Source organism: Sporosarcina sp. 6E9 (genome assembly GCF_017921835.1).
Lineage (GTDB): Bacteria > Bacillota > Bacilli > Bacillales_A > Planococcaceae > Sporosarcina.
On the sequence record NZ_JAGEMN010000003.1, the window covers coordinates 115,343 to 229,869 of the forward strand.

Genomic DNA, 114,527 nt, shown 5'->3' on the forward strand with positions numbered 1-114,527 from the left:
AGTCGTATGATTCCCGTTCTGCTTTTGAATTGATTGAAAATGAATTTGATCTTGCGGGTGAATCTTCATTATATGTGATTGCTGAGCGGTCTGGCGGATGGGAAGATGAAGACGGATTAAAGTCAATGAAAGAACTTGAAGATCAATTGCTAAGCGATAAACTCGTTCACGATACCACGACGATATTTAGTGCGAGCGATATCAACTCGGTCGACGAGTGGACTGGAGCTATGCAAGTACCAGAAATGGCAGCTGGGCTTACGCCGCTACTTGAAACATTCGTGAAAGATGAAAAATTAATGATTCCTGTCACGTTGTCAGCGGATGGTTCATCAGAAGAAGCGCAGGATTGGGTGCGTGATTGGTCGGATAAGGAAACGGATTGGAGTTTACAGATTGGCGGTGCGGCAAAATTCAACCAAGAAATTTTCGATGAAATTTGGGATAAAATCGGCTATGTTCTGGGGTTAATTGTTGTCACGACGTTCTTTATTCTCATGATTGCATTTAAATCGCTGTTAATCCCCATTAAAGCGATTTTGATGAATATCATTGGATTGTCTGCTACATTCGGAATTCTGGTTTATATCTTCCAATACGGGCATTTCGGGCTCACCGCGGGATCCATCGCGCTCATTATCCCGGTCATCGTCTTTAGTCTTGTCTTTGGATTAAGCATGGACTATGAAGTGTTTTTAATTTCACGGATGCAGGAAGAGTATGCGAAGTCGTTCGATAATGACAAAGCTACGGTCGAGGGTCTTGCCACGACGAGTAAAGTGATTACGTCTGCGGCACTCATTATGATTGTGCTCACAGGAGCTTTCGCTTTCACTGATGTCATGCCTGTGAAGCAAATCGGTGTCGGCATTGCTATTGCAGTGGCCATCGACGCTACCATCATTCGACTGCTTCTTGTTCCAAGCTTGATGAAGTTGTTCGGCAAATGGAATTGGTGGTTGCCGTTTGGGAAAGGGCTCTATAAAGGTAAATAAAAAAGTTGTCTGCACTGTCGGGAACCCGATTGTGCAGACAACTTTTTTTATAGGTTGAGTATTTGCGAATTAATAGTAGTGTTTTCAATGATGATTGCAATTGGCTCCATTCCGTTCTGATCTTTATTATACTCAGCCATCACAGAAAAATAAATGGCTGCGACAATCGCGATAACGAATAGGACAATTCCAATTACTAAGTGCTTCCCTTTCATTTAAATCACTCCTTAACTTGTGTAAACTGCTCGTCTTTCAAGTAACCTTGCGCGTAGCCGTAGTTACCGAAACTTTCTTCTAAGTTGAGACCGTGATAAATATTCCAAGCGCCTTCTTCTTCGACTAATTTTAGCTGGACGCCTTCACCGTTGACCCATGTTTCTTCAACAGTCGGCGCTTCTGCTTCTTCTTCCGACAATAAAGCAATGGAATCCGCAATCGTTTTGCGAAGCTCTTCTTCAGTCGCTTCTCGAACATTCACGAGCCCGCGGTCATCCGTGTCATAGCCAGGGAGTCCTGCGACATAAACAAAGGCGTTGCCGTTTGGATGAAGATGTTGCACGACGACTGTTTTATCCAGTAGACTGTCTGCGTAATGGTAATTCACGCGTTTCATAGATACTTCTTTTCGTGTCAATTCTGGAAATGATTCAATAATTTCTTGTTTTTGTTCAAATGTAAGCATAGCGTTCTCTCTTTTCGTTTTATATTTTAGTATAACATTATGATTCTTTTACTGTTAATCCTAGCACACGGGCAAAGCCAATCGCTTGTTCTTTAGAGACGATACACCCTTCGATGTTGGGTAGCGTGACTTCTATCCGCTCATAGGTGCTGTCCGATAAATCAACGCCTTTTAAATTTGTTTCCGAGAAGTTTATATTGTCCATTTTGCATTTAGAAAAACGGACTTCTTTAAATGTGCATTCATAAAAATCACTGTCCGATAAATTACTATTCACAAAGTCGACTTCTTTCATGCTTGAAAAACTGAAGTTGCTATAGCGTCCCTCGCAATCGTCAAATAGTGTATGGCTCACTTTCGAATTTCCAAAGTCAGCGCCAGTGAGTTTTGAATTCACAAATTCACAACGATGGAAAAATGCGTTTTGAAAATGTACATTCGAAAAATCACAGTTTTGAAACACGACATCTACGAATTCAACTGCTCTTAATTCGCTACTTGAAAAGGATACCTCTTTAAAGTGAACATCATCGAATGAAAGCCGTTCATCTTCAGAACCTTCCAATGTCCCACCGGTGAAACAAACTTTTTCTATGTACCCATCAAAACGCCAGACATCAGTTACTGATAACTCTTCATGTACCTGTGAAACTTTCGGGCGTTGCCGTTTGCCTACTTTCTTTTTAGTCAATATAAAATCCCCCTAACGCGTTTTCCATTCCGTGAAGATAATGAATAAAACTACAACTGCAATGGCAAGAATATAGAACCAACCTGGAATACTGCTCAACATTCAAAACCCTCATTTCTCCGCGTAGCTATAATGATTGTAAAGTCGATGGTAATCGATGTGATTCCGATACGTTGCGCATCGTGCACCTTATCTTCGCTCGCTCCCCAAGTCAACGGCGTCATGCGAATTAACTTCGCAAGCAGTTCCTGATCCAGCGGGAACTCATACGTGATTCGTTCCGTCTTAACAGCACCAAAATGTTCAGCAACACGAGCTGTCGGATCCGAGTCTTGTTCACGCTCAGCTTCGTCGTAAAATATAGCGCGCAACTCTTTCAAATAATCATTTTCCGGTACAACTTTCACAAACAAGCCATTCGGTTTAAGTAATCGAGAAAATTCAGCGTAATTAGCGGGCGATAAAATATTCAGAATGGCATCAAATTGTTCATCAGCAAATGGACAATTGGCCAAGTCCGCTACAGCCCATATATGGCCAGGATGATCCTTTGCAGCGGCTAGAATTCCTTCTTTTGAAAGGTCAATTCCAACACCTGTGACATTTTCCCCGAGTTCCAGGAGTATGGTCGATAAATGGGACCCTTCACCGCACCCAGCATCGATGATTGCCGCTTCTGTTTTATCCTCTAGTTGTTTTGACAATAAATTCGTCAAGCGCTTTAGAACCGGAGTAAAAAATCCGCTATCAATGATTTGTTTTCTCGCTTCAAAAAGGGCTTTATCATATTTCGTTAGATGTGCGCCCGTTGTTAAATTCACATAGCCTTGCCTGGATAAGTCGAACGAATGATTATCCGTACAGACAAGCCGGGACTTATCGATAAGTTTTAGTTCCCCGCCGCAAACTGGACAACTAAATAAGTGGGCGTTCTTTTCAATTTCTTCGGCATTCATCATTTTTTTAGATATCATTGCTTTTGCTCCGTTCATCGGTTGTCTCTCTAGTATACATTTTGTGGACCGCTATAGGAAATCCTTAGTGGGAAACGTTACCGCTATAATCACAGCCTAATTCGGGTTATACTAATAAAAAGGAGTTTATATTTATGAGAAAACTATTTCTTTTACTCTTATTAATTGCCACAATATACTTTATAAAACCACTCTGGGAAGAACCTGTCTCAAAGTATGTTGATATTTCATTTCTAGATCCTTTCGATGATAAAGTCGAAACTTTTTTGACAAGCGAATCAGTAACTTCCGCAATTGATTCGATAAATGATACGGTGGATAAAGCTTATTATTTCTTATCTTCAAAAACAGCGGATAAGCGTGAAACTATCGATCACGTCGATAAACCAAAGTTAGTCAAACCTATGAATAGCAAGCTTGCAATTTATAATATAGAACTTGGAACACCGGAAGCCGATGTCACCGAGAAACTTGGCGAGCCCAATCGCGTTTCGCTAAATGAATATGGTGCTACCTGGAATGCGTACCACGACGGGTACCATAACTTCATAATGCTTTCTTATGATAAGAACGACAAGGTCAACGCCATCTATACGAATGATGATTTAATCTCCTCGGATCTTGGTATTGAGTACGGTTCGAAAAAATCAGTCGTACGGGAAACATTCGGCAAGCCTTTGAAGGAAATACGAAAAGGGTTAAATATATATATTTTACAAGATAGTGAGGAATTCGATTTATTCGAGGTGGACGGCATGTACGTCTATGTGTTTTACGACTTGCATAAAGACGATACCGTTACCGCAATGCAACTTGTTTCGACATCATTGGAACGTAAAAAAACCGGCATGTACGCCGGCGCGGATCAAACGCTTCGAAACGGGTTCGAAGCGCAGCTATTCGACTTAACGAATGCTGCACGTGTCAGAAATGGGCTTGCTGCGCTCGAATGGGACGATCCATCTGCCGACACTGCAAGAATGCATAGTGTCGATATGGCTGATAATAATTATTTCAGTCATGACAACTTAGAAGGAAAATCGCCATTTGACCGCATGAAAGACAATGGCATCAAGTTTCGCAGTGCAGGTGAAAACCTGGCGTACGGCCAAACGAGTAGCATCTTTGCACATGAAGGCTTGATGAATTCGAAAGGCCACCGAGATAATATCTTACAAGATATTTATAGTCATCTAGGTACGGGTGTTGCCTTTAACGATAAATCGACGCCATTTTATACCGAAACCTTTTTATTGAAATAAATTATTCTGCTGTAATTGCTGCACATGCAATTCGCGCGCCGGAGTTTCCAGCAGGATCTGTTTCGTAATCGTCTGGCCCTTCGTGAATGACAAGTGCGCTACCGTCTTTATCAAGGATGGAATTGTCCTTGCCTGATTTCAGCGTGATATCTGTTAAGTGCAAGCTGACATTCACCTTTCCTTCATCGTCAACTTCGATATTTGGCAAATCACCTAAATGGAAACCTTTCGGATTATCAAATCCATGTTCTTTGGTTGTGGGATTAAAATGACCTCCCGCTGACTCGAATGTTGGCGGTGTGCATTCGCCTTTTTCATGAATATGGGTGCCGTGTAAACCGGGCTTAAGCCCTTCTGCCTTAATATTGATGGTTAAGCCTTTACTGTTTTCAGTAAGCGTGACTTCCCCAACCTGATCCCCATCGACATTAATAATAGGGGCACTTAGATTTTCTGTTTTTTCTCCACTAACCGGAAGTTTTGTTTTCTTCTGTAAACAACCGGACAGGACAAAAAGTAAACAACAACTGATAAACAGTAATAGAATACGTTTCAATAGAACTCCTCCTAAAATTCATTATTTTGTTAGGATGTCCTATTTTCCACGATATTATGCATGGCACTTTTCTCCTCAAAAAAAGCGACTCTTCCTTACTTTTCGTAAGGATCGAGTCGCTTTTTTTCAATCAAGAAATAATTTTTCTAATTCAAGTGGAACGATGGATTTTCCATCTTTATAAACCCGCATATTCCCACCGGAAATTTCGTCAATCAGCATGATTTCACCTGTAGCGCTATTACGTCCGAATTCTAGTTTAATATCATAAAGTTCCAAGCCTTTCACTGCTAATTCAACTTTGACGATTGCTGAAACTTCTTTCGTCAACGTTTCAAGTATTTCATATTCTTCAGTTGTAAGTAGACCTAGTTGATTGAGTGCGTCTTGACTGATGGGTGGATCATTGCGCTCATCGTCTTTGAGTGTCACTTCAACAAAGGCATCTAGCGGTTGACCTTCTTCGCAATAAGCACCGAATCTTTTTAGAAAACTTCCCACGGCGCGGTATCTGCAAATGACTTCAAGTCCTCTTCCGAATGCGGTTGCAGATTTTACTGTCATTGAAATATTATCAAGATCCGTATCTACATAATGTGTCGGAATGCCTTTTTCCATTAACTTCTCGAAAAAGTATTTCGTCATGCGCAGTCCGGATTTCCCCATTCCTTCTATTGTCAGCCCTACCTGGTTTGCACCTGGATCAAATACACCGTTTTCGCCTGTTACATCGTCTTTAAATTTCAAGAGTACATTACCGCCGTCTAATTGATAGACGTCTTTTGTTTTGCCTTTATAGAGAAGTTCCATGAGCTCGTCCCTTTCCGTCCAACTTTATTCTTATAGTTCTAGTATAAAGGAATATTGCCAGAAGAAAAAGAAATGTGTAGGTTTATTTTGTTATTCGGTTTTGAGAGCAGTTGGAATGCAGGAGAGGAATGCGAGAGGCGGAAAGAGGAATTTGCGGGGCCGGGAGAGGGATTCGAGCGTAGATGAGCGGGTTTCAGTTTTTGAGCGGGGATCTTTGACGATTCAGCGGACATAATCAGTGGATTTGGTTGATTGAGCGGAGATAATGTGGGATTGCGCGGACATCGGGAGTGGAAGAGAGGGATTCGCAAATGGAGAGGAGTTCGAAGGCACGGGGGTGGAATTCAGGTGCGCTAGAGAGGAGTTTGATTGCCGCGTGCCACTAATTTCGATTAAAAATCAGATTATTACCCACTTACTTGATGTAGGTCAAGGAATCTTTATCAAAACCATCTTATGATGTATATAGAAAGTAAATAAACGATTGGAGGATGAAGAAAATGAAAAAAGCAGTATTTGGTTTAGAACCGTTGAGCTGTCCGACTTGTATTAAGAAAATCGAGAACACGGTTGGGAAAATGGATGGTGTCGAGGCAGTGAAGGTGTTATTTAATTCCAACAAGGTCCGTGCACAATTCAACGAAGACTTTGTGCAGGCGGAACAAATCCACGAAGTCATCACGAAACTCGGTTATCCAGTTGTATCGCAAAAGGTTTCATAACAATTATCCGTTTACTTGATGTGGGTCAAGGAATCTTTATCAAAACCGTCTTATGATGTATATAGAAAGTAAATAAACGATTGGAGGATGAAGAAAATGAAAAAAGCAGTATTTGGTTTAGAACCGTTGAGCTGTCCGACTTGTATTAAGAAAATCGAGAACACGGTTGGGAAAATGGATGGTGTTGAGGCAGTGAAGGTGTTATTTAATTCCAACAAGGTCCGTGCACAATTCAACGAAGACGTTGTGCAGGCGGAACAAATCCACGAAGTCATCACGAAACTCGGTTATCCAGTTGTATCTCAAAAAGTTTCATAACTAACAAGAGAGGTGGGAAAAGTCATGAACGCTAAACGTACTTCACAAATTACCGCGTTAACCGGAATTCTTCTTGCCATTGCAGTCGGCCTCCACTTCGGGGGCCTTCACGAATGGCGCCAAGGAACACTAATCGCGGCCACTATTATCGCAGGTACACCAATTGCTATAAAAGCATTCCAAGCATTACGAATGAAAGCTTTCAGTATTGAACTTCTCGTCACGATCGCAGTTATCGGTGCCCTCTTCATCGGCGAATACGTCGAATCCGCAGCTGTTACATTCCTCTTTTTATTTGGCGCATTCCTCGAAGCACGCACGCTTGAAAAAACACGTTCTTCACTTCGTTCCCTCATCGATATGGCACCGTTGGAAGCGACAGTCATGCGGAATGGAGAAGCAGTTATCGTCTCGGTGGATGATGTAGAAAAAGGCGACCGCGTCATCATTCGTTCTGGTGAAAAAGTTGCGATTGACGGATCAATCGTTTCGGGTAAAGCTTCATTGAATGAGGCCGCTATTACAGGTGAATCCGTACCAGCATCCAAATCCATCGATGACCGCGTCTTCAGCGGAACGATTGTCGATAACGGGTTTATAGAGGTAATTGCAGATAAAGTCGGCGATGACACGACATTTGCGCGCATTATTGAACTTGTCGAAGATGCGCAAGAAGCAAAATCGAAGACGCAAAAGTTCTTGGACCGATTCGCGAATGTTTATACACCGGCTATCGTAATCTTATCTGTACTCGTTTATATTTTCACACGCAATATTGAAATGACATTGACATTCCTTGTTGTCGCTTGTCCTGGCGCGCTCGTTATTTCCGCACCTGTATCTATCGTTGCCGGGATTGGAAACGGCGCACGAAACGGTGTGCTCGTTAAAGGCGGAGATATTATGGAAACGCTCGCTAAAATCGATACCGTTGTTTTTGATAAAACAGGCACACTCACAAGAGGACGTCCTGAAGTGACGGACATTCATACATTTTTCGGTGATAAAAACGACTTGCTTCGCATCGTCGCAGAAGCTGAAATGATTTCTGAACACCATCTTGGGCAAACAATCGTGAAAGAAGCGCGTAAACGCGGCATTCCCCTTTTGAATGAACCCGAAGAGGCTGAAGTCATTGAAGGAAATGGTATCCGCGCACAGATCGAAGGTAAGCTTCTCACCATCGGAAATCGCAAATTAATGGCAGCGAATGGAATCATCGTGGAAGATGCAACCGAAAGTTATGCTGTGAAACGCGAAAAACTTGGCAACACTGCAATATTCGCAGCAATAGACGGAGTCGTAGCAGGTATATTCTCCATTGCCGATCAAATTCGACCCGAAGCCAAAAGCGCTTTGAATGAACTTCGCGCAAGCGGCGTGAAACAAATTATCATGTTGACTGGTGATAACCGCCACACAGCGGAACTTGTCGGTAAACAACTCGGATTAGATGCAATTTACGCAGAACTACTTCCAGAAGACAAAGTCGCCATGATTCAAAAATTGAAAGAAGCTGGCCACAAAGTCGCAATGGCTGGGGACGGCATTAACGATGCACCGGCAATCGCGACAGCGGACATCGGGCTCGCGATGGGTGAAGGCGGAACGGATATTTCAATGGAAACAGCAGACGTCGTCCTGATGGCCGACAGACTCGATCAATTTTCACATGCATACTCCCTAGCAAAAGCAACGATACGAAATATGAAGCAAAACACGTTCTTTGCAGTTGGCACAGTTGTCCTTCTTCTAGCTGGCGTTCTCTTAGGCAAAGTGTTTCTTGCATCGGGTATGCTCATCCATGAATTGAGTGTACTTCTGGTTATTCTAAACGCGGTGCGATTAATACGGTATACTAAAAAGCAAGTAGACATTAAACAGCCAGTGCCGATTTTATTACCAGAATGAATTGGGGGAGACAATTGATGGGCAACAATCAATGCGAACATCATGCTGAAGGGGCAGTTGAGATGCAGAAAATGTGCATCTCAATTGTACCGATATTCAACCATTTAGATGCAAATGAAATGAGCGAGATTGTTAAGGAGACCAATTCTGTAAAACATCCTCGCGGTCATACAATCTATCATGCAGGGGATACTTCTGATGGACTCTATATTGTTCACAAAGGTCGGGTGAAGATTTATCGTTTATCCGAGACAGGTAAAGAACAACTCGTTCGGATTTTAGGACCCGGAGATTTTACGGGAGATCTTTCATTATTCACAGAATCGGTTCATGATTCTTATGCCGAAGCGATGGAACCCGTTGAACTATGCGTCATGAGTCGGGATAATTTTCAAGCGTTTATATTAAAGTATCCGGCGATTTCGTTGAAAGTTCTTGGTGAGTTTTCTAGACGTTTAGCAAAAACAGAAAAACAAGCGGCAAATATTGCGATGGAAACAGTTGAAACACGTATTGCGATGTATTTAGCAGATATAGCCGATGAAACGATGCGTAAGACTGTAACACTTCCTATGAGTCGAAAAGATCTCGCCTCACACCTTGGGACAACACCCGAAACAGTCAGTCGGAAATTAGCGGACTTTGAAGATAGTGGCTGGATTATACAATTAAGTAATCGTGATATTGAGATTGTTGATTTAGATGCTTTGCTTCTTGTTTAGTCTGCGTGAAAAATACAAACGCTCTTATTCATGAACCATCCCTTTGCTTTCAACGGCACGGGATGGTTTTCTTGTTAATAGCCTTCGTCAAATTCATATAGTTATACACATGTGGAAAGTTTTCTAAAACCTTCATTCCAAACTACATCAAAAGCGCTGTTATGGGTAAAATAAGTATCTAGGCTTTGCCGCCAAGACAAATGCTTCAAAATCACTTTCTCAATCAAATCCCTATTCACCCTAAAACTATCCGTTATTATCACTTCATGTGCTTTGAATTACATACTCAAGTGTGGCATAATTGAACAGTTCCAGAAATATACATACCGTAAAAAGGAGGTCCCAAAATTGTTTTTTATAGAAACTAAACGAATTGCCGTTGTTATTTTCGGATCATTATTACTTGCAGTTTCCCTGAACTTTTTCTTAATCAATGCCAATGTCTATGCAAGCGGATTTGCTGGGGCTGCCCAGATTACATCCAGTGTATTTGATGATTACTTTAATATTAAATTAAGTACAGGAATTTTATTATTACTATTTAATATCCCGGTCTTTATTTTAGGATGGTTCAAAGTAGGTAAAGGCTTTACGATTTATAGCATTGTCTCCGTTATTTTTGCCACCATCTTCTTAGAAGTCTTGCCTGTCATTTCAGTGTCAGAGGATATTATTTTAAATGCTGTCGTAGGCGGTGTCATTGCCGGCGTCGGTATAGGTATATCATTAAAACTAGGTGCGTCAACAGGTGGGATGGATATTGTCGCCATGGTACTTTCAAAATTACAAGATAAACCGATTGGAACGTATTTTTTAATACTGAACGGAATCATTATCGTTGCAGCTGGATTTCTTTATCTGCCAGAAAACGCCTTGTATACAATGCTTGCGCTTTATATAACAACGGCTGTAATTGACACAATCCATACGCGTCACGAGAAAGTAACAGCAATGATTATTACACGAAAAGCCGATGAACTGCAACAAGCCATTCACCAAAAGATGGTGCGCGGAATAACAATTTTACCCGCAAAAGGGGCTTACTCGAAAGAAGATAAAAGTATGTTGTACCTGGTCATCACTCGTTATGAATTATACGATTTAGAAACGATTATTAAAGAAGTCGATCCGCATGCCTTCACAAATATTGTGCAAACGGTTGGGATTTTCGGTTTCTTTAGAAGAGACGGCGAAAAAATTGCTTAATATTAGGTTGTATTAAAACAAAGAATCCATGTAAATGGGTTCTTTTTTCATTTCAATATTCGGATAGTAAGACTGAATTAGGGGAAAATAACTTAGCATATAGAAAATTCTATAGCAGGCAGGAAAAATATTGGAGGAGATGACATTGTTATCGTTTGCGCTCTTTTGGACGATAAGAAAACTAATGAGGAAAAAGAATGTTGAAAACACGCCGAAGCGCAATCGATAACTGTGAAAAAAGGAACTATTGCCGTAATGGCAGTAGTTCCCGTGTTTTATTTCGATAGGATGAACCCGCCACCACGATGCCAGATTGGATGAAATTCACATGTACAAATATTTCCGAACGCTGAACTAAACACGGATTTTAACAAAAAAAAGAGTAGCCTAAGCAACTCTAAAATTTGTATTTAATTTACTTCTATAACGAAAGCGTAGAATGCATCGCCATGGGATAGGTTCTTTTCCTAATAAACGCCTTTCTCTGTCGGTGCTTCAAAACGATTATTTTTGATCTTTACCTCGGCACTATCATTATCATTAATCATCTGCTCCATAGAGATTTCATTTGGCTTAGGATTATAGTCCATTACGATAACTATTTCCTCACCTGCTTTAACCTTTACAGGATCTTTTCCGTCTAAAAGTTCCTGTGGACCAACAGTATCTACACACATACTTTTCCAACAGTAAGTACCTAGTACAGTCCTCTTTAATTCCACAAACCATACGAAAGTTCCTTTATGTAGTGGTATAGCATGTCCAACAATATATCGCTCAGAACAACAATCGACATCGCGCAATTAGAGATGCTTTTTGATGTTGGAATATGATTCTTTAAACAACTCTGGTATATTAACACTAGATATGTAAACACTCAGTAAACGGCCCAAGGCATGAAACAACTAAGTGAAATGCGAAGGAGATAGATTCGGTTATGGAGGAAAATGGGAACTTTGAAAGAAAGTTTAGCGAAAAAAAGTTAATAATAAGAGAAGCAGGTTTCGGAGCATTCGTCATAATACTTTATCTTCAATACTTTAAACTAGCTCAGTTTTTGGAAAATCTATTATTTCCTTTTAATAGTCCCATGAGCCTTCTTGCCTTGATTTTAGGTATTCCTTTATGTTACTTTGCTGCTATTTATTTAGTTAAGGTAATTAAAAAAGTAATATGAATAAAATAACGATTCTCACACTTGTTGAACGATTATTCTTGTCCTTTCGTAAATCAATTATGACATTTGTATACCCTGCATCTCCCACGATAAATACTTTGAGTTAGACCTAAAATAATTGCATTGCGCAGCAAAGACTTGGTGACATTTCAATCTATAAAGAGTACTGCCGGGGATGGAAGAAGGAAGCGTAAATAAAATTAGGGTGTAACTTCAAAAGTCACACCCCATTAAAATAACTCGCCACGCCGCTAATTTACCTTAACTGGTGTAGCGATACCCATGTCTACTAAATAAGCAGTTGGATTATCTTTATCATCCTGCAAATCAATGATTACATTTGTAAATCCTGCTTCACCTACTATTATTCCGTCAAACTTTATACTTAAAACAATATAATCTTTATTGAAGTAATTTATTTTTACTATTCCCACCCCGCTAGTTTTCAGACCAAGTTTCTTGGAGATATGTTTATAATTAAGGTCAAATTCTCACTCATATATATCATTTCCCTCTATATAATTCTCAATTGCTTGGATTCGTTGTCTACCTTCCCCAAGCTGTTTTTTATCGCCGCCGATATAAACGAACTTACCATCATTACTTAATAGATCATCATTTTTAATCTTAATCGGTTTATTTTTTTTAGCATCAAGAATGTCAACACGATTAAATAACTCTTTACATTTACCATTTTCATCCACCGATAGAAACAAACCATAAAAGTTTTCTAGTTTATTAGAATCAACTATATCAATAGATTCTTCGTGTTTAAGTTGCGTCAAGGTGATGTTAGATAGATTATTATCAATGAACAGATAATATTATAGTTTATTCTACGAACATGAAATGGAAAGTCAATTTGGCAATTCCAATCGAAATCTGCATGTTGTTTCGGGCGGATTCTCAGGTTTAACCAACCGCTTCGGCATGTATCCCGGTAGACAAGCCGAATGTTTACGCGTTCATTACGAGAATTTTACGCCGTTCCTCTTTCCGAAATCAAGTAAACACGCCGCCGAAGCGGGCTTATTTTTATTTTTGATGTTCTGCCGACGTCTAATTGGAAGGAAGGTGACACAGTAGCAGTGCTCAGATGCTGACATCAGCATTAGAATCCCCGTATTGATATGGATCTTAGATAAGGACCGCAATACCATCCATTCATTTCCACATGTCAGTTTTTATACAAACAATGTAGATTTTTATTCACTGAAGCTGGAAGTTTTCTAATTGTGCACGTGCGTGCCAAAAGCAAAGGATGTATTCTATGGTAACTCAAGCATAACGAAAACATTCGCTAATTTTTCTAGAGATAAAAAACACTTTCTTGATACGTTAATCGCACCAAAGATTACTAAATTAGATAACCTCAATACAACAACGCCGAACAAATTACAACGTCTTTTTTGTGAGTAATTGATATTTTCATTTCTTTATATCCTTTATTGTGAAAAGTATCTTTAGCATTATTATAAAGAATTCCAATTGGCGCATGCTTCTTATTCCTAAGTATTTCAATATCTTTCCACTTAATCATATCCTCCTGAAGAAATCCGGAACCGAGTGCTTTAACGAGTGCTTCCTTCGCACAAAATCTTCCTACTAAAAATTCCAGTTGCCTACTTAATGAATAATTTGTAGCTAAAGCAAGCTCATTGTCTGTGAATATGAAATTCTTGTATTTTTCGTTTTGTAGGATTCGAGAAAACTCCGAAAAACATGCCATATCTACTCCTATATTCATAACTTATACTTTCATCTTGCTTTTTAATTTTGATTTAAGTTTAGCTAATTTTTCACTTCTCAGTTTCCCGATTTTTTTATATTCATCAATGGTTTGCGTCCATAAATATGAGCTTCGATATCTTCCGAATGTATAAGAGTCAAAGTCACTTCTTATAGCGTTTTCTTTAATACTACTATTTTTAGCTAATAGTAGGCTGTTCCCTTCCAATGACTGATTTACAATTGTTTTCATATTTAAGTGCTGGTATAAGTATTCATACATTTCCAAAAGAGCCAATAAACCATATCCAACTCGAAATTCAGGAAAAATACTAATTGACAATTCGCAACTTTGCTCAATCCAATCAATGCTGGAAATCCAGCAGTATCCAATTACTTGTTTGTTGGGGGATTTAACCACATAAAACCTTAAAATATTTTGACCGCTCTTTATTCTTTCCAAACTCATATTTCTAAGTTCATCTTTACTTACTAACATAGAGGTATGATTCAGATTTTTTTGGACATGGAAGTCTAACAAAAGATTGATTCTTTCCTCTACATTTTCTTTTTCCAAATGAGTAATAATCACTTTTTTTTCCACAGAAAACTCTCCCCGTTCAAATAGTAATGTGGTTGATCTTGATAATGCCCCTTAACAAATAAATGTTTTCGTAATGTAACTACTTTCTCGAATCCAATCATTTCAAAAAAAATGAGTCGCCTATCATCCAACTCTTTTCGCTTCACAAATCCATCAATATTATATATAGACTTAATTGTTACAATACAATTTTCCACATATTCCTGACACCTAGCAGTATCAGTATGCTGAAAAAATAAAGAGTCAACATAAATCAATGCTTTATTATAATTACTGATTTGTAATAAAAAAAATCCTACATGTACATCTTTATCATTTATAGAATATATAATGATTTGTTCATCCTCAATTTTTTTAAAAATAAGAGATTCATTATCAATAATCGGATTTATGGAAAAGTAAGTTGTATCAAAAGATGATAATTGTTTCATTGCTTCTTCATCATGACTAAGACTAATTTTTGAAAGTGTGATCATATGCTTTTTACCCACTCTTTTTTCAGAATAGACCAAATCTCTCTATCTCTTATTTTATTATCCCAATAAAGCTCTTTAGGAATACACCCTTCATTAGTAAAACCCTTGCTAACTAAAATTTCCCTTCCTCCTCTGTTATCTAACATTAGGTAGCCGTATATTCTATTTAATTTCAACTTATTAAAAGCATAATCTAATGCCTCATGCAATAGTTGTTCCGCGTCAATTTCTCCTTTGAATATAATTCCCATCTGCAGCTTAGCATGCCTATTTATATAATCAATTCCTTCTATTAGGACAAAGGCTTTTTCCGGGACCACCAATAATGAGCTATGCTCATTATTGGTGAATTTTACTTTCCAAGGATAGTATAATGAAGTATCACTCTGAATATATATTATCTCACCTGGAACCCAATTCCATTTCAAAATGGGCTCATGAATTTTACGATAACCTACTAACATCATATATCTCCACCTTTGCAAGTGTTTGCATCACTTAAGTTTTATAAACTCAAATTTATTAATTCTTTACGAATCGCTCATGACTACTTTGTCTTATATTTCTTCACGGCTGATTAATAACTTTATGATAATAAAAGAGTGCATTTTTTTTATTATCCAGCTCAAACATTGTTTCTAGTTGACCTTCTTTTTGAAATCCAGTATTCTCGAAAATATCCTGATATTCACCATCGTCTTCATAGCAATGGAATGCTAGTTTTACAACTTGAGTTCTTTTAATAAAGCTGTCAATAATTTTATTTAAAAGCGTAATATTTACTTCCTTCTCTATAGTTTTTGATAGCCGGTAATAAAGTTTATAATGTCTAGCAGCATCCACGATTTCTTCGAATTCCACTAACCCTATAACTTTATTGTTATAGATGATAAGAACAGTATTCTCTTCGATAATTCCCTCGATTTCGTCCTCATCTAAATAATTTGGAAATGCTGTTCTAAATCGAAATTCGGGATCCTCATAAAGTTTCAAAATGTCTGCAAGATACTGCTTTTTGAAAGGTAGGAGTTCAAGAGTATATCCTTGTTTTTGATTTTCTTCAGTAACCATAGAAGTACCCACAAATTCTTTTTTCATCATTACAAATGTAAAAATAATACTAGAAATACCTAATATATTTGTAAAGAAAATGGTCCAATAAAAGTAGTTTAATTCTCCAAATGCAACCGTTAAATACCAACCCACGGTAGTTATGATAAAGAAATATAGAACATTTAATACAACTGCAAGAAGCCCCTTATTAATTTGTTCTAGAGTGGTGATGGTCATTAATACTGCACCCATAAATAAATAAGAAGGCGCTACTATTTGCAAATATTTTAAGGCATTGTTAATAGAATCTTTTTCTTCAAGCATAATTCCTACTAAATTTTCCTTAAAAACAAAAATTATGAGTGATAATACCAAGTAAAATGCGAAGGTAATGAAAATCCCTTTTTTATATGATTCAAAAACTCTAGGAAAATATTTTGTTCCAGATCCAATATTGCTATTCATAATAATTCCTATTGCACTTCCGATAGCAATAGCGGGTATAATGATAAATGTTTGAATACTATACGCGACACCAAAACCCGATATGGCTGCTATTCCAAAGGGCTCTACAATCTTATTGAAAAAGAAGACGCTTATAAAAATAATGATATAGGAAAGTGCAATAGGAAGACCAACGTTGCGTAAAATAATAAACGTACTCTTTAACAGACGAAAGTATTTTCTCCTAAGCGTTAGAATTCCTTTTTTAACAAGAATTATTGATGTTATACCAATAAAAAGTATAGAGATAATTAGGTTTGCAAAAACAATGGAAAAGATACCTTGATTAAAATGGAAAGAAAAAACATAGACTAACGTTATATTAAAAATCGCATACAAAAGACTTAAAACAGTAGCAGAATAAACATGCCCAAAGCCACGTAAGCTAGAAATGAAAATCATAGAAATAAGAACAAGCGCATTTGTTACAAACATTGCTAATAGAAAAGTATTAAAATCTATAGACAAATGCGCAGGTATATTATAAAAAGCAGAGATAAATGGAGATAGTATATATATCAATAAGCTTAACCCTAGGGATATTACCAAACTAATAATTCCAATGTTGATTAATCCATGCTTTATCCCATCTATGTCACCGGCACCCTTTAGTCGTGCAACGTTTACCTGATTACTTATTTGAAACCCTTCAATTATTGCAATAGATAAAAAAGCAAAAGGTGTATACAAGGATCGTAAATAAATAGCTTCCGGACCAATATTACCCATAAAAGTGATATTTGCTAATTGCACAATCATTGTAACGACAGAAGCTATTATTATAGGGATACTAGTCTTATAGATTAGCTTTGATATATCATCATTAATAAAGTCTAAGGGGTGTTTCATTGTAATCGTCCTCTCTGTCTTTCTATAAAATGCGTATACTGCACATACATACTTTATGTCGAAAGTTCGTAGTTATCATATTGATACAAGCATTTTTCGACTCATTTTTAATTAAAAACTCTTGTAATGATAACCATATATCTGATGATTGAAAGTCAACCGTGTTATTTTCTTCACGAATATAAAAATCATTCACTTCGAATCGTTCATTAGCAAACAAATACCCGGACAAACTATTCTGGATTATTATTTTATCAACTGCTTTGTTATGTGAAGCAAATGAAAAGTACGCCTCAGTTAATTCCTTTATAAAGCTGTTAGTGTCCTCATAAAAATCAGAATCTGTTGTGAAGCTGATCATGCTTTCGACCTTAATACCTTTTTTGTTACTTAATTCAAGACCTACCGTGGCATGTCCCAAATTCATACCATGAGCTGGTAAAATACTTGATATTACATTCTCAGTCATTATTATTAATGCGTTTGATTTTATGTAATGACTACCCAATATCAATGCCTCTATTCCAGCTGCATTATCAAGGTGTGTTATCCCTAAAACCTTTTTTGTATTTATACTTGTATGATTTAAAATATAAGCAAGAGGTGAATTTAATGAACGATAATTAGGAGTGCTTTGAGCGTAAACTAAACAGTCATAGATTTTATTTTTCTTATCCATTGGAATATCAAATGTAAAATCCCTACTCTTTAAAGCAAGAGTTGAAAGTTTGTTTTCATAGGATGCTTCTGATACTGGACCATTGTAATAGTTTTCAACCTTAAATAAAGGTCTGAGATATTTGTTTAATCTTATGTCTTGCTTATTTTCAAAGGATGGATTAGTTAAGGAAAATTGGTAAATGGATTCAATATACATGGAAGACGGAGTAATCAATTTAGACATATGATATTTTTCCATTATAATAACTTTGAAAAACATTTAACTTTTGAATGTTTGAAGTACCCTCCATAAATTCTAGTCCGCGAGCGTCCCGAAACCATTTATTTAAAAACGGATGTGTTAACAAAGCGTGCGGAGCAAATAGATAAAGTGCATACTCCGTAATTCCTTCAACAAGTTCAATTGCCTTAATTTTAGCCATAGAAGCCATATATCCATTTGAAGGATCCTTTTCCAATTGAACTGCTGCAGTACGTATAAGTGCTCTTACCATCTTAATGTCATCCTTATACTGTTCTATAACTTTGTTTTCATCTAAAGTGTAATTACTTCTATTATCTAAAATATAATCAAGGGTAGCTTGGGCAATACCTAATCCAAGTGCCGCAACACCTGGGCGCATTCGATTGAATGTTTGAATGGCTCCCCAAAGTCCTCGCCTCGTTGGACTTAAGTGTGATCCTAAAAGATCTTTAGGCTCAATAACAACTTCGTTAAAGTGCAGATGAGATAACCCAGCTGCTTTTAGTCCCAATGTTTCCAATGGTAAAGCGTTAAAACCCTTTTTATTGGATTTCATTAGAATACTGCTAATACCCAATGGCCCATCTGAACTTTTTACAAAAACAACTCCGATCTTTCCACGTGTTCCATTTCCAATATACTTTTTCTCACCATTTAAAACGTAATAATCCCCCTTCTTCGAAAGGTTAGTTTTAATATTGGAGGCATCTGACCCTTTTGTTGGTTCAGACATTGCAAAAAATGTCCATCTATCGTCCTTGAGAATTGTACTATAGTACCTTTCTTGTTGTTCATCATTACCCAAATCCATAATGACTTGTCCAGATAATGACGGACCAGGTGAAGCTAATAGTACACCAACATCGCCATAGGCCAAGATTTCTAACGCAATAACTCTTTCTAATAGGTTAACTCCGTATATCTTTTGTTTATTAATTGTTAATGGAGAGTCATTATACTTTTCAGGAACCATTAACCGCGAGAGACCTTTGACCCCCTCGAGATTTAAATATTCACTAATTTTATTTGGAAATCTTTCGAGATCTAAGGCAACTTCTCTGAATTCCGATGCCATCTCATGTAGTATATTTTCATAATCGGACTGAATAGACTTCATATTATTTCCTCCCCAGATCCATAAATAGATTGTATAATTCGTGAGTTATAATAAGATTGTATAATTCCTCCAACAGTATATCCATGTGCTCCACACAATTTTACTAAGTATTCATCTGAATACGTTAGGTTGGTATGTAAATTATTTAAATTCGTCAACAAATATTCATTCCTACACATTACGCTAACTTCTATGGAAGTATACTGTGTCAAAAATTGTGCTATATCTGCTTTTATTAGATCTAATTTTATTTGTTCCTGGTCACCTATTTTTCTATTTCTCAAATAATTAACAGTTTGATCAAAAATGTTTAAAGAGATTCCCATTCGTACATATAACCATTTCCATTTATCATAACGCAAGGTAGATTTAATAGGTGCCTCCGAGAACTTTAATACTTTAACGTTAGGTGACATTGATAAATCTTCTATTTCACTCCATAAAGAATCCCCAATTCTTCCAGTCTCTTTGTCAATAGAATTAATAATTCTTTCAGTAGTTATACAATAGTTATTAACGACATCAAATGCAAAAGTATTTTTATCAAATTGATTAATATGCTCTATTGCCAGATCCAAACTACCACTTCTAGCAATATCAACAACATCTTTATAGTCATAATCCAATTCTTTAGTCTTCACCATGGTATCGCCCCTTATATTTTTATTAAGCTTGCACCAAAGAAGGCACCCAAACCCACGCCAATCAACAAACATAAATCCCCTTTCTTAAGTAGACCTTCACTTTCTGCGTATTCTAAATTGAGTTGTGCATCCGTACAGTACGTATGACCAATTTTTTCTATTAAATGCGTCATTATTTTATTGAAATCAAATTGTTTTTCCTTCGCGATTTTTCTCCAAGTTGTAATGTTTACATTGTGTGGTATTATCCAATCGATATCCTTCAAGGAAAGATTACATTTTTCCAAAGTACCATCAATTAATTTACTAATACGTTCTATATATACCTGATTAAACTCATTTACTTCTTTCTTATTTGCATATATACCAGCATGGAACTTTGCATCTATTAATGTATTTATAGATAGAATTTGTCTTGATTCAACATTTTTCCCTAGAATCATAGCAGCTGATGAATCTCCTATGATCGAAGACTTTTGTAAATAACGGCTTTCTGTCATAAAATTAGTTTGATCACCACTAATGATTAATACTTCACAATCATCGGGGGACTTTTGCAAGAAATCATTTGCCATCTCCAATCCAGTAAAAAAGGATGCGCAATTAAAATGAGAAATACCATAGTAGGTCACTTTTTCCAATTCAAATTGTTTCAATACCCTGTAAATTAACTCATAATTATAAGGAACCTGTGGAATAATGGTATGTGTATATAGAACAAGTTCAATTTTGTTTTTCTTAGATGATTTAAAGAGCTTCTTTAAAGGGATACTTAATGTTTCTTCTAGTCGTTGACCTTCATTCACGATTGGTACCTGATTTAGCTTGTGGATTCTTTTGAATAACTTTATCTCCATTTCAGTACATTCATTTTCCCTCAATACATCCTCAACAGATTGTCGATTTTTAGGTATGAATGTTTCCAGTGCCCTAATCCCAATATTCATAATTGCACGTCTCCTAGCTTGTTTTCACAGTCAACAAATCTACCTTTTTTAAATTTGAATCATATTGAGTCAAACAAATTGTTGTCCCAGCCGAAACTTTATCTTGCATGTACCTTGTCACAAAATCATATAATGTCTGCGAATTCCTATATTTTTTGTTGTATTTGTCATTTAAGTTGTGGATAAACTCCAAATGATTATTTTTTTCCCCTATAATGCTTTTCACATCTGATAAATTAGGCTTTACGTCATAATATAAAAATCGGTGCTCTTGGAATTCAAGATTAGTATTATTTTTACTAAGTAAAAGTAATACCCCCACATCCGTAAAACTCGTTTCTGTTTTTACCGGAAGTGTATTTTGGTCTAATATAATAATCAAGGCCTTCTTCATGGAAATAGTTGATTTCAAGAGCTCCAAAGCGACTTTTATGACGCCGATACCAACATTCATTCCATAATCGGAAAACGCAAAGCAAAGTCCATTTATATTGTATTTATCTGTTAGATAGCTTACAACGGATTGATGCGGATGTAAGTCTGGCGTATCGTATGCGAGAATAAATACATCGATATCTGTTAAACTATCTGCCGTTAATTCTTCCAATAGCACTTCACACATGTCTATATATTTGTTTTGATTACCAGCCTTAAGGGAATGTTCATTTAATTCCAAGTCAAACATTCCCAATAAGTCTTTTTGGAATATAAGAGACTGTTCATTTCTTATATATTCTTTTGTTTCATTAAATTCCTTTAAAAATATTTGTTCTATGAAAATGCCTTTACTCACTGCACTTCTTCTCCAAGACTTGACAAAGCATACTCAGAAAGAGTTTCTACAGTCTTAAAGTGATCTGCCTTCAATTCTTCCGGATCAATAATTAAATTTGGTACTACATCCTCAAGAACCATTAATAGTTCAATGATAGAGGTAGAATCCAAACTAAGATCATCAAATAATTTTGTATCCTTTTGAATTGCATGATCAACATTAACCACTTCTTTAATTGCCGAGATAATAAGTTCTATCATTTTTTCTTTATTCATGATTGCATCCCCCTATATTCTTATTTTATTTGTTCTATATTGTGTTTTTTAAATAAAAGTAACCTTTGCTTATTTAACATCGAATCTACATCATCTCTATGTCTAATCAAATTGTAATCACCTTGATAATATAAAACCTCCGCTGGGAACCCATGACTTAAAAATAAAGTAGGTGATGCTGTTGGGCCATATGCACCTGAATTTAATATCCCAATCAAATCTCCCGGGTTGACTTCAGGTAGTTTTACATTTTTCCCAATCGTATCATTCGGTGTACACAGTGGGCCTGAAATATTATAAACAACACTTTTTTCAGCTTTTGGATTTGATAAAGAGATGATTGGAAAATTACGTTTTACAAATGAACCAATTCCTACAGCAGCCATATGATGATTCGTTCCACCATCTGCAACTATATACTTCTCTCCCCTAGACTCTTTTAAATACCTTGCTTTTGTTACATAAATTCCTGATTCAGCAGTTAAATAACGGCCGAGCTCCATAATCAATCTAGTACTGGGATATTTCAACTTAAATTCATCTATTAAAACATTCAATCCTTGACACAATTTGTCGATATCAAGACTTTCTTCATGTTCAAAATAAGGAACTCCAAGACCTCCACCAATATCAACCATTTCCAAATTTAACCCATACATTTCTGAAAAACGATCTGCATTATTTAAAATCTTCCTGGTATTTTCTATTATTATACCTTCATCCAAAATTCTAGTTCCCATGTAGGTTTGAAATCCTTGTAAATGAATATTGGTGTGCTTTGTCATAATGGTTTCAATTACTTGTGATAGTAATTCTTCATCTATACCAAATTGACTCGGCTTCCCACTCATCGTTAAACGAGCACCTTTAACGGAAAAAGAGGGATTTACACGTAGGGAAACATTTGTAATTTTATTATGTTTTTTTGAAATTTCATTTATTAGTTCGAGTTCCTGCGAAGATTCGCACACAATAGAATAGATATCTTGCATCACGCACATTTCTATTTCTTCGATTGATTTTCCAGGGCCAAGAAATATAATATCCTTCGGATCTGTTTTACATTTTAGGACAGTGATTAATTCCGCTAAGGAGGAGACCTCGGCTTTTGCTCCTAGAGAATGTAACAAAGAAAATATTGAAATATTGGGATTGGCTTTTAATGAGTAAAATATCTCCAATGATTGATGAAGATTATTTCTTAAATTCAGGAAATTGAGTTCAAGACTTTCCCCATCATATAAATACAATGGCGTACCAAATTTATCACATACCGATTCCAGATTATCGTATTCCAAGTTAGGCATGGCATACATACTCCTCTATTTTGGATATTCTTTCTTTAAATATTTCATCTGTACTTATAAGATCTTCATTATTATTTTCAATTACCATGTAATAAAGCCTGCCGGAATATTGTACGCCCTCTTCTTGATACGCAGCATTAAGTGTGGCGAAATTTGTAATTAACAGACCTGTCCCTCTTTTACTTTCAAAAAGTATATCTCCCAAATACGACTCTATTTTTTTAAAATTCTTCCACGAGTTTAACTTCAAATCAACTTTTTTTGCCAGAGCAACTTTGTCATCCAAGTATCGCTCTTGAATCACAGACTGATAAGTAGACATATTAAAGCGAGCGTTTATTTCCATGTTTGGATAGACAACCCCGTTCACACACACGATTGCATCAACTCCTACAATCCCAAAATACCCACTTTTATGAAGCTCTCTTCCTATCTTGTTTGCAGCGTCACGTAATATTTCTATCTGTTCATTTGTTAAATTCGAGGGAGTTATATGGCCTTGGTGAACACTATCTTTCACAATAGATTCTTTGACAAAGTTAAACAATACCTCGCCTTTAGTGCTTACGATAAATTGATAATTTACCTCTGTCTGTTTATCTATCCACTTTTCCATTACCATATTTATAGATTTTGAGGGGTTACGTTTTAAGGACCTTTGAAGTAATTTAAGATATTGCGCAAACTTTTGATGCGATCCTATGATTGTTATACCTTTTCCCGAGACACCAAGTGCATCTTTTATAACTATTTTTTCTCCATTCAAAATATCTTTTTCGAAGTTGTTAAAACCATCTTCTAAATCCTGGATTGAATTACAATTGAATCCAGGAATTTGTTGTATCTTTGTAGTCTCATTAACGTTTCTACCGTAAATTTTGCTATTAACCTGTTTGTAAATATCACTTGATGGTGTTGAAAGCGGAATACCAACAGTTTCCGATAGTTTTTCTTCTAAATCTGATGTACCAAAAGGCATGAGATATGTACTTGCACCTTTCAGTCCTTTTAATTTTGTAATAGTAAGTTCACATTCTAAAATACTCTCGGTTATATTGAGTGATGGATTTTTATAATTAACTACAATAATATTTGGTAATTTGAATCCTTGTTCTTTTAAATAATGAAAATAATCTACATCAACTTGATCCTTTAACAATAAATAATCATTTTCAGATGCCAAGTGAAGACATAATTCCTCCATTCTATTTACTACTCTTTCAGAATTACCTAATGATATTGTTGGCATTTTATAATGATCATTTGATGTCCATTTCTCTTCTACCTCAAAATTATTTAAATAAATAAAGCGAGCTTCTTCACTATTTACTAAACAGTTCTTGAGGCTTTTATCAAAATACGTATTTACCTTCAGCAATTTCATCCCTCCTAATACTGAAATACTCCAACCGAGAAAACTGCACCTAGCCCAACACTTACCATTAGGAAATAATCATCTTTCTCCAACAATCCCGCTTGTTCGATTGAACTATAATTAATAAAAGGATCTGAACTAAAGCAATGTCCAAATTCCGATATGTTATTTAAATATATTTTGTTTTTATTTATTTGGAGATAATCAGCAACTCTTAACCACGATGTCTTATTAACATTATGAGGTATTATAATTTTCAAATCTTCCAATCTAACTTTCGCAGTTTTAAGCGCTCTTGATATTGTATTACAAAGTGTTTTTACATAGGTCTTTTCAAATTCCTTTAATAGTTCACTATCCTGATAAATTCCGGAATAGTACTTTCCAAGAATTGTTCGCTCCATTGACAGTAATTTATTTTTTTCGCTATTCCTTGTTAAGATGGAAGCAGATGACCCTTCCCCCATAATACTTGTATTTGGTATAACCTGGGCGGATGGGGTAAAGGCTTTCTCACCAGTTATTAATAAAACATTATCTCCTCCTTTTTTAAGAAGGTGACTTGCAATTTCAATTGCGGTTAATGCAGATGCACAATTATGCTGAGTTACAGAGAAGGAAATAGCATGTTTTAAATTAAACTCCTCTTTAATCTGCTCAACTATATTAATCGTGTGTGGAGTTACGTTTTGTATGGTATGTGCGTAAAGAATATATTTTATTTTTGATGAGTCTACCTTAGGTAAAATTTTAATAATAGGTTCTTTTAATAAATTAAATAATGTTTCTTCTGGATCATATCTAATTTTCTCTAAACCATGAATTCTAGTTAATAGCTTAGTCTGGAAAGTAGTAAGTCCTAAATTCTCACTTAAATCACTTATACTCTCTTGTTTTGAAGGTAAATATGATTCTATTAAAGATATTCCGGTCATCTCATATCACCACTTAAATTATTTGTCAAGGCCCTTAACAAGAGCCTTGACATTTTAGAAACTAGTGCGCACTGATTACGCAACAACTTTTGCTGCTACTACTTTCGCTTTTTTCATAATCACTCACCTCCGTTTCCAACTATTGGATGATTTATCATCACAACTACATTCTATCCGACTATTACAATTATTGTAATGGGCAATATTCCATAATATTTCGACAATATTAGACAACTGTAATTAGGAGTTTAGTTTAAGTTAAAAATGATTACCTCCTCCTATTATCCTATAATTCAATGGCTTGTCATGCATTAGTTTTTTCGGTCTAATAGAGAGATACGACAAAATCATAATGAGTACTATTAAAATACGCATCAACTTAATTAGCATGAGCAGAGACCCATGAGAAGGTAAGTCAGGTCTAATAAATCCAATTACTGTAGCGGGAAACATGTAACATATTAGCCCTTGTAACGTGATTCCAAGAAATATACCATACCTTCCCCCACGTTTTCTGGATAAACGAACATCTCCCTTTTTCCATTACTTTTTGTCCATTCATATCTATCAACATCTTTCAAAACTTAATTTTAATTTAACTCAATAATCACACCGACACGAAATACTTTTCGACATACTCATTTCAAAATTCAACTTCATTGATTGATAGGACGTTATGCGGACGCTGGCAGTTTTGACGAATATTAACAAGACTAGTAGTCAGGAAAGGTCGATGGGTCTCTGATAATTGATTATTAAAACTTTACACTTTAAAGGGAAAAAACCTAACTACTTCACAAAAAATGACGGTAGTAAGGGCTGTTATTATATATATACTCTCTAAACATTTCTGGAAGATAAGCTTCGATTACAACATCCGATAGCTTAAGATCAACAACCAATGTAGCGGTCGGTATAAGTAGTAAAATTATAGGTAATAATATCGGACAATCTATTTCTGACTCATCGTCAAAACGACGCTTGGAAAAAACACAGTATCACAAAAAAAGAACGGTACTCGGCAAAATAATGCCAGGTACCGTTCTTTTTGATATTTGAAATAATCAGGTATAAAAATTTTTCGAAAAAGAAATCGTTCGAGAAAGTACTGACGAACTTTCATTCCATTTTAAAATACAATTGAGGATTTAAGATGCGTTGTTAAAATCACCTAAGTTTTCGTTGTTGATGCAGGATACGGAAGCGAGCATAATTATGATGATGTCATAGAAAAACATCATAAATCCCACTATTACATATAATCAGTTTCGATAGGTAATGAAATAGAAGCACAAGCGGATCCATTTAATACGGCCAACTTGCCGTATGATGATAGTATGGACAGCTTTACTTGCCCAAATAATAAAAAACTACTCTTCAGTCATTTTTCAAAACGTACGGAGCGATATCAATTTACACGAATGATGAAAGTATTCGAGTGCGTGCGAAGACTGTTTGAACTGTCCTTTGCGGTCATTCTGTACGAAGGCAAAAAGATAACATTCAAATGGGGAAAACCAAAATTGCACTGTAGGTTTCAAGAATCCATACTTTCGCATTTCTATTATATTTCCACTGCATGAATCCACGGATGAACGAAATGACAATAAAAAATGGAATGAGCACAAACAATAAATTGAAATCACCATTTGTGATAGTAAAGGAAAAAGCGATCACTAGATAACTAATGAAACAAATCGTCAATAAGATAAATTGTAGGCGCTTAATTGGTTTGCTTAGGGGGTTACCCTTTCGATCAATTTCATATTTTCTTTTCAAAAAGGATTCCGTAATGAAACCAATAACGATAAACACGATTCCTACAATAATTATTTCTATCATAATTACGCCCCCTTATATTCCTACAATTCAACGCTAGAATGCTCCGGATCCACCTCCGCCGCCACCGGTTCCCCCACCACTTGATGAAGAAGTTGATGAACCACCGGCATCGACATTTGCATTTTTGTTCGCACTTGCAAATGAATTGGACATGAATACAGAATCATAGTAATGGAAGCTTTCGTTTGAATACGCGGTCCTTTGTTCAGCAGCCCTGAATTCGTTAAATTGCTTCATAACTCTTTTGTCACCCGTTCCAACGGAGAATGCATAAGCGCGGAATTTGTCATCCGTTTCGAGTAAGTTCCATTCATCCAAGTCTAGCTTGTCAAATGCTTGACGGAACTGTTTCCACTCTTCGAACAAAAGATGGCCCTCCAAATTACGCAATCTATAAAAAATCGCCATGAGCAACGAAATAAAGGCGAAAAAGGCTGCAATCGCCATGAGAAAAAACAATTCATAACGACCAAATAGAATTGCCCCGACTACAAAAATAGCGCTTAAGCCAACCAATAACCAGCGAACCCCTGGTGTCTTTTCAATAAATGTATGTTGTTTAACTTCCCCTATAACACCCGTTCGCCAAGCTGATAATAACTTGCTATATATCGAATGATTCTTTTTATTTTTTGTGTATGTTTCCAAATCAGCGACATCAAAACTTTGGCCATCGCCCACTTCATCAAACAACAATTCAATTAACGCAGCTTCATGGGCATGTTGCACATCGCGGTGAATCAGCTCAAATTGCGTGTCGGAAAGTTGCTTAACAAATCCCTGTCGTACTAAATCGAGTAATGCTGCGGCTGTAGCGCCTGGTGTTAATGTACCGCTGTTTGCATAATAAATTGTCGCTGGCATGCTAAGTTTTTCTTTTGGAACTAAAGATTTTCTATTTTTCAAGTCGTCAAGAACTAATAATTTGTAATCGCGTCTTTTCTTATACATTGACCCGAATAGGATAAACAGAAAAATTCCACCAATTGGCACCCCGAACAACCCAAATTTATTTGTTTTCTCTTGACTGGCTACAAATTGTTTAAGTTCTTCCGCCAAAATACTTTTTTCTGCTTTCACTTCATCACGAATTGCACCATTTTGTTCAACAATCGATGGAAACAATTCTGTTTCATAGACAACGCGAATATCGCCGTTTTCACCGGCTGATACATTGCCTAAACGAAATTCTACAATCCCATTCGACCGAAGATGTCCCTTTTCATATGCCGAATCATATCCAAGGTATAGCACATCATGCGCCGCAGCTGGGGGATGTACCATGATTGTCATATTGCCGTAATCAGTTTCATTTCTTTTATCGAAAAACGGCCAATAAAATTGTGCACCGTCTTCGTATTTCTCCATTGCATTTACAATTCCATAGCGCATTTCAACTTCAATGGTTTCTTTTTTCCCGGACCTGAAAATTTTATAAGTTCCTTTTTCATGTTCAACTTTAAGCCGTTTGTTATTTTCATAAGCCACGAATTCAGTAATCGCTGTGCCTTGCTTTGCAATGATTTCACGCGTGACTCCGTTAAATTTACTATCGAAGACATATGTATGTTTTTCAACGACGTCTGCATCACCGTTCTCTTTTAGATGTACCTCAATCACCACATTCGATATGTTAAAATCAACCGCAAATGCCGCGGTCGGTATAAGTAGTAAAACTATGAGTAAACATGCTGGAACAACTTTTTTCCAACTCATCGTCATCACCTCTCCTACAATACTTTACGAAACAGCATTGGAAAGGATTCAAATTATATGAATCATTTCTTGCGCTTATTGGTCGTTTGCTTGCACTCATATTACTTCATTAAAAAAACGCCCAGAATTTCTCTGAGCATTCATTAATGTAATAACTCTATTGATTATCATTTAGCAATTTGATTAACGCGATTATTTTTTCATCGTCACCCGGATCCACGTACACGGTCTTTGTATCTTCAATAATATCTATATAGAACCCTTCACCCGCAGGATATTTTCCATCCCAACGTAAAGGGACATTGTATACATTAATCGTGCCGTCTCCATTACCACTATAAGTTACTGATCCATCTATTAAGCGAGAACCCGCTAATTGGATAACATCTTCTGGATAGTTAGCACTGGTTTCATCATCGGGATTAAGTGGTGTATCTGCTGGAATATGTTGAACATATAATCCATCTATATCTTGGTTTGCGCCGATTTGCAGCCAAACTCTAGCGTATTCGATTTCTTCACTAGAATACTTGGATAGCATTTCATTATCTTGCTCACCGCCAATATTTTCAGATAAAGTACTGTCCGAATCATCATTAACAGAGTTATCCTTCTTTGCATCTTCTCCTTTTGATTCTGATACTGGGGTGTTCTTAGAGGAATCAGTTGCAGACACTTCCTTTGTATTGTCAACACATCCTACTAACACGCCAACCAGTATTACTAAGACAACATTCATATATAGAATTTTTATTAACTTTTTCATTCAGCAATCCATCCCTTTCAGTATTGTAAAATCAATTAAAGCATTGAGAATATCTACATATAGCCCACCTGCCTATTGCATTATTCTGAGATGATTGTTTATAATCTTCAGATACCACATAATTACTTTAACATAATTTCCCTTTTACATTAAGGGAATCCGGATTTATGGGCACGGTCAGTTGGAGTATCTGGATTATCAAGCAACAAAAAAGAATCCAATTATGGATTCTCGTTAGATGTAGCACCCTTATTAATTTCAAAAACATCGATGACATGCTGACTAAAAATAACACAAACCGTTTTATCCTCTTTACTAAAAAAGCGGACTAATTCGCTGCTTTCTTCATCAATGGGGGTCCATCCCCATTCATGAATTTCATTCAGATAATGCGCTTGCGGACCGTCATGATTTTCTCCGCCAATATTTTTCAGTTTGTATTTCGCAGACTTCGTAATTTCGTCCGTGCATGCTTCAGGTTTCAATTCGCTTGCATTTTTCGGGATTGGAAAACTGTAGTTAATCAAAGACATTCTGTAGCCTTCTTTTTCACTATATGTATTGGCACACCCCATCATCGTGCCGACTACTAGTACTAGGATGAATATCCGTTTCACAGCAATCCCCTCCCAATAAAATTTCACAAGCTACTACTTTTAGATTACTGCTAAAATGTCCGAATGTCACTCGACAGATTTGTGACATTCGGAGAAAGGTAACTTATCTTTTAACGTGTGCCTTAAACAGTCTTATTTGTCTTATACTCATCTACATATTCCTCATAATCTAACACTTCCACGGCATCTGACCAATGCAAAACGGTACCGACAAAGTCTCTAATGTCCAAACCTTTCATTTCATAGGTCTCGTCTGTATTTACTGTTCCCGTTGCATTTTCCAGAAACGTTACTTTATATCCCCTGTCAAATGCTGCAATGGCTGTAAACATACAACAAAACTCTGTGTTGAAGCCTGTTATGAAAAGATGTTTGACACCAAGCTTCTCCAATACTGTAGCTAAATTCGTGTTTAAAAAAGGACTCGGCGTTTGTTTCTCAATTACAAGATCTGCATATTCCTTAATAGAACTATGTAATTCAGATCCAGCAGAGCCTTTATAAAGAGGACTTGCCTCTTCATCGTCGAAATGTCTCACAAATATTAGGCTTTTCATCACTATTGAAATCTTGAATGACATTTTTAATTAAAGATAATTCTTCTTGAAAATCTCCAAAATTTACGATTCCGTTTTGTACATCAATGACTAATAACGCTTGCATAATTCCATCTCCTTTTTTGATCAAAGATTAATAGCCTTTTAAATATGAAGAAATATCGATATGATGAATGCCGTTTCCTACAGTAATTGTTTTAAATTCTTCTACTAGTTGTTATGAATGGGTCTATTCAAGTATCGTAAAACGTATTAATTTATAAAGCTGCTAAATTCAAAGATTGAAGATCTTCTCGACTTTATAACTTTTCAATTATGAAAGGAGAGGTATCGCATGGGCTTACTATTGTATTTAATCATTGGCGGTATCATCGGTTGGTTTGCGAGCTTAGTTCTGGAAAAAGACATGCCGGGCGGAGTCGTAGGTAACGTTATTGCTGGTATCGTCGGCGCATGGATTGGAGGCAGATTACTCGGTAATTGGGGTCCTAAACTCGCCGATTTTTACCTCATCCCCGCAATCATCGGGGCACTTATCTTTGTAATTATCTTAGGTTTTGTTATGAAATCAACGCGTAAGAGATGGTGATTACAAGGTAGCCAAGAAAGAACACTAGCTGTTTAGTGTTCTTTTTTTATTCAGTAGGATCTCTTTGCAACCTGTAAGATTTCCTCAACAACCGCATGCCAGCCTTTATGATACTTTGATGCTTCCCTAGGTTGAATGAAGGTTCTTCTACTCGATTCGAATGCCGCATCAAAAGGATGTAAGTGCGTGATGTCCATCCGGAAAAAAACTTGATAGCCTATTTTCGGGTAAGGACTTTGTTCATTCCACAATGGATTTTCATTGTGATTGATTTCAATCGCCCCTAGGAGTAAGCACTCGCCTTCGACATATCCTTCTTCCATTGCCTCACGTTTAAAACAATCCTCAGCCGTTTCACCATCTTCAATATGGCCGCCTGGAAAATCCCATCCTCGGTCATTCAAATCGACCATCATTAACTTTTCATGTTGAAAACAGAAGCCATGAACGCTAGTGATGAGCGCTGTTTTGGGCAGCAAGCCTGGTTTCCATGTCAGCTTTAACTTGTGGCCGCCCCAATCTACGTGAGTTGTTGTAATTCTGTTTGAACGCCATTCAATCGCTTTTTCTACAAGTTTTTTTACAAATTGTTCTTTCCCATCCTGGTATTGATGCGTGTTATGAGGAAACCATTTTGCGAGTTCTCTTTTCAAGTCGCCATATTTTTTGGCTTCTATTGGATGTACCAGTAAATATTCTTTGAAATCCAAGTGGACTTGTATGGCTTCGTCTCCGGTTTGAAATATATGTACATGATGCGTTCTATTGGCTTTCCCCTTTGGAAAATACCTTCTGTCTGGAATTCCAAATTCGCCTTTGGATTCGTAACCGATTGACTTCATCAAGTCGTTATATAAATCCACAGCTCCAATATTTTTTACAACAATTAATATATCAATTATCGGTTTCGCATAGCCGACCGGCGGGATTGATGTGCTTCCGATATGAAAAATATCTATTAGTTCATCTGCAAGTACCTCTTTCAGAATTTCTTCTTCCGCAAGATAAAACTTTTCCCATTCAGCCGTCCAAGGATGAATAACTGTTTTCCTCATCAACTTCCTCGCTTTCTAGTAATTTATATAGTTCCACCGCTGATTATGGAAGAGCCTCGATTTCTCACAAATCTTCATCTGTTTTCCTGCTATATTCCATCAACCAACAATCACGATACGCACCTTCATGCAGCTCTCTTTTCGGAAGCAATTTAACCTTTTCAAAACCACATGTTTCGTAACATCGTATGGCACGATCATTCTGCGTTTGCGGGTCCATTACTAGCCTATCAGCCCCTTTTTTGTGAATTAAATACTCCACAACAGAACTGATCAGCTTTGTGCCTATTCCTTTATTCCAATACAGAGATTCACCGATAAACTGATCCATCCCATAAATGACATCATTTGAAGCCGGATAACCATAAAGCCCTCTCTCTTCAACGTCAATTTCATAAAACTGAACATAACCAATGGGCGTTTCTTTATATTCAATTAGACAACGAGTCACATCGTCTTCATCACCAAAAAACTCCCGCTCGACTTTTTCTACGTCAAAAGGGTTATCGCGACCTTCGTAATACTGTAAAACTTCAGGATTTGAAAGCCATTTTGCTAGTTTGGTTTTATCATTTTTTACTAATTCACGAACTCGTATATCTTCTTCTTTGATAATAAAATTTTCCATTAAATTTAGCCCAACATCCTCACGAATGTGCCATTAATGATTATGATCACAGGAATTCCTCCATCATTCATGTGCCTTCATATGTCAAAAACGGCTCATACATCATAATCGCATGGTTTTCCGTAATAAACTCATCATCGATTTGCTCGCCGCTCATATTGTATACTTCTCTATAAATCGCATTGTGCCTTACGTAACCACCCCATGACTCCAACGAGAATCGATGATCTTTTTCATGTACTTTATACGTCCTCGTTGACGGCACCGTCGCACGCCATTCCCCAACCAAATCATGGTCTGTTAAATAGATAACGAGCTGGTATTGCTCATTTGTTTCGTTCTTTATTTGCAAGTCAAGATAATTGTATGCGCACGTAGCGCCGCTTCCGAATGGCTGCTTTCGATTTGAATCTGGAAACACGTCATAGCTGTGACGATACCTTTCCGTCACTGTAAGAGGTGTGTGAAGCGTTATCCAATAGATCAAATTCGATAGCTGACAAAGGCCACCGCCAATTCCCATTGTGACTTTCCCGTAATGCAACACCATTCCTTCGACATACCCTTTACGTTTCGTCGGGTTTCCGATTAAACGCCAATAAGAGAATGTTTCACCTGGTTGCATGACAAGTCCATTTAATCGCTTCGTTGCAATTTTCAAATTCGTAATCTTATTGTGTTGCAACTCCATATCGACTTCTTTCAACTTGCGAAGTAATGGCGTTCGATGTTGGATAATCACATGGCTAAGCTTTTCATCAGACAACTTTTTTGCATACTTTCTACCATCCGTATACCACTCCGAATAACGCTTCAATCGATAAGCCTTCTTTCCAAAATAAATTCTAAACTTGCTTCTTTTTTTAGGTTGTAATGAAATCAAAATCAGAGCGCCCCCTAACTTTTCATTTTCATAGTAATTCGATAACGATATGCATTTCACCTGCTAATTACTGCGCGTTGTCTTCGTAAACATGCCACTCACTGAAATAGCAACGACGGCTGGCTGGATAACACATATACTTTGGTTACAAAGAAACTGGAGGCGTTACTATGACAATCGTTACAGTTAGCAACCTGCGGAAATCATACGGGACAAATAATGTACTGAAAGGGCTGGATTTTCAAGCGCGCGCAGGAGAGGTTATCGGGGTGATTGGAAAAAACGGTGCGGGAAAATCTACATTTCTCGAAATTCTTATGACAATTAGAAACTACGACAAGGGGAACGTTATCGTATTAAGTAAAGACATAAAATCACTTTCGACAAATCAACTTGAACATATTCGCAAACAAATTTCCGTCGTATTGCAACCTACACAGTTTTACAAAACATTAAAAGTTGGTGAGTTACTCAAATTATTCAAAGCCTATTACAAATCAGCAATCGATATTGAAAAAATCATCAATGATTTCAAATTGGGACCGCATCGAAAAAAATATTTCGATAAGTTGTCGGGTGGTTGGAAACAAATCGTCAGTTTGGCCATCGCATTTTTATCACAACCGAAATTGCTAATTTTGGATGAACCGACAACCGGATTGGATCCACATATGCGTAATATCCTCTGGTCGTACATCAACGATTACAACAAAAGAACTGGTGGGACAGTCATTTTGACAACGCATAATATGGATGAAATCGAATTGTATTGCGATAAAGTGATGCTTATCAATAATGGGGTCAATGAAGTATTTGATTCGACGGAAGGTATTTTAGGTCTAGGTTATAAATCAATCCATGAATTTTATCTCACGAAAGTAACGATATAAGGGGGAATTTGAATGTTGGCGACCCAATTAAAATATGACTTACTGATGTTTTCAAGGGAATTATTTTACTTGATTTTCACAATTATCGTACCACCTGCAACTTATATCTTCTTGGGACAATTATATGGCGATCAAACATATGCTGGAAACCTTAGTTATGCAGAAACGTATACACCGTCATTTATCTTACTGATCACATTCGGTGTCATCTTTTTCGCATTCGGATTCGATCAAGTGATGAATCGTACAACCGGCGTCGAAAAGCGTATCAGTCTTTCTCCAGTTCCTCAAAACATGCTTATACTCTCAGGTATTTTGAGATCTATCATCATTACAAGTATCGGTTTTTTACTAATTTTCATCATCGGGGTGCTCGTTTACGAATTATCATATGAACCCGTTCGGTTTTTAAGCGCCTATGGTTTCTTCATCCTGCTGAACGCAGTGTTACTGATTATTTCTTCAGCTATCTATTCTTTATTCAAAAGTATGAACGCAGCACTTGTTTTTTCTATCATCATTTTTCAAATTGTTATCTTTACCGGGGGATTTACAATGCCGATCAGCATGATGCCAAAATTTGTTCAAGTAATTGCTGAAATTAATCCGCTCTACCACATGAATAATTTATTTATCGCGATTTGGAATGGACAGCAAACATTCAATAACAGTACGCTTATTTCCATTGGCTATATTACTGGTCTGGTCATTATTTCACTGACTTTCATCCGATTTTCAAAGAAGAGACGAATTTCTTAAAGACAATCATCTTTTAAACAGATACACTATTAACAAGAGAGGTGTCTGAGTTGAAAGTATCTTTGATGATTGATAGTGACTATAAAGAAACTAAAGTAACGATTGAAACGCCTGAACTGGATGATTCAGTACAGGAGATTCTCGATTTCATAAAAGGTAGAGAAACAGAGTTCCTAGTCGGAAAAGATGGCGAGATGCAGCATATTATGAAGCCCGATGAGATCCATTACTTTCACACCGAAAAGGACGCCGTTGTCGCTGTTACAGCTGATGGATCTTTTAAAATACGAGAAAAACTGTATGAACTTGAACAAATTCTTCCACCAACTAAATTCATACGATTATCGAAATCGGTTATTGCCAATCTTCATGAATTGAGCCGATTTGAAGCGTCGTTTAACGGTACACTATGCGTGTATTTTAAGTCAGGTGCGAAAGAATATGTGTCGCGAACCTACGTCAATGCCATTAAAGAAGCACTGAAAATGAACAGGAGGAATAACGCGTGAAAACCTTTTTATTTAGAAGCATAATCGGGATTTTCTTCGGCGCATTTCTTGCGGTGATCGTGACGAATTCAGTGGTCTATTTTGGTAACCAAGATATGCTAGACGGCCAGGTGTTCATGAAGAACTCACTAGGTTCTATATTTTGCGGGTGGTTTTTCACAGTGAGTCCACTTTATTTTGAGAATACTAGATTACGACTTTCCCAACAAACTGCGCTTCACTTCGCGACCGTTGTTGTATCGTACTTCATTCTAGCGTTTGGGATTGGCTGGATTCCATTTACGTTGAAAAGTTTTTTAGTGATGTTTGCAATGTTTATCTTCATCTATTTCATTTTCTGGACTGCCTTCTATCTTTATTTCAGAAAACAAGCACAGAAATTGAATGCGGAACTTAATGGTCTTTGAATCGCAAAATCTGCACCAGTAATATAACCGTGCGGGTTTTCGTTGCGAATGGGTGAAGTGCGCTGTATCCCACACCCTGTATCTTCGTATGAAAAAATCGCACCAGGAGATGAATCCCAGTGCGACATATTATTTACTTCGTTTTTTGTAGAATAACCACTTTTAAATAGTTGAATTCCGGGAAGTCCCGATTTGTACGGAAGTCTCTTGGTAATGAGGATTCCTCGAGAATCTTATACTTTGACCCTGCATCAGTAAATGCTTTTTCAATAAACGTTTTGAATCGCTTCATGCCGAATGATGCGTTGTTCGTTGAAGCTACGATAACCCCATTTTTCTCCGTAATCGCAATCGCATCCATTAGTAAAGCTGGATAATCCCTTGCAGTACTGAACGTATACTTTTTGGAACGTGCAAAGCTAGGTGGATCCAGAATGACAAGATCAAATTTCAATTCGTGACGTTTCGCATAACGGAAATAATCGAACACATCCATTACTCGGATTTCTTGTTGCTCATAGTCAAATCCGTTAACGCTTAACTGTTCGATTGTTTTTGCCTCACTGCGGCTTGCCAAATCAATATTGGTTGTCTTTTGAGCACCACCATGAAGGGCTGCGACCGAAAATGCACCTGTGTAAGAAAATGTGTTTAGCACATTTTTCCCTTCGGAATAATTTTCACGAATCGATTGGCGAACGTCTCTTTGATCAAGGAAAATACCAGTCATTGCACCATCATTCAAGTCGATGGCAAAGTTCATGCCGTTTTCTTTTACGATAATCGGAAAATCACCTTGTTCACCGCGTACAAAATCATCTTGTTCGATGTATTGGCCTTTTGTATCGAAGCGTTTCTTTTCATAAATCCCTTTGTAGTCAACGATTTTTTCAAGGACACCGTACACATGATGTTTGAGTGAGTAAATTCCAGCACTATACCAACTTACCATGAAAAATCCATCGAAATAATCAATGGTCAATCCACCAATTCCGTCGCCCTCACCATTAAATACGCGAAAAGCTGTTGTTATCGGATCGTCGAAATAAGATTCGCGACGTTCAAGCGCTTTTCTAATCTTTCCTTCAAAAAAATCAAAGTCAATTGGCTCGTCTTCATTTCTTGAAAGAACCCAGCCAATTCCTTTGTTTTGCTCGCCATAATAACCCTTTGCAACAAATCGCCAGTTGCGATCTACCAAACGGATTATGCTTCCTTCTGCTTTTAGTACTTCCGGGTTTAGGGCTGCCTCTTTTAAAATTAATGGGTAGCCTTTTTTTATATCTGCAATACTTTTTGCATTTAGTTGTAAATCAATTGTCTTTGTCATGTTTTCATCCATTCCGTCTTTTTTCTTATTATCGCATGTTTTGCCTAAAATTGCGAAAATGAAAAAGAGCCCCCTACTTTAGAAGCTCTCCTAATTATGAAAGTATACGAACCGCCAAGTGTCGCCACATGCCCACGCGATGCGGGGTTGGCACCCGTCCTTCAATTCCTCTTACATTCCGAATATATGATTGCAGCTCACCTTCGTAAACAGGTTTTAAACATTTCAATTGCGCAAAATGATGTGGCTGTACTAGGTTCGGCTTTATTGCAAACATTTTTATACCACTATCATTCACAACCGTAGCCACAAATTGTGAACAAAAGAATGCATGTTTTCTTTGCAAATCTTTATTTATCGCAACTGCGAATAAACCAATGAAATTATACCTATAAAGTTCCTTGGTCAATTCAATTTGACGGATTTTAATTTGCATTCTGATATATTCTTCAGTCGTCACCTCACAACTATAAATCGCACAATCCGCTTGTTCGAAGATGCCTTCAACGACATTTTCTTTAACAAAACCACCCACAAATGGATTATGTCGTTGTTTCCTTCCGAAACTATACATCTCAGTCAACTGTTCATCAAATGCGATTGATGCATGATTTAAATCTTTTCGCGTATACATGCCAATCGCCTTGGATAATAGTGTCCCTGTATCCGTTAGCACAATGTATATTGTCTTTTTCCCCATGGCAATCCCCCCTTACTTCCCCGTTCACGGGAAGCATTAGTTGCCTCCCTATTGGTTAATGTCTAACTTTATTATGTCCCATCCCGAATAAGTATTAAACCGGCTTAGGTGGGGAACCTGTCTACGACCCGGGACCTATTTTTACTTCAGATAAAATAAAAATAATTTTTGGAGTTTCTTTCTATTATAACCATTATACGTTGGAAAATGGAGGAAAGTTTCAAGTTTTCATTTATTTCGAACTGCGAATGAACTATAAAACGTAACGCCTGTACTGGAAACGTTTATGAATACTGAACTAGCGTACTTTATTAATTCCACCCTATATCCTTAAATCCCTTCATAGAAAATAATTTTTCATTCCCATCTGCCATCCATCCGTCGATTAAGTATTCTCCTCACAATCAGAGCTACGCCCATACCCATAGAAATAATGGCGATCAACAAACCCATAATCCGATCATTTAGTTGACCATTTTCAATAAAGGGATGCTCTGCACTAAAAATAAATGGAGCAGTTGAAAAGAAACCCATTATCGCGGTTAATCCCAATAAAACTACAAGTAAAATCGGATAGTCATTCTTACTAAAATATGCATTTTTAGAAATTGACATGACCGCGAAATATAGGCCAGGAATCCAAACCATTATAAAAGCTTCAAGTAAAGGAGATGCCCACACACCATAACCTTCCTTTATGTAACCGTTAAGTCCAATTAGAATCATTACTAATATAAATGACTGAAACGCAATTTTATGTCTAGTCGCGATTTGAAATTCATCATATCGAGCGTTTTTCATTTTCATTCCTCCCAAAATAGATCATTTAGTGTTAGATTAAGCGCTTTGCAAATTGCGATACAAAGATTTAATGACGGATTGTAATCCCCGTTTTCTATCGCATTCATCGTTTGGCGTGTAACTCCAACGATGTCCGCTAATTTAGCTTGCGACAAATCTTTTGCTGCGCGTGCCGCCTTTAATCGTAGATTTTTCTTCATCGCAATTCCTCCTATTAATGTCATTATAGTCAACGAAAAAGTAAGTGTCAATTATACCCGACACTCCGTAATGTATATTTGACATGAAAGAAAAAAATAGAAGTACAGAGAATAGACATCTGTACTTCCAGTATTAATTAATCCTATCGCCAACCGCTAATTCGATCCGCTTTTTCGATGAATGCCGCGGATAATGCAGACAATCGTGCGGACAGGAGTTCTTTTCTCCCTTCAAATGTTCGCGTGTATACAAGTTCAGCTTCGCCGACTCGCTTTTTCCATTCGGTTTGCAAAAACTGAGCATGCTCTTTTTTGCGCCCTAATTCTTGCGGAACCGCATGAATATCTGTTCTTTTAAACACTTTGCCAGCTTGTCGAATCAGTAAGTATCTGGGGTTTTCGATTGGGTCTATAAATTCTTTCATCGCTTTCATAAACACATTTTTATCATGCGTTGTTCCTGCCCTGAGCCAACATGTATAAGCTCCAAAACCCTCATTTGTTACATGAATCATTCCTTTTTGAAAAGGCGTACGAACTAGTTTTGCATTATGTAAAGACACATATAGCGCTTCACCAATTTCTTTCATGCTCGATTCGACAGATGGATGCCTAACATAGAGTTTTGCGACCTTGAAAACTGAAGGTAATCCAAACAAGATACCAAGTAGGATTCCGTAAAATAAACCCATTCCCATCGATACTTCTTTGAACCTCCATAGCAGTTTAGCTGCATCGACCATTCCGCCTGCTGTCGTAAATCCAGCAAACCAGAGTAAGCCCCTTAAAGAGTGCTGTAAGAAAAATGGACGTGGCCATGATTTTCTATCCGCCACAATTTCTTCAGTCATCTCACTTCCATTTGAAATCGCGTGTGCCCATCTCATAAATAAGCGATCGCGATTGGATGATCTCGTAAATGTTTTCTCGTTCATGATCCTAATTTTTTCAGGTGTGAAAGGTGGATGGTCCAATCTTAAGCGAGCAATTCCAGTTTCAATAACATCCTTTTCAACGCCCACTCCAACGAGCGAGCGAAAACGCCGCTCCAGTAACTCGAAATCATAGCCCATATTATCTAAATCTCGATTTACACACACAAGGTGCCAGATTGAGGATGTTTTTTCTGGATTGTTTCGATCCACCCGTATCGCTCGTCCGCGCATTTGATTTGATTGCATAAAGGAACCGACATAAGAGGCCATGATTAGCGAATTAACACACGGCGCATCCCAGCCTTCTCCGAGTAGTGCTGCGGTTCCGACAAGCACATCGATTTCACCTTCTGTAAATACCTCCGTCAAGATTGAAACGACTTGTTGACGATTTCCAGCATTCAATTCCGTACGGATGAAAGCAGGATCGTGCGTCAATTCTTTCCACTGTAGTTGACAATCTTCGCGTATCGCAATTTCTTCGACAAGTTTTTGTGCTTCCTTCGGTATGATGACAAGGGAACCTGTTAAGATAGCTGCATTCACTTTCATACCAAGTTTTCGTCTAATTTCCTCAAAGATCGGCACAACCCCGATTCGGGTGAGTGGCAACTCGTCCCCCTTACGATTCGGTAAATCGGGTAATCGAATATAATCAGTCAAAATAACCATGCGCAAATTCTCTTGTAGTAACGTCTTTTCATAGTCTACAATTTCCCGAATGCTATTCAGCTTCGATACACTTTGCGTAAGTTTTCGATTCATCTCGCTAGTGGATTGTAAACGCACTTTTTTCCGCTCAATCGCACCCATTCTCGTTAACTGTCTTTTAACATTTTGTTGAAATTCTTTATCAATTTTCAGACGCTCATCTGTGAATAAAATCCCCGTTAACAGCTCTTCCAACCATTCAAAAGAGAATGCGGGCATATCTTTTTCAGAAACCCCGATGACAGGCAACGCTTCCTTATATTTATCGCTACCAACATGGTTTAAAAAAATCAATATGCTTGAAAAGTAAGCGGGTTGTTCTAATATTTCTTCGACATATTCCATTGGATCCATTAACCAAGGGTGGTTCTCAAGCAAGTTCTTACTCCGCTCATCATGAATAAAAGATTCGATAAACTTATGCGCTTCATCTCTAAAGTGAAGGATCATTTTCAGTTCCTCATCTTCGGGTGCTGAAAAATGCACATAGTCTTGATGCGGGCATAACTCTTTTGCTTTGACGAGTTCAGGCACGCTAATTTCGATATCGATGGTGCCACATAACTCTATATACCTTTGCCATTCTGACGCTGAAACGTCAAATGGCGGTGTTGCAGTTAAGGATACTGCATAGCTATTCTTAAGTTCGTTCCGAAGTTGCATCATCGAATGCCACCAAGCAGTTCGTAAATGATGCGCTTCGTCTAAAATAAGTGTGCCAAAACCGATTGCTTTTATTTTTTGTTGGATCCGTGCACTTTCACTCAAGATAATTGGTGCCTCTTCTAGTAGCTCACCATCATCGACTTGCTCTTCCTCGACATCAGGAGCATCATTCTTCCTATAGATACTATGTAAAGATTGATAGGTTGTAATGGTGATAAATTTCGGGTTTTTAATATCCATGGAAATCCAATCCGGTTGCTCGTCTTTTAAGAATAGCGCCGTAAATCGATCTTTCCATTGTTGTTTAATCGCCAATGTAGGCGCTACGATTAATGTTGCTTGATTCAACCGCAACATGACTTCAAGTCCAAGCACCGTTTTCCCTGATCCAGGCGGCGCGACCAGGTGAAGTTTTTTATTTTTTAAATGAGTATCAAGTTCGTTTAGCACCCTGCTTTGATAGGACCGCCATTCATAGCAAAACTGAATCCCTTTCGGAAATTTTTTCATAAGACAATCCCCCTTCTATGGTCATATACGGTTTGACTGACAGCTAAGTTTCACTATAACAAAAAGACATCCACTAAATAGCAGATGCCCCCATAAAACTATTCTTTAAACAAACTCTTCGAATAAAGCAAACCGACAATCCCAACAATCGTAAATAAGATTGCCCGTATTAATATCGAAACAGCACCCAAGTCGATGATGAATAACTTCAGTACGCATAATACGATTAACCCTGCGCCGATGAATTTAACATATTTCCAATCGAGTTTCCTTCCGATACTGACTGACGCAAATGCGAATGCAAACAACAAGAATGTGTGTGCCAGAAGGATAAACTCTGTATCCCACTTATACGTATGCACAAATGTCAGGAACCATTTATTCAAAAAGATGAAGTAAACGACTTGCATAATGATTGCCAAAAGCGGGAGTTTAACACTAAATTTCGCTAGTTTGATCAAGAATTTATCTTTCATGATGGTAATAAATAAAATGGTGAGTCCAATTAAATAAAGTACTTCAACGGATAGATTGAACATGTATTTTTCAAATTCAATGTATGTCGCTAACCGAACCCCCATTGTGATCAATCCTAAAAAGAGGTATAGAATAACCGCTGAATACGCAAGGTACTTCCCTCGCGCCCATTTCGAAAACTGGATCATGCTGCCGATTGCGACAATCATGACAAGTAAATGGATATGTTCATTTGTCGCAAAACCGATTTTAAAGTCGGATAAGGCAACGGCGGTGAGTTTCAGCAGATATACAAGCAAAATTATTTGCCCGCCAATTAAACTTTGATCGATTTTCTTTAGATCGACTTTTAAATTTTTAGGTAAAAATTGATAGGCCGTATAGTAGAGAAATCCAAGTGTCAACAACAATACAATCCAAGACAAGTTCTCCAACGACATCAAGTCATAAATCCCTGTCGCGAGAAAAACTGCGGACCCCGCCATAATATAAATAAACGAGCTCGTTGCAATGGTTCTTTTTGTTTGATATCGAAAGCCCACCCACAAACCGGCTGCACCATTGATGAGCAATAAGATAATCTTTGTTATGCCATTATCCATGTTAAATACCAATACAAATGCACTTATTGCAAGTATCGCCACAGCGGAGAATACGCCTAACAGTAAATCGTCTTTTTTGGAAAATGAAATCACAGAAAGTGCGATATAAAGTACTGCGAATAGACCAAATACGATTATTTCCTGATTGTACGTCAGTACTTTTATCCACCCTAGCGCGAATACGAAATTCGAATAAATCAGCGCTTCGGTAAATACATGCCGCTCGATTTTCCCTTTCAAATAAAATACTAGCAGTAACATATGTTGAAGTAAAACAGTACCGACAATGATTGGTTCGTCACCGATTTCCCCGCTTAATACACCGTATGTCACCAATGTTAAATGGAACAGAAGAAATGAAATGTAAAAAGAAATTTTGTGTTTTTGTCTCAGCGAAACATAAAACAAAGATAAGAACAGTATTAGGATGTACGCACAAAACTGAATAGATGTCGCGCTTTCGCCTTCAAGTAAAAACGGAAGTAAGAATCCTGCGATTGCTGAAAAGATGGTGAGTGTTTCTGACTTTGTTTTCTCAGACAACCATAATCCGGCTGCAATATAAGCGACACCGACAATAAATGCCACGATAAAACTAAAATAACCGTAGAGATGATGGGCTGCAAATGTTGTGAGAATCCCAAGCGCGATAAAACCGCCGAGCAAGGTTAGACCGAATACTTTATTCTTCTTCCCGTAGTACTTCATTCCAAAGTAATAAAGAAGACCGGTCCCAACATATCCCATCACGATTCTGACAGGATTTGTGATGAATCCGTTGTCCATGCCAACTTTCAGCCCCCAAAGGACGCCTAATAGTAAAATGAACATAAACACGCGTGGTAGCCATTGACTCAAAGCCTTCTCGAAGTCAAATTCCTTTTTCACAGGTTTCGTAACGACTACCTTTACTTGTTCACTAGGTGTTTCTAATGGTTTAAAAGGTCTTTCAGACTTCGCGACTTGTACCGGTTTGCCCATCAACTGTGCTTGTTGTTCTTTCAACAGCTTCATTTCTTTTTCTAAATGCTCGAGCCTTTTTAGAATTTCCTGCTGATCCTCAGCCATTTTCGCCCTCCTCCACCTAACCTATTTTATGAATACAAAAAAGATGCTACCCTACTAATTTACAAGTAGAGTAGCATTCTTCATTTTCCAACTATTACTAATTAGTTTACCAAACATTCAATCAAACATACAACCTTATTCTATAGGTATATCTGTTTCGATTTGGTCTCTTTTATTATGCTTCGCTTTAATGAAGAACAATACCGCTAAAATGACTGTTAAAACAATCCCAATAATATAAGATACATTCAAGTCTAGGTTAAATCCAATCTTCTGATTTAGAATATAGACAAATACCATATAGGTAATGAACAGCGCTGGTACTAGCGAAATAATGTAGTTCTTTCCTTTAATAAATAGATACATTGTCGCGATCCACAATGCAATCGCCGCAGTGGCTTGGTTCGCCCAGGAGAAGTATCGCCATAATAGATTAAAGTCAATTTGCGTCAACATTGCTGAAACTGCAAATAATGGAATCGCGATCATTAATCGTTTAACAACTTTTGCTTGATCGATTTTTAGATAATCAGCAATGATGGAACGTGCCGCACGGAATGCTGTGTCTCCAGATGTAATCGGAAGGACAATCGCGCCTAATACGGCAATCGTTCCACCCACAGCGCCGAGTAATGTCATTGAAACCTCATTTACCACGGAAGAAGGTGTCCCAGTTTTGATGAATTCACTCAAAGTCTGTCCATCAAGTAAGCTCATTGCAGCTGCTGCCCAAATCATAGCGATTACAGCTTCGGCAATCATCATTCCGTAAAATACATAACGGCCTTGTGATTCTTTTTGAACGGTTCTTGAAATTATCGGTGACTGTGTTGCATGGAAACCTGAAAGTGCACCACAAGTGATTGTAAAGAAAAGAATTGGGAAAATCGGCAAATTATCAGGATGCATATTTTCCAAACTCAATTCGGGAATTTTATAGTCCGAGAACAGTAATGCTATTCCAACGCCTATTGTACCAAGTAATAAAACAGCTCCAAAATACGGGTACAGTCTACCAATTATCTTATCAATCGGAAGAATCGTTGATAGGAAATAGTATACAAATATCACAGCGATAATCACCCATAATGCAACCTTCCCATTTATTAAGAGGCTTAATAAAGAAGCCGGCGTTGTAACAAATACAGTTCCAACTAACAATAGCAGTAATAATGCAAAAATATTTACGATATGTCTTGAAAATGCGCCCAGGAACTTTCCTGCTAGTTCAGGAATATGTGCCCCACGATTTCGAATTGAAATCATACCTGTTAAATAATCATGAGTAGCCCCTGCAAAAATTGCGCCTAAAACTATCCATAAAAATGCCACTGGGCCAAATAGCGCACCCATGATTGGACCGAATATCGGACCTGTTCCAGCTATATTTAGAAGCTGAATCAATGCATTTTTATGTTTGTTCATTGGTACGTAGTCCACACCGTCTGCATTTGCATAAGCCGGCGTTTTTCTGGATTCGATTGGATCAAAAACTCTTTCAACAAATTTACCATAAATAAAATAGGCCGCAATTAACACAACAATCGACACTAGAAAAGTAATCATTTATCTCACACACTCCCATTTTTCACGATTTGAATACGCTTTCATTTTATATAAAAGAATTTATACTGAAAACATCCTTCGCTTCTATAGTTTACTAGATGCTTTCAGTTAAAAGCGCATTTCGTCGTATCATGTCGAAAATGGGGGCTAACGTGTACTCTTTATGAGTTAACCTGTACTGCATTTCATAGTTCCAGGCGTTGACGCAAGTCCTTCACGTAGTTTCGGCTAACAGAAAGCTTCTCTTCTCGGCCTTCAAGTTCTAGCTGAAAGGAGCCACTAAACCAGGGTGTTAAGCGACTCACATAATTTAGATTCACGATATAGCCTTTATGAATGCGAAAAAAAGAAAATGCCTCTAAACGGTTTTCCAATTCTTTCAATGATAATTTCACGTCGTATTCTCGCGACCCCGTGACGATTTTCGTCACTCTTTCTTCCCGGTACATATAGATGATATCTGTTACTAAAACATAGTCGATTTCTCCGTCTGTCTCCACAGCCAATTTACCGATTTTGCTTGGTGTGTCATTTGCAGTAGGGGGCGCTAACTGCTTTTCGATTCTGTCGATTGCCTGTTTTAATTGTTCTATGTCATAGGGTTTTAGTAAATAATCAACGGCATTAATCCGAAATGCTTCTGCCGCGAATTGCGGATATGCGGTCGCAAAAATGATAAGCGGAACTTTCTTGATTCCCATTAATGATTTGGCTACTTCCATGCCATTCATTTTAGGCATTTCAACGTCCAAAAAAACGACATCTGGTTGTAGTTGAAGCGCTTGTAAAATAGCCGTTTCGCCGTTTTCGGCTTCGCCCACAACTTGAATTTCCGGAAATTTACTTAGTAAATAGGTTAATTCTTCACGTGCATATCTTTCATCATCGACGATAAGTGTTCGAATTGACGGCATCAATGATTCACCTCCAATTTTGGAATTCGAAATGAAATCTTTGTCCCTTTTCCGATTTCGCTTTCGATTTTTATTGCGCCTTGTTCGCCAAACATCATGATTAAACGACGATTGACATTGAATAGCGCTACACCTGTACCTGTTTCGGATTTCATTTGTTCATTCCCTAATCGCTGAATTCGCTCTGGATCTATTCCCTTTCCATTGTCCTCTACTTTGATTTCAATTTCATGGTCCAGGTCTTGAACGGTCAATTTTATGATACTGTCCTTCTCCATGTCGTGGATACCGTGATGGATCGCGTTTTCAACAATTGGCTGTAATGTGAACGGCGGAATCATTTCTGTGGATAGATTATTATCTACTTCATACAGTATTGTTAACTTATCCACAAATCTAGCTTCTATAATCTCTAAGTAGGCTCTTACATGCGAAAGTTCCTGTTCCAAAGAAACTTTGGAAGCCGTCGTTCCTGTGACGTTTTGCCGTAAAAAATACGACAGTGATGTTAGCAGTTTACGCGCTTGATCAGGATCTGTGCGGATTAAAGACACAATAATATTCATCGAATTAAATAAGAAATGCGGGCTGATTTGCGCTTGTAATGCATTAATCTCGGCTTCTTTGGCCAGTTGATAAGCATGATCCGTTTCCGCTATTTCTAGTTGATTGCTAAGTAATGAGCTCAGCCCTGAGATTAGCTCAATATTGATGTCAGTTATCGCCTTTTTCGAAGGATAATATAATTTCATTGTCCCAATTGTTTCCCCGCGACGAATGAGCGGCGCAATGACAGCTGCGCCTAAAGGACAATTTTTAGCCTCACAATGAATGGTTCCTTCATTAACAACGCTTAACTTTCCACTTTCAATTACCCTCTTGGTTTCAACTGTTTGGATGGGGCTGTTTTCTTTGTGGTGATCGTCAGCTATCCCGACATGAGCCACAATATGCGTTTTATCGGTAAAGGCAACAGCACTTGGCTGAAGTTCGCGGTAAAGAATATTACAGACAGCTGCAGCCGTGGCGTTGTTCATCCCTTTTCTTAGAAACCTGAGTGTTTGATTGGCAATGCGTAGTGTCTTTTGTGCTTGAAGCGCAGTCACTTTTTCCTGGTCGCTCATGACATTATGGACAATTAACAGAAATAGTGCCGCCCCAATACCATTAGCAAGAATCATCGGGATTCCGATAACTTCGACCAATGTAAATGCTTTCTCAAACGGCTTTGAAAGTAACAGGATTAGCCCCATTTGCACAGCTTCAGCAAGTGCCCCGATTCCAAAAGCGACCAGCGGCTTTATGTTCTTTCCCTTCCGGTAAAAAGCGCTAGCTACAATCCCCGCTATAATAGTGGATATGCCGCACGCAAAACCCGTAAAACCGCCTAATGTCATTCGATGAAGTCCTGCTAACAACCCTGCACCGATTCCTAGGCGATATCCACCTAAAAGGCCTGCGACGACAACACCAATTACGCGCGAATTCGCAAGTGCTTCATCCTTCGCAAGTTCCGCCGTGACGCTATTAAAGTGCAAGGTATCCGTATTGAAAGCCACTCCTAAATAAGTGCCTGCTATGCCAAATAATCCAAAGAATAAAATTGCAGTAAGTTCTTGTTTATTATCTAATTTGTCGTGTTGGACTAAGTTTTTAAAGAAGCGCAATCTGGTGAGTATAAATGCGACCGCGATAATTGTTCCGACTCTTTCCAACATGATGATTAGTAAATCGACCAAAATTACGCCTCCCTCTTTGTTACAGTGTATATTATCCAATACTTTTTCGCTTTTGGGAACTTTAATTTATATAAAAAACCAGCCCGTAAGCTGGGCTGGTTTTTACAGTATACTCGACCGACAATTCTATGGCGCTATTAAAATTAGTTATTCTGCGCAAAAACCTTCATGGCATCGCGCATAAATTCAGCAAGCCCGTCGCCAAATTGGTCGATATTCTTTGTAAATCGTTCGTCAGCGACATACATTTCACCGAGTCCTGCGAAAGCTTCTAGAGAATAGTTACCCATTTTGTTCAAAAATGTGTACCATTCTTCAATCCGCGTTTGCGCTTCTTTCGATGCTGGATCTATATGGCGGATTTCAGCTAAACCAAAGTAAATCCGGTTCATATCCTCTCCTATTTCTGGACCAAACTGCGCAACCTTCTTGTTCGACTCATCAACCGCTTTATCACCCCAACGGTTCCTAGCCTCCTGTTCGTATGGGTTCGTACTAAAATCGAATCCTTGAAATTTCTCTTCGTTCGTCATCCTTACCTCTCCCTTCTCATGGCGAATTGTTTTCTCAATCGTATCGATCATTTCATCCAGTTGCTTCCGTTTAGCAATGAGCATTTTTCGCTGCATGTCGAAAGCTTCCTGGCGATCAAACGATGGACTTGAAAGCAATTTCTTTATTTTCTTTAAAGAGAAGCCGAGTTCACGAAAGAACAGAATTTGTTGTAATGTTACAAGGTTTTCTTCGGAATAAATCCGATAGCCCGCTGCCGTCAAATCATCGGGCACAAGCAAGCCGATGTCATCATAATGATGAAGTGTGCGCACACTGACACCGGCCATCTGCGATACTTCTTTCACTTTCATCGCGAGTCGCCTCCCTTCATTAACAACAATAAACGATGACGTAACGTGAGAGTCAAGGAAAAGTTCTATTTTTCTTTTTGCTCAATAGTTGTAAAAAATCTATCTACAATCGGATAAATATCTGGTTCTGTATGATAATAGTTCCCGTTTATATGAGTATCTCCAAATTGAAAAGTTCGCACATCATTTTCGAAAAGAGTAATAGAATACCTGAACCCGTCCCTTTTCCCTTGATCATCGTCAGGGATAAATTGAACATCTTTTATTTCACCAATAAAATCCTGAATCTTTTCATAATCAGTCGTAGCCACTTCATAACCTGTACTACCATCCACAATTTCAATTTTAGAAACATCATTCAAATCTCTTTCATAAAATTCCCCGAAAGTTTTAGTTTCCAATCCGCATCCCGACAGTAACAGTAAAATTACTAACAATAAGGATAATCCATAAGGCTTCATTACTAATACCCCCTCCTACTTCTTCAACCAAAAAAAGAAAATCATGGTATAGGCAAGTTTTTCTTCATTTGAAATATGGTTGCCGAAACGGATATAATTGTGAACGCCTTCCGCTTCGAATGCTGGATGCAAGGCATAAGGAAAACGGCCAAATCGGTATTTGGCTGTCATTTTCCCGTCGTCATCTACGACATCGATATCGCCGGCCATATTATTCGCGGTGAGCTCACGCCAAACCCGATCGTTTTCATGGAATAAAGTCCCCTTATTTTTTAACACGGATTTGGTAAGCCATTGTTCGAAATAGCCGATTCTTTTTCCGTCCCTGCTATGAAGGGTTAAAAGAAAACGGTTGCCATTGTTCCAAAAAGTAAAAGAAGCTAAAAGTTCATCTTTCATATCAAGAATGTCATACGTGGCAGGTACAATAAAACCTTCAGATAGAAATTTAATAGCGGTTAATTTACGTGCAAATGGTCGACGTTTTGACGGAATGATTTGAAACAAGGAGACACCATCAGCATTGACATTATGCATTGTCGGATAGAAAGACGGCATCCACTGCATGATCAGCTCATCAATCTTTTCAAACGCTACGTCGCTCTCGATTTCAGCCATTGTTTCATCGCTAAGGTTCTGTTGCGCATTGTTGAAAAAAAGACCAGCGATTAGTAAAGAAATTGCAGATACCCCTGAAACGATGAGCGTTTCACCATTCACCGAAAATTTTTCAAACCAAACAAAATAAAAAACGATACAATATATGGTTGCAATACCGCTTCCGATAAAAGAAAATACCGATGTCCGCTTGTAAATTTCTTTCATCCCATCATTCACCTCACCCATTCATCCTATGACTATAAATATCATTCAAACTTTCTTTTTCGAACCATCAAAAAGCTGAATTTCGTTTCTGATAAAATGATTGCACATAGTATCAGCACTGCTCCAATGCCCATTCTCAGCGTCAATACTTCACTTAAAATTACGACTGAAAACGCCATGCCCCAAAATGCTTCTGTTGAAAGAATGATGGCGGCTTTTGTTTCTGAAATAAACTTTTGAGCGATTGTTTGCAGTAAAAATGCGACAGTTGTTGAAAATATTCCGAGATAAACTAATGGATATAAACCAGCTGGCTCGAATGAAAATGTAGTCTCGCCTTTTGAGAATACGACGATAAACGCTATGACTGCTGCAACCGTCATTTGGACGAGTGTAAGTAAAACTGGATCTTCATCTTCTACAAATTTAGACGTATAAAAAATATGAAATGCAAATGCGAATGCGCAACAAACCGTTAGGAAATCGCCTAGATTAATTTCAAAAGATAATTGAAGCGATAATATCGCGACGCCGAGAATCGCTAGCATCGCACCGCCCAGTTCAAAGACATTAATTTTTCTTTTGTAAATTAAAAATCCGATAAAAGGAACAATGACTACGTTAATCGCGGTTAAAAACGCGTTTTTGGAAGGCGTCGTAAATTGTAAGCCGACCGTTTGAAGTGCGAATGCGGCGTATAAGAAGCTCCCCAAGATGGCACCTTTTATGAGTGTCTTTTTCTTAATTCCTTTTAACTTTTGATTGAAAATCAGGCATAAAATGAGTGCACCTATTAAAAACCTTCCCGCCATTAATTGATACGGCGTATAATATTCCAATGCTACTGCACTGGCAACAAATCCACTGCCCCATATGATTGCAGTGATTGTCAGTCCAATCTCGCCAATGTACTTTCTCATTTCATCCCTCACAAGCTTTCTCAAATTAGCATCTATTTATATAAATTTCTTAAGTATTTCTTTTACTGTTCCTTCGGTAGTTAAATGGACGTTTTCACCCGCCCAGAGTGACATGAAATCACTCTTTCCCTGTATTGCCGCCTCTTTCCGTATTTCTTTCGTTAAGTCACTTTGATAAGGATAAGGCGCGATTTCAGTGTTTTTCATTTCCATAATGAATCGATTGTTGATGCCGCGTGCAGTTTTACCCGAAAAAGCGGTTGTCAACGTTGTACATCCATCGTTTGAATGTAGTATTGCCTGTTTATGTATTGGATGTGCACCGCTCTCGTTCGCAACCAATAATGCGGTTCCGATTTGGACAGCTTGTGCTCCGGCAGATAACGCCTTGTCTAGCATTTCTTTATTCGCAATGCCGCCTGCTGCGATGACTGGAATTTCGACCGTGTTAACGCAATCTATTAGTAATTCATTTAATGGTTCTAGGGTTAATTCGCCGTGGAAAGATCCTCGATGTCCGCCCGCTTCACTGCCTTGGACAACAACGGCATGCATTTTACTGTCTTCTGCAAGCTTTGCTTCTTGGACAGTTGTTGCTGTTCCGATTAAATATACATCGTTTTCTTTCAACAAATGAATGGTATTTTCATCCGGCAATCCGAATGTAAAGGAACAGACTTTAACATTTTCTTCGATTAACACTCGAACTTGATCATCGAATTCGGCAATTGAACGTTTCGGTCTTTCCGAAGTGATGCCGAGTTCTTTTCGAATAGGCTCGAGTGCGGTATAGGCATCTACCAATTCGTTTTCATTGGCTATCGTTGATTCGGGGACAAATAAATTCACGGAAAACGGTTTTTCTGTTAATGCTTTTACTTCTCGAATAAATTTACGCGTAGCCGCAGCTGATAGATAACCTGCACCAATTGAACCCAATGCACCAGCTTCCGCACAGGCTGCGACAAATTCAGGTGTCGTTACGCCTGCCATCGGTGCTTGAATGATTGGGGATTTCATGTGTAAGCAGTCCACTGAATTTACTCCTTTCGAAAATCATATATATCTTTGCGAACATCTAACTCGATGCCGTTGATTGAAACTGTATAATCATCAATCCAAACTATTTCTGCGGTTGATTCGCGATAACCCCAGTAAATATTTTTCTTCCTATCCCTCTTTTGATGATAAACAACTTCCCCTCTAACCGCATCCGCAACTGTCGCGCCGCTCCTTGATACGTAGGCTTTAACCGTATACTGGCCGTTTGGAGATTGGGATTCTGTTAGGAGCTCCCCATCAGGAAGATTGGACATGCTGAAGAAAAAGTGATTAATGACCAATAGCAAAATAATAATGATACCTGATAACCCCGCTAATAAAATTCCTAATACTTTCATTAACCGACGCCCCCTTTTCACATGTAGGACGTTCAGAAACCTGGGAATGTTACCTCAGCGAATCGAAACATAACCGGTTTCATCGATGATTTCCACGGCTTGCTTGCGACCAGCTAACTCCTAGCCGTCGAAGGCTAATAAAACCCCTGATACTGTACTTACATTTATATCACTATTGTACACGAAGTGGATAAGGAATTTTCAATTAACTCTAACAAAAATAAAAAGATCCAAAAAGGATCTTTACTTTATTCCAATATTTCCGCCACGCGGCCAACTTGTCCGTCTTCGAGTCTAACTTTAATGCCATGGGGATGAAACTTCGAGTTCGTCAATAAGTCTTTCACAATGCCTTCAGTTTTTGTCCCTGAGCGCTGGTCTTTCTTCAATACAATTGCGACTTTTAATCCTGGTGTTATATCGTCACGATTTTTTCCGTCCATTGTTCAATCCTCTTTTCTTTTTTGAAACATGCTTTGTACGACATGCGCTGTGCCCGTATGAAGTTGGCCTTCTTCACGATTCACTTCACCTACGTGGAAATGCTTGATAAAATAGCCGTCAAATTGTTCAAGCATTTCTTTTGGATTTATGAGCATGGATTCGTTGCGCGGTCCGCCTGTTCCATATGCAAGTTGTTCTTTTGAATACAATTCACTTATATAATATCCTCCTGGTTTTAGCGCTTTTTTAATTCCAGAAAAGGTGCGGTCCATAACGTCTTCAGGAAAATGGCCGAAAATCTGGACGATGGCATCCCATTGTTCTGCTTCCCATACTACTTCTGCAAGATCCCGATATTCGGTTGTCACAACGACACCTTTTTCATCGGCAAGTAGTTTTGTTTTATCAAGCCCAGCTTGCGCAAAATCCCACGCGGTCACGTCAAATCCAAGAGACGCTAAGTACACCGATTTTCGCCCCTCGCCTTCTGCGATACAGAGCACTCTCCCTTTCGGCATAAGCTTCGCTGCTTCGACTACAAATGCATTTGGTTCTTTCCCGTAGACAAACTCATCTGTCGAGAAACGTTCGTGCCACATATTCGACAAAACGCATCAATTCCCTTCGGATATGGTCGTTCTAGTTTAGCATAATTGGGTTACAATTGCTTTTTTATAGGGGCTATGGTCGCTTCAGTGGTTGCATTAATCGTTTCGATACTCGCTTTGGTCGCCTCAACACCCGCTTTAGTCGTTTCAAACATGCTTTGGTCGTTTCATCCGGTGGTTTAGTCACTTATTCTCGTTAATGGTCGTTTCGCCAAGTTACCACATTAAAATCACTTGCTCATAACAACACTTTCCATAAAAGCATCCAGGCGCGACTCCATCAGCTGATTTGTGAGTCCTTCCACTCCTAAATCCGTCCACCCCTTATAAACAGTTATCGGACCATCGATGGCATCAAATATAGATACGATATCAAGATAGGGATCATAGTCGAACCCGGTTGCATGCCGTTGGTACGCTTCCAAAAATAAGTCCGCGATTTCTATTCCGTGTAATAAAGCTAAGTTCACGCGACAATGACCGACATCAATTCCCGCTGGCCCCAAGCAGGCGTTTGGCCAATCTACAATTCCGCTTACATCGTCGTCTTTCCATAACACATTAGCCGGGTGGAAATCGCGGTGGATGAATGTTTCCCGATATTGAGGTACCGACCCGTGTAATCGTTCTAAAGCTACATTCCATACTTCAGGATTCTGTGTCCACCCGGGAATTTCAACTTTCTCACGATTCATATACTGTGCATACTTCCACGGAAACTTCCCCGCTTCAATCCGATGAATTTCACTAAGTGTTTTAGCCAACCCATCTGTCCATAAATGAAAATCCTCTGGTTCAAGCAAAACTTTACCTTCTACCTTTGTCATCAGAATCGATGGCATTCCAGCTTTTCCGCCTGTTTTATCAGCCGCAAGAAGTATTGGTGCTGATAAATCACTATTACACGCTATTTGTAGACTAGCTGATTCATGTGACACAAGATCCGGTTCTTCGCGGAGCCATTCCTCATTATCAAATTGGCGCAATATGACGGGCCCCTTTCCAGTTTCCACCTCAAAAATAAGAGATGATACTCCGCCGTAAAGCCTTTCTATAGAAATAACGGCAACACCCAGTATATTTTCTATCCAAAGTTTCCCTTTTTCATTTAAATCCAAATTCATTCCTCCGATTTAGTAGTAAGAAGTCAATCCATTTTCAGGGTTTATTTTCTATTACTCATAAACAATATCGCCTGCCACTACTGTCATGACAACCTTCGCATAAATGATTCCTTCGTCTTCAACGCTGAACAAATCTGTATCGAGAATTGTAAAATCCGCGTCAAAGTTTTCTTGGAGTCTCCCGCGTACATTATCTTTTCCAATTGTGGCGACACTTCCAACTGTAAATAAATGAACCGCTTCAAATCGACTAAGCTTTTCGCTAGGTAAATAGCCGTCATGAGTCTCACCTGGTTTCCGACGTGTCACTGCTGCATAGATTCCGAGTAAAGGATCGACTTCTTCAACCGGCGCATCCGACCCGCCCCCACAGATGAATCCACGGTCGATTAACTTTTTCCAAGCATATGCCCAGTCCAGACGGTGTTCGCCTAACCGATCCATCGCCCAAGGGAAATCTGACGAAACAAATATCGGTTGTAAATCGAGAATGACTGGCAACTTTTCCATTCGCGCCACCAAATCCTCTCGTAACACATTCACATGAATCAATCTGTCGCGCTTCCCTTCGGGTACGGGGTGTTTTTCAATGGCATCTAATGCTTTTTCAGCAGCCGCATCCCCGATGACATGGACCGCAATCGCTTCATCGTATTTCCGAGCTAATTTAACAAGTTCTTCAATCTCCTCGTCAGTATGGACGGCCACCCCAGACGTTTCGGGTGCGTCTGAATACGGCTCGCTTAATAGCGCAGTCTTTCCGCCAAGCGCGCAGTCGATGAAAAACTTCATCTCACCAGGCGTAATCCACGGTTCATCATAAGTTGCATTCTCTTCCATTATTTGTTCGAATACCGGGGATCTTCTTAGTAAATGGGCACGAAACTTCCGCTGTTCACCAATCACATTTTTAAACGCTTGAAGCGGGTTCGTGTAATCGCCGTAATAACCGAGGTCATCCGTCACTGCACCGGTTAAGCCAAGTGCGACTAAATCATCGACGGATTTCGTTAAAGCTTTTGTCAACGATTCAATAGTTGGTTCTGGTAGCAAGTTCAGCACCAAATCCTGCGCGCCTTCATGGAGATAGCCCGTTGCTTCGCCGTTTTCATCGCGTTCGATAACACCGTCTTCAGGATCTAGTGTGTCTTTTGTAATGCCTGCGAGTTCAAGCGCTTTTGAGTTTGCTAGGACCGCATGACGACACGTCCTTTTCAACACCATTGGAGAATCTGTAACCTTATCGAGCTCACTCGCTCGGGGAATCTTTTTATCTGGAAAATTGTTTTCATTCCAACCTTCCCCCAAAAACCACTCATCCGGTGTTAAATCCTTATGCGCATTATGGAGCATGACCATCATTTCATCTGCCGAACTTGCTTTTGCTAAATCAAGACTCAGTAACTTTTGCCCATGTCCGATCATATGCATGTGACTATCGACAAATCCTGGATAGAGAACCGCCCCTTTTAAATCGATTTCTTTATCGGCCTGCCCTCTTAATTCGTCATAGGTACCAACCGCGCTAATTTTCCCGCCTTCTGTAAGTAGCGCTTCAACCTGGTCGCCTTCAAAATTCATCGTATACATCGTGCCGTTATGCCAAACTATTTTCACGTAAAATTCCCCCTGTCTATCTATATAGTCTAAACTTTCGGGCAATCCTGTGCAACGGCTTCGGAAAAAAATGCTACAATTATAGAAGAATATATTGGAGGGATATCAATGAGATTAACAGTTTATCTAGCAGGAGAGATTCATAGTGCGTGGCGCGAGGAAGTTAAAGTGAAAGCAGCGGCATTAGATTTACCCATTGACTTCGTTGGTCCGATGGAAGATCATGACCGTTCCGATAATATCGGGGAAGAAATTTTAGGTGAACAGCCAAATGCCATCTTTAAAGACGCAGCGGCTTCAAACTTTAATAACTTGCGAACGGAAATTCTAATGAAGAAAGCCGATCTTGTCATCGCTTTGTTTGGCGAAAAGTACAAGCAGTGGAATACCGCGATGGACGCAAGTGCAGCAGTTGCTTACGGTAAACCGTTGATTCTTATTCGTCAAGAAGGACATCACCATGCACTGAAAGAATTATCCCGTAAAGCGCACGCAACTGTCGAGACCGTCGACCAAGCGATTAAAGCACTTCATTATATTTTTGAATAGAAATTGGAATGGACCCCACTTTGCAAAGTCGGGTCCATTTTTGATTGGATTAGTTAGGCATTAAGTATTGTTTTGAGGATATGTGTGTGAAAGGTGCGGATATACGGAAGAAATGTACGGATATACATCGCAAAGCCTCAGATATCGCTGGTTATATGACGGATATCTTCTCCTATCTGTCGGATATCCACCCAAATTTACAAAACATTTACACCACCTTTATACTTCCTTAACAATCCACCTCTATGATGAGAAGTAGATAACTCGAATGGAGGATGCTCATGACATTATTGACAGGGCATAAAGAAGACGTACAACTTCGACTGATGAAAAATGCCAACTGGCGTAAACCAGTTTATGAAACGAATGGATTGAATCTGTGGTACGGATCATCACATGCATTGAAAAATATCGATCTATCTATTAATGAAAAAGAAGTCACTGCAATTATCGGCCCATCCGGTTGCGGGAAGTCAACTTATTTAAAGACGCTTAATCGAATGGTTGAAATGGTACCTGATGTATCGATTTCTGGACACGTTACATTTAAAGGGAAGAACATTCTGGGGAAAGCGATGCCCGTTGAAATGCTTCGATCGAAAGTTGGCATGGTCTTTCAAAAACCAAACCCCTTCCCTAAATCTATTTACGAGAACGTCGCATTCGGACCTAAAATTCATGGAATCCGAAACAAAGCGATGCTCGATAATATTGTAGAAGATAGTTTGCGAAAAGCTGCGCTCTGGGATGAAGTGAAAGACCGCCTTCACAAAAGTGCTTACGGGCTTTCCGGCGGACAACAACAACGACTTTGCATTGCTCGCTGTCTCGCAATAGACCCTGAAGTCATATTAATGGATGAACCTACTTCCGCTTTAGACCCAGTTTCCACGCACAAAGTGGAGGAGCTCATCAATACGATTAAAAACGATGTGACCATCGCAATCGTTACACACAATATGCAACAAGCAGCGCGAATTTCAGATCGTACAGCATTTTTTCTAAACGGTGAAATTATTGAATGTGATCAAACATCCACTATCTTTAATAATCCGAACGACCATCTTACGAATGACTATATAAATGGCCGCTTCGGCTAATAAATAAACACCGCTTTTTATTCCATCGAATAAAGGGCGGTGTTTTATATTTACCTGTTTTTCCCTCATTTACAAAACGTTTACATTAATCACACACTCGCTTAACAATCACGCCTTATACTTAAAACTAGAAAGAGCAAATCTTTCTACTAAAACAGAGATTAAGAGGAGGACAATTCAAATGAAATTGAAAAAGTATCTTTTGTTCCTAGCTATCGCAGCTCTTGCTGCAATTATTGCAGCATGCGGGTCTGATCCGAAAGCAAATAGTGACGAACAATCTAAAGGTAACGATGAAGAGTCTAATGACAATGGTAACTCTGAAAAGATAGAAGGAAGCGTTGTGATTGATGGATCCGGAACAGTTTATCCATTAATGGCGAGGATCGCTGAAGAATATATGATCAATGAGCAAGAAAATGTATCTGTTGAGGTGAGTCGTGCAGGAACAAGCGCAGGATTCAAGAAGTTTTTAGTAAAAGACGGAACAGACTTTAACGATGCATCTCGCCAAATAAAAGATGAGGAAGCAACTGAAGCAAAAGATTTAGGGATTGAAGTTAAAGAATTAAAAGTAGCCTTGGACGGTTTAACCTTTGTCATTAACAAAGATAATGACTGGGCAAAAGAAATGACGCCCGAACAACTCATTAGCATATTCAAAGCAGACAGCGGCATTGAAAAATGGTCTGATATAGACCCAGATTGGCCCGATGAAAAAATCAAGCCTATGGGACCGAACGAAAACCACGGAACGTATGAGTTCTTCTATGAAAACATTTTAGAAAAACAAGATCTCGTTGACAGTGTAAACCTACAACAAGATTATTCAACACTCGTTAACTTAGTAGCAGAAGACAAAAACGGAATTGCATTTTTCGGGTTTGGGTATTACGTCAATAATAAAGACAAGCTTGAAGCGGTTCATGTTGATTTTGGTAGCGGCGCGGTAGAACCATCACTCGATACTATTTCAGAAGACGGCGATTATGCGCAGTTTACTCGCCCCGTCTTCACATACTTGAACGTCAAACACGCAACAGAAAAAGCACAAGTTCTAGACTATGCCATCTATTTGATGGGCAACATTAATAAATTTGCAGGCGAAACTGGATTTGCACCAATTCCAGATGCTGAAGTCGAAGAAAGTATTGAATACTTGAATGGATTAAGAAATTAAAAAGCTCTAAACAAAGAAGATGAGCGCAATCCCATGCCCTCATCTTCTCTCACCTTATAAATGATAAAGGAGTGCCTTATACAATGCCGATTAAGAATGAACTAACAAAGCGTGAAATTGGCATCAGGGAATTAATCGAACAAAAGCAGCACTCAAGAAATTTCAAGGAGTCGTTCGAAAAAGCGATTCCATTCTTTCTATTTCTAATTGCTTCTGTATCGATTTTAACGACCATCGGTATCGTCTACACACTATTATCCGAAACAATCGAGTTTTTTAAACGGGTACCGATTGCAGATTTCTTTACGGGTACGACGTTAAAACCACTGAGCCAAACACCAGAATTTGGTGTCCTACCGCTTATTATCGGTACTGTGACTTCTTCACTCATTGCTATGGCAGTTGCCGCCCCCATAGGGTTAATGTCTGCTATTTATTTGAGTGAATATGCATCTGAAAAGGTTCGAAAAACGGTTAAGCCATTACTTGAAATACTCGCTGGAATCCCGACAATCGTCTATGGATTTTTCGCATTCACTTTCGTTACACCGCTATTACGTGAGTTCATACCTGGGCTTGAAGCGACAAATATCTTAAGTCCTGGAATTGTCATGGGGGTCATGATCATTCCAATGATTGCCTCGCTGTCTGAAGATGCCATGAGTTCAGTGCCAAACGCCATGCGGGAAGGTGCATTAGCTTTGGGTTCAACGAGATTAGAAGTGACGAAAAAAGTGGTCATTCCAGCCGCCCTTTCCGGAATCATCGCCTCATTTGTTCTTGGAATTTCTCGTGCAATTGGCGAAACGATGATTGTCACGATTGCCAGCGGAAGCACGAAAAACTTCACATTCGATATTACACAATCCATGCAAACGATGACCGCTTATATTGTAGAAGTAACTGGCGGAGATGCACCTGCAGGTTCGACAATCTATTATAGCTTGTATGCTGTTGCGATGACGCTATTCGTATTCACACTGCTGATGAATTTATTGGCAAGATCAATTTCCCGCAAGTATAGGGAGGCGTATTAATGATGGAAAGAGCCGTAGAACGTAAAGTGAGTAGAAGAATGACGATGCGTTTATTAATAAATGCCATCTCTAAATATATCTTTCTTCTCGCCACGCTATTTGGTCTCGTTGTGCTTTCAGTCTTAATTTACCGAGTGTTTTTTGAAGGTTTTGGCTGGCTAAATTTCGATTTCTTAACGGGTAAATTATCAACCCAACCTGAACGCGCTGGAATTATGGGCGCTATTCTGGGGACCTTCTGGTTAATGCTTGTCGTTGCGCCTGTCACCATGTTTTTAGGCGTCGGAACAGCCATTTACTTGGAGCTATATGCGAAAAAAGGACGTTTGCAAGGATTCATCCAAACAAATATTTCAAACCTGGCTGGTGTTCCTTCAATTGTCTATGGGATCCTCGGATTGACAGTATTTGCTCGAGCCTTGAATTTTGGTAATATCGTGCTTGCGGGCGGACTGACGATGTCCCTCCTCATTCTCCCTATTGTCATCGTTGCAAGTCAGGAGGCAATTAGGGCGGTGCCAAATCCGTTGAGTGAAGCTTCTTATGGAATGGGCGCGACCAAGTGGCAAACGATTAAGAGCATCATCTTGCCAAGTGCGCTTCCCGGGATATTAACGGGTGCCATCTTGTCGCTATCGCGTGCGATTGGTGAAACTGCTCCGTTAGTCGTTATTGGCATTCCTGCGTTGCTAATTCCTTTTCCGGGTGGGATATTCGACAAGTTTACAGTGCTTCCCATGCAGGTCTATTATTGGACACTGGACTCATCTCTCACTGCGGAATACGCAAACTTAGCAGCTGCGACAATCATCGTGTTGCTAATCGCCTTATTACTGTTAAATACAACGGCGATCGTCATTCGCAATAAATTTCAACAACAACACTAAATGAAAAAAGCTATCCAAGTGAGCGTTTCAAATACGCGCACATTGGATAGCTTTTTGTGATTACTCTGTCAAACCCATTTCAGTTTGAACAACAGCTACAATTCGATCTACATAGCGTTTGCAATCCTCGATTGTCGGTGCTTCTACCATTACACGAACAAGTGGTTCCGTACCTGAAGGACGAACGAGAACGCGACCGTTGCCAGCCATTTCTTTTTCGACTTCAGCAATTACTTTTGCAACACTTTCATTAGCAGTGACTGCATTTTTATCTGTCACGCGAACGTTTATAAGTTCTTGCGGGTAAATCGTCATTTCGCTCGCAAGGCTGGATAATGTGCGTCCAGTTGCTTTCATGATATTCACGAGTTGGAGTCCAGTTAAAAGTCCGTCCCCAGTCGTATTATAGTCAAGGAATATAATATGGCCGGATTGTTCTCCGCCAAAATTATAACCGCCTTTCACCATCTCTTCGACGACATATTTATCGCCAACTGCTGTTTTCACGCTTGTTAAACCGTGTTCCGTAAGGGCTTTGTAAAACCCTAGATTACTCATAATTGTTGATACAATCGTATCCTGTTTTAAACGTCCTTCTGATTGCAAGAAACGTCCAATGATGTACATAATTTGATCGCCATCGACAATTTTACCGTTTTCGTCCACAGCAATTAGACGGTCTCCGTCGCCGTCAAAGGCCAAACCGATATTCGCTTCTTTTTCAAGTACAAATTCAGCGAGCTTTTCAGGATGTGTCGAACCAACCCCGTCGTTTATATTAAGTCCATTCGGAGATGCACCCATCGTTGAAATGTCGGCATCTAAATCCGCAAAGACATGTGTCGCTAATGTAGAAGTCGCGCCGTGCGCACAATCTACGGCTACGTGTATACCCGTGAAGTCTTCTTCAACGGATTGTTTCAAGTACTGAATATATTTATGGCCACCTTCAAAATATTCCATTACAGAACCGACATCAGAACCAGTCGGGCGTGGCAACGTATCTTCCTGTTCATTAAGCAACTTTTCGATTTCTTCTTCTTGCTCTTCTGTCAGTTTGTAGCCATCCGCACCAAAAAATTTAATGCCGTTATCTTCGACCGGGTTATGGGAAGCGGAAATCATAACGCCACCGTTTGCATTCATTACACGGGTCAAATAAGCAACGCCTGGTGTGCTAATGACGCCGAGTGTCATAACTTCTACACCTGTCGATAAAACACCTGCGATTAAAGCATTTTCAAGCATGTAGCCTGAAATACGCGTATCTCTACCAACAATTACACGCGGCTTCTCCTGCGAGTCTTTCGTTAACACGTAACTCCCAATTCTCCCAAGTCTAAATGCAAGCTCTGGGGTTAGTTCGTCATTTGCAATCCCACGTACGCCATCCGTACCGAAATACTTTGTCATTTCCATTCTCCCTTTCAAACTACACATTGTTTCTGTTCATTAAGCGAGCTCAATCCTCATCGTTACTTCTTCTTCAGAAAGTGTCCACTCCAAATCTTGCGGACCTTCTACCGTAACAGGAAAAACGCTCTCGCCCTCAGCAACTACTGCTGACGCATCGATTGAAACCGTGAAATCAGATTTTGCTAGTTTCTCAACGATGTCAGGTTCAGCCACGACTGTCAATGTTACTATGCCGTTTTCCGGTTTCAGTAATGTGCTTTTATATTTTTCATCTAAACCATTTACTGTGACTTCAACATTTTCAAAACTGATTGTTTCCGTTGTTGGTTCAGCATTCTCTGACGCAATATCTTCGTCCAATTCATCATCCGCTTGTGCTTCCGCATCCACATCCGGTTCTTCAACCGTGGATTCAACCGTGGCTTTAACATCTACTTTTATTTTTGACATTGATATTTTTGACACGCCTTTGGGCTTCGGAATATCAACTTCCATTGTTTGCGACTCTTTTATTTTTGATATGTCAATTTCGACTGCGACTGCATCAATTGCGTCAAGAATTTTACTTGGGCCAAAAATCGTCAGCATTTCCGATGAAGATGCTACCGAATCGATGGTCACATTATCTGGCGGAGTGCCTGTCGATTTTAATACAATTGGGACTTCCTTGCTGTTTTCAACCACTTCCACTTTGACAGTAACAGTCTCTGGAACGATGGAAACGTCTAATTTATTCAAGTCTCGATCAAGCACTCTAACTTTAGCTTGGTGCTCAAATGATTCTTTAATGCCATTTTCTCCGACCACAGTTGCTTTAACAAAACTAATGGATTCAATGATACTTTTAGCACCCGTTACTTCTATTGTAGACGGAACGACATCCATATTTGCCACATGAAAATCTTCGGCAAGTAGCCTTGTATTGAATTCGGGTTCTACTTTGAATGTTTCAGTAATTTTCTCTTCGATTAATACATTCACCATTGCTGGATCAATGCGCACCTGTAATTTCTCTGAAATGTTTTCAGGTTGTATACGAACCTGATGTCTTCCCATCGTCAACTCCCGTAAATCAACAATTAACGTAAAGTCTTTTAACATCTTTGTCGTTTGAACAAGATTTACTGGACCTTCAATTGTTACATTAACTGTTTCAGGTACACCAGTCACAACTAGATTTTCATTGTCATAATAGACCTGAACAGGCACATCACGAATCGTATCGAGATGGTCACCCACCTTGTTGCCATTCTGTTCTCCTTCATCGGTCTGTACCGAATAAAACAAGATCACCGCTAGAAATAAGGCCGTGAAACGAAGAAACCATGGGTTGTCCATAATTTTATCCATTTCTTTTCACTCCCCATTTCCATTTGGAAGTATTTTTTTGCTCAGTTGTCGTACCGAACCAAACTCGTCGCAATCTTGCTTCGAATTCCTCGATACTAAGATCACGATATAATTCTCCGTCAATCGCCAGGCTAATCGCGCCTGTCTCTTCTGAAACGATAATTGTAATGGCATCCGTTACTTCGCTTAATCCAAGAGCTGCACGATGCCTAGTTCCCAGTTCTTTTGAAATGAAAGGACTTTCAGATAGCGGTAAATAACAACCAGCCGCGGCGATTTGATTTTTATGCAATATAACAGCACCATCATGCAACGGCGCGTTTGGAATGAATATATTTATTAAAAGCTCTGAGGTTACAACAGAATTCAGAGGTGTACCAGTTTCGATATATTCACTAAGTCCTGTTTCACGTTCGATTGAAATTAGTGCACCAATTCGGCGTTTTGCCATATAGTTCACGGATTTCGACAATGCTTCCATTAAGCGGTCATGTTCTTCTTCCTCTTGCATTGCTGTCCGTGCGAAAAGTCTACCGCGTCCAAGTTGTTCAAGCGCACGTCGCAACTCAGGTTGGAAGATAATGATGATTGCTAGAAAACCCCAAGGCAACACTTGATCTAACAACCATTTCAAGGTATCAAAATGAAATACATCCGTTAGTAATCGAACAATGATAAGAACGAAAATTCCTTTTAATAGCTGTACTGCTTTCGTTCCTTTAATAATCTTGAATAATTGATAAATAACAAACCAGACAAGAAGCACATCCACAATATTAATGAACGTTGCAACTGGACTGAGACTAACAACTTTTTCCCAAAACGGCATGTGCTTCGCCTACCTTCATTGACGATTTCATATGTTAACTATTATATCATATTGATACCACTCTATGCTTCTATATAACATATGAAAAGCGACCGAATCCCGCCGATTGCGGTTTTCTTCGGTCGCTAAATTTACTCTTCTATAATTTCATCCTTTTTCGATGAAGGCCAAATATCTTTGGCTGTTTTCTTTATTTTATACCATAACCAATCAAACGCCTTATTGATTTCTTCAATCTCGCCCGTTACAACAGCCGTGGAGGCCATATATTTCGACCCGCCAATCACGGTAATATTTCCATCTACTTCACCATCGACCCTGAGTTCGCCATTCTTTACAACAACATCGCCTTTTACAATTTCTCCCTCAGGAACCAGAACAGTCTCTCCTTCAACAACGAGGTTTGGTTGTTTCGTCACTGAAAATTGCTGATCATTGCCGAAACTTGAAAACGTTGAAACGCTCATCATTAGAAAGAATAGCGCCACAGCAGCCAATAGCGGATGTTTTCTAAGCCACCTTTGAACGCCAGCTTTCTTTTTCTCTTTCGGAAGACGATTCATAACCCCTTCAACAAAGCCTTCAGGCGCCTGTATTGGTTCTATATTTTCTAATAATGCGATTGAATCGCTCATGCTTTTCATAAGTTCATCACAATCCGAGCAAGATTCAAGATGTTCCATAAGTTCTCGCTCATCAGCACTGTTTATATCGCCATCTAAATACGCGTGCATTGAATGAACGAAGTGTTCCGGACACGTATTCATATCAGATTCCTCCCTACAAATTACCCATTTGTTTTCTTAAGGCAGCTCGACCGCGGTGTACGCGAGTTTTAACTGTTCCCAATGGCAATTCCAAAATATCACTTATTTCCTGTAACGGTAACTCTTCGATATAACGCAAAATAATTACAGAACGATATTTATCGGAGAGCCGACCTATTTCATATTGAATGCGTTCCCGCGTTTCCATTCGTTCAATTTCTTCTTCCGGAAGTTCACCGGCCGCTGCAATTTGCGAATACATTGTGAGTCCTTCCGTTCCAGGAACATTTGCGTCTAGGTAATAATCGGGCTTTTTCTTTCTAATGCGATCAATACATAAATTCGTTGCAATCCTAAATAGCCATGTTGAAAACTTTCGCTTTTGGTCAAAAGTATGAATATTGATATAAGCTCGGACAAATGCCTCTTGTGCAATATCTTCTGCCTCTTGCCGATTACTCAACATTCGATAACAGACATGGTAAAGACGATGTTGAAATAAGGTCACGATTTCTTCAAATGCATCTTGATTGCCCTTCAACACTTCATTTATTCGTTTATTAATCAATTCATCCACAGTTTTCCCTCCGCTCCATGCGGCTGCCCCTTCTATACGATTGAAGGTGTCAACAGGTTTCATTTATTTTAAAATAGTTTCTTTAATATTAACAGATTCTAGAAAAAACTTCCTTATATAATCATATTTCAACAAAATGATTCCACTTTCAGGTATTTTTTGTACAAAAAAAGCTTATCCCACTAGTGGACAAGCTTTTTTCAATAAATATTTACAGTAACTTCTCGCCAAACAATGATCCAATTAGACCGACTGCAACATCCGCCGTTTTATTTTTTTCATCTAATATCGGATTCACTTCAACAAACTCTGCAGATGTAATGATTCCTGATTCTTCTAGCATTTCCATAGCAAGATGACTTTCGCGGTAACTGATTCCGCCCGGTACCGGTGTTCCAACTCCCGGTGTGTATAGTGGATCTAAACCGTCCAAATCCAATGACAAATGCACACCATCTAATTCACGCGATTGTAAATAAGCGATTGAATCTTGTATAACTGCAGTCATACCGTATTTATCAATCTCATGCATCGTATATACTTTAATGCCTTTTTCTTTAATTAACGCTCTTTCACCTGGATCAACTGATCTTGCCCCAATAATCACAATATTTTCAGGCTTCACTTTTTGACCTTCTGTATGTATATTTATAAGTTGCTCATCACCCAAACCAATACTCACAGCCATTGGCATGCCATGAATATTTCCAGAAGGCGAAGTTTCGCTCGTATTCAAATCTGCATGTGCATCGTACCAAATTACCCCAAGGTTTTTGTATGTTGACGCAAGTCCAGCGAGCGTCCCAATCGCAATGCTATGATCCCCGCCAAGAATAAGTGGGAACCGTCCACTTGCCACTGTTTCCTCCACTTTTTCTGCAAGGCTTGTATTTGCCTTAATCACTTCATTTAAATTTTTAAGTTTAGAGTTTTGCGCTTCTGCGTTTTTCGCTACTTCAATTTGAATATTACCTTCGTCGACCACTTCATGCCCGATTGCTTCAATACGTTCAATTACGCCTGCATATCGGATTGCACTCGGTCCCATATCTACCCCGCGACGACTCTGACCGTGATCTAACGGAACCCCAATGATTGATATTTTATGTTTATCCATTTAACTACCCCTTTCGCACAACATCTATAGTATAAATCTCAAAATCAAATGGCTCAACTCGACAGCTTACCGGATTTTTATTCATTTTCACACCCAAACGACTAAAGAAGACAGTCAAACGACCAATGATGCATCCTAACCGACTAATCCGCTGGCTAAGTCGACTAATGACGTCAATCAAACGACCAATGCGATGCTGCAAACGACTAATAGCGAAATATAGACACAAAAAAGTCCTTCCCAAGTTGATTGGAAAGGACTTTCTAAAATTTTACTGGGGTAGCTGGATTCGAACCAACGAATAACGGAGTCAAAGTCCGTTGCCTTACCGCTTGGCTATACCCCAAAGGTGGAAATATAAGGGATTTCCAGCAGAACTATTTTCGTTAGATTCCACGAAAATATGCCTTAGGATCAAAACTGCGTTTTGATGTAGTGCTTTAAGGAAAAATTTTCGAACGCTTCGCGTTGGAAAATTTAATGGTGGTGGGGGACGGATTCGAACCGCCGAACCCTGAGGGAGCGGATTTACAGTCCGCCGCGTTTAGCCACTTCGCTACCCCACCAGGTTAGTATAATATGTATCTTTTTCCGGCAAGTTAGCCAGATTACCTTTTTCCGGCAGAACTATTTTCGTTAAGTGCCACGAAAATATGCCTCAACTGTCAAAACAAGTTTTGACAGTTATTCAAGGTAGCATTTTGAAAGCAAAGTGCGCTTTCAAAATGCTTTAATGACCCCTACGGGATTCGAACCCGTGATACCGCCGTGAAAGGGCGGTGTCTTAACCGCTTGACCAAGGGGCCTCGTTAAAAATGATAAAGTCAGGTCCATTGATGGAAGCTTTAATCATATCGTTGATTGTATAATCGTCAATCATATGTATTCTCTGGAGCTTCCAACCGGAATCGAACCGGTGACCTCTTCCTTACCATGTCTGTACAAGTCTTATTCTCTATTATGACTGATTGAGGTAACGCTTGTTAGATAAGTGTTTCGATAAGGTTTCATAGGATTAAAAAGTTCTGTTTGGTTGTTTTGGGCAACAATTGGACAACAACCGGGCAACAAATAAAACAAAATACGTTTAATGAATTAAAAAACAAGATTTTCAACGACATCTAAAATAATAACACAGCTAACGAATAAAAGCAAATGGTAATTATTAAAATGAAAATACTTTTGGACTCCACTAATCTTCTCCCTTTTGTTGAGCATGTTGAAGTGGTGGGAGTAATAATTAGTTTGCTCAATGCTACTGCAATCATACAAGGCCACCTGAAGCCCTAGATCAAGTTCTTATACATGCACCTATACATACTTGTATACAACGATAATAGGGGCATTTTACGGCTATTACTGTGTATAAGGGACAGTTAGTTAAAGAACACTATTTCTCATATCTAATTCCCACGTGTATTCTAACATATATTCGAAATACTTTTATGTCAATTCATTACTAGACAGCTTGACATAGACAATACATTAAAAATACTCACGGCAATGCAATTCATCTGACTTAACATCTGTTACGGTTCACCGTAGTGATTTAAGAGGTAAAAACAAGATGGGAGAACCAAAACTCCCGTCTTTTCCATCTGCCACAGAACAATGAACACGCTTAAAGAGTAAAGTTAAGGTTTCACTATGATTAACTCATTTGGGTCGAGTCCTTCTTTCACATACAATTCTGGTGTATCCTCTTCTGGAATACCTTCAAGCATTAGAGCAGCTTTTCCTTGCTCAAATGCTTTTGTTACTGAAAGTCCAAATCCGATAGCAGAATAAAACTGAGCAGAAAAGACCCTAGCAGCTTCATCACCTATTGTTGTCGTCATCCCAATGGCTGCATCTACATGTTGTACTACTGCCTTTGCCTGTCCATAAGAAAAACAGGTATTAAAAAACACCAATTTAATTTCATCAGATGTACTCATCATTGTTTGAACTATTGCCTCTTTGGAAACAAGTTTAGCATTCCCTTGATTGTCTTGGAAGACGACTTCATCATCATCCGATCCATGTCCACTAAAGTGTATGATTGCAGGATTTTCCTCATTAATCGCTTGTATTACATCCAAAGCCCTGGTTGCCCATCGAGTTTCGAACGATACAGAATCCCTATGTTCCGATTTTCTGATCATCTCTTGAATGGCCCTAGCCTCTTCATCCAATCTTAATTGAGGTGCATCTAATGGATTTGAAGCCATAAATAGGACAGTAATTTCCTCTGGTAAGTTCTTCAATTCTTCCATTACCTTATTTGTGTCTTGGTGCATGTCACTATGTCTATCTAGCATTACGTTAACCTCCCTCATACGTTTTTCGTTGTCAGCTAGTTTCTTCTTTTCGGCAGCTTCTCTTTTCTTTTGCTCACGTTCAACTTCACGACCCAATTTCTTTTCTGCAGCTATTACATCTCCTTCAACCTTTGCTATTTTTTTATCAATTCCCGCAACTTTTTTATCAATGTCAGCTAGTTTCTTTTCTTCCCGTTCAATTTCTCTATATTTAGAATTTATGGTAGCAGTTGACTTTGTTCTACCTATAGTTGCTTTAGCTGAAAGAACCTTTTTCTTATGTGATGATATTTTTCCTAGCTCAGTAGCTTTAGAAATCCTTAGTCTGTTTAACTCTCCTTTTTTTCTATTGATTGTCCTTCTGTACGTTGCAATGAGCGACAATATGCACAACCTCCCAATGTTAAATTTCAATACTAATATTATATTGATTACTCTATACGCAACAACACACCTACACGAACGTACATTCTTTTCGCCATTAAAAAGGCAGTTCCATTATCACGGTATAGGAACTGCCTTTTACTGTTTACTCTAGGGTTGTCTGTTGCTAAGTAGTCCTCAAGTGTTATATGTTTTTTCAATAAGTTGATTTACAATATCAAGTACCTTCTCATTGTTAATTTGCCTTGTATAGGTAACGTTGATTCCTTTTCTTCGCAACACATCATCTATATCTTCTAATTTTGATTGCCCACCATACTCATCATTGCCTCCTACTTCTTTAACCATATCAAAGAGTTTATTAGCAGCTTCTATTTTATGATCCTCTATACCTCTAAGATCTTGCTTTTTATTTACTCCTTTACTCTCGACAACTAAGTTAATTGTAGGATTTCCTTCTTTATCTTTTATTACATACATAAAGTCCGGGCTATACGTGCTTCCATCAATGAAAGGTATTTGCATGGTGCGTTTGGGGATCTTCCCATATACCTCAACACTACTGATATTCTCGCTGATATTATCTTCTTCAATTTTAGAGTCGAATAAAATAGTGTCATACAAGTAATTGTCCAATGGTGTCCCTTTTCTTTCATTTATACCGAGATAAGCGGAAGTCTTTACGTAATCCCTTGGATTACCATTTTCTTCAGTTAATTCTGTAGGATGTACTGTCGTGTTTGGTAATTTCTTATATGAATAAATTTTCAGCAATTCATCATAAATCCGCTGTTTGAAATAAATAGTCATGCTTCTCACCGTATCCTTTGTAAAGAAGGCATTTTCTATCTTTTTCATTTTAGATGCTCTTACTATCCCTGCATGAATTAAAGGAATAGAAACATTTGTGTTCTCAGCAACGGCTTTTAAAAATGTTCCATAAAGTAAAGTATCATCATATGAGCTATCAATTGAATCTAGCGTCACATTAAATATTAGCTCTCCTTGCACCATTTCTGATGTTTCCCTTTTGGTTCGTCTAACTGTTTTGTTTATCAAGTCCTCTGTAATTACATCTGAGAGAGTACTAGTGAGTACTTCATCACTAATTGTGTCGAAATGTAAATAATACTTTTCATTTAACTGCTCCCACAAATCTTTTAGTTTCCAATAATTCCCCTTGCGAATAGCAACCTTTTTCTTTGTATCAACATTTCGATCACGCACTCTATTTTTATCAAGTTTATTAAATATCTCCGGGTAATCATTAATAAACTCTTGTAGCTTGTCCATTTTTATTTCTCTATCAAATGAAATAAATCCTTTACCCATAAGGTCTATAAGAACCTCTTCTTTACTAACTCCTTTATCTGTAGCAATCTTTTCAATTTGTTCAGAAGTAAGAGACATTTGATCAAAGGATATTTCACCGTAAATTTCACCTTCTAGCTTTTTCACAAAGTCTTTTTCAGTAAAGTCTACTATATAATTTAGCGTAAAGGTTTCATTTTCGATTCTATTTCCAGTTTCATCTACAGGCAGACGTAGCCCACGTCCTATTTCTTGCAATTTACTATTATCACTTCCACTAGAACGTAACTTGGCAATCGTAAAGATATTCGGATTATCCCATCCTTCTTTTAATGTCCACTTCGAGAAAATGAATCGTGTTGTGTTTGCTTTACCATTCTCATCTACTAGACTCAAGAGTTTTTCTTTATCGAATAGGATTGTGTTTACTTCTTTCTCAATTTCTTCTTCAGTTGACACATTATCTTGCGAAAAGTATCCAGCATGCGTTTCATTAATATTCGAAAGGGATTCTTCAAGATACTCTCGATATTCTGATTCAAAAATATTACATTCTCCAATTTCTTTCTCTAGCATTCGCTTCAATTCTTCTTCAAATATATTCTTTAAATAAGGCTCTTTAATGTCATTATCCCGATACGAATGAATATCATCAATAAAGAACAAAGCTAAAGTCTTGATCTTGAATTTTCGTTTGAAGTTCTCCCGTTCTGTTTCAAAATGCCTCTTTAAAGCTAGCCGTATGGATTCTCTCACATAAGAGGTTGCAAACACATCCGCAAAAAATACATCTCCTGTGAACTTTTCTTCTCCATTACTTAAATTAATCTTAGTAGCCAAAATGCTGTCTATCGTAATACCTGAAAGTTTCGGGGATAGTAGACTCAACGAATCATGTACTTTCAAATCTTTTGTTGTTTTGACTGTTTGATTTTTCTCATTAAGGGCTGTTTTTTGAAAGCGAACAAACTCTCCTCTTTTCATTTTTAAGATTTTATATACTTCTTCTTCATAATCGGGACTTTCAACGTGCTCTTTGGCTATACCTTTAATAAGGTTTTGTTCGAATGCTTTATGAATATTTAAGTCATATATTAAGTTTTGATAATCTTTTACTTCAACTCTATTTCTCCCTCTCCCTACGAACGCACTAGGAAAGGTCGCACCAAAGCGTACAATCATTTGCGGCTTTACCTGATCTTCAATAAATTTGAACGTTGCATTGTCACGGCTAAAACGGTGTGGCTCGTCCATGATCATAATAGGTCTTGTAGCGGAAATAGCATCTATCGGCCTGTAATAACCTTCTATGTGGGAATCGTAGTCATCTCGTACCAAAACCCCGTTTTTGCTCTCCCTTAAATGCTGCATATTTACTAGTAACACTTCTATCGTGTTTCTCTGAAAATTAGATGATGTGACAAAGTCACGAATGGTATTTGGTACATATTTCTTTGAGCCTTTTTTTGTTCTAATACTTTCTACTGTTCTTAGCTTTATTTCTGTATTGTAGCCACAAATATTTTTAAAATGATTGATGTTGCTTTGGCCCTTCATAAAGTTTGCTGTTCCAGCTTTAATAGCCAATGAAGGAACCGCAACAATAAACTTTTTGAACCCGTATAATTTATTTAGTTCATAAATAGTCTTTGTATAAACATAAGTTTTTCCTGTACCTGTCTCCATTTTTATATCAATATTCAAGTAATCCGTTTCAACTTGACTGACTCCCTGCATATTAGAAGGTAGATCAGCCTGCAAACGTTTTATGTTTGAATTTATATAAGGACTCTTTATATCAATGATAGGATTTTCAATACTTTTCATGGGTTTTTGTATACCGACATTTGAGAAAATCGAACAAAGTCTCTCAATCGGAATCGTTTGATGTTCTAAATTTCTTTTTAAAATTAAATCCAACTTTGTTCACCTCAATATCGTTTAATCAATGAAACTTCAATATTTTTCTCTTCATTTCTTAGCTGCTTTAAATTGGTTTCTAGTTGAGTCAAAATATTAAAATCAACAAAATTGTAACCATATACGACAATATTTGTTGGATTGAAATTTTTATCCTCAACTAATTGCGACAATAAAGTATCAATATGCTGTTGTAATAAACCTTTATCTAGTAGATAGAGATAATCGTCCACATAATAGCCAATATACCCACCTAGATCGACTTCCTTGACTGACGGGATAAGACCATGCCCATCTTGGTTTAACCAAGTCGTCAGGATTGTCTCTTTATCGAATTCAACCTCTAATTCAGATGCTAATAGGTTTGGATCAAAATCACTTAATTTGTCTATGATATTTTCATCCAATGTTTTCGCATAGAAGTGCTTAAAGCCGTAATCAATATCTGACTGTGTCTCTTCTTTAATTTGGTTGGCAGCACGGATTATTCTTTCTCTACCAATTTCATCAATTGTTTTAAAACCCGCTTTTCCTGCTACTGAATCTTTGCTCACAGATTCATCTAGTTGTACAAGGATGAATTTCCGTCTACCTCCATCCTCCGCATTTTGTTTCAAAATCGCATGTGCAGTAGTTGCAGATCCTGAGAAGAAATCTAAAACAATATCGTCATCCTTAGTCCCCGCTTCTACAAATCTGCTAATTAATTCTACTGCTTTTGGGAAGGAAAACACCTTTTCTCCAAAAAGTTTTTCAACTTCTCCAGTTCCACGTCTGCTAGAAATGGCGGTGTCAGTATGCAATGAACGAATCGTTTTTCCAGTAAGCCTTGTTTTTTGAACTATCCTATACTCACCAGAACCAGTAATATATCCTACTATTTCTTGGTTCAACCCTTCTTCTGCTTTCGGTTTACCCCATCTCCAAACCCTTTGAATACCGTCTTTTCTTGAAACAACAGGATAAACTTCTATCCAACCTTCCTTATTTACCAAGGATATTTCATAAAAATCATTATCCAATTTTTTATTTGGATTTAAATAAAATGGATAATAAAGATTAGGACGTGTTTGAGGATTAAAAGCAACATTTCCATTATATAGCGGGTATATGTTGAACTCTCCCAACTCGTCTCTGTATTTAAATTCTTTGTCTTTTTCCGTTAGTTCATAAGTTTCTGTATCCAAGCTAGACTTAGAATAAAACAGGGCATATTCGTGCATATTCGCTATATGCCCGTAATCAATAGCACTAGGTGAGGAATTGATAATAAACATTCCCAGTTCATTTTCTTCACCAAAGATGTCATCACATAGCATTTTTAGTTGTGCTTGTTCATTGTCATCAATTGATATAATGATTACGCCGCTGTCTTCCAATAACTCCCTGGCAATAAACAACCTTGGATACATGAATGTTAGCCAAGCACTATGAGAAGACGAATCTGAGGATGTCATGCTTATGATACGCTCAGCTTCCTTCTCCTCAATATCCAAAGCATCTTGAAGTTTCTCCTTTGTAAATTTAAAGTTGTCACTGTAGACAAAATCATCGCCACCTGTGTTGTAAGGTGGATCAATGTAGATCATTTTCACCTTATTCGTATATGACTTCCTTAAATGTTTCAGAACATCTAAATTATCGCCAGTAATATAGATGTTTTCCGACTTACTATTTTCTGTCTTAGAATTATGCTCTATATCAGGGACCAAAACTGTCTCGGTGTCAATAGAATCTGCAATGAATTTGGCATAGTTTTTCCCGAGAAAATTCAGCTCGTAACCTTCTGTTGAAAAGTCTATATCTTGGTTGATCTCCTTTTTGAACTTCTCAATATCAAAGTAACCTCCTGTGAAACAATTAGGGAAGTTCTCCTTCAATACAGCAATTTTCTTATCATTTAGCATACCTTTTCTGTTATTATCAAGTGTATCTTTGATCATTATTATTCCTCCGCTATACTTAGGCTTTAGTTTGTTTCAATCTCCCGTTTGATAGAGTAAATAGTGTTTCTTGATAAACCTGTTTTACGATGAATGTCCATTACACTTACATTTTCACCTAAACATCTAACCACTTCATTATAAATAACTCTATCCTTACCTTCGGCATCTTTATGGTACCTCTTTTTACCACCTAGAAATTTCCCATGTTTCTTTGCGATTTCGATTCCTTCTCTTTGAGCGATTCTGATACGTGTTCTTTCCTCCTCTACCATCCATGACAATAGAGTAAGAACTAGATCAGACACTAACTGCCCTACACCCTCTAATTCTTTATACTTTCGTGTGTCCAAAATTGGCATATTTAGTACAACTATATCAATTTCTGCTTCAATAAGGGCTTCCCATTCGTCCTTTATTTCCTGTTTATTTCTGCCAAATCTACTTAAATCATGTACTACCAATACATCACCAAATCGCATTTTCGAACGCATTTCTCTGTATACTGGTCGCTCAAAATTCTTTCCAGATTGTTTCTCCTGATATATTCGGTCACAGCCATACTCTTTTAAATCTTGTAATTGCCTTGATAGATTTTGGTTTTTGGAGCTAACTCTTGCATATCCAAAAATCAAATGTCTCACCTCTATGTATTGAACAAGTCTATTTGAACAAATCTATGTACCTATAATACTATACTCTTATCTGTTTGCACAGGGTGTACTTAATCTGAACAAATGTATTTTTGCTTAATTGTTAGACAAACTCCCTAACCTTTTTCTCGAATGTTTTAAACCTCCTATTTAGTTATGTACAACACTCTATTAAACTGCCAACTTTAAATATAAAAGACCCCACCATATTGGTAAGATCACTAATCGTTCGTTCCTTCCCATCAATACCCATGACAGGGAGCAGGGATGCCCCGTTTTCCTTATGCAATTACTATCCAGCGTTCTAAGACCGACAGTGGCCACGAAGCAACTCCCTGCAACATACCAAAACCTACTTTCAGGAAATGATGAATGGAGCTTTCAAATGCTATTTCACACAGTATGCAAGGGGTAAACAATATCACAACTTTCAATATATCTACTTATAAAAAAGTTCAAATGCTTGTCATTATCAGAATACCTATATATATATATGTTACATAGACCGTAAGAAATTGGTCAACCATCAGTGGAAGAGGAGAACCATTCCCAAAGAAGGTATCATGTTCTCCCATATTTCCGCTTGGGAGAATGAACCACATGATGCTCCCAACACGCCTGACGAGTATCTAGTAGTAACCAGAGCAACATCCAGGCGAGAGGAAACACTGAATATCAAATTACGATATTCGTACATTAGAAGAGGACTTTAAATTTGTGGCTCAATACATAAAAAGCGGAAAAGAATACAAAACAATAAATTTACCCAGACAAGTGCATTGAGTTTGCACTTTTTTTCGTTGTACATTGATTAAAGATATATACATTATTGGATTTCACAATATTCTCGGGCCTACTCTGATTAAACAAATAGTTCAAAGGAGCACAGCCGTTAGTGAGGTTGGCATTGTTTAATCAATGTATAACAAGTTCCCAGACAAGTGATTTTCAACATTAAAAAAACTACTGAAAAGGATAATTTCTGTTTCCCAATACAGTAGTTTCTTTGTAATTCTTTAATTTTTCTGGAGTTCCAATGTTTCTTTGATTATAACCATTTGAATATAACTTTGAACATCTTTTGTTTCCCAACACATTCCTAACGACAACAAGCGTACACGGAAATTGAGTTCTGGATTTCGCTTATAATTTTCTATTCGCCAAATATAGCTACTGCTACAAGAAACAAGATTGGCAGTATCTTGTAAAGAAAGATTGTTTTTCAAACGAAATTCACGAATTAGACCTCCAAAATCCTCCACTGCTTTTGCTACCTTAACATTAACCACTTTTTCTCTATCTTGAAGCATTTCTATCTCCATCCTTAACTTAATGGCCATTCGGCACATTTCCTATTTTTTGATTCTATATATTGTAGACAACACAATCTGTTTAATAACTTGCTCGAACAATAATTGTATAAACCATTGGAATAAACACTTTAAATATATCTATTATAAAAGAGATATAAAAATGAAGGAGTGATGCTGATGAATACAGAGGATTTCATGAATTTGTCAATGATTGACAAGGTGGAAATCGTTAATCAAATGTTGGCAAATGAAAAGGAGAATCATCTAAAAGAAGTGGCTCAGAAATTAAACTTGTCATACTCAACCTTTACAAAAATAATGAGAGACCAAGGAAATTACCAGTTCAACCAAACAAGTAAGAGTTACGAAAAGCTGATGATTCTGAGGGAGTACAAAGAGTATCTCCGTACGAAAACAAATAAAGGTGCACAGAATGAATCTATTCAGTTTTTGGAAGATCATTTGGAGGAAATAAAGACACTATTAGATGTACATGCCAATAATTTAGTTTTGGCCCCAGAAGTGTATGATCCATCCTGTAAAACCATTAACAAGTCATTCCAGGTAAACGAAGAAATATACAATCAATTTTCAGAAATATGCTCAAACAAGTTTCCCCATTTGCGTCAAAGAGATCTCGTTAGTCAATGTCTATTGAGCTTTGTAAAAAAGTACGAAAAGACCCATTCTGATTAATTTCAGCGGGTCTTTTCGCTTAACTACGCCTCAATACCTAACCGCCTACAAAACCGTCGTGCGAATAATATCGTATCTCAATATCATTATCAATAATTTCTTTATTATAAGCTGCTACTAGTGTTTGCAACATTTTGTTCCTTCCTACAGAATTGTCCGTGTGCATATAAATCTTATTAGCTGGTCTTAACTTATGTTTGCAAACGTATTTAACTAGATCATATCCGGTCAACAATTGGTTCCCATTAGCATCTTCACCAAGGTCGTAACCTAAAGATAAGTAATGAACTTTATTATTCCTCATAATATAAATTGCTTCCTCTACAGTTCTCGCCAGGACAAACCCCCTAGGACAGTCCCGTAATCCATCAAGATAAAGATTAATCCAACCATGCTCTTTTAATAAAACCAGAATATCAGATTGAATATTTTCAAACCAACCATTATAAGCACGATCAATACACAATGAATTTATTATGGCACCATTATCCAACAACAGCTTCGTGATATTAACATAACCATGGAAACAGGAGAGTGAAAGGGCAGAACTTCCAAGGTAATGATTATGATTTACATCCGCACCTCGATCGATTAGTATTTGGCAGAACTCTATTTTATTCTTGTACACTGCCCACCACAATAAACTTGAGCCATAATTCACCTCATCTACTCTATGACTTTTCAAGTATTCTTCCAAACCATCTACATCATTGTTTTGCAACAGGTTAATATATTCCATTATTAACATTCTCCAGTTCTTTAAATAGTTAGGTACACCACACTTTAAGTAAGCCAATTATGATTTTCCATTCATTAATCACTATTCACATCATCTAAATAGGTTAAGCAAACCAAACGGACCGTTTCTTATGAGTTGTAAGCCCTCAACAAATCCCTCATTTCTTAAACGAATCCTCTCGGTTATATTAAATTCAGTGACTTTACCAAAAACCACTTTCTACTTTTCCGATGATGTTTCATGTGATGTTACCGGGATAGGCATTTCTGTATCCTTAAAAGTTCGTGTATGTTTTTTTGTTTTAGTCATTTAATCACCACCATCTCCTGGGCTTTTTCCTTCCTCTACAAATCCTCTCATTTTCTGCGTACAGTCTTTTTTCTGCATTCGATGGGCCAGATTTAGCTAAGGGGAGATTTAAACTTCTCGTTATTTTTTCGTTATCCCTCCGTAATTTTTTCGAACTGGTGGATGGAGTAATTATCGGTACTCCAACACTTACCCTTTTAACTTTTATTTTATTGCAATCGTCATTTGCATTCGTGACTACTCCCTCGATTAATGAGCAATCACTTCCGCCCCTTTCCGTTTTAGTTTGAACATAGGTAACTTTCACTTTAAAATCCTGACCAGTTAATTCTCTGAGAACATCGATAAAATGATGCTTGTATCTCTCTGTGATCCACTCTACTGCAAACTCGCTTGTTGCATTAATGATGATCACCCTACCCTCTAGCAACTCACCCGTCACAGGAGCAAGCCAGGCATCGTACAAAGGCCTTCCGATACGCTCTTGCACCTTATGACTAAGAACAGCCCAGACGTCTCGTAGGTCATCCCTGACTGACTTATTCACTTCATTCACCCCCTCTCTTGTTTGATATAACAAACTGACTCTTCTGAGCATCTCACTTTTCCCACTGACTATAGGCAATAAAAAAAACACTTGCAGTCCCCCCTCGAGGACGCAAGTGTTTCTTTTTCTAGTTAATATATTTATTAATATGGACATCATTTCATCCATCCTTTTTAAACAAATTAATTTAATAAGTATTAAGTAAGTGTTTCCATGCCTAAGCCTATGTTAATGAAGGTTAACACATTACTTTTAATGATAATAATTTTGCTCCTAAAATGATCTCTTTCGACCTTAATAGTATCATTGATTTCACAAATAGTATATAAATAATAAATTCTCTACTAGTCTATTTAGTGAGGAAATCAACTAGATTGTAAACCTAGCTTCGGGCTTACACTCAGCTTGAAAAGTCATTACCTCAAAAAAGAATACATGCCTAATCAAAAATTGATCAAGCACGGTTTCTTCTTCACTAACTTCTCTCGAAAACCTTCTATTTACCAAGGGAAATCATTCAGTGGATTCCTCAAAACATCTGGTGCTTTGGGATAATTTTTGGGGATCGGAATGGGGTTTATATTTTCTTGCTTGAGTAATGCCATTCGGCTTTTATATGTGCCAGGTGACATCTTTTTTAGTGGGGTATCAATGGTGTGGGCACTGATATTTTTGAGGAAATCAATGAGTTTTATTTTGTTATTCATGGATAAGGAGGAGTTTTTCAACACGTCTCTTGCTGCGTCAATCTTATGGTAATCACCAACATGATATATTTGTAACATATACTTGCGAAAATATTCCCTGTAGACATCCCTTTGCATGTATGCACCTAGTTGTCTTGGCCGTGGAAACTTATCATTTTTATTGGCCATGTAGTATAGATGATCTCTTCTTACACTGACCTCGAAACGAATTACATCCTTTTCATAGTCTTCAACTTTTTCGCCATTTTCTTTTCTTTCCTCTTCTTTTAAATAGACCATACTTGTTATTGATTTGGAAGAATGATAAACGGTGGTTTTGTAAGGAACATAGACATCATCCACTATTTTACCAAGATACCTCTTTTGAAACCGATATGATTTCGTCAGTTTTTTATACAAGTGCATCAACAACATTCGCTTATTTTCATCTGCGATTTTGACATCATATCTATAATCAATCCTATGCAGTATATGATCTTTGTAATGGGCAGTGTGTCCAACAACCTCATAGAGTATATACTTTAACTCCCTCTCAATTGTTACATAGTCTGCATCGATTATATCTGGCTTCCCCAGGAGCTTAATAGCGTCGATCACCATATATAGCCTCCACTTTCCATCTTTACAATAAATTAAAGACATTGATACACCTGGTAACCTACCATCAAAATGTTGGTTTAACTGCTCATAGTTAATATTTAACCTCCTTTGTAAATCTGACACCTCTTCGTGATGAAGCACAAAAAACAGCTTAAATGTATGAATCACTTTATCTCCTCCGTTGACTTGGGTAACAACAAACCCTTTAAGGTTGTAGGTTTCCCTCTTATTTTCTGCCCCCAACCCGACTATATTTATTTACTTCTTACCAATCTTTTATGATTGCAAAAGTCTTTTATTTATCGAGTTGTTAGACATGCCCCCATCATACTTTTACTAATCCTTAAATATAAACTGATTTTTGTTTAAGTACGTTCGAGGACTTTTTTCAGGGTTAGCCATCATTTCATCTTGTTCCAATCCATAGTTTTCATTTTTAAACCTACTCAACTTTCAACATAAATTTACTAATAAAATAATGAAAAGGTAGTGGTTTAAAATATTTTTTGAAGCTAGAACAAAGTTTCCTAGACAAAAGTTAGGCCTCACTATTAAACTTTAATTAGTAAAGAGTGTTTTCATCTTTACATGTGGATACCTCTTTTAGCCTCTTCAACAAAAAAAGACAGCCATTTGGCTATCTCCCTCACAAACAATGTTTCTAAATCCAATCCTATTTACCTAAACCCCAATATAAACATCATTTCTCAAAACAATGAGCCCTTTCCAGTGAGGTAACTAAAGGGATAGAAGTAGGTTTCAACTTTTTATAGGGGTAGAACAAAACTAACTGGACAGAAGTCAAAGTTCTATACTAAACTTTAATTAGCAAGGAATCTTATTGACATCCCCCATCATAAAACTTTTTACTTTCCTCGAAAAGATCACATTATCCCCACCGAAAATCTCTTAAATAAAAAACACCATACAAAAATCGAAGAAGGCTTTAGGAACTTTGGACGGGTCTCAATTTGAATCCAATACACACAAACAACTAGGAGGAAACGAAATGAACAAATTAGAAACAATAACGAGAAACACAATGACAATAGGTGAAGCTACTGAATATTTAGGATTGTCAAATGAACATCAAAAGGGAAGGGATATTATGACTGGACACTTTCAGAAGCGAGGTAAAGACTCATATTTACTGGTCTATCCGATGGGATACAACCTAAATGGAAAAAAAGTCCGTAAAACAAAAACAGTTAAAGCTAAAAATCAAACTGAAGCAAAAAAGGCATTTGTTGCATTTATGAAGGAAATTGAGACGGGATCATATGCAACCCCTTCACATATAAAGGACATAAACAACAAGGAGGAAACGAAATGAACAAATTAGGATCAATAAAAAGAAGTACGATGACTGTTAGTGAAGCCGCTGAATATTTAGGGTTATCAAATGATACAATCTATAAATTGTGCCGAGAGGAAGGGATTGCTCACTTTCGAGTAGGCACGAGAATTCTTTTTAAGAAAGAAAAACTGGATGAGTGGGTAGATAATATAATGATTTCCGGTACTGAAAACAACTACGCAATCTGAAACCTCACTTGAATCACCACTTAAACCTCCTACAGCACAGACCCCTTGGAAACAATTCCAAATGCAAATCAAGCCACCAACTACACAATCAAAACACCACTGTTATAAAAAAACAATTCAATAATAGCATATGATGTTACAAAAAAATGGGATGCTCATATTTTGGGCATACAATCAAAAGGATGAGATATTATGGCTGGGCACATTCAGAAACGTGGCAAGGATTCATACTTATTGGTTTATCCAATGGGATACGACCAAAATGGAAAAAGAATCCGGAAAACCAAAACAGTTAAAGCTAAAAATCAGACAGAGGCGAAAAAGCAACTTGCTGCATTTGTAACAGAAGTTGAGACAGGATCTTATGTTGCTCCTTCACATACACGTTTTGCTGATTACGTAAAATTGTGGAGAAAAGATGCAGCAAAGAAGGTAGCACCAAAGACCATCGAAACATACGATTATGTGTTAAATAAACGAATCGTTGTCGCTTTAGGACATTTCAAAATGGAGGACATTTCACACGTTCACATTACTGATCTAATTGAGTCATTGGCCAGTAACGGACTGTCGAGTGCTACTATCCAAAAACACTATAATGTCCTGTCTAGCATCTTTAAACTTGCTGTAAGGAATGAAATGATTCAGAAGAACCCAATGGAGAAAGTCGATAAACCATCTGTCACATATAAGGCAGGAAATGTGTACAATTCAGATGAGTTAAGGCAACTGTTCCAGATTCTGAATGAGGAGGAAAACAAACAAATGGCTCTCATGATTAAAATGGCATTAAAAACAGGTATGAGAAAAGGAGAATTACTTGCTTTGCAATGGGATGATATTGATTTCGATAAGAATACAATTCATGTCCGCCATTCATTAAGTTATACAAAGTTAAATGGCTATCAATTAAAAGAACCAAAAACGAAAAAATCCATCAGAAAAGTGGCCCCACCTTCACAGCTAATGGATGAATTAAAAAGTCATAAACAGATTAAAAAAACAGATAGAAATAATGCAGTAGAATTATGGGATGGCGGAAATCACTTCTTTGTATTTAGTACAGACCTTGGAAAACCCTTTTTCCCGGGCGTGCCAAATACATGGTTAACAAGATTTTTCAAACGGACAGGCCTTAAAAGGATACGTTTTCACGATCTACGTCACACGGCCGCAACTGACTTAATTAACAAAGGAGCAAATATTCATTCAATCTCTAATAGACTTGGACATTCTAACATCGGAACCACAATGAACATATATGGCCACTACCTCGAAGAGGCAGACCAAAAGATTGCCGCCATGTTGGAAGACGATTATATTTAACAAAACAAAAATCAGAAAACAGAGTACTGAACTAAAACGATTAAGACTGCAAAATATAACTTTGCAGTCTTTTTTATATTTCTTCTTTGAAACCTAATTTGGAGGTGGATAATTCTATTCCTTTTATAAGTAAAAGGAAGAAATAAACTACTCGTGGGATGCAAAGTTTAATTTGGGCAACAATTGGGCAACAAAACATGTTACTTAGTAATAATTTTAAACAAAAAAAAACGCCTAATCCCTTGTGGGACAAGCATTCGTTCTGGAGCTTCCAACCGGAGTCGAACCGGTGACCTCTTCCTTACCATGGAAGCACTCTACCTACTGAGCTATGGAAGCATATGGCTCCGCAGGTAGGATTCGAACCTACGACCGATCGGTTAACAGCCGATTGCTCTACCACTGAGCTACTGCGGAATAATTATTATTAATTTATCAACAAAACCTATTATAACAAAGTAAAAATAAATAGCAACTTTTAATTCAAAGCTTTTCTGACAGCGACTTTTATATAATAACATGACTTTATCATACTTGTCAACCCATGCTCATATCCTATACATAGGTTGTGCAAAAGGAGGACAACATATGTACAAGAAGTTAATTATATTATTTGTTATTGCCTGTGGTTTGTTTTTACTCTTTCCGCCCTTGCCGAAAAATTATTCCCTTACAAATGTCTTCCGTATCACTGAAGAACCTGTTGCGATTACGCATGGTACATATGGTTCTGCACTTACTGTTAATATTTCGTTTGGGGATGACGAAGTACTGAATTGGATTAAGGAATTAGAAAAGCCCTACCCCACACTTTTTATAGACATTGATTGGGCTGGGCGTTTTCCAGAAACAATTCGCTTAATCAAAGATAAAAATATACCAACCGCTCTGCTTGGACAAGATGGGACAGCTTATGAAAATGATGCAAAACTTTTAGTACACCAACTTGAAGCGTACGAAAACATCTTTGGCGAAAAACCGCTTTGGTTTCGATCGAAAGATGAAGTGTTTTCACACTTTTTGCATGAACTTCTATGGGAGTCCGAAGTAAACGCACTTGGTTCTTCTTACGTATGGACTGGCGGTGATATCCCTCCTGAAGTAGAAGGTGAAATCATTTCTGTCCCCCACCATAGGAAACAACGCGTTAATTTAGCCGAGATAAAAAGACTTTCCAAAAGTCGAGACTTTCAATCCATAGATAATGTTATTTTTGGCGTTCAAGGGGAAACGAAAAAAATTCCTAAATAAACAATCGCAGGTGCCACGTGCGTTTCGCACTTAAAGTTAGACGTGAAATCTCTACGTTAATGAACAAAAAAAGCAGCACACTTGTCTACTTCGACAACTTGTGCTGCTTTCCGTTATTTGGTAGCCGCTTTCTTTTCTTTCCTGCGCGCTTCGCGTCGAGCATCTAATTTCGCTTTATCAACATCCGACATCGTATTGTACTTAGGTAATGCCAATATTTGATATGCATTCACTGCAAGTAGCGGGAATAAAAGTATCGTCACCCACGTATCTATATTTCCGGAACGGACCATGAGTGCCGGTAACCATTCAAGCGTCGTAATAACAATCATAAAAAACAACGCTGATATTAACGTATGCTTTTTTGTCCACTTCGCTTTTAAATAAGCAGTAATCGATGAAACAAGCACAAGCGATGCGAGTAATGTTAAGTATAATAATGTACGACCTGTATCTTCAGACGTTAAACGGAATCTGAAGAAGATCAAGTCAAACAGAACCACCGCAATAATTAGAAGTTGCACCCAATTCCACAGTGTCAACGTTTTGAAAATATTGACACCAAACTGATGAACCGTCAAATAGGCGAAAAATCCCATTTGCGCAACGACACTCATCGTGAATCCTAAAAAGACCATCCATAAAAGTGCACCTATAAACTGCAGCGTTTCACCAGCTGCCAATAAATCCGAAAAGAATGCCCAGCGGACAATTAAACCAGCCACAGCTGTAACGAATCCTCCGATTAATAACGCGTTAAAAAAGAATTTAACCCAATTCCGTATTGTCACGACAATGATGCCTCCGTTTTAGGCAGAACTATTTTCGTTTATTGCCACGAAAATATGCCTCATTCTCAAAACTTTGTTTTGACAAGTGATTTATTGCTCTTATCAGTGTAACAACGATTTCCCAAAAAATCTATTTATGAAAACATAAAATGCATATTATTCGCCTGAATGTGAACAATAGATGAAAACGGATTGAAGGGAATGAATTCCGTGAAGAAAAGCTTACTGATAACTTTTGCTGTCTTATTTTTATTAACCGGGTGCACTGCGGAAAATACGGCCCCGAATTATGATGAAATAAAAAAAATGATGACAGATTCGCTTCAAACAGAGGAAGGAAAGAAAACACTTCGTAAAATTTTATCTGAAGATGATTTTCGCGAACTGCTTGCCCTGGAGCAGCCGGAAGTTAAGAAGTCAATCGAGGAAACATTACTTTCAAAAGAAGGAGAAGACTTTTGGAAAAAAGCATTTGAAGACCCAAAATTCACGGAATCTGTTGCTAAAAGCATGAAGGATCAACAAGAAGACGTTATGAAAAAGTTGATGGAAGATGCTTCATTTCTAAAAGCAATGGAGGATTTTTTTGGACAACCTGATATGCAAAAACAAATGGAAACCATTCTTAAGTCGGCAACAATGAAAGAGCAATACGAAAAAGTAATCGAAGAAACGATCAATAGCCCACTGCTTCAAACTAAGTGGGAGAAGCTGATTAAAGAAGCCGGAAAAGCACCTGAAGAGAAAGGTAAAAAAGGTAAAGAGCAAGAAGCGCAACAAGAAGGTCAAGGTGGTGGCGGAGGAGGAGGCAAATAGCCCCTCCGCCATTATGGTTTACTTTTTTGTTTTATCCAAAATACGATTTGCAATTTCTGTATAAATCTGTCCGATTGGATGGTCCTCTGCATAAACAGATGGAGCGAAATCTTCTTCATTCCAATCTGGCTGCCCAAGTGGAATTTGGCCGATCAAATCAGTCCGTAGTTCCTCGGCTAATCTTGTTCCGCCGCCTTTTCCGAAAACAAATTCGCGCTCACCAGTTGTTTCAGATTCAAACCACGACATGTTTTCGATTACACCCAATAACTCGTGATCGGTTTGAAGCGCCATCGCTCCCGCGCGCGCAGCTACAAATGCCGCTGTTGGATGTGGTGTTGTAACGATTATTTCTTTAGATGTAGGCAACATTTGGTGAATATCAAGTGCAATATCCCCAGTTCCAGGTGGCAAGTCTAGGAATAAGTAATCGAGATCTCCCCACTCTACATCACGGAAAAATTGGTCCAGCGCTTTTCCAAGCATTGGGCCTCTCCATACAACTGGCGCATTATCTTCCACAAAAAAGCCCATTGAAATGACTTTAACGCCTAGACGTTCAACCGGAATAATTCGCTCACCGCGGACAATCGGCATCTGCGTTACACCCATCATATCCGGAACACTGAATCCATAAATATCCGCATCGATTAGTCCAACTTTTTTCCCGAGCCGTGCAAGAGCGACCGCAATATTAACAGATACAGTGGATTTTCCAACTCCGCCTTTACCAGATGCTATCGAGATGAATTCAACATCGCTTAATGGCGACAATATATCTTGCGCTTCCGACTCTGTTGCCGTTCCACGAAACTTATCAAGGACTTCCTGTGATAGTTCTTCGAAGCGAATTCCAACAGAATTGGCACCCGCGCCCTTTAAGATGTCGACAACCTTCATTTGAAACGGTAATTGTTCCGCAGTATTCACTTTAGCAAGCGCTAGCTTGACGCTAACATGCTCTTTTTCAACGTTAATTGATACTTCGCTAATTCCATCCGTCTCTGCAAGTGATTTATGTAAAAACGGATCTTTTAACTGACCTACTAACTCTCGTACTTCTTGTTCATTGAGCAATTTCAACACTCCTTGGAGGTTTATTCAATACGCCTCCAAGTATACCACAGTCAATTATGCGTATCGATTGAACGGACTCTTACATTTCTTCAGCATTGATAAATGCTGAGATTCCTTCGACAATGGCATCCGCAACTTTCCCTTGATACGCTGGGTCGGTTAGTAGCGCCCTTTCTTCAGGATTCGATATAAATCCTGTCTCAACAAGGACCGCTGGCATTGGTGCATGTTTCAACAAGTAAACACCGCTGATTGAAAGTGCTTCACGGTCTGTATTTTTTAAGTTGGTACGAAAAGAGTTCTGAATGGCTTTTGCCAGAAACTCCCCGCCTGGATCGCCGCCCTTATGATAAAAAACCTGAGCCCCGCGCCACTTTTCTTGCGGAATGGCATTGACATGAATACTAATAAATACATCCGGGTTTTCATTTACAGTAATATCTTCACGTAATTTTAAATCTGCCAGTTTCCGTGATCGAACAGATGGAAATTGATCCCCAGGAGCATGTTCTGCTAATGCGTCACCACTTTTTTCACGCGTCATGACTACCGTTGCACCTTTTTTCTTCAATCGTTTAGCAACCTCATGTGAAATACTCAGCGTAATATCACGTTCTACAATATCGCCCGATGATGCACCACCATCCAATCCTCCGTGTCCAGGATCAATCACAACTTTCACACCTGCAAATTCTTCAGGCATAAAAAAAACATTATCCGATGCCTGTACTCCGTAAATAACAATCCCCAGCGTGCAAAAAAAGATAAATCCAAGTAGTCCCCACCTCTTCACATAGACACCGCCTTTTTCCTCCACTATACGCACGAAAGAAGAAAGATATGTCTAATACAAAAGCGCAAGGCGCCCGTCTAGCCCCGACAAGCATAAGAAATCTGGCGACGTGGCGTCCTCTTGCCGAGGAAGAATGCTTATGACCCAAGGGGCTGGCGCATGGAGCTAGACGTAACAAAAAAAGGAACCTCAAGGGTCCCTTCTCACCTAAACTTATTCAGTTTCGCCATCCCACTCAAGCATGCCGCCCGTCATATTGGCTGCATCATACCCTGCTTCTTCTAGATACTCCGTCGCACGTCCACTGCGTCCGCCTGAACGACAAATGATTATGTAGGGCTTTGACTTATCGAGCTCGCCTACACGCTCTGCAACCTCTCCTAGCGGGATGTGGATCGCTCCTGGGATAATCCCTTCCGCTACTTCATCATCTTCGCGAACATCTACCAAATTCAGTTGTTGACCGCTTTCCAACAAATCTTTTACCTCTGCCGGTGTAATTTCTTTCATTAGTACAGTCCCCCAATCCATATGTTTCATCTATTTTAACATAACCCTTATAGTTTTATCTGTCTGGATTTTTGATTTCAACAAACAATGATCCGTCATCTTGGACTTGTGCAAGAAATACTTGTTCGGCGGACTCTACACCTTTTTTGCGCAGTTCCTTCATAAGCCACTCTTCTGTTAAACTCAATTCCGTTAGGTTTTTCTTCATCACTTTACCGTCTGAAATGAGTTCTGTCGGAAGGTATTTAGGCGTTGTTGTGGACGCTTTGACGTCTTGTTTCGTTGCACCTTGTTGCGTAATCTTTTTCATGACACTTAGTTCACCGTTTGTTTCTAAAATGGCGTAGTGGACATCCTGAAGGGTGAATATCGATTGCTCGCGGAGCATCATCATCAAGTCATTGACGTGCAAGCGCTCCTTCTTCATCGCATTCTCCATAATTGCGCCTTCTTTTATCACAATTGTCGGCTGGTCATCTAATACGATTCGTAAATTACTTGACTTTAGTGAAATGTAACTCGCTAACAAAGTTAAAACCGCCCACCAAGCGAGTGCAACGAGTCCATTCATAAACTTCACATCAGTTTGGCCTGCCATTTCTGCGGCAATCGATCCAAACGCAATCCCCGTTATGTAATGGAAGAACGTTAATTGACTGAGCTGTTTTTTACCAAGAATTCGCGCCAATATCAAGAGCGCCACGAAAGCACCTGTCGTCCTGAAAATCATTTCCCAAAAATCAAATTTAAAGAATTCCACGTTAAATAACACTACCCTTCGTATAATCCAGTCGGGTGTAGTGTGTACTTAACTTTAATTACATATTCAAAAAATCACTTGCCTATTTCGATTATCAACTGTTTTTGTAATTAAGCCACTTTCCAAAAAGATAATTTTATCTCCAAGTTTTTCCGCTTCCAGCATATCATGCGTCACGATAATGAAAGGAATCTTCCATATTTCATGCAAACGTTTCAATTCATCCTGACATTCCAACCGCGTTTTCGAATCAAGCGCCGATAAAGGTTCATCTAGTAATAATAGAGACGGCTCAGTTGCCAACGCTCTTGCCAGCGCCACTCTTTGCTTTTCACCCCCCGAGATTTGATGAGGATATTTGCTTTGTAAATGATTAATTCCTAGCGTACTTACTAATTGTTGAATACGCGCTTCAGCATCGGTCTTTTTAACGCCGTACGCAATATTTTTCTCCACTGTCATATGCGGAAAAAGCGCATAGTCTTGAAACAAATACCCGATATTACGTTGCTGTGTGGGAAGTGGTTTTTCATTTGCAGAGAAGAAGGTTTGTTCATTCAAGATAATTTTTCCAGCATCGGGATGGTCCAAACCTGCAATCGCATTGAGTATTGTCGTTTTCCCGGATCCAGACGGTCCAACTAATACGAGAATCTCCTCATCTACCATCAGATTAACATCTACTGAAAAGTGGGGTAATTTTTTTTCAATTTGCACTTCCAGCATATTATCTACCTCTTATGCATTGTCATTTTTGTAACGCTCAATATTCCTTTTACTCCACCAGTTCAACCACATGATTGTACTAAACCCAAGCGCGACGATGATAACAACCCAGAAAGTCGCCTTTTCCATTTGGCCCGACTCAACAGCAAAGTAAATCGCCATCGGAATCGTGTCAGTTTTTCCTGGAATATAGCCCGCCAACATTAACGTAGCGCCAAATTCACCGAGTCCGCGCGCAAATGATAAGACTAGTCCTGCGAGAAGTCCCGGCCAAGCGAGTCGAAAGGAAATCGTCCAAAATACACGCCAATTCGACGCACCCATCGTACGCGCCGCATTTTCCATTTTCGAATCCAAACTTTCAAACGCCGCCGCCGCACTTTGGTACATCAACGGAAAAGAAACAACAATTGACGCAATTACAGCGCCAATCCAAGTGAAGACAATTTGAAAATCAAACCAATTCAACAGCCAACTGCCAATAAACCCATTCTTCCCAAATAAAATGAGCAACCCAAAACCAACGACAGTCGGCGGCAAGACAAGCGGCAGCATGAATAAGGATTCGATAATACTTTTCCCGAAAAACTTTTTACGCGAAAATAAATGCGCAAAGAACACGCCGAATACAAAGACAAAAAAAGTGGAGATGCCCGCTACTTTTAACGATAATATTAATGGTGAATAATCGGTCACGTACATCCCCCTTGCCTATTTGAATCCATGTTTGTGTAATAATTCTTGTCCCTTTTCACTTTGCAGAAAAGCTAAAAACGTCTTCGCTTCATCGGTATGGGATGTCTCCGAAACAACCGCTCCGGGATACATGATTGGGTCATGCCAATCCGAATCAGCCGTAGCCACAATCGTTACTTTATCCGATTGTAACGCATCGGTCGCATAAACAATCCCTACATCCGCATTCCCCATCTCTACATGCGTCAACACTTGCCGCACATCCGAACCCAACACCAAACTCTCTTGCATTGAATCCCATAGACTTAAACCTTCAAGCACTTGCTTTGTATAGCGGCCCACGGGCACACTTTCAGGTTCTCCAATCGCTAAATGATCAATTGCAGCGGTGCTCATTTTATCGAATGATGAAACCTTGATTGGCTGTTTTTTATTTGCAATCAATACTAACTCATTTTCAGCAAAGTTCACACGCGTTTCTTCAATTATCATGTTTTCTACTTGTAGTTTCTCCATATCGCTTTCGCTCGCTGACAAAAACACATCCGATGGCGCACCCTGAATAATCATTTGCGCTAATTTACCAGAGCCTCCGAAATTAAAAGTAAGTTCAATAGATGGATATTCATCTTCAAACACCGGCTTCAGCTCATTCAACACATCCGTCAAACTAGCTGCCGCAGAAATCATCAAAGTGGTTTTTTCCTCTTTGTCCTCTGGCGTACAACCGGTAGGCAATAAAACGAAACCTATCATAACAAATAAATATATAATTTTTCTCATCAAAACATTCCCCTTAGGAGCGATATTACAAATCACTTTATCTACTTACGAATTATATCATTATGGAATGAATAAACCCATAAGAGCGAGTACGAACTAGAAGAATCAAAAAAATCCTTTCATTTGAGAAAAGGATTCATTGATAGTGTTAAGTGTTATTCTGATTACTTTATTAATAATAATTCACCATGCACTTTTCCCTTTTCACGGGAAAATTATTATTGACAAGGAATGTTTATTGGTCTAGCTTTACTCACAAAAATCACTCGCACACTCTTCCTTTAATGCAAGAAACTCTTGTGGCTTCATAACTGATGTTACCGTTGCTATCTGATTATCATTTGTAGCAAAGTTGACAGTAGTTTAGTTTCTTGGTATTTATTCAATGCAAAATATCCACCAATAATCACTATAATGGCAGATCATTAATTTCCGTTTCAATAATAAATCTTTATTGGCAAAACTTGTTTTTACATTCTTCTTTATTGGGCGGGAATTCTTCTGGTTTGACTATGTCAGCCACTTTTCCAACTTGATTATCGGAAGTATTGAACATAATGTTAAAGTACAACTCCGGTTTTCCATTCACGTGTCCCCCAGTCAACGATGCCAGTGGGAAAGCACAACAAGCCGTAAATGATCGGATTATGAGGCACTATAAAATGACGATGAACACAAATATGTATTGGGGCCACTTTATCAATAGCTTTGGAATAGCAGGTTGGTTTCAAAGACTTTTCAAATGATAAATCAGCAAGTAAATCAAAACTACACACCTACACAATTTAGTGAGGTTTTTTTGTGCTTCCAAATAGATTTCATCGATCTTCCCCAAAAGAAACCTTCCCCTATAAATATCATTTAATGGTTCCAAATTGTTTTTCCAAAACGAAATAGTGCATTTTACTTTAATAAGTATTGATAACCTTAGGGTAATCACTACTCATTCTTTAGTATCGGATGTTATAATTAACCACTAATACAGATTTACAAAACGGGAGGCAATTATGAAAAACATATTAAGCACTAGAAGTATCGTTATTTTATTCATTACAATTATCACCACTCTCACCCTCGCTGCCTGTTCTAAAGGCGACAAAGAACAAGGTAAGGGTGCCGAAAACAAAAATAATAAAGCTACTGAAATCACGGTACTTCTTCCCTCAGAAATTCCTGCTGACATGCTTGCGGAATTTGAGGATGAAACAGGGATTCACGTCAACCTTGAAACATCGTCATGGAATAATATTCAAGATAAAATCGTCTCCGCTCTCGCTGCTGGCGTTGCTCCAGCAGATGTAACAGAATTCGATTGGTCGTGGATTGGTCAATTCGGTTCTGCAGAATGGTATACACCTCTAAACGAATCATTCGATCAAGAATTTATTGATGATATGCCAACCATAGAGAATTTTAAATATAATGGAGACTATTTAGCTGTTCCCTACCTAAATGATTTTCGTGTAAGTTATTACAATCAAAATTATTTTGATGAAGCAGGCATCACCGAAATTCCAAAAACACCGGAAGAGCTGCTAGAAGTTGCCAAAACCATAAAGGAAAAAGGGGTGGTGGAATATCCAATCGGATTGCCACTCTCTGCAACAGAAGGCACAACTACAGGATGGTTTACATTGGTGAAAGCATTTGGTGGACACTTGTTTGATGATAATTGGAATCCATTATTTGTAGAAAAGGATTCAGCAGGTTACCAGGCAATGTCTTTTATCATAAATAGTTATAAAGAAGATGAACTAATTGATTCGGCAAATCTAACGCTAAATAATATAGATGTTTATGATAATTTTAAAGCTGGCGGATCCGCTATCGATTTAGCTGGAGTTCCGGGATTATTTGAAAGATACAAAAACCCTGAGAAGTCTTCAATAGCTAATGACGTTGAAATCATGCCTGTTCCAGGGATGAATGGCGAAATTCATACATTCCAATTACCAGAAGCACTTGGTGTTCCTGCCGCATCGGAAAATAAAGAGGCTGCAATCGAATTTATCAAATGGATCTCTCAACCGGAAAATGTGAAAAAGCTGTATGAAGAACAAGAATGGTTACCTAACCGTCTTAGTGTATTAGAAGCGTTAAATGAAGAAGGCAAACTCTCTGGAGGAGATACGCTACTAAAGGTTTTAACACATGATAAACCTTTATTTTCTGAAGGCACACCGCCATGGTATTCTGAATTTAGCACGAATGTCTCCACTACCATGAACCAAATGGCAAAAGGGGCATTAACGATTGATGAAGGCATGAAGAAGATTGCCAAATCTGTCGAGAAATACGCAGAGTAATTGTAAACAGGGCTACAATACAGTATTGTAGCCCTGTTTTTATAGATATCCTTGTAAAGGAAGAGTCGATATGTTCTTTAAGCAAAAAATTTATCCCTATTTGTTTGTTATCCCACTGATTCTCTTGATGTTTGGATTAGTGTTTTATCCAGCCATTCTAACATTCATAGAAAGCTTCAAATCACTTAAACTCACCATGCCAGATAACACCCACTTTATTGGTTTTTCAAATTATCTAGAGTTATTACGTGATCCTGATGTATTGATCTCTTTAAAAAATACATTTTGGTATTATTTAGTGTCCGTAGTTTTTGGATTTTTGGGCGGCCTTTTGATTGCACTTGTTCTTAGAGAGAACTTCAAAGGGAGAGCGTGGATGTTAGCCATTGTTATTCTACCTTGGGCTATTCCACCAGTAGTAAGTGCAACCATTTGGAAGTTAATACTTGACCCGACTTACGGTCCTGTCAATCAGCTACTCACAAGTATGGGAATCATCCAAACATCTAGTCCGCTTTTGGCTAAACCAGGATTGGCCATTTTTATCATCGCACTTGTTCATGTTTGGAAAATGATTCCGCTTGTCGCTATAATTTTGCTTGCGGCACTTCAAGCCATCCCAAAAGAAATCTATCAAGCTTCCCAAATAGATGGTGCCGGTCCATGGAAGGGCTTTTTACATATCACGCTCCCATTGTTAAAACCCGCTATTGCAATAGTTCTTACACAAGCCACTATTTCAAGCATCAACTTGTTTGATGAAATTTATGTATTAACTGGAACAGCATTAGATACAAGATCCATTATGACGCAAAACTATTTAATTGCGTTTAGACAACTTGATCTAGGTCTTGGAATGGCCTTGTCATTTTTGACTACCATCATAATTTTAGTCATCAGTTTAATCTATTTTGCTATCCTTGGAAAGCGAGGGGATATGAATTGAAAAAAAGATACTTTTTCTTTCCAGCCTTGTTAGCTATTTTGACTTGGACGCTTGCGCCTATTTACTGGGCACTTCGTACAAGTTTGTTAAAAGAAACAGACGTGACATCGACTTCTATCAAATATCTACCTATACCAGCGAGCACAGAGAATTATGTGAAGTTACTAGGTCTGAATGGAGATACATCTGTTTGGCAGTCGTTTAGCCAGGCATTAACAAATAGTTTGGTTAGCAGTCTTATCGCTACAATTGTAGTGCTTTTGATTGCGGTTCTCTCTGGATATGCTTTCGCGAGATTAGAGTTTCGGGGGAAAAACATGCTCTTTATGATGGTATTAATTACGATGGCTTTACCTGCCTATGCTGTCATCATTCCATTATATAAAATTATGATTGATGTTAATCTAGTCGATACCCAAATAGGGATTTCTTTGATTTATATATCTGCATTTATGCCTTTGTCTTTTTGGTTGATGCGGAATTATTTTAATACAATTCCCAAAGAATTAGATGAATCAGCAATGATTGATGGCGCATCAAGATTTCGGGCGTTATGGACAATCCTCCCATTAACACTTCCGGGAATGGTCACTGCGGCCATCTTGACATTTTTAAGTTCATGGGGTCAATTTCTCATCCCACTCTTATTTGCACCATCAAAAACAAAACCGCTCACTGTCCTAATTACGGAATTTAATGGGAGATACACCATGGATTACGGGATGATTACAGCTGCTGGAATTATTACGATGGTTCCACCCGTACTGATTGTTTTATTTTTAAACAAGTTTTTAATTAGCGGCTTAATGGATGCAGCGGTGAAAGAGTAGTTGGGATCGTCTTTTAAAAGTGTATCTCATATGAATGTAGTTCCTAATTGCAATTGCAACACCTTGATCCTCCTATAGATAGATTAATTAAATCAACAAAAAAGACTCTTTCCACATATGCGGAAAGAGTCTTAATAATTTTTCTCTGATTATCGTTTTGAGAATTGTGGTGCACGACGCGCGCCGCGAAGACCGTATTTTTTACGCTCTTTCATACGTGGGTCACGAGTTAAGAATCCAGCTTTTTTAAGTGCTGGACGGAAATCAGGGTCAACGTTTAGAAGTGCACGTGCAACACCATGACGGATTGCTCCAGCTTGTCCTGTATATCCACCACCGTGAACATTTACAAGAACATCGTAGCTTCCTAGAGTTTCTGTAGTGTTAAGTGGTTGTTTAATGACTTCACGAAGTGTTTCGAATGGTACGTAGTCTTCTGCATCGCGGTTGTTGATGATGATTTTTCCATCACCAGGTACGAGACGCACACGAGCTACTGAACTTTTACGACGGCCAGTGCCGAGATATTGTACTTGTGCCAAAGCTATTTTCCTCCTCTAATTTATCCGATAAGCTCATAAGCTTCTGGATTTTGTGCTGCATGTGGATGATCCGGACCAGCATATACATTTAGTTTTCTATAAACTTGGCTGCCTAAAGGACCTTTTGGAAGCATTCCTTTGATAGCAAGTTCTAACATTTTAGTTGGATAGTTCGTACGCATTTCTAACGCTGTACGCTCTTTCAAGTTACCTGTATATCCTGAGTGACGGTAGTACTTTTTATCTTTTAGTTTATTACCTGTAAGATGAATTTTCTCAGCATTGATGATGATTACATGATCACCTGTATCAACGTGAGGTGTGAATGTTGGTTTATGTTTACCGCGTAAAAGTGCTGCAACTTCTGAAGCAAGACGACCTAAAGTCTGTCCTTCAGCGTCGACAACGAGCCATTTACGCTCTACTTCGTGACCTTTAGCCATGAATGTTGTACGCATGTTTAAATCCTCCTAATTTACCTTAATTTCCCGTTTTATATCTATATCCCTAAACACAAATAACCTTCCGGGGCTTTTTTGTGGGGTTTTAGAAATACCACTACTTATCTTATACCGAATACAGGAATAAGTCAAGCATTTTATAAAAAAACACGTGGCAAAGTTGCTCTAGTTTTCGTACGTGACATTTTCCAGGTACAAACCGTGTGCTGGAGCGGTTTTACTCGCTTCTTTTCGATCCTGTAACTCAAGGATTTCCTTGACGTTTTCCGGGGTATGCCACCCCACGCCAACTGCCAGTAACATACCTGCAATCGTACGCACCATATTGTACAAAAATCCATCGCCTTCAATCGTCATGATGAGTTCGTCATTACATTGCTCTACCGTTAATAATCGGACTGTCCGCACTCGATTTGATGTAGCCGTTTTCGATGAACAAAAACTTGTGAAGTCATGCGTTCCGATTAAATAGGTAGCCGCCTGCTTCATCTTGTCCACGTCTGGGCGCCATCTCTCAAGATGTACGGAGTAATTCCGCTCAAAAGGACTATGAACTTTTGCAGACGACCATTTGTATACATACGTTTTTCCAGTCGCTGAGTAGCGTGCGTGAAAGTTTTCATCGACATAAACCGCATCGACAATCCGGATATCCTTTGGTAGCAAAACATTCAACGCCATCTGCCACCGATCTGGAAGCAATGTAAGCGGCGTATCGAAGTGAATGACTTGACCATTCGCGTGTACCCCAGCATCCGTCCTACCGCTTGCAACGGCGTGGATTGACTTATCTTTATGAATCTTCACCAATGCTTTATCAATTTCTGATTGAACAGTTCGTAAGCCAGGTTGCGATTGATAACCCGCAAAATTCGTCCCATCATAAGCGACGGTCGCTTTTACACGATTCATCTTTTCAACCTCCTACCCTTTCAACAAATAAAGGGCGCTAATTAGTATAACAAGTACCATCATAGAAAACGTGTCACGCATGCCCCATCTTAATTGTCTGTAACGCGTGCGTCCCTCGCCGCCACGATAGCCACGGACCTCCATCGCAATCGCTAGCTCCTCAGCACGTTTAAATGCGCTGACAAATAGCGGAACGAGAAGTGGAATCACCGCGCGAATTCGCTGTTTAATTGACCCTGTACTTATATCAGATCCCCGAGCTAGTTGTGCTTTTAATATCTTGTCCGTTTCATCCATCAATGTTGGGATAAATCGTAATGAAATCGACATCATCAAGGCCAGTTCATGAACTGGCAATTTAAATCGCTTAAATGGATTTAATAAATCTTCCATACCATCCGTTATCGAAATAGGCGATGTCGTCAGCGTCAAAATTGATGTCATTAAAACGAGAACAAGAAAACGTATGGAAATGAATATCCCTTGACGCAGGCCTTCTTCATATATTTTAATTATTTTCCAATCGACAAGAAGCGTCCCTTCTTTCGTAAAGAAAATGTGCATTAAAAATGTGAAAATGATTAAGATAAGGATTGGTTTTAATCCGTTTAGTAAAAAATAAAGGCGAATGCGTGATATAAAAATAACGAATAAAGTAAAAGCCAACAATAATCCGTAAGTCGCAACATTATTCGCTAGAAAAACAGCAACGACAAAAAAGAGCACGAATAACAATTTAGACCGTGGATCTAATTTATGAACAAATGAATCGCCAGGTATATACCGACCAAAAATCATTTTTTCTAACATGAATCGGCACCTTCTTCTAACGCTGTCGTTGCAATGAACGCGGCAAGTTGTTCTTCGGTAAGTGCGATGCCTGTAAGCTTTCGGCCTATCCTCTGCTCGAAGTCTCGTTGAAATTGTACAGAACGCGGCAAGCCAAGTCTGTAGGAAGCTAACTTCTCTTCATCCGCAAAAACTTCCTCCGGTGTACCAGTCATAACAGACGTCCCATTGCTCATGACGATTATATTATCCGCATATCTTGCTGCATCTTCCATACTATGTGTGACAAGTATTGTCGTTAAATCTTCTTTTTTATGGAGCTGATTAAACAATTCCATGATTTCCTTTCGGCCACGTGGATCTAGCCCTGCAGTCGGTTCATCTAGAATGAGGACGGAAGGTTTAAAAGCGAGAACTCCTGCAATCGCGACGCGTCGCATCTGTCCTCCTGATAAATCAAAAGGTGATTTTTCTGCGACATCTTCTGGGAGTCCAAGAAGTGTAATGAGTTCATAGGCACGTCGTTTTGATTCTTCTTCGGAAACACCAAAGTTCATCGGGCCGAACATGATATCTTTTACAACTGTTTCTTCAAACAATTGGTGTTCTGGAAATTGAAAGACGATGCCGACATGACGTCTTACATCTTTTAAACCTTTCGTCTTCGTACCAGCAGTTATCGTTGTGTCACCTATCTTCACAACGCCCTCTGAAGGCTTTAACAGGCCGTTTAAATGCATAAGCAATGTAGACTTCCCTGAACCCGTATGACCGACAATGGCAGTGTAGGCGCCTGAATGGATGGTCGCATCTACATCATGCAAAGCTCTCTTTTCAAATGGCGTATCTTTACTATATAAATATCCTACTTTTTGAAGTGAGATGTCCATAATTCATTCACCAACTCTTCTTCTGTCATATGTTCACCTACGAGTTTCAATCCATTTTCACGTAGGAGTTCTGAAACCCTTAAAGCGAATGGCAAGTCAAGACCTATTGATTCTAGTTGATCGCCATGTTTAAATATGTCCTTAGGCGTTCCCGTTTGTAGGATTTTGCCTTTATTCATCACGAAAATACGGTCGGCAAGAAGGGCTTCTTCTAAGTCATGTGTAATTGAAATGACTGTAAGACCCGTTTCTTGTTTCAACTCCTGCACAATTCTAATGACTTCATCGCGACCTTGTGGATCAAGCATCGATGTTGCTTCATCCAAGATCAATAAATTAGGACGTAGTGCAAGTGCCCCTGCAATGGCAACGCGTTGTTTCTGACCGCCAGACAGATGGTGTGGCTCTTGGTCGAGGAAATCACTCATCTTAACTTGTTCTAACGATTCGTGGACGCGTTTCACCATGTCCTCGAATGGAATTCCGTTATTTTCAAGTGCAAATGCAACATCGTCTTGTACAGTAGAACCGACAAATTGATTGTCTGGATTTTGGAAGACAATCCCCAATCTTGAACGAATATCCCAAATGTTTTCACTCGTCAACTTCTCACGAAAAACATTGACGACACCGTCTTCTGGGAACAGAAGTCCTATGATTAGTTTAGCCAGTGTTGATTTACCCGATCCATTATGCCCGACAATCGCAATCCATTCGCCGTCGTTTACAGAAAGAGATACACCATCAACAGCTTTTACTATTGCTTCTTCGTCAGTTGGATACGAATACGATACTTGTTCCATTGATAAGATTTCCTTCATTGCCATCACCTCCAGCATTTACTTCTATGTATAGAGATAAAAATCCCTTGCAGATTGCCAAGGAATTCATCATTTTTAAATAAAAAAAAGCGCGCACCTCATCCGAAGAAATGCGCTCATATCTATAACGAATACTGGAGTGCTCAAGTCCAGTATCGCGGACGAGGTGCGTAGAGCTAGACCAGGCAGTAAGTAACCCGCTGATCGTAACACTCAGCTTTAAATTGTCGTATAAATCTTTTAAAAAAAGGGTGTGACTGACACACCCAGTTAAAGTTGTAAATTAGACGAGTTCAATTACCACTACTGGTGCACCGTCACCGCGACGGGGACCCATTTTCATGATACGTGTATATCCGCCTTGACGTTCTGCATAACGTGGAGCTACATCATCAAACAATTTTTGGATTGCAAAGACTTCAACATCTTCGCCTTCACCGTTTGTAATTGTAACTTGCTCACGACGCATGTATTGTGCAGCTTGACGACGTGCATGTAAGTCTCCACGTTTACCAAGTGTAATCATTTTTTCAACGACTGAACGCAATTCTTTTGCGCGTGCTTCTGTCGTTTGAATGCTTTCATGTACGATAAGATCAGTTGTAAGGTCGCGAAGCAACGCTTTACGTTGTGAACTTGTACGTCCAAGTTTTCTGTATGCCATAAGAGTTTCCCTCCTTCAACCTATAAATTCAATTAATCTTCTGTTCTTAGATCAAGATTCAGGTCCTCTAGCTTCGCTTTCACTTCTTCAAGTGATTTACGGCCTAGATTACGTACCTTCATCATTTCTTCTTCTGTTTTATTTGAAAGCTCAAGGACAGTATTAATGCCCGCGCGTTTTAGGCAGTTATAAGATCTAACAGATAGGTCGAGTTCTTCAATCGTCATTTCTAAAACCTTCTCAATCTGGTCTTCTTCTTTTTCCACCATAATTTCCGCAGTTTGTGCTTCATCTGTCATATTGACAAATATATTCAAATGCTCAGTAAGAATTTTTGCTCCGAGTGCTACTGCCTCTTTCGGTCCAATGCTACCATTTGTCGAAACATCCAAAGTTAATTTATCGAAGTTAGACAATTGGCCAACTCGAGTGTTTTCAACTTGGAAATTAACGCGTGATACAGGTGTATAGATCGAGTCAATTGGAATTACACCAATAGCAAGATCCTCGCGTTTATTCGTTTCTGCTAAATCATAGCCGCGACCACGAACAGCATACATACGCATGCGTAAGTGTCCATTTTTACCAAGCGTTGCAATCGGTAAATCAGGATTCAGAATTTCTACATCACTGTCATGCGTAATATCCGCAGCAGTAACAACTCCTTCACCTTTTACATCAATCTCGATTACCTTCTCTTCATCAGAGTAGATTTTAAGCGCAATTTTTTTCACATTCAAAATAATCGTAGCGACATCTTCAACGACACCTTCTACAGTTGAGAATTCATGAAGAACCCCATCAATTTGAATAGATGTTACTGCTGCTCCTGGTAATGAGGAAAGAAGTATTCGACGCAAGGAATTCCCTAGAGTATTCCCGTATCCACGCTCAAGTGGTTCAATGATAAACTTCCCGAATTTGGAATCATCGCTGATCTTTACAGTTTCAATCTTTGGTTTCTCAATTTCGATCATTCGTTTACCCTCCTTCAAAACGTCGTATAAAATGGCGTTCCATATTGAAATCGATATTCACAGACGGCAAATTGCAGTCTTATAATTCATTTTTACCAAAAAATGTGTTTCTCAATCAAATGGAGATAAAGCCATTATACACGGCGGCGTTTTGGTGGACGGCATCCGTTATGTGGAACCGGTGTTACGTCTCTAATTGCGGTTACTTCAAGTCCAGCAGCTTGTAGTGAACGAATTGCAGCTTCACGACCAGCACCAGGGCCTTTAACAGTAACTTCAAGAGTTTTTAAACCATGCTCCATAGATGTTTTAGCAGCAGTTTCTGCAGCCATCTGTGCAGCAAATGGTGTTGATTTACGGGATCCTCTGAATCCTAGTGCACCAGCACTTGACCATGAAAGAGCATTACCTTGCATGTCCGTAATAGTGACAATCGTATTATTAAACGTCGAACGGATATGTGCAATACCGGATTCGATATTCTTTTTCGTGCGACGACGTGTTGTTTGTTTTTTACCTTTAGCCATGTTAAGAAGAAACCTCCTTTACGTATAATTTATCTTCTAATTGCGCGTTTAGCGCCTTTACGAGTACGGGCGTTGTTTTTAGTGTTTTGTCCGCGAACTGGTAGTCCACGACGGTGACGCATTCCACGGAAACTTCCAATTTCCATCAAACGTTTGATGTTTAGGGAAGATTCGCGTCGTAGGTCACCTTCTACTTTCAAACTGTCAATTTCTGTACGGATTTTATCAAGTTCTGCATCAGTAAGATCGCGAACGCGAGTCTCTTCAGAAACACCAGCAGCTGCCAATACTTGTTGTGCAGTTGTTTTTCCAATTCCGAATACATAAGTTAACGAAATAACAATGCGCTTATCGCGCGGAACATCTACTCCAGCAATACGTGCCATATAGATTGTGCACCTCCTTCAATTTAGCCTTGTCTTTGTTTATGTTTTGGATTTTCACAGATAACCATTACTCGCCCACGTCTGCGAATAACTTTACATTTTTCACAGATCGGTTTTACAGATGCTCTAACTTTCATCTTACCCAACCTCCTTCATATTCCGGAGTACAAAAGTTTATTTGAAACGGTACGTGATACGACCGCGCGTCAAATCATAAGGAGAAAGTTCCATAGTTACTTTGTCGCCAGGCAGGATACGGATAAAGTGCATACGGATTTTGCCAGAAACATGCGCAAGAATCGTATGGCCATTTTCTAGCTCTACCTTAAACATCGCGTTTGGCAACGTTTCGACTACAGTACCTTCTACTTCGATTACATCGTCTTTCGTCATCAATCCTGTCTCCCTTCTATATCAATAAAGGTTCTCACCATCAATCGGCATCAGTCGCCTTTAAAGCTTTTTTCAACATATGTCTGGAACGCAAGAGTGATGTTTGAAAGACGTCTGTCACATTTCGCTTCCCGATTAAACAAATCTCCACTTATGTTGTGGTCGAATCGCTTTTAGGAATGGACACGACCGTCCAGATTGCCTTGGATGAGTTCCTAAGCTACGTTATTTCAGTTCTAGGCATAAATGTAATCTTATCAAATAATGATCAAAAAATACATTTTGTTAGCCTATTACCTTTACGCCTCAGAGAACTCTAAAGTTCTTTGTCCCGGGCATCATATGCTTTTGCAGCTCTTTGTGTGAAATACCCTTTCCGACTAGCAATTGCATGAGCCCGGAAAGGTTTACTGTCCGTTCCCTTGAAGGATTGCGTCCAGTTCTTTGAAAACGTCATCGATGTCCTGATGTCCATCGATATTGGATAGCACATTTTTAGCATTATAAAACGCTAATAGTGGTGCTGTTTGTGTCATATTTACTTCCAGACGATTCTTTACAGTTTCTGGATTGTCATCCTCGCGCTGATAAAGTTCGCCACCATCTTTATCACAAACACCTTCAACCTTTGGCGGATTGAATTGTAGATGATAAGACGTTCCGCATACTTTACAGATACGACGGCCCGTTAATCTCTTAACGAGTTCATCCGGATCCACTTCAATATTTAGAACGTACTCGATTTTTCGGCCCATGTCCGATAAAAGTGCATCTAACGCTTCCGCTTGAGGAACTGTTCGCGGGAATCCATCGAGAAGGAATCCTTTAGCGCAATCAGGTTTACTCAATCGTTCACGTACGATGCCAATCGTTACTTCATCAGGAACTAAAGCGCCTTGATCCATATACGATTTTGCTTTTATACCGAGTTCTGTACCTTCAGAAATAGCGGCACGGAACATATCGCCTGTAGAAATATGAGGGGTATCGTACTTTTCAACAATATTGTCTGCCTGTGTACCTTTACCGGCACCCGGCAAGCCCATTACTATGATATTCATACGGTTTGTCCTCCACATTTTACCTCATTGGGGAAGAATATAGTTCTATTCTTCCTTTGAGAAGTTTATTTCATGAAGCCTTTATAATGGCGTTTCACAAGTTGTGATTCAAGTTGTTTCATCGTTTCAAGTGCAACACCGACAACGATAAGTAAACTTGTTCCGCCAATCTGCAAGGACTGCGGAAGATTTGCTAAATTAATGAAAATGATAGGCATTACTGCAACTACCGCAAGGAAGATTGCTCCAACAAACGTTAGTCTATACAAAGTACTTGTTAAATAGCGCTCTGTATCATTACCTGGACGAATGCCTGGAATATATGCCCCTTGCTTCTTCAAATTATCTGCGACATTCTCAGGATTAACCTGGATGAATGCGTAGAAATAAGTGAATGCAATAATGAGACCTACATAGATAACCATCCCTATCGGGTTTGTGTAATCGAATATATTAATGATTGTTGTCGTTACTTTGCTTTCCCCGAAAAACGATGCAATTGACTGTGGTGTGATGAAAAACGCCACTGCAAAGATTACTGGAATAACACCTGCTGCGTTAAGTTTCAACGGCATATGCGTTTGCTGACCTGATGAGGTTTGCCCACGTCCTGTAGCACGCTTTGCATATTGAACTGGAATTTTACGTAATGCTTCTTGTACGTAAATGACTCCAACAGTTACCGCAACAATAACGAGAAGCAATAACACCATAATCGCTAACTTTATAAATAAAGCGTCACCGGCATCTTGAATTTGTGTTGCATACAATTGGTTAGCTGCAGTTGGGATCCCAGCGACGATTCCAGCAAAGATAATGATGGAAATACCATTTCCAACGCCTCTTTCTGTAATCTTTTCACCGAGCCATAATAGAAATGCAGTTCCAGCTGTTAGAACGATTGCAATCACTACATAGGTTGCAATACCTTCGTCTTTTATGAGCGTTCCACCATACATTCTGTTAAAACCGAATGACATTGCGATTGCTTGAACAAAGGCTAGCACAATTGTGAAGTATCTTGTGAACTGTGCAAGTTTACGTCTTCCAACGTCTCCTTCTTTCGCCCACTCTGTAAACTTAGGTACGACATCCATCTGCAATAATTGCATGATGATGGAAGCTGTGATGTATGGCATGATTCCCATTGCTAAAATGGAGAAGTTCGCCAACGCACCACCGCCGAAAATATTAAGAAACCCAATTAAACTGTGATCTGATTGCTGTAAAGCGGTCGCATCGACATTCGGTACAGGAATAAATGCACCAAGTCTAAATGCGATTAAAACCAGTAATGTAAAAAAGATTTTATTTCTTATATTTCGAACGCGCATAAAGTTAGAGATTGTCTCAAACATTAAACCACCTCGGTTTGTCCGCCTGCATTTTCGATAGCTTCCTTAGCAGCAGCAGAGAATTTGTGGGCCTTAACTGTAATCTTTTTCTCAAGTGTTCCATTGCCTAGAATCTTGATTCCTGATTTAGTTTTGCTAACAATACCCGTCTCAATTAACAATTCGGGTGTTACTACTGTGCCTTCATCAAATAGGTTAAGTTTATCGAGATTTACTACTGTATAGTCTTTACGGTTGATGTTTGTAAAACCGCGCTTAGGAAGTCTTTGGAATAATGGTGTTTGTCCACCTTCAAATCCTAGACGAGTACCACCACCGGAACGAGCGTTTTGACCTTTATGCCCTTTACCAGAAGTTTTTCCAAAGCCAGATCCGATGCCGCGTCCAATACGTTTCCGTGATTTACGAGCACCTACAGCTGGTTTCATTTCATGTAAGTTCATTTCATTGGCACCTCCTTAATAAGAAAAACGGGATTATAATTCTTTAACTGTAACCAGGTGGGATACTACGTTGACCATGCCACGAATTGCAACATTGTCCTCGTGTTCAACCGTCTGATTGATTTTGCTTAGCCCTAAAGCTTCTACTGTTTTACGCTGTGCCGGTTTAGAACCGATCACGCTCTTTTTAAGGGTGATTTCGAGTTTGTTCGCCATTGTCTTTCCCCCCTTAACCTAACAGTTCTTCTACAGTTTTTCCGCGCAATTTCGCTACATCTTCTGCACGTTTCAAATTCTCTAGTCCTGAAATTGTTGCACGAACCATGTTAATTGGTGTGCTTGAACCGAGTGATTTTGAAAGAATATCTGTAATACCAGCTAGTTCGAGTACAGCACGGACAGGTCCGCCTGCGATAACTCCTGTACCAGGTGCAGCAGGTTTAATTAGAACTTGACCTGCACCAAAGCGTCCAAGAATTTCGTGAGGAGTTGTACCTCTAACCATTGGTACGAAAATTAGGTTTTTCTTAGCATCTTCAATTGCTTTACGGATAGCCTCTGGAACTTCCTGTGCTTTCCCAGTTCCAAAACCGACTCGACCGTTTTTGTCGCCGACTACAACGAGAGCAGTAAAACGGAAACGACGTCCACCTTTTACAACTTTCGCTACACGGTTAATCGTAACTACGCGTTCTTCAAATTCACTTTTATTCTGATCATTACGACGCATTAAATATGTCCCTCCTTTTAATTAAAATTCCAGACCATTTTCACGTGCTGAGTCAGCAAGAGCTTTCACACGGCCGTGAAATAGGTAACCGCCACGGTCGAATACAACCGACTTGACGTTTTTCTCTCCGGCTTTGTTCGCGATTATCTCGCCAACTTTGGCAGCAGCTTCAGTATCTGCTTTAGCTTCAAGACCAAAGTCTTTATCCATTGTCGATGCGCTTGCAATCGTTACTCCGCTAACATCATCAATCAACTGAGCATAAATATGCTTATTTGAACGATATACGTTTAAACGAGGACGTGCAGCAGTACCGCTAATTTTCCGACGTACGCGTGAATGACGCTTTTTACGGACAGCGTTTCTATCATTTTTCGTAATCATCGTGGTCACTCCTTCCAAATACCTATGCGGTATTATTTACCTGTTTTACCTTCTTTACTACGTACCTTTTCGCCTTGGTAACGAATTCCTTTACCTTTATAAGGCTCAGGTGGACGTACTTGACGAATTTTAGATGCAAGAGCACCAACGCGCTCTTTATCAATACCAGTAATTTTAATTTTCGTGTTTTCAGGAACCTCGATCTGAACCCCATCTTCCGGTGTAAATTCAACCGGGTGAGAATAACCGACGTTGAGAACAAGTTTTTGTCCTTGAAGTGTTGCACGGTAACCTACCCCGACAAGCTCAAGTGAACGTTCGAATCCTTTTGAAACACCTGTCACCATATTATCAAGAAGTGAACGTGTCGTACCATGGATAGAACGGTGTTGTTTTGATTCTGATGGGCGAATTAACGTAATTACGTTATCTTCTTGTTCAATCTTAATTTCTGGGTTAAATTTGTTTGTAAGTTCGCCTTTTGGTCCTTTAACTGTAACAACGTTACCTTCGGAAAGTGTAACTGTTACTTGTTCAGGTACTTCAATTGGCTTTTTTCCTATACGGGACATTCAAATGCACCTCCATTCAATTGTTGCGTATTACCAGACGTAAGCTACGACTTCTCCGCCTACTTGTTTAGCGCGTGCTTCTTTATCAGTAAGGACGCCATGTGATGTAGAAACGAGGGCGATACCTAAACCATTCAATACTTTAGGAACTTCATTTGATTTTGCATAAACACGAAGTCCAGGTTTTGAAATACGTTTTAGACCAGTAATTACACGCTCGTCGTTTTGACCATATTTAAGGAAGATTCGGATGATGCCTTGTTTGTTGTCTTTAACAAATTCAACATCACGGACGAAACCTTCACGTTTTAGGATTTCAGCAATTTCTCTTTTCATGTTTGAAGCAGGTACCTCAAGCTTCTCGTGACGAACCATGTTCGCGTTACGGATGCGAGTAAGCATATCTGCGACCGGATCACTCATTGTCATTCCATTGACCTCCTTCCCATATTAGGGGATTACCAGCTTGCTTTTTTAACGCCAGGAATTTGTCCTTTGTACGCTAGTTCGCGGAAACAAATACGGCAAAGCATGAATTTACGATATACAGAGTGCGGACGTCCACAACGTTCACAACGTGTGTACTCTTGCACTTTAAATTTAGGTGTACGTTTTTGTTTTGCAATCATTGATTTTTTAGCCATGATTTCGCCTCCCTCTTATTTACTTCTGGAATGGCATGCCGAACTGCTTAAGCAACTCGTGTGCTTCTTCATCCGAATTAGCAGTAGTTACGATGTTAATGTCCATACCACGAATTTTAGATACTTTATCATATTCGATTTCAGGGAAGATCAATTGCTCTTTAACGCCAAGCGTATAGTTTCCACGACCGTCGAATGCTCTTTTTGAAACACCGCGGAAGTCACGAACACGTGGCAATGAAACAGAAATCAATTTGTCTAGGAACTCATACATGCGCTCACCGCGTAATGTTACTTTTGTTCCAATAGGCATTCCTTCACGAAGACGGAATCCCGCGATTGATTTCTTTGCTTTAGTGACAACTGGTTTTTGACCAGAGATAATCGTTAAATCTTCTACTGCCGCATCTAGTGCTTTTGTATTTTGAACAGCATCGCCAACACCCATGTTGATTACGATTTTGTCCACTTTAGGAACTTGCATCACTGATGTATATTCAAACTTGCTCATTAGAGCAGGCGTAACTTCGTTTACAAACTTCTCTTTAAAACGGCTCATCTATTGGACCTCCTTTCAACCGCTACTTAGTTATCCAGTACTGCACCGGATTTTTTAGCAACACGAACTTTTTTGCCATCTTCAATCTTGTACCCTACACGAGTTGGCTCGTTAGTTTTAGGGTCGATTAGCATGACGTTTGAAACATGAATCGCTGCCTCTATGCTCATAATTCCACCTTGAGGGTTTTCCTGATTTGGTTTCGTGTGTTTCTTAACGATGTTTGCACCTTCAACAATCACACGGTCCTTCTTAGGAAAAGCTGCTAGGATCACGCCGGTCTTACCTTTGTCTTTCCCGGATATGACCATAACTTTATCGCCTTTTTTTACATGCATTCTGTCGCACCTCCTGTTTTGCACTGTCATGTTAATTAAAGTACTTCTGGAGCTAGAGAAATAATTCTCATGAAATTGCTGTCGCGTAGTTCGCGAGCAACAGGTCCAAAAATACGTGTTCCACGTGGGCTCTTATCGTCCCGGATGATTACGCATGCGTTCTCATCGAATGTTATATATGATCCGTCGTTACGACGAACACCAGTTTTTGTACGCACGATAACAGCCTTGACGACTTCACCCTTCTTGACAACGCCACCTGGTGTTGCTTTTTTCACTGTACAGACAACAATATCACCAATATTGGCTACTTTACGACCTGTACCACCAAGTACTTTAATTGTAAGAACTTCACGAGCGCCTGAGTTATCGGCGACTTTCATACGACTTTCCTGTTGAATCATTGAGGCTACCTCCCCTCGGATTAAAGTATCCGATATCTATTAAATAACGATTGCTTTTTTGACGATTTCAGTTAGGCGGAAACGTTTTGATTTCGAAAGCGGACGCGTTTCCGTGATGCGAACGATATCTCCCATTTTCGCTTCGTTCAACTCATCATGAACTTTGTGCTTTTTTGAATATTTCATACGCTTACCGTATAAAGTGTGTTTCTTTTGTGTTTCGACCAACACAGTAATCGTTTTATCCATTTTGTCAGAAACGACGCGCCCTGTATATACTTTGCGCTCATTACGCTCAGTCATAGTTGGAACCTCCTTCATCAGTTATTTGCACTGATTTCTCTTTGACGTATTACAGTTTTCATGCGCGCAATCGATTTACGAACTTGACCGATGCGTGCAGTGTTTTCTAATTGACCAGTCGCCAATTGGAAGCGAAGGTTGAAAAGCTCTTCTTTCAGTGATTTCACTTGTTGCTCAATCTCTGCAGTTGTTAAGTCACGGATTTCTTTAGCTTTCATTAGATTCACCACCAATTTCTTCACGTTTTACAAACTTACTTTTAATAGGAAGCTTGTGAGATGCAAGACGAAGCGCTTCACGAGCTACCTCTTCATCGACACCTGCAATTTCAAACATGATTCTACCAGGTTTAACAACTGCGACCCAGCCTTCAACAGCACCCTTACCGGAACCCATCCGAACTTCAAGAGGCTTTTTTGTATATGGTTTGTGTGGGAAAATGTTGATCCAAACTTTCCCGCCACGTTTCATGTAACGTGTCATTGCAATACGTGCTGCTTCGATTTGGCGGTTAGTGATCCATGAAGCTTCAAGAGCTTGTAGACCATACTCACCAAATTCAACTGTTGCTCCACCTTTTGTAGTTCCACGCATGTTACCGCGGAATACGCTACGATATTTAACTCGTTTAGGCATTAACATATTAGTTGCCTCCTTCCTCAGAGTTCTTCTTTCTCGCTGGAAGGACTTCTCCTCTGTAAATCCATACTTTTACGCCAAGCTTACCGAATGTTGTATCAGCTTCTGCATGAGCGTAGTCAATGTCTGCACGTAAAGTATGAAGAGGAACAGTACCTTCACTATAGTGTTCTGCACGAGCGATGTCTGCACCGCCAAGACGTCCAGAAACTTGTGTTTTAATTCCTTTCGCGCCAGCACGAATTGTGCGTTGAATTGCTTGTTTTTGCACACGACGGAATGAAACACGGCCTTCTAATTGACGTGCTATGCCTTCAGCTACTAATTTCGCGTCAAGATCTGCACGTTTAATTTCGATGATGTTGATGTGTACACGTTTGCCTGTAATTGAATTCAATTGTTTACGGAGAGCTTCGACCTCGGAGCCACCTTTACCAATTACCATTCCAGGTTTCGCAGTGTGAATAGAAATGTTTACACGCTTTGCAGCACGTTCGATTTCTACTTTAGAAACAGATGCGTCAACTAATTTCTTGTCAATATACTCACGAATCTTTAAGTCTTCATGCAATAATGTTGCGTAGTCTTTTTCTGCGTACCATTTTGACTCCCAGTCACGGATGATACCGACACGCAAACCATTAGGATGTATTTTTTGACCCACGAATTATCCCTCCTTCTTCTCTGCAACCACGACAGTGATATGGCTTGTGCGTTTGTTGATAGCACTTGCGCGTCCCTGTGCACGTGGGCGGAAACGTTTCAATGTCGGTCCTTCATCAACGAATATTTCGCTAACGATTAAGTTCTCGACATTCATTTCATAGTTATGTTCAGCGTTTGCGACGGCTGAATTCAATGCTTTTTCTACAGCTGGAGATGCCGCTCTCGGCGTCAGGCGTAGAATTGCCACAGCTTCACCGATTTTCTTACCTCTGATAAGATCAACCACAAGACGAACTTTACGAGGAGCAATACGGACTGTGCGGGCAGTAGCTTTAGCTTGTTGCATCAGATTTACCTCCTCTCAATTAACGACCTGTTTTCTTATCGTCGCCACCGTGATTTCTAAATGTACGTGTTGGTGCGAATTCACCTAGTTTATGTCCTACCATATCTTCTGTTACGTATACTGGAACGTGTTTACGACCATCGTATACTGCAATCGTCATTCCGATGAAAGACGGGAAAATTGTGGAACGTCGTGACCAAGTTCTAATTACTTGCTTTTTCTCTGAACCTTTTTGTGCATCGACTTTCTTTAAAAGATGATCGTCTGCAAATGGTCCTTTTTTCAAGCTTCGGCCCATGTCGGAACCTCCCTCCTTGATTTGACTACGGCCCAGTTATTGAACCGCAGTGATTCTAACTTACTTCTTACGACGACGAATAATATGTTTGTCGGAAGCGTTGTTCTTCTTACGCGTTTTGTAACCAAGTGTTGGTTTGCCCCATGGTGTAAGTGGTGATGGCATACCGATTCCAGTACGTCCTTCTCCTCCACCGTGCGGGTGATCGTTCGGGTTCATTGCAGATCCACGTACTGCCGGGCGTTTACCCATCCAGCGTGAACGTCCTGCTTTACCGATGTTGATAAGTTCGTGTTGTTCGTTTCCAACTTGACCGATTGTTGCGCGGCAAGCAGAGAGAACCATGCGTACTTCACCGGATTGAAGACGAATAATTACATATTTACCTTCACGTCCTAGAAGTTGAGCAGATGTACCAGCTGAACGTACAAGTTGGCCACCTTTTCCTGGTTTCAATTCAATGTTGTGAATTGTTGAACCCATTGGAATGTTTTCTAATGGAAGTGCGTTCCCTACTTTAGCGTCAACATCTGGACCTGACATGATTGTCATTCCAACTTGAAGACCCTTTGGAGCAAGGATATAACGTTTTTCTCCATCAGCATAGTTAATCAAAGCGATGTTTGCAGAACGGTTTGGATCGTATTCGATCGTAGCAACGCGTCCTGGTATGCCATCTTTCCGACGTTGGAAATCGATGACACGGTATTGGCGTTTATGGCCGCCACCTTGGTGACGAACAGTAGTCCTACCTGTATTGTTACGTCCGCCTGACCGTTTAACCGGTGCTAGCAATGATTTTTCTGGCTTATCCGTAGTAATAGCGGAGAAATCAGAAGAAGTCATATTACGACGTCCATTAGAAGTAGGTTTGTATTTTTTAATCACCTTGTTTTCCCTCCTTCATATAATCGTGTTTCTATTAATAGAAACTTATAGTTCGAATAGTTCGATGTCGTTTGAGTCCTCAGTTAGCGTAACAATCGCTTTACGGCGTTTGTTTGTGTAACCAGCGTGTTTCCCCATACGTTTGAACTTGCCTTTATAGTTCTGTACGTTTACTTTTTCTACTTTCACTCCGAAGATTTCTTCAACAGCATGCTTAACTTGTGTTTTGTTTGCGCGCGTGTCGACATCGAAAGTGTATTTTTTGAATTCCATTTGATCAGAAGTACGCTCGGTAATGACCGGACGTTTTAAGATATCACGTGCTTCCATTAACCAAGCACCTCCTCTATTTTTTCTACTGCTGCTTTAGTTACGACAAACTTTTCATGCGCAACGATATCAAGAACATTGATGCTGCTAGCAGTTACTACACTGATTCCAGGAATGTTACGAGCGGACAATGCCACCGTCTCATCAAGGTCTGCAGTGACAATCAATGCTTTTTTGTTGATTGATAGATCTTTTAATACTTGTACGAACTCTTTTGTTTTTGGTGCATCAAATGCTAGTTGATCAAGAACGATTACGTTCTCTTCACGTACTTTTGATGAAAGTGCAGATAAAAGAGCGATTCTGCGAACTTTTCTTGGTAGTTTGTATGAATAGCTTCTTGGTGTTGGACCAAATACAACTCCACCGCCACGCCATTGTGGGGAACGGATTGACCCTTGACGAGCACGGCCTGTTCCTTTTTGACGCCATGGTTTACGACCACCGCCAGCAACTTCAGAACGATTTTTCACTTTGTGGTTACCTTGGCGTAATGATGCGCGCTGTTGGACCAATGCTTCAAACAAAATCGCTTCATTTGGCTCGATTCCGAAAATCGCATCGTTTAATTCGATT

General features: G+C 38.8%; 135 protein-coding genes and 5 tRNA genes (2 of these 140 running past the window's edge). 28 read left to right on the plus strand and 112 right to left on the minus strand.

Annotation, left to right across the window (positions count from 1 at the left end):
- Positions 1–995, plus strand: partial view of an MMPL family transporter gene (locus J4G36_RS13580; protein WP_210471095.1) — the end only. The gene continues 1,129 nt to the left of window position 1, outside the view; only the last 995 of its 2,124 coding nucleotides appear in the window; its start codon lies off the left edge, out of view; the stop codon is at positions 993–995.
- Positions 996–1,042: 47 nt separating this feature from the next.
- On the opposite strand, the gene J4G36_RS13585 is transcribed toward J4G36_RS13580, so the two are convergent.
- The 4 genes from J4G36_RS13585 to J4G36_RS13600 all read right to left on the minus strand — a co-directional run bounded on the left by J4G36_RS13585 (position 1,043) and on the right by J4G36_RS13600 (position 3,342).
- Positions 1,043–1,210 carry a hypothetical protein gene (locus tag J4G36_RS13585; RefSeq protein WP_210470941.1) on the minus strand — a complete coding sequence of 56 codons (168 nt, stop codon included), beginning with the start codon at positions 1,208–1,210 and terminating at the stop codon, positions 1,043–1,045.
- Positions 1,211–1,215: 5 nt separating this feature from the next.
- On the minus strand, positions 1,216–1,677 hold the full coding sequence (locus J4G36_RS13590) for a hypothetical protein (RefSeq protein WP_210470942.1): 462 nt from the start codon (positions 1,675–1,677) through the stop codon (positions 1,216–1,218).
- Positions 1,678–1,714: 37 nt separating this feature from the next.
- Positions 1,715–2,368 carry a pentapeptide repeat-containing protein gene (locus J4G36_RS13595; protein WP_210470943.1) on the minus strand — a complete coding sequence of 218 codons (654 nt, stop codon included), beginning with the start codon at positions 2,366–2,368 and terminating at the stop codon, positions 1,715–1,717.
- 95 nt (positions 2,369–2,463) lie between these two features.
- Positions 2,464–3,342 (minus strand): putative RNA methyltransferase, encoded by an 879-nt coding sequence (locus tag J4G36_RS13600; protein ID WP_210470944.1) that lies wholly within the window; start codon positions 3,340–3,342, stop codon positions 2,464–2,466.
- A gap of 134 nt (positions 3,343–3,476) precedes the next feature.
- On the opposite strand from J4G36_RS13600, the gene J4G36_RS13605 reads away from it, so the two are divergent.
- The gene (locus J4G36_RS13605; RefSeq protein WP_210470945.1) at positions 3,477–4,604 is read left to right on the plus strand and encodes a CAP domain-containing protein; all 1,128 of its coding nucleotides are present in this window, start codon (positions 3,477–3,479) and stop codon (positions 4,602–4,604) included.
- Position 4,605: 1 nt separating this feature from the next.
- Here J4G36_RS13605 and J4G36_RS13610 read toward each other — a convergent pair whose 3' ends face one another.
- Positions 4,606–5,160: a superoxide dismutase family protein gene (locus tag J4G36_RS13610; RefSeq protein ID WP_210470946.1), complete on the minus strand. Its 555-nt coding sequence runs from the start codon at positions 5,158–5,160 to the stop codon at positions 4,606–4,608.
- A gap of 126 nt (positions 5,161–5,286) precedes the next feature.
- A complete protein-coding gene (locus J4G36_RS13615; RefSeq protein WP_210470947.1) occupies positions 5,287–5,970 on the minus strand; it encodes a phosphoribosylaminoimidazolesuccinocarboxamide synthase in 684 nt (227 codons plus the stop codon).
- Between the two features lie 500 nt (positions 5,971–6,470).
- Between J4G36_RS13615 and J4G36_RS13620 the strand changes: the two genes are divergently transcribed.
- The 5 genes from J4G36_RS13620 to J4G36_RS13640 all read left to right on the plus strand — a co-directional run bounded on the left by J4G36_RS13620 (position 6,471) and on the right by J4G36_RS13640 (position 10,849).
- Entirely contained in the window at positions 6,471–6,692 is a 222-nt protein-coding gene (locus J4G36_RS13620) for a heavy-metal-associated domain-containing protein (protein ID WP_210470948.1), read from the plus strand.
- A 96-nt stretch (positions 6,693–6,788) separates the two neighbouring features.
- Complete coding sequence (locus J4G36_RS13625) at positions 6,789–7,010, plus strand: heavy-metal-associated domain-containing protein (protein ID WP_210470949.1); 222 nt, start codon at positions 6,789–6,791, stop codon at positions 7,008–7,010.
- 24 nt (positions 7,011–7,034) lie between these two features.
- The gene (locus tag J4G36_RS13630; RefSeq protein WP_210470950.1) at positions 7,035–8,921 is read left to right on the plus strand and encodes a heavy metal translocating P-type ATPase; all 1,887 of its coding nucleotides are present in this window, start codon (positions 7,035–7,037) and stop codon (positions 8,919–8,921) included.
- 17 nt (positions 8,922–8,938) lie between these two features.
- On the plus strand, positions 8,939–9,643 hold the full coding sequence (locus J4G36_RS13635; protein ID WP_210470951.1) for a Crp/Fnr family transcriptional regulator: 705 nt from the start codon (positions 8,939–8,941) through the stop codon (positions 9,641–9,643).
- Between the two features lie 348 nt (positions 9,644–9,991).
- Positions 9,992–10,849, plus strand: a complete 858-nt coding sequence (locus J4G36_RS13640) for a YitT family protein (RefSeq protein WP_210470952.1) — start codon at positions 9,992–9,994, stop codon at positions 10,847–10,849.
- Between the two features lie 467 nt (positions 10,850–11,316).
- Here J4G36_RS13640 and J4G36_RS13645 read toward each other — a convergent pair whose 3' ends face one another.
- Positions 11,317–11,652 carry a hypothetical protein gene (locus tag J4G36_RS13645; protein WP_210470953.1) on the minus strand — a complete coding sequence of 112 codons (336 nt, stop codon included), beginning with the start codon at positions 11,650–11,652 and terminating at the stop codon, positions 11,317–11,319.
- Positions 11,653–11,786: 134 nt separating this feature from the next.
- On the opposite strand from J4G36_RS13645, the gene J4G36_RS13650 reads away from it, so the two are divergent.
- Positions 11,787–12,026, plus strand: coding sequence for a hypothetical protein (locus J4G36_RS13650; protein WP_210470954.1), 240 nt, complete (start codon positions 11,787–11,789; stop codon positions 12,024–12,026).
- A gap of 251 nt (positions 12,027–12,277) precedes the next feature.
- On the opposite strand, the gene J4G36_RS13655 is transcribed toward J4G36_RS13650, so the two are convergent.
- Together J4G36_RS13655 and J4G36_RS13660 are read right to left on the minus strand one after the other, a co-directional pair.
- Entirely contained in the window at positions 12,278–12,460 is a 183-nt protein-coding gene (locus J4G36_RS13655) for a hypothetical protein (protein WP_210470955.1), read from the minus strand.
- Positions 12,461–12,517: 57 nt separating this feature from the next.
- The gene (locus J4G36_RS13660; protein ID WP_210470956.1) at positions 12,518–12,811 is read right to left on the minus strand and encodes a hypothetical protein; all 294 of its coding nucleotides are present in this window, start codon (positions 12,809–12,811) and stop codon (positions 12,518–12,520) included.
- Positions 12,812–12,875: 64 nt separating this feature from the next.
- Here J4G36_RS13660 and J4G36_RS13665 point away from each other — a divergent pair, with 64 nt between their 5' ends.
- Positions 12,876–13,112 carry a hypothetical protein gene (locus tag J4G36_RS13665; RefSeq protein WP_210470957.1) on the plus strand — a complete coding sequence of 79 codons (237 nt, stop codon included), beginning with the start codon at positions 12,876–12,878 and terminating at the stop codon, positions 13,110–13,112.
- A 286-nt stretch (positions 13,113–13,398) separates the two neighbouring features.
- Here J4G36_RS13665 and J4G36_RS13670 read toward each other — a convergent pair whose 3' ends face one another.
- The 20 genes from J4G36_RS13670 to J4G36_RS18860 form a co-directional block, all read right to left on the minus strand.
- Positions 13,399–13,773, minus strand: a complete 375-nt coding sequence (locus J4G36_RS13670; RefSeq protein WP_210470958.1) for a holo-ACP synthase — start codon at positions 13,771–13,773, stop codon at positions 13,399–13,401.
- Between the two features lie 3 nt (positions 13,774–13,776).
- Positions 13,777–14,358 carry a GNAT family N-acetyltransferase gene (locus tag J4G36_RS13675; RefSeq protein WP_210470959.1) on the minus strand — a complete coding sequence of 194 codons (582 nt, stop codon included), beginning with the start codon at positions 14,356–14,358 and terminating at the stop codon, positions 13,777–13,779.
- A complete protein-coding gene (locus tag J4G36_RS13680; protein ID WP_210470960.1) occupies positions 14,343–14,849 on the minus strand; it encodes a hypothetical protein in 507 nt (168 codons plus the stop codon). Before J4G36_RS13680 ends, J4G36_RS13675 begins: the two co-directional genes overlap by 16 nt.
- The gene (locus tag J4G36_RS13685; RefSeq protein ID WP_210470961.1) at positions 14,831–15,301 is read right to left on the minus strand and encodes a GNAT family N-acetyltransferase; all 471 of its coding nucleotides are present in this window, start codon (positions 15,299–15,301) and stop codon (positions 14,831–14,833) included. Before J4G36_RS13685 ends, J4G36_RS13680 begins: the two co-directional genes overlap by 19 nt.
- A 100-nt stretch (positions 15,302–15,401) precedes the next feature.
- The gene (locus J4G36_RS13690; RefSeq protein ID WP_210470962.1) at positions 15,402–17,240 is read right to left on the minus strand and encodes an MATE family efflux transporter; all 1,839 of its coding nucleotides are present in this window, start codon (positions 17,238–17,240) and stop codon (positions 15,402–15,404) included.
- A 22-nt stretch (positions 17,241–17,262) separates the two neighbouring features.
- Positions 17,263–18,144, minus strand: coding sequence for a hypothetical protein (locus tag J4G36_RS13695; RefSeq protein ID WP_210470963.1), 882 nt, complete (start codon positions 18,142–18,144; stop codon positions 17,263–17,265).
- Positions 18,137–19,282 carry an acyl-CoA dehydrogenase family protein gene (locus J4G36_RS13700; RefSeq protein ID WP_210470964.1) on the minus strand — a complete coding sequence of 382 codons (1,146 nt, stop codon included), beginning with the start codon at positions 19,280–19,282 and terminating at the stop codon, positions 18,137–18,139. The genes J4G36_RS13695 and J4G36_RS13700 overlap by 8 nt, the downstream gene beginning before the upstream one ends.
- Entirely contained in the window at positions 19,279–19,926 is a 648-nt protein-coding gene (locus J4G36_RS13705) for a hypothetical protein (protein ID WP_210470965.1), read from the minus strand. The genes J4G36_RS13700 and J4G36_RS13705 overlap by 4 nt, the downstream gene beginning before the upstream one ends.
- Before the next feature lie 11 nt (positions 19,927–19,937).
- Positions 19,938–20,873, minus strand: coding sequence for a 3-oxoacyl-[acyl-carrier-protein] synthase III C-terminal domain-containing protein (locus J4G36_RS13710; protein ID WP_210470966.1), 936 nt, complete (start codon positions 20,871–20,873; stop codon positions 19,938–19,940).
- Positions 20,874–20,886: 13 nt separating this feature from the next.
- Complete coding sequence (locus tag J4G36_RS13715; protein WP_210470967.1) at positions 20,887–21,666, minus strand: hypothetical protein; 780 nt, start codon at positions 21,664–21,666, stop codon at positions 20,887–20,889.
- The gene (locus J4G36_RS13720; protein ID WP_210470968.1) at positions 21,663–21,923 is read right to left on the minus strand and encodes an acyl carrier protein; all 261 of its coding nucleotides are present in this window, start codon (positions 21,921–21,923) and stop codon (positions 21,663–21,665) included. The genes J4G36_RS13715 and J4G36_RS13720 overlap by 4 nt, the downstream gene beginning before the upstream one ends.
- Positions 21,924–21,943: 20 nt before the next feature.
- A complete protein-coding gene (locus J4G36_RS13725) occupies positions 21,944–23,230 on the minus strand; it encodes a type III PLP-dependent enzyme (protein WP_246880617.1) in 1,287 nt (428 codons plus the stop codon).
- Positions 23,223–24,608: an ATP-grasp domain-containing protein gene (locus J4G36_RS13730; RefSeq protein ID WP_210470970.1), complete on the minus strand. Its 1,386-nt coding sequence runs from the start codon at positions 24,606–24,608 to the stop codon at positions 23,223–23,225. The genes J4G36_RS13725 and J4G36_RS13730 overlap by 8 nt, the downstream gene beginning before the upstream one ends.
- Positions 24,609–24,619: 11 nt before the next feature.
- On the minus strand, positions 24,620–25,540 hold the full coding sequence (locus tag J4G36_RS13735) for a 3-oxoacyl-[acyl-carrier-protein] synthase III C-terminal domain-containing protein (RefSeq protein WP_210470971.1): 921 nt from the start codon (positions 25,538–25,540) through the stop codon (positions 24,620–24,622).
- 1,503 nt (positions 25,541–27,043) lie between these two features.
- Positions 27,044–27,382: a DUF4181 domain-containing protein gene (locus tag J4G36_RS13740; protein ID WP_210470972.1), complete on the minus strand. Its 339-nt coding sequence runs from the start codon at positions 27,380–27,382 to the stop codon at positions 27,044–27,046.
- Between the two features lie 33 nt (positions 27,383–27,415).
- Entirely contained in the window at positions 27,416–29,098 is a 1,683-nt protein-coding gene (locus J4G36_RS13745) for a DUF2207 domain-containing protein (RefSeq protein WP_210470973.1), read from the minus strand.
- A 157-nt stretch (positions 29,099–29,255) separates the two neighbouring features.
- Positions 29,256–29,864: a hypothetical protein gene (locus J4G36_RS13750; RefSeq protein ID WP_210470974.1), complete on the minus strand. Its 609-nt coding sequence runs from the start codon at positions 29,862–29,864 to the stop codon at positions 29,256–29,258.
- A gap of 221 nt (positions 29,865–30,085) precedes the next feature.
- The gene (locus J4G36_RS13755; protein ID WP_210470975.1) at positions 30,086–30,481 is read right to left on the minus strand and encodes a hypothetical protein; all 396 of its coding nucleotides are present in this window, start codon (positions 30,479–30,481) and stop codon (positions 30,086–30,088) included.
- Between the two features lie 122 nt (positions 30,482–30,603).
- Complete coding sequence (locus J4G36_RS13760) at positions 30,604–31,020, minus strand: isochorismatase family protein (protein WP_368668780.1); 417 nt, start codon at positions 31,018–31,020, stop codon at positions 30,604–30,606.
- Positions 31,001–31,144: a hypothetical protein gene (locus J4G36_RS18860; RefSeq protein ID WP_368668781.1), complete on the minus strand. Its 144-nt coding sequence runs from the start codon at positions 31,142–31,144 to the stop codon at positions 31,001–31,003. The genes J4G36_RS13760 and J4G36_RS18860 overlap by 20 nt, the downstream gene beginning before the upstream one ends.
- 228 nt (positions 31,145–31,372) lie before the next feature.
- On the opposite strand from J4G36_RS18860, the gene J4G36_RS13765 reads away from it, so the two are divergent.
- A complete protein-coding gene (locus tag J4G36_RS13765; RefSeq protein ID WP_210470976.1) occupies positions 31,373–31,627 on the plus strand; it encodes a GlsB/YeaQ/YmgE family stress response membrane protein in 255 nt (84 codons plus the stop codon).
- A 50-nt stretch (positions 31,628–31,677) separates the two neighbouring features.
- On the opposite strand, the gene J4G36_RS18865 is transcribed toward J4G36_RS13765, so the two are convergent.
- The 3 genes from J4G36_RS18865 to J4G36_RS13785 form a co-directional block, all read right to left on the minus strand.
- The gene (locus J4G36_RS18865) at positions 31,678–32,682 is read right to left on the minus strand and encodes a GrpB family protein (RefSeq protein ID WP_368668782.1); all 1,005 of its coding nucleotides are present in this window, start codon (positions 32,680–32,682) and stop codon (positions 31,678–31,680) included.
- 64 nt (positions 32,683–32,746) lie between these two features.
- Positions 32,747–33,310, minus strand: coding sequence for a GNAT family N-acetyltransferase (locus J4G36_RS13780; protein ID WP_210470977.1), 564 nt, complete (start codon positions 33,308–33,310; stop codon positions 32,747–32,749).
- 67 nt (positions 33,311–33,377) lie between these two features.
- Positions 33,378–34,199 (minus strand): VanW family protein, encoded by an 822-nt coding sequence (locus J4G36_RS13785; RefSeq protein WP_210471097.1) that lies wholly within the window; start codon positions 34,197–34,199, stop codon positions 33,378–33,380.
- 164 nt (positions 34,200–34,363) lie between these two features.
- Between J4G36_RS13785 and J4G36_RS13790 the strand changes: the two genes are divergently transcribed.
- From J4G36_RS13790 to J4G36_RS13805, 4 genes are read left to right on the plus strand one after another with little or no spacing between them, the layout of a single operon-like run.
- Positions 34,364–35,083, plus strand: a complete 720-nt coding sequence (locus tag J4G36_RS13790; protein ID WP_210470978.1) for an ABC transporter ATP-binding protein — start codon at positions 34,364–34,366, stop codon at positions 35,081–35,083.
- A 12-nt stretch (positions 35,084–35,095) separates the two neighbouring features.
- On the plus strand, positions 35,096–35,842 hold the full coding sequence (locus tag J4G36_RS13795) for an ABC transporter permease (RefSeq protein WP_210470979.1): 747 nt from the start codon (positions 35,096–35,098) through the stop codon (positions 35,840–35,842).
- Between the two features lie 50 nt (positions 35,843–35,892).
- Positions 35,893–36,351 carry a LytTR family DNA-binding domain-containing protein gene (locus tag J4G36_RS13800; RefSeq protein WP_210470980.1) on the plus strand — a complete coding sequence of 153 codons (459 nt, stop codon included), beginning with the start codon at positions 35,893–35,895 and terminating at the stop codon, positions 36,349–36,351.
- Positions 36,348–36,758, plus strand: a complete 411-nt coding sequence (locus J4G36_RS13805) for a DUF3021 domain-containing protein (RefSeq protein ID WP_210470981.1) — start codon at positions 36,348–36,350, stop codon at positions 36,756–36,758. Before J4G36_RS13800 ends, J4G36_RS13805 begins: the two co-directional genes overlap by 4 nt.
- Positions 36,759–36,891: 133 nt before the next feature.
- Here the strand turns inward: J4G36_RS13805 and J4G36_RS13810 are convergent, their stop codons facing one another.
- The 19 genes from J4G36_RS13810 to J4G36_RS13900 form a co-directional block, all read right to left on the minus strand.
- The gene (locus J4G36_RS13810) at positions 36,892–38,088 is read right to left on the minus strand and encodes a class I SAM-dependent rRNA methyltransferase (RefSeq protein ID WP_210471098.1); all 1,197 of its coding nucleotides are present in this window, start codon (positions 38,086–38,088) and stop codon (positions 36,892–36,894) included.
- A gap of 94 nt (positions 38,089–38,182) precedes the next feature.
- Positions 38,183–38,788 (minus strand): hypothetical protein, encoded by a 606-nt coding sequence (locus tag J4G36_RS13815; protein ID WP_210470982.1) that lies wholly within the window; start codon positions 38,786–38,788, stop codon positions 38,183–38,185.
- A 357-nt stretch (positions 38,789–39,145) separates the two neighbouring features.
- Positions 39,146–39,589, minus strand: coding sequence for a hypothetical protein (locus tag J4G36_RS13820; RefSeq protein ID WP_210470983.1), 444 nt, complete (start codon positions 39,587–39,589; stop codon positions 39,146–39,148).
- 2 nt (positions 39,590–39,591) lie between these two features.
- Complete coding sequence (locus tag J4G36_RS13825) at positions 39,592–39,789, minus strand: helix-turn-helix transcriptional regulator (protein WP_210470984.1); 198 nt, start codon at positions 39,787–39,789, stop codon at positions 39,592–39,594.
- 143 nt (positions 39,790–39,932) lie between these two features.
- Positions 39,933–42,611 (minus strand): DEAD/DEAH box helicase family protein, encoded by a 2,679-nt coding sequence (locus tag J4G36_RS13830; protein ID WP_210470985.1) that lies wholly within the window; start codon positions 42,609–42,611, stop codon positions 39,933–39,935.
- A gap of 98 nt (positions 42,612–42,709) precedes the next feature.
- Entirely contained in the window at positions 42,710–44,758 is a 2,049-nt protein-coding gene (locus J4G36_RS13835) for a DUF2339 domain-containing protein (RefSeq protein WP_210470986.1), read from the minus strand.
- A 135-nt stretch (positions 44,759–44,893) separates the two neighbouring features.
- Positions 44,894–46,324 carry a carbon starvation CstA family protein gene (locus tag J4G36_RS13840; RefSeq protein ID WP_210470987.1) on the minus strand — a complete coding sequence of 477 codons (1,431 nt, stop codon included), beginning with the start codon at positions 46,322–46,324 and terminating at the stop codon, positions 44,894–44,896.
- 185 nt (positions 46,325–46,509) lie between these two features.
- Positions 46,510–47,241, minus strand: a complete 732-nt coding sequence (locus tag J4G36_RS13845) for a LytR/AlgR family response regulator transcription factor (protein ID WP_210470988.1) — start codon at positions 47,239–47,241, stop codon at positions 46,510–46,512.
- The gene (locus tag J4G36_RS13850) at positions 47,238–48,977 is read right to left on the minus strand and encodes a sensor histidine kinase (protein ID WP_210470989.1); all 1,740 of its coding nucleotides are present in this window, start codon (positions 48,975–48,977) and stop codon (positions 47,238–47,240) included. Before J4G36_RS13850 ends, J4G36_RS13845 begins: the two co-directional genes overlap by 4 nt.
- A gap of 143 nt (positions 48,978–49,120) precedes the next feature.
- Positions 49,121–49,843, minus strand: a complete 723-nt coding sequence (locus tag J4G36_RS13855; RefSeq protein ID WP_210470990.1) for a MerR family transcriptional regulator — start codon at positions 49,841–49,843, stop codon at positions 49,121–49,123.
- Between the two features lie 65 nt (positions 49,844–49,908).
- Positions 49,909–50,304, minus strand: coding sequence for a hypothetical protein (locus J4G36_RS13860; RefSeq protein WP_210470991.1), 396 nt, complete (start codon positions 50,302–50,304; stop codon positions 49,909–49,911).
- A gap of 15 nt (positions 50,305–50,319) precedes the next feature.
- Positions 50,320–51,150 (minus strand): hypothetical protein, encoded by an 831-nt coding sequence (locus J4G36_RS13865; RefSeq protein ID WP_210470992.1) that lies wholly within the window; start codon positions 51,148–51,150, stop codon positions 50,320–50,322.
- Positions 51,151–51,170: 20 nt separating this feature from the next.
- Complete coding sequence (locus tag J4G36_RS13870; protein WP_210470993.1) at positions 51,171–52,049, minus strand: DMT family transporter; 879 nt, start codon at positions 52,047–52,049, stop codon at positions 51,171–51,173.
- A gap of 36 nt (positions 52,050–52,085) precedes the next feature.
- A complete protein-coding gene (locus J4G36_RS13875) occupies positions 52,086–53,084 on the minus strand; it encodes an NAD(P)H-dependent flavin oxidoreductase (protein ID WP_368668783.1) in 999 nt (332 codons plus the stop codon).
- Positions 53,085–53,089: 5 nt separating this feature from the next.
- Positions 53,090–53,449 carry a DUF5412 family protein gene (locus J4G36_RS13880; RefSeq protein WP_210470994.1) on the minus strand — a complete coding sequence of 120 codons (360 nt, stop codon included), beginning with the start codon at positions 53,447–53,449 and terminating at the stop codon, positions 53,090–53,092.
- Between the two features lie 248 nt (positions 53,450–53,697).
- Positions 53,698–53,892: a YwbE family protein gene (locus J4G36_RS13885; RefSeq protein ID WP_210470995.1), complete on the minus strand. Its 195-nt coding sequence runs from the start codon at positions 53,890–53,892 to the stop codon at positions 53,698–53,700.
- A 3-nt stretch (positions 53,893–53,895) separates the two neighbouring features.
- Positions 53,896–54,492, minus strand: a complete 597-nt coding sequence (locus J4G36_RS13890) for a class I SAM-dependent methyltransferase (RefSeq protein WP_210471100.1) — start codon at positions 54,490–54,492, stop codon at positions 53,896–53,898.
- Between the two features lie 239 nt (positions 54,493–54,731).
- Positions 54,732–55,619 carry a phosphotransferase family protein gene (locus J4G36_RS13895; RefSeq protein WP_210470996.1) on the minus strand — a complete coding sequence of 296 codons (888 nt, stop codon included), beginning with the start codon at positions 55,617–55,619 and terminating at the stop codon, positions 54,732–54,734.
- Between the two features lie 57 nt (positions 55,620–55,676).
- Entirely contained in the window at positions 55,677–57,242 is a 1,566-nt protein-coding gene (locus J4G36_RS13900) for an amidohydrolase (protein ID WP_210470997.1), read from the minus strand.
- Positions 57,243–57,350: 108 nt separating this feature from the next.
- Between J4G36_RS13900 and J4G36_RS13905 the strand changes: the two genes are divergently transcribed.
- The 5 genes from J4G36_RS13905 (at position 57,351) to pstA (ending at position 61,995) form a co-directional block, all read left to right on the plus strand.
- Positions 57,351–57,791 carry a YtoQ family protein gene (locus J4G36_RS13905; RefSeq protein ID WP_210470998.1) on the plus strand — a complete coding sequence of 147 codons (441 nt, stop codon included), beginning with the start codon at positions 57,351–57,353 and terminating at the stop codon, positions 57,789–57,791.
- 326 nt (positions 57,792–58,117) lie between these two features.
- Positions 58,118–58,891, plus strand: coding sequence for a phosphate ABC transporter ATP-binding protein PstB (gene pstB, locus J4G36_RS13910; RefSeq protein ID WP_305792229.1), 774 nt, complete (start codon positions 58,118–58,120; stop codon positions 58,889–58,891).
- A gap of 181 nt (positions 58,892–59,072) precedes the next feature.
- Entirely contained in the window at positions 59,073–60,071 is a 999-nt protein-coding gene (locus J4G36_RS13915) for a PstS family phosphate ABC transporter substrate-binding protein (protein ID WP_210471000.1), read from the plus strand.
- Positions 60,072–60,154: 83 nt separating this feature from the next.
- Positions 60,155–61,108, plus strand: coding sequence for a phosphate ABC transporter permease subunit PstC (gene pstC / locus J4G36_RS13920; protein WP_210471001.1), 954 nt, complete (start codon positions 60,155–60,157; stop codon positions 61,106–61,108).
- 2 nt (positions 61,109–61,110) lie between these two features.
- Positions 61,111–61,995, plus strand: coding sequence for a phosphate ABC transporter permease PstA (gene pstA / locus J4G36_RS13925; protein WP_483315906.1), 885 nt, complete (start codon positions 61,111–61,113; stop codon positions 61,993–61,995).
- Positions 61,996–62,055: 60 nt separating this feature from the next.
- On the opposite strand, the gene glmM is transcribed toward pstA, so the two are convergent.
- The 15 genes from glmM to J4G36_RS14000 all read right to left on the minus strand — a co-directional run bounded on the left by glmM (position 62,056) and on the right by J4G36_RS14000 (position 77,884).
- A complete protein-coding gene (gene glmM / locus J4G36_RS13930) occupies positions 62,056–63,408 on the minus strand; it encodes a phosphoglucosamine mutase (protein ID WP_210471003.1) in 1,353 nt (450 codons plus the stop codon).
- Between the two features lie 39 nt (positions 63,409–63,447).
- Positions 63,448–64,761, minus strand: coding sequence for a CdaR family protein (locus J4G36_RS13935; RefSeq protein ID WP_210471004.1), 1,314 nt, complete (start codon positions 64,759–64,761; stop codon positions 63,448–63,450).
- Positions 64,754–65,590 carry a diadenylate cyclase CdaA gene (cdaA, locus tag J4G36_RS13940; protein WP_210471005.1) on the minus strand — a complete coding sequence of 279 codons (837 nt, stop codon included), beginning with the start codon at positions 65,588–65,590 and terminating at the stop codon, positions 64,754–64,756. The genes J4G36_RS13935 and cdaA overlap by 8 nt, the downstream gene beginning before the upstream one ends.
- A 131-nt stretch (positions 65,591–65,721) precedes the next feature.
- On the minus strand, positions 65,722–66,357 hold the full coding sequence (locus J4G36_RS13945) for an anti-sigma factor family protein (protein WP_210471006.1): 636 nt from the start codon (positions 66,355–66,357) through the stop codon (positions 65,722–65,724).
- Positions 66,358–66,370: 13 nt separating this feature from the next.
- Positions 66,371–66,934, minus strand: coding sequence for an RNA polymerase sigma factor SigW (gene sigW, locus J4G36_RS13950; RefSeq protein ID WP_210471007.1), 564 nt, complete (start codon positions 66,932–66,934; stop codon positions 66,371–66,373).
- A gap of 211 nt (positions 66,935–67,145) precedes the next feature.
- Positions 67,146–68,051, minus strand: a complete 906-nt coding sequence (rocF, locus tag J4G36_RS13955) for an arginase (RefSeq protein ID WP_210471008.1) — start codon at positions 68,049–68,051, stop codon at positions 67,146–67,148.
- A 274-nt stretch (positions 68,052–68,325) separates the two neighbouring features.
- A tRNA-Gln gene (locus J4G36_RS13960) sits at positions 68,326–68,397 on the minus strand.
- Between the two features lie 135 nt (positions 68,398–68,532).
- A tRNA-Tyr gene (locus tag J4G36_RS13965) sits at positions 68,533–68,617 on the minus strand.
- A 168-nt stretch (positions 68,618–68,785) separates the two neighbouring features.
- Positions 68,786–68,857 (minus strand) — tRNA-Glu (locus J4G36_RS13970).
- An 828-nt stretch (positions 68,858–69,685) separates the two neighbouring features.
- Positions 69,686–70,735, minus strand: coding sequence for a CHAT domain-containing protein (locus J4G36_RS18555; protein WP_246880619.1), 1,050 nt, complete (start codon positions 70,733–70,735; stop codon positions 69,686–69,688).
- 47 nt (positions 70,736–70,782) lie between these two features.
- A complete protein-coding gene (locus J4G36_RS13980; protein ID WP_210471009.1) occupies positions 70,783–70,935 on the minus strand; it encodes a hypothetical protein in 153 nt (50 codons plus the stop codon).
- Positions 70,913–73,966 carry a type III restriction-modification system endonuclease gene (locus J4G36_RS13985; RefSeq protein WP_210471010.1) on the minus strand — a complete coding sequence of 1,018 codons (3,054 nt, stop codon included), beginning with the start codon at positions 73,964–73,966 and terminating at the stop codon, positions 70,913–70,915. The genes J4G36_RS13980 and J4G36_RS13985 overlap by 23 nt, the downstream gene beginning before the upstream one ends.
- A gap of 11 nt (positions 73,967–73,977) precedes the next feature.
- Complete coding sequence (locus tag J4G36_RS13990) at positions 73,978–75,909, minus strand: site-specific DNA-methyltransferase (protein ID WP_210471011.1); 1,932 nt, start codon at positions 75,907–75,909, stop codon at positions 73,978–73,980.
- Between the two features lie 26 nt (positions 75,910–75,935).
- On the minus strand, positions 75,936–76,544 hold the full coding sequence (locus J4G36_RS13995) for a recombinase family protein (protein WP_210471012.1): 609 nt from the start codon (positions 76,542–76,544) through the stop codon (positions 75,936–75,938).
- Between the two features lie 1,034 nt (positions 76,545–77,578).
- Complete coding sequence (locus tag J4G36_RS14000) at positions 77,579–77,884, minus strand: helix-turn-helix domain-containing protein (protein WP_210471013.1); 306 nt, start codon at positions 77,882–77,884, stop codon at positions 77,579–77,581.
- Between the two features lie 168 nt (positions 77,885–78,052).
- On the opposite strand from J4G36_RS14000, the gene J4G36_RS14005 reads away from it, so the two are divergent.
- Positions 78,053–78,571 (plus strand): hypothetical protein, encoded by a 519-nt coding sequence (locus J4G36_RS14005; RefSeq protein ID WP_210471014.1) that lies wholly within the window; start codon positions 78,053–78,055, stop codon positions 78,569–78,571.
- 37 nt (positions 78,572–78,608) lie between these two features.
- Here the strand turns inward: J4G36_RS14005 and J4G36_RS18870 are convergent, their stop codons facing one another.
- The 3 genes from J4G36_RS18870 to J4G36_RS14020 form a co-directional block, all read right to left on the minus strand.
- Complete coding sequence (locus J4G36_RS18870) at positions 78,609–79,310, minus strand: cyclic-phosphate processing receiver domain-containing protein (protein WP_210471015.1); 702 nt, start codon at positions 79,308–79,310, stop codon at positions 78,609–78,611.
- Positions 79,311–79,623: 313 nt separating this feature from the next.
- Positions 79,624–80,166 (minus strand): DnaA N-terminal domain-containing protein, encoded by a 543-nt coding sequence (locus J4G36_RS14015; RefSeq protein WP_210471016.1) that lies wholly within the window; start codon positions 80,164–80,166, stop codon positions 79,624–79,626.
- 500 nt (positions 80,167–80,666) lie between these two features.
- A complete protein-coding gene (locus J4G36_RS14020) occupies positions 80,667–81,716 on the minus strand; it encodes a hypothetical protein (RefSeq protein WP_246880620.1) in 1,050 nt (349 codons plus the stop codon).
- A 766-nt stretch (positions 81,717–82,482) separates the two neighbouring features.
- Here J4G36_RS14020 and J4G36_RS14025 point away from each other — a divergent pair.
- From J4G36_RS14025 to J4G36_RS14035, 3 genes are all read left to right on the plus strand, one after another.
- Positions 82,483–82,806, plus strand: a complete 324-nt coding sequence (locus J4G36_RS14025; protein ID WP_210471017.1) for a hypothetical protein — start codon at positions 82,483–82,485, stop codon at positions 82,804–82,806.
- Complete coding sequence (locus tag J4G36_RS14030) at positions 82,803–83,018, plus strand: helix-turn-helix domain-containing protein (RefSeq protein ID WP_246880621.1); 216 nt, start codon at positions 82,803–82,805, stop codon at positions 83,016–83,018. Before J4G36_RS14025 ends, J4G36_RS14030 begins: the two co-directional genes overlap by 4 nt.
- A gap of 192 nt (positions 83,019–83,210) precedes the next feature.
- Positions 83,211–84,344, plus strand: coding sequence for a tyrosine-type recombinase/integrase (locus tag J4G36_RS14035; RefSeq protein ID WP_210471018.1), 1,134 nt, complete (start codon positions 83,211–83,213; stop codon positions 84,342–84,344).
- Positions 84,345–84,607: 263 nt separating this feature from the next.
- Here J4G36_RS14035 and J4G36_RS14040 read toward each other — a convergent pair.
- Together J4G36_RS14040 and J4G36_RS14045 are read right to left on the minus strand one after the other, a co-directional pair.
- A tRNA-Thr gene (locus J4G36_RS14040) sits at positions 84,608–84,683 on the minus strand.
- A 3-nt stretch (positions 84,684–84,686) separates the two neighbouring features.
- Positions 84,687–84,761: transfer RNA gene (locus J4G36_RS14045), tRNA-Asn, on the minus strand.
- Between the two features lie 171 nt (positions 84,762–84,932).
- On the opposite strand from J4G36_RS14045, the gene J4G36_RS14050 reads away from it, so the two are divergent.
- On the plus strand, positions 84,933–85,595 hold the full coding sequence (locus J4G36_RS14050) for a polysaccharide deacetylase family protein (RefSeq protein ID WP_210471019.1): 663 nt from the start codon (positions 84,933–84,935) through the stop codon (positions 85,593–85,595).
- A 113-nt stretch (positions 85,596–85,708) separates the two neighbouring features.
- Here the strand turns inward: J4G36_RS14050 and J4G36_RS14055 are convergent, their stop codons facing one another.
- Complete coding sequence (locus tag J4G36_RS14055) at positions 85,709–86,386, minus strand: KinB-signaling pathway activation protein (protein ID WP_210471020.1); 678 nt, start codon at positions 86,384–86,386, stop codon at positions 85,709–85,711.
- A gap of 201 nt (positions 86,387–86,587) precedes the next feature.
- Between J4G36_RS14055 and gerD the strand changes: the two genes are divergently transcribed.
- Positions 86,588–87,202, plus strand: a complete 615-nt coding sequence (gerD, locus tag J4G36_RS14060) for a spore germination lipoprotein GerD (RefSeq protein ID WP_483315905.1) — start codon at positions 86,588–86,590, stop codon at positions 87,200–87,202.
- A gap of 18 nt (positions 87,203–87,220) precedes the next feature.
- On the opposite strand, the gene J4G36_RS14065 is transcribed toward gerD, so the two are convergent.
- The 7 genes from J4G36_RS14065 to modA form a co-directional block, all read right to left on the minus strand.
- The gene (locus tag J4G36_RS14065) at positions 87,221–88,279 is read right to left on the minus strand and encodes an Mrp/NBP35 family ATP-binding protein (protein ID WP_210471022.1); all 1,059 of its coding nucleotides are present in this window, start codon (positions 88,277–88,279) and stop codon (positions 87,221–87,223) included.
- A gap of 79 nt (positions 88,280–88,358) precedes the next feature.
- Positions 88,359–89,072: an N-acetylmuramoyl-L-alanine amidase gene (locus J4G36_RS14070; protein WP_368668785.1), complete on the minus strand. Its 714-nt coding sequence runs from the start codon at positions 89,070–89,072 to the stop codon at positions 88,359–88,361.
- Positions 89,073–89,285: 213 nt separating this feature from the next.
- On the minus strand, positions 89,286–89,582 hold the full coding sequence (locus J4G36_RS14075) for a rhodanese-like domain-containing protein (RefSeq protein ID WP_210471023.1): 297 nt from the start codon (positions 89,580–89,582) through the stop codon (positions 89,286–89,288).
- Positions 89,583–89,637: 55 nt separating this feature from the next.
- The gene (locus J4G36_RS14080) at positions 89,638–90,312 is read right to left on the minus strand and encodes a YetF domain-containing protein (protein WP_210471105.1); all 675 of its coding nucleotides are present in this window, start codon (positions 90,310–90,312) and stop codon (positions 89,638–89,640) included.
- Between the two features lie 96 nt (positions 90,313–90,408).
- Positions 90,409–91,068 carry an ABC transporter ATP-binding protein gene (locus J4G36_RS14085; RefSeq protein ID WP_210471024.1) on the minus strand — a complete coding sequence of 220 codons (660 nt, stop codon included), beginning with the start codon at positions 91,066–91,068 and terminating at the stop codon, positions 90,409–90,411.
- 12 nt (positions 91,069–91,080) lie between these two features.
- Positions 91,081–91,770, minus strand: a complete 690-nt coding sequence (gene modB, locus J4G36_RS14090) for a molybdate ABC transporter permease subunit (protein ID WP_210471025.1) — start codon at positions 91,768–91,770, stop codon at positions 91,081–91,083.
- 9 nt (positions 91,771–91,779) lie between these two features.
- A complete protein-coding gene (gene modA, locus J4G36_RS14095) occupies positions 91,780–92,547 on the minus strand; it encodes a molybdate ABC transporter substrate-binding protein (RefSeq protein WP_210471026.1) in 768 nt (255 codons plus the stop codon).
- A 1,007-nt stretch (positions 92,548–93,554) separates the two neighbouring features.
- On the opposite strand from modA, the gene J4G36_RS14100 reads away from it, so the two are divergent.
- From J4G36_RS14100 to J4G36_RS14110, 3 genes are all read left to right on the plus strand, one after another.
- Positions 93,555–94,853, plus strand: coding sequence for an ABC transporter substrate-binding protein (locus J4G36_RS14100; RefSeq protein ID WP_210471027.1), 1,299 nt, complete (start codon positions 93,555–93,557; stop codon positions 94,851–94,853).
- Positions 94,854–94,923: 70 nt separating this feature from the next.
- Positions 94,924–95,799: a carbohydrate ABC transporter permease gene (locus J4G36_RS14105; protein ID WP_210471028.1), complete on the plus strand. Its 876-nt coding sequence runs from the start codon at positions 94,924–94,926 to the stop codon at positions 95,797–95,799.
- Positions 95,796–96,629, plus strand: a complete 834-nt coding sequence (locus tag J4G36_RS14110) for a carbohydrate ABC transporter permease (protein WP_210471029.1) — start codon at positions 95,796–95,798, stop codon at positions 96,627–96,629. The genes J4G36_RS14105 and J4G36_RS14110 overlap by 4 nt, the downstream gene beginning before the upstream one ends.
- 149 nt (positions 96,630–96,778) lie before the next feature.
- Here J4G36_RS14110 and rpsI read toward each other — a convergent pair whose 3' ends face one another.
- The 33 genes from rpsI to rplD all read right to left on the minus strand — a co-directional run.
- Complete coding sequence (gene rpsI / locus J4G36_RS14115) at positions 96,779–97,171, minus strand: 30S ribosomal protein S9 (protein ID WP_172370558.1); 393 nt, start codon at positions 97,169–97,171, stop codon at positions 96,779–96,781.
- 20 nt (positions 97,172–97,191) lie between these two features.
- The gene (gene rplM / locus J4G36_RS14120) at positions 97,192–97,629 is read right to left on the minus strand and encodes a 50S ribosomal protein L13 (protein ID WP_210471030.1); all 438 of its coding nucleotides are present in this window, start codon (positions 97,627–97,629) and stop codon (positions 97,192–97,194) included.
- 168 nt (positions 97,630–97,797) lie between these two features.
- The gene (truA, locus tag J4G36_RS14125; RefSeq protein WP_210471031.1) at positions 97,798–98,544 is read right to left on the minus strand and encodes a tRNA pseudouridine(38-40) synthase TruA; all 747 of its coding nucleotides are present in this window, start codon (positions 98,542–98,544) and stop codon (positions 97,798–97,800) included.
- Positions 98,545–98,556: 12 nt separating this feature from the next.
- On the minus strand, positions 98,557–99,354 hold the full coding sequence (locus J4G36_RS14130; RefSeq protein WP_210471032.1) for an energy-coupling factor transporter transmembrane component T family protein: 798 nt from the start codon (positions 99,352–99,354) through the stop codon (positions 98,557–98,559).
- Positions 99,348–100,223: an energy-coupling factor ABC transporter ATP-binding protein gene (locus J4G36_RS14135; RefSeq protein WP_210471033.1), complete on the minus strand. Its 876-nt coding sequence runs from the start codon at positions 100,221–100,223 to the stop codon at positions 99,348–99,350. Before J4G36_RS14135 ends, J4G36_RS14130 begins: the two co-directional genes overlap by 7 nt.
- Positions 100,199–101,044: an energy-coupling factor ABC transporter ATP-binding protein gene (locus J4G36_RS14140; RefSeq protein WP_210471034.1), complete on the minus strand. Its 846-nt coding sequence runs from the start codon at positions 101,042–101,044 to the stop codon at positions 100,199–100,201. Before J4G36_RS14140 ends, J4G36_RS14135 begins: the two co-directional genes overlap by 25 nt.
- A 283-nt stretch (positions 101,045–101,327) precedes the next feature.
- Entirely contained in the window at positions 101,328–101,708 is a 381-nt protein-coding gene (gene rplQ / locus J4G36_RS14145) for a 50S ribosomal protein L17 (protein WP_210471035.1), read from the minus strand.
- Positions 101,709–101,740: 32 nt separating this feature from the next.
- Positions 101,741–102,685 (minus strand): DNA-directed RNA polymerase subunit alpha, encoded by a 945-nt coding sequence (locus J4G36_RS14150; RefSeq protein ID WP_210471036.1) that lies wholly within the window; start codon positions 102,683–102,685, stop codon positions 101,741–101,743.
- A 134-nt stretch (positions 102,686–102,819) separates the two neighbouring features.
- Positions 102,820–103,212 carry a 30S ribosomal protein S11 gene (gene rpsK / locus J4G36_RS14155; protein ID WP_172370550.1) on the minus strand — a complete coding sequence of 131 codons (393 nt, stop codon included), beginning with the start codon at positions 103,210–103,212 and terminating at the stop codon, positions 102,820–102,822.
- A 29-nt stretch (positions 103,213–103,241) separates the two neighbouring features.
- The gene (gene rpsM, locus J4G36_RS14160) at positions 103,242–103,598 is read right to left on the minus strand and encodes a 30S ribosomal protein S13 (RefSeq protein WP_210471037.1); all 357 of its coding nucleotides are present in this window, start codon (positions 103,596–103,598) and stop codon (positions 103,242–103,244) included.
- A gap of 23 nt (positions 103,599–103,621) precedes the next feature.
- Positions 103,622–103,735, minus strand: a complete 114-nt coding sequence (gene rpmJ, locus J4G36_RS14165; protein ID WP_075526647.1) for a 50S ribosomal protein L36 — start codon at positions 103,733–103,735, stop codon at positions 103,622–103,624.
- A 37-nt stretch (positions 103,736–103,772) separates the two neighbouring features.
- Entirely contained in the window at positions 103,773–103,991 is a 219-nt protein-coding gene (gene infA, locus J4G36_RS14170; RefSeq protein WP_172370548.1) for a translation initiation factor IF-1, read from the minus strand.
- A 407-nt stretch (positions 103,992–104,398) separates the two neighbouring features.
- Positions 104,399–105,052 (minus strand): adenylate kinase, encoded by a 654-nt coding sequence (locus J4G36_RS14175; RefSeq protein ID WP_210471038.1) that lies wholly within the window; start codon positions 105,050–105,052, stop codon positions 104,399–104,401.
- Positions 105,053–105,117: 65 nt separating this feature from the next.
- A complete protein-coding gene (gene secY, locus J4G36_RS14180; protein ID WP_210471039.1) occupies positions 105,118–106,410 on the minus strand; it encodes a preprotein translocase subunit SecY in 1,293 nt (430 codons plus the stop codon).
- Positions 106,410–106,850: a 50S ribosomal protein L15 gene (gene rplO / locus J4G36_RS14185; RefSeq protein ID WP_210471040.1), complete on the minus strand. Its 441-nt coding sequence runs from the start codon at positions 106,848–106,850 to the stop codon at positions 106,410–106,412. The genes secY and rplO overlap by 1 nt, the downstream gene beginning before the upstream one ends.
- A 33-nt stretch (positions 106,851–106,883) precedes the next feature.
- Positions 106,884–107,066: a 50S ribosomal protein L30 gene (gene rpmD, locus J4G36_RS14190; protein ID WP_210471041.1), complete on the minus strand. Its 183-nt coding sequence runs from the start codon at positions 107,064–107,066 to the stop codon at positions 106,884–106,886.
- A gap of 13 nt (positions 107,067–107,079) precedes the next feature.
- A complete protein-coding gene (gene rpsE / locus J4G36_RS14195) occupies positions 107,080–107,580 on the minus strand; it encodes a 30S ribosomal protein S5 (protein ID WP_210471042.1) in 501 nt (166 codons plus the stop codon).
- A 21-nt stretch (positions 107,581–107,601) separates the two neighbouring features.
- Positions 107,602–107,964 carry a 50S ribosomal protein L18 gene (rplR, locus tag J4G36_RS14200; protein ID WP_210471043.1) on the minus strand — a complete coding sequence of 121 codons (363 nt, stop codon included), beginning with the start codon at positions 107,962–107,964 and terminating at the stop codon, positions 107,602–107,604.
- A 32-nt stretch (positions 107,965–107,996) separates the two neighbouring features.
- Positions 107,997–108,536: a 50S ribosomal protein L6 gene (gene rplF / locus J4G36_RS14205; protein ID WP_210471044.1), complete on the minus strand. Its 540-nt coding sequence runs from the start codon at positions 108,534–108,536 to the stop codon at positions 107,997–107,999.
- Between the two features lie 30 nt (positions 108,537–108,566).
- Complete coding sequence (gene rpsH, locus J4G36_RS14210; protein ID WP_210471045.1) at positions 108,567–108,965, minus strand: 30S ribosomal protein S8; 399 nt, start codon at positions 108,963–108,965, stop codon at positions 108,567–108,569.
- 29 nt (positions 108,966–108,994) lie between these two features.
- The gene (rpsN, locus tag J4G36_RS14215) at positions 108,995–109,180 is read right to left on the minus strand and encodes a 30S ribosomal protein S14 (protein WP_210471046.1); all 186 of its coding nucleotides are present in this window, start codon (positions 109,178–109,180) and stop codon (positions 108,995–108,997) included.
- A 19-nt stretch (positions 109,181–109,199) separates the two neighbouring features.
- On the minus strand, positions 109,200–109,739 hold the full coding sequence (rplE, locus tag J4G36_RS14220; protein ID WP_210471047.1) for a 50S ribosomal protein L5: 540 nt from the start codon (positions 109,737–109,739) through the stop codon (positions 109,200–109,202).
- Between the two features lie 26 nt (positions 109,740–109,765).
- Entirely contained in the window at positions 109,766–110,077 is a 312-nt protein-coding gene (gene rplX / locus J4G36_RS14225; protein ID WP_172370537.1) for a 50S ribosomal protein L24, read from the minus strand.
- A 35-nt stretch (positions 110,078–110,112) separates the two neighbouring features.
- The gene (rplN, locus tag J4G36_RS14230; protein ID WP_210471048.1) at positions 110,113–110,481 is read right to left on the minus strand and encodes a 50S ribosomal protein L14; all 369 of its coding nucleotides are present in this window, start codon (positions 110,479–110,481) and stop codon (positions 110,113–110,115) included.
- Positions 110,482–110,520: 39 nt separating this feature from the next.
- The gene (gene rpsQ, locus J4G36_RS14235; RefSeq protein ID WP_210471049.1) at positions 110,521–110,784 is read right to left on the minus strand and encodes a 30S ribosomal protein S17; all 264 of its coding nucleotides are present in this window, start codon (positions 110,782–110,784) and stop codon (positions 110,521–110,523) included.
- Between the two features lie 17 nt (positions 110,785–110,801).
- Complete coding sequence (gene rpmC, locus J4G36_RS14240) at positions 110,802–111,002, minus strand: 50S ribosomal protein L29 (protein ID WP_172370534.1); 201 nt, start codon at positions 111,000–111,002, stop codon at positions 110,802–110,804.
- Complete coding sequence (gene rplP, locus J4G36_RS14245; RefSeq protein WP_210471050.1) at positions 110,992–111,426, minus strand: 50S ribosomal protein L16; 435 nt, start codon at positions 111,424–111,426, stop codon at positions 110,992–110,994. Before rplP ends, rpmC begins: the two co-directional genes overlap by 11 nt.
- A gap of 1 nt (position 111,427) precedes the next feature.
- Complete coding sequence (rpsC, locus tag J4G36_RS14250; RefSeq protein WP_210471051.1) at positions 111,428–112,087, minus strand: 30S ribosomal protein S3; 660 nt, start codon at positions 112,085–112,087, stop codon at positions 111,428–111,430.
- 3 nt (positions 112,088–112,090) lie between these two features.
- On the minus strand, positions 112,091–112,435 hold the full coding sequence (gene rplV / locus J4G36_RS14255; protein WP_210471052.1) for a 50S ribosomal protein L22: 345 nt from the start codon (positions 112,433–112,435) through the stop codon (positions 112,091–112,093).
- A 19-nt stretch (positions 112,436–112,454) separates the two neighbouring features.
- Positions 112,455–112,733, minus strand: coding sequence for a 30S ribosomal protein S19 (gene rpsS, locus J4G36_RS14260; protein ID WP_210471053.1), 279 nt, complete (start codon positions 112,731–112,733; stop codon positions 112,455–112,457).
- 60 nt (positions 112,734–112,793) lie between these two features.
- Complete coding sequence (gene rplB, locus J4G36_RS14265; RefSeq protein WP_368668786.1) at positions 112,794–113,621, minus strand: 50S ribosomal protein L2; 828 nt, start codon at positions 113,619–113,621, stop codon at positions 112,794–112,796.
- A gap of 45 nt (positions 113,622–113,666) precedes the next feature.
- Complete coding sequence (rplW, locus tag J4G36_RS14270; protein ID WP_210471054.1) at positions 113,667–113,951, minus strand: 50S ribosomal protein L23; 285 nt, start codon at positions 113,949–113,951, stop codon at positions 113,667–113,669.
- Positions 113,951–114,527, minus strand: the 3' portion of a protein-coding gene (gene rplD / locus J4G36_RS14275; RefSeq protein WP_210471055.1) for a 50S ribosomal protein L4. 47 nt of this gene lie beyond the right edge of the window; the window shows 577 of its 624 coding nt (coding positions 48–624); the start codon falls outside the window, past its right edge; its stop codon occupies positions 113,951–113,953. Before rplD ends, rplW begins: the two co-directional genes overlap by 1 nt.

Coding starts and splice junctions, on each gene's coding strand:
- secY (WP_210471039.1), bottom strand. CDS start 106,410: ATGTTTGAGACAATCTCTAACTTTATGCGCGTTCGAAATATAAGAAAT.
- J4G36_RS13810 (WP_210471098.1), bottom strand. CDS start 38,088: ATGACAAAGACAATTGATTTACAACTAAATGCAAAAAGTATTGCAGAT.
- J4G36_RS13915 (WP_210471000.1), top strand. CDS start 59,073: ATGAAATTGAAAAAGTATCTTTTGTTCCTAGCTATCGCAGCTCTTGCT.
- rpmC (WP_172370534.1), bottom strand. CDS start 111,002: ATGAAAGCTAAAGAAATCCGTGACTTAACAACTGCAGAGATTGAGCAA.
- J4G36_RS14140 (WP_210471034.1), bottom strand. CDS start 101,044: ATGAAGGAAATCTTATCAATGGAACAAGTATCGTATTCGTATCCAACT.
- J4G36_RS13650 (WP_210470954.1), top strand. CDS start 11,787: ATGGAGGAAAATGGGAACTTTGAAAGAAAGTTTAGCGAAAAAAAGTTA.
- J4G36_RS13725 (WP_246880617.1), bottom strand. CDS start 23,230: ATGCCTAACTTGGAATACGATAATCTGGAATCGGTATGTGATAAATTT.
- J4G36_RS13780 (WP_210470977.1), bottom strand. CDS start 33,310: ATGGAAAATTTTATTATCAAAGAAGAAGATATACGAGTTCGTGAATTA.
- J4G36_RS14080 (WP_210471105.1), bottom strand. CDS start 90,312: ATGATTTTCAGGACGACAGGTGCTTTCGTGGCGCTCTTGATATTGGCG.
- rplE (WP_210471047.1), bottom strand. CDS start 109,739: ATGAGCCGTTTTAAAGAGAAGTTTGTAAACGAAGTTACGCCTGCTCTA.
- rpsS (WP_210471053.1), bottom strand. CDS start 112,733: ATGGGCCGAAGCTTGAAAAAAGGACCATTTGCAGACGATCATCTTTTA.
- J4G36_RS14005 (WP_210471014.1), top strand. CDS start 78,053: ATGAATACAGAGGATTTCATGAATTTGTCAATGATTGACAAGGTGGAA.
- J4G36_RS13685 (WP_210470961.1), bottom strand. CDS start 15,301: ATGATGTTAGTAGGTTATCGTAAAATTCATGAGCCCATTTTGAAATGG.
- J4G36_RS14100 (WP_210471027.1), top strand. CDS start 93,555: ATGAAAAACATATTAAGCACTAGAAGTATCGTTATTTTATTCATTACA.
- J4G36_RS14035 (WP_210471018.1), top strand. CDS start 83,211: ATGGCTGGGCACATTCAGAAACGTGGCAAGGATTCATACTTATTGGTT.
- J4G36_RS13630 (WP_210470950.1), top strand. CDS start 7,035: ATGAACGCTAAACGTACTTCACAAATTACCGCGTTAACCGGAATTCTT.
- cdaA (WP_210471005.1), bottom strand. CDS start 65,590: ATGCCGTTTTGGGAAAAAGTTGTTAGTCTCAGTCCAGTTGCAACGTTC.
- rplN (WP_210471048.1), bottom strand. CDS start 110,481: ATGATTCAACAGGAAAGTCGTATGAAAGTCGCCGATAACTCAGGCGCT.
- truA (WP_210471031.1), bottom strand. CDS start 98,544: ATGAATCGTGTAAAAGCGACCGTCGCTTATGATGGGACGAATTTTGCG.
- J4G36_RS13615 (WP_210470947.1), bottom strand. CDS start 5,970: ATGGAACTTCTCTATAAAGGCAAAACAAAAGACGTCTATCAATTAGAC.
- rplX (WP_172370537.1), bottom strand. CDS start 110,077: ATGCATGTAAAAAAAGGCGATAAAGTTATGGTCATATCCGGGAAAGAC.
- J4G36_RS13905 (WP_210470998.1), top strand. CDS start 57,351: ATGAGATTAACAGTTTATCTAGCAGGAGAGATTCATAGTGCGTGGCGC.
- J4G36_RS13830 (WP_210470985.1), bottom strand. CDS start 42,611: ATGAAAAAATTTCCGAAAGGGATTCAGTTTTGCTATGAATGGCGGTCC.
- J4G36_RS13825 (WP_210470984.1), bottom strand. CDS start 39,789: ATGAAGAAAAATCTACGATTAAAGGCGGCACGCGCAGCAAAAGATTTG.
- J4G36_RS13855 (WP_210470990.1), bottom strand. CDS start 49,843: ATGAAAGTGAAAGAAGTATCGCAGATGGCCGGTGTCAGTGTGCGCACA.
- J4G36_RS18865 (WP_368668782.1), bottom strand. CDS start 32,682: ATGAGGAAAACAGTTATTCATCCTTGGACGGCTGAATGGGAAAAGTTT.
- rplM (WP_210471030.1), bottom strand. CDS start 97,629: ATGCGTACAACATTCATGGCTAAAGGTCACGAAGTAGAGCGTAAATGG.
- J4G36_RS13745 (WP_210470973.1), bottom strand. CDS start 29,098: ATGAGTTGGAAAAAAGTTGTTCCAGCATGTTTACTCATAGTTTTACTA.
- J4G36_RS13935 (WP_210471004.1), bottom strand. CDS start 64,761: ATGGATAAAATTATGGACAACCCATGGTTTCTTCGTTTCACGGCCTTA.
- J4G36_RS13735 (WP_210470971.1), bottom strand. CDS start 25,540: ATGACCGGAATATCTTTAATAGAATCATATTTACCTTCAAAACAAGAG.
- rocF (WP_210471008.1), bottom strand. CDS start 68,051: ATGGATAAACATAAAATATCAATCATTGGGGTTCCGTTAGATCACGGT.
- pstA (WP_483315906.1), top strand. CDS start 61,111: ATGGAAAGAGCCGTAGAACGTAAAGTGAGTAGAAGAATGACGATGCGT.
- J4G36_RS13880 (WP_210470994.1), bottom strand. CDS start 53,449: ATGAAAGTATTAGGAATTTTATTAGCGGGGTTATCAGGTATCATTATT.
- J4G36_RS14135 (WP_210471033.1), bottom strand. CDS start 100,223: ATGGACATCTCACTTCAAAAAGTAGGATATTTATATAGTAAAGATACG.
- J4G36_RS14050 (WP_210471019.1), top strand. CDS start 84,933: ATGTACAAGAAGTTAATTATATTATTTGTTATTGCCTGTGGTTTGTTT.
- J4G36_RS13625 (WP_210470949.1), top strand. CDS start 6,789: ATGAAAAAAGCAGTATTTGGTTTAGAACCGTTGAGCTGTCCGACTTGT.
- J4G36_RS13890 (WP_210471100.1), bottom strand. CDS start 54,492: ATGTGGCACGAACGTTTCTCGACAGATGAGTTTGTCTACGGGAAAGAA.
- J4G36_RS13885 (WP_210470995.1), bottom strand. CDS start 53,892: ATGGACGGAAAAAATCGTGACGATATAACACCAGGATTAAAAGTCGCA.
- J4G36_RS14085 (WP_210471024.1), bottom strand. CDS start 91,068: ATGCTGGAAGTGCAAATTGAAAAAAAATTACCCCACTTTTCAGTAGAT.
- rplW (WP_210471054.1), bottom strand. CDS start 113,951: ATGGAAGCACGTGATATCTTAAAACGTCCGGTCATTACCGAGCGTACT.
- rplR (WP_210471043.1), bottom strand. CDS start 107,964: ATGATTACGAAAAATGATAGAAACGCTGTCCGTAAAAAGCGTCATTCA.
- J4G36_RS13690 (WP_210470962.1), bottom strand. CDS start 17,240: ATGAAACACCCCTTAGACTTTATTAATGATGATATATCAAAGCTAATC.
- J4G36_RS13865 (WP_210470992.1), bottom strand. CDS start 51,150: ATGGGTGAGGTGAATGATGGGATGAAAGAAATTTACAAGCGGACATCG.
- J4G36_RS14030 (WP_246880621.1), top strand. CDS start 82,803: ATGAACAAATTAGGATCAATAAAAAGAAGTACGATGACTGTTAGTGAA.
- J4G36_RS13790 (WP_210470978.1), top strand. CDS start 34,364: ATGACAATCGTTACAGTTAGCAACCTGCGGAAATCATACGGGACAAAT.
- J4G36_RS18870 (WP_210471015.1), bottom strand. CDS start 79,310: ATGGAATATATTAACCTGTTGCAAAACAATGATGTAGATGGTTTGGAA.
- J4G36_RS13835 (WP_210470986.1), bottom strand. CDS start 44,758: ATGGCTGAGGATCAGCAGGAAATTCTAAAAAGGCTCGAGCATTTAGAA.
- rpsM (WP_210471037.1), bottom strand. CDS start 103,598: ATGGCACGTATTGCTGGAGTAGATGTTCCGCGCGATAAGCGCATTGTT.
- J4G36_RS13795 (WP_210470979.1), top strand. CDS start 35,096: ATGTTGGCGACCCAATTAAAATATGACTTACTGATGTTTTCAAGGGAA.
- gerD (WP_483315905.1), top strand. CDS start 86,588: ATGAATTCCGTGAAGAAAAGCTTACTGATAACTTTTGCTGTCTTATTT.
- pstC (WP_210471001.1), top strand. CDS start 60,155: ATGCCGATTAAGAATGAACTAACAAAGCGTGAAATTGGCATCAGGGAA.
- rpsH (WP_210471045.1), bottom strand. CDS start 108,965: ATGACAATGAGTGATCCGGTCGCAGATATGCTTACTCGCATCCGTAAC.
- J4G36_RS14025 (WP_210471017.1), top strand. CDS start 82,483: ATGAACAAATTAGAAACAATAACGAGAAACACAATGACAATAGGTGAA.
- J4G36_RS13740 (WP_210470972.1), bottom strand. CDS start 27,382: ATGATAGAAATAATTATTGTAGGAATCGTGTTTATCGTTATTGGTTTC.
- J4G36_RS13765 (WP_210470976.1), top strand. CDS start 31,373: ATGGGCTTACTATTGTATTTAATCATTGGCGGTATCATCGGTTGGTTT.
- J4G36_RS13710 (WP_210470966.1), bottom strand. CDS start 20,873: ATGAATATTGGGATTAGGGCACTGGAAACATTCATACCTAAAAATCGA.
- rpsN (WP_210471046.1), bottom strand. CDS start 109,180: ATGGCTAAAAAATCAATGATTGCAAAACAAAAACGTACACCTAAATTT.
- rplP (WP_210471050.1), bottom strand. CDS start 111,426: ATGTTAATGCCTAAACGAGTTAAATATCGTAGCGTATTCCGCGGTAAC.
- J4G36_RS13705 (WP_210470965.1), bottom strand. CDS start 19,926: ATGGTGAAGACTAAAGAATTGGATTATGACTATAAAGATGTTGTTGAT.
- J4G36_RS13860 (WP_210470991.1), bottom strand. CDS start 50,304: ATGAAGCCTTATGGATTATCCTTATTGTTAGTAATTTTACTGTTACTG.
- J4G36_RS14000 (WP_210471013.1), bottom strand. CDS start 77,884: ATGGAGATAGAAATGCTTCAAGATAGAGAAAAAGTGGTTAATGTTAAG.
- J4G36_RS13585 (WP_210470941.1), bottom strand. CDS start 1,210: ATGAAAGGGAAGCACTTAGTAATTGGAATTGTCCTATTCGTTATCGCG.
- J4G36_RS13620 (WP_210470948.1), top strand. CDS start 6,471: ATGAAAAAAGCAGTATTTGGTTTAGAACCGTTGAGCTGTCCGACTTGT.
- infA (WP_172370548.1), bottom strand. CDS start 103,991: ATGACGAAAGACGATGTAATCGAAGTAGAAGGTACTGTAGTCGAAACG.
- pstB (WP_305792229.1), top strand. CDS start 58,118: ATGAAAAATGCCAACTGGCGTAAACCAGTTTATGAAACGAATGGATTG.
- J4G36_RS13945 (WP_210471006.1), bottom strand. CDS start 66,357: ATGAATACGTGTCCGGAACACTTCGTTCATTCAATGCACGCGTATTTA.
- J4G36_RS13815 (WP_210470982.1), bottom strand. CDS start 38,788: ATGGGGAAAAAGACAATATACATTGTGCTAACGGATACAGGGACACTA.
- J4G36_RS13590 (WP_210470942.1), bottom strand. CDS start 1,677: ATGCTTACATTTGAACAAAAACAAGAAATTATTGAATCATTTCCAGAA.
- modA (WP_210471026.1), bottom strand. CDS start 92,547: ATGAGAAAAATTATATATTTATTTGTTATGATAGGTTTCGTTTTATTG.
- J4G36_RS13665 (WP_210470957.1), top strand. CDS start 12,876: ATGGAAAGTCAATTTGGCAATTCCAATCGAAATCTGCATGTTGTTTCG.
- rpsK (WP_172370550.1), bottom strand. CDS start 103,212: ATGGCTAAAGGTAAAAAACAAACAACACGTCGTCGCACGAAAAAGAAT.
- J4G36_RS13695 (WP_210470963.1), bottom strand. CDS start 18,144: ATGTCTAAATTGATTACTCCGTCTTCCATGTATATTGAATCCATTTAC.
- J4G36_RS13600 (WP_210470944.1), bottom strand. CDS start 3,342: ATGATATCTAAAAAAATGATGAATGCCGAAGAAATTGAAAAGAACGCC.
- J4G36_RS14105 (WP_210471028.1), top strand. CDS start 94,924: ATGTTCTTTAAGCAAAAAATTTATCCCTATTTGTTTGTTATCCCACTG.
- J4G36_RS13990 (WP_210471011.1), bottom strand. CDS start 75,909: ATGATCAAAGATACACTTGATAATAACAGAAAAGGTATGCTAAATGAT.
- J4G36_RS14175 (WP_210471038.1), bottom strand. CDS start 105,052: ATGAATATCATAGTAATGGGCTTGCCGGGTGCCGGTAAAGGTACACAG.
- rpmD (WP_210471041.1), bottom strand. CDS start 107,066: ATGGCGAACAAACTCGAAATCACCCTTAAAAAGAGCGTGATCGGTTCT.
- rplO (WP_210471040.1), bottom strand. CDS start 106,850: ATGAACTTACATGAAATGAAACCAGCTGTAGGTGCTCGTAAATCACGG.
- J4G36_RS18860 (WP_368668781.1), bottom strand. CDS start 31,144: ATGCAAGCGTTATTAGTCATTGATGTACAAAACGGAATCGTAAATTTT.
- J4G36_RS13720 (WP_210470968.1), bottom strand. CDS start 21,923: ATGAATAAAGAAAAAATGATAGAACTTATTATCTCGGCAATTAAAGAA.
- glmM (WP_210471003.1), bottom strand. CDS start 63,408: ATGACAAAGTATTTCGGTACGGATGGCGTACGTGGGATTGCAAATGAC.
- J4G36_RS14075 (WP_210471023.1), bottom strand. CDS start 89,582: ATGAAAGAAATTACACCGGCAGAGGTAAAAGATTTGTTGGAAAGCGGT.
- rpsE (WP_210471042.1), bottom strand. CDS start 107,580: ATGCGTCGTAATGATCAGAATAAAAGTGAATTTGAAGAACGCGTAGTT.
- J4G36_RS13670 (WP_210470958.1), bottom strand. CDS start 13,773: ATGAATATAGGAGTAGATATGGCATGTTTTTCGGAGTTTTCTCGAATC.
- J4G36_RS14130 (WP_210471032.1), bottom strand. CDS start 99,354: ATGTTAGAAAAAATGATTTTTGGTCGGTATATACCTGGCGATTCATTT.
- modB (WP_210471025.1), bottom strand. CDS start 91,770: ATGTACGTGACCGATTATTCACCATTAATATTATCGTTAAAAGTAGCG.
- rpmJ (WP_075526647.1), bottom strand. CDS start 103,735: ATGAAAGTTAGAGCATCTGTAAAACCGATCTGTGAAAAATGTAAAGTT.
- rpsQ (WP_210471049.1), bottom strand. CDS start 110,784: ATGACTGAGCGTAATGAGCGCAAAGTATATACAGGGCGCGTCGTTTCT.
- J4G36_RS13700 (WP_210470964.1), bottom strand. CDS start 19,282: ATGAAGTCTATTCAGTCCGATTATGAAAATATACTACATGAGATGGCA.
- J4G36_RS14150 (WP_210471036.1), bottom strand. CDS start 102,685: ATGATCGAAATTGAGAAACCAAAGATTGAAACTGTAAAGATCAGCGAT.
- J4G36_RS13820 (WP_210470983.1), bottom strand. CDS start 39,589: ATGAAAAACGCTCGATATGATGAATTTCAAATCGCGACTAGACATAAA.
- J4G36_RS13605 (WP_210470945.1), top strand. CDS start 3,477: ATGAGAAAACTATTTCTTTTACTCTTATTAATTGCCACAATATACTTT.
- rplF (WP_210471044.1), bottom strand. CDS start 108,536: ATGTCCCGTATAGGAAAAAAGCCAATTGAAGTACCTGAACAAGTAACA.
- rplV (WP_210471052.1), bottom strand. CDS start 112,435: ATGCAACAAGCTAAAGCTACTGCCCGCACAGTCCGTATTGCTCCTCGT.
- J4G36_RS13750 (WP_210470974.1), bottom strand. CDS start 29,864: ATGAAAAAGTTAATAAAAATTCTATATATGAATGTTGTCTTAGTAATA.
- J4G36_RS13635 (WP_210470951.1), top strand. CDS start 8,939: ATGGGCAACAATCAATGCGAACATCATGCTGAAGGGGCAGTTGAGATG.
- J4G36_RS13870 (WP_210470993.1), bottom strand. CDS start 52,049: ATGAGAAAGTACATTGGCGAGATTGGACTGACAATCACTGCAATCATA.
- rplQ (WP_210471035.1), bottom strand. CDS start 101,708: ATGGCATACAGAAAACTTGGACGTACAAGTTCACAACGTAAAGCGTTG.
- J4G36_RS13840 (WP_210470987.1), bottom strand. CDS start 46,324: ATGATTACTTTTCTAGTGTCGATTGTTGTGTTAATTGCGGCCTATTTT.